The organism is Acinetobacter sp. CY81, assembly GCF_059515925.1.
The window spans coordinates 230,687-322,423 of record NZ_JCAKNC010000004.1; the positions used below are offsets into that span (position 1 = coordinate 230,687).

70 protein-coding genes and 1 tRNA gene (1 of these 71 running past the window's edge) are annotated in these 91,737 nt (G+C 39.9%); 37 read left to right on the forward strand and 34 right to left on the reverse strand.

What is annotated here, in order from left to right:
- A protein-coding gene (locus AC5YDM_RS07300) for a SulP family inorganic anion transporter (RefSeq protein ID WP_496151448.1) crosses the window boundary here: on the forward strand, positions 1-1,426 show its 3' portion. The gene continues 758 nt to the left of window position 1, outside the view; only the last 1,426 of its 2,184 coding nucleotides appear in the window; its start codon lies beyond the left edge, outside the window; the stop codon is at positions 1,424-1,426.
- Positions 1,427-1,963: 537 nt separating this feature from the next.
- Here the strand turns inward: AC5YDM_RS07300 and AC5YDM_RS07305 are convergent.
- Both AC5YDM_RS07305 and AC5YDM_RS07310 read right to left on the reverse strand, forming a co-directional pair.
- The gene (locus AC5YDM_RS07305) at positions 1,964-2,851 is read right to left on the reverse strand and encodes an SDR family NAD(P)-dependent oxidoreductase (protein ID WP_496151449.1); all 888 of its coding nucleotides are present in this window, start codon (positions 2,849-2,851) and stop codon (positions 1,964-1,966) included.
- 282 nt (positions 2,852-3,133) lie between these two features.
- Entirely contained in the window at positions 3,134-4,411 is a 1,278-nt protein-coding gene (locus AC5YDM_RS07310) for an O-acetylhomoserine aminocarboxypropyltransferase/cysteine synthase family protein (protein ID WP_496151450.1), read from the reverse strand.
- Positions 4,412-4,722: 311 nt separating this feature from the next.
- On the opposite strand from AC5YDM_RS07310, the gene ettA reads away from it, so the two are divergent.
- Positions 4,723-6,384, forward strand: coding sequence for an energy-dependent translational throttle protein EttA (ettA, locus tag AC5YDM_RS07315; protein WP_496151451.1), 1,662 nt, complete (start codon positions 4,723-4,725; stop codon positions 6,382-6,384).
- A 69-nt stretch (positions 6,385-6,453) separates the two neighbouring features.
- On the opposite strand, the gene AC5YDM_RS07320 is transcribed toward ettA, so the two are convergent.
- Positions 6,454-6,837, reverse strand: coding sequence for a tetratricopeptide repeat protein (locus AC5YDM_RS07320; protein WP_496151452.1), 384 nt, complete (start codon positions 6,835-6,837; stop codon positions 6,454-6,456).
- A 499-nt stretch (positions 6,838-7,336) separates the two neighbouring features.
- Between AC5YDM_RS07320 and AC5YDM_RS07325 the strand changes: the two genes are divergently transcribed.
- Entirely contained in the window at positions 7,337-8,293 is a 957-nt protein-coding gene (locus AC5YDM_RS07325) for a cation diffusion facilitator family transporter (protein ID WP_496151453.1), read from the forward strand.
- Between the two features lie 64 nt (positions 8,294-8,357).
- Here AC5YDM_RS07325 and AC5YDM_RS07330 read toward each other — a convergent pair whose 3' ends face one another.
- From AC5YDM_RS07330 to AC5YDM_RS07345, 4 genes are all read right to left on the reverse strand, one after another.
- Positions 8,358-8,699 carry a zinc-ribbon domain-containing protein gene (locus AC5YDM_RS07330; RefSeq protein WP_496151454.1) on the reverse strand — a complete coding sequence of 114 codons (342 nt, stop codon included), beginning with the start codon at positions 8,697-8,699 and terminating at the stop codon, positions 8,358-8,360.
- 104 nt (positions 8,700-8,803) lie between these two features.
- Positions 8,804-8,879, reverse strand: a tRNA-Glu gene (locus AC5YDM_RS07335).
- A gap of 113 nt (positions 8,880-8,992) precedes the next feature.
- Positions 8,993-10,501, reverse strand: coding sequence for a glutamate--tRNA ligase (gene gltX, locus AC5YDM_RS07340; RefSeq protein WP_496151455.1), 1,509 nt, complete (start codon positions 10,499-10,501; stop codon positions 8,993-8,995).
- Between the two features lie 136 nt (positions 10,502-10,637).
- Positions 10,638-10,955: a DUF4179 domain-containing protein gene (locus tag AC5YDM_RS07345; protein WP_496151456.1), complete on the reverse strand. Its 318-nt coding sequence runs from the start codon at positions 10,953-10,955 to the stop codon at positions 10,638-10,640.
- Positions 10,956-11,334: 379 nt separating this feature from the next.
- Between AC5YDM_RS07345 and AC5YDM_RS07350 the strand changes: the two genes are divergently transcribed.
- The 9 genes from AC5YDM_RS07350 to AC5YDM_RS07390 all read left to right on the forward strand — a co-directional run bounded on the left by AC5YDM_RS07350 (position 11,335) and on the right by AC5YDM_RS07390 (position 21,914).
- Positions 11,335-12,357, forward strand: a complete 1,023-nt coding sequence (locus AC5YDM_RS07350; protein ID WP_496151457.1) for a sulfate ABC transporter substrate-binding protein — start codon at positions 11,335-11,337, stop codon at positions 12,355-12,357.
- A gap of 228 nt (positions 12,358-12,585) precedes the next feature.
- The gene (locus AC5YDM_RS07355) at positions 12,586-13,602 is read left to right on the forward strand and encodes a sulfate ABC transporter substrate-binding protein (RefSeq protein ID WP_496151458.1); all 1,017 of its coding nucleotides are present in this window, start codon (positions 12,586-12,588) and stop codon (positions 13,600-13,602) included.
- Positions 13,603-13,891: 289 nt separating this feature from the next.
- Positions 13,892-14,806 (forward strand): 16S rRNA (cytosine(1402)-N(4))-methyltransferase RsmH, encoded by a 915-nt coding sequence (gene rsmH, locus AC5YDM_RS07360; RefSeq protein ID WP_496151459.1) that lies wholly within the window; start codon positions 13,892-13,894, stop codon positions 14,804-14,806.
- Between the two features lie 9 nt (positions 14,807-14,815).
- A complete protein-coding gene (gene ftsL, locus AC5YDM_RS07365; RefSeq protein ID WP_496151460.1) occupies positions 14,816-15,151 on the forward strand; it encodes a cell division protein FtsL in 336 nt (111 codons plus the stop codon).
- Positions 15,152-15,160: 9 nt separating this feature from the next.
- On the forward strand, positions 15,161-16,987 hold the full coding sequence (ftsI, locus tag AC5YDM_RS07370; protein ID WP_496151461.1) for a penicillin-binding protein PBP3: 1,827 nt from the start codon (positions 15,161-15,163) through the stop codon (positions 16,985-16,987).
- Positions 16,988-16,998: 11 nt separating this feature from the next.
- Positions 16,999-18,492 (forward strand): UDP-N-acetylmuramoyl-L-alanyl-D-glutamate--2,6-diaminopimelate ligase, encoded by a 1,494-nt coding sequence (locus AC5YDM_RS07375; RefSeq protein WP_496151462.1) that lies wholly within the window; start codon positions 16,999-17,001, stop codon positions 18,490-18,492.
- Between the two features lie 12 nt (positions 18,493-18,504).
- Positions 18,505-19,914 (forward strand): UDP-N-acetylmuramoyl-tripeptide--D-alanyl-D-alanine ligase, encoded by a 1,410-nt coding sequence (locus AC5YDM_RS07380; RefSeq protein ID WP_496151463.1) that lies wholly within the window; start codon positions 18,505-18,507, stop codon positions 19,912-19,914.
- On the forward strand, positions 19,915-21,033 hold the full coding sequence (mraY, locus tag AC5YDM_RS07385) for a phospho-N-acetylmuramoyl-pentapeptide-transferase (protein ID WP_496151464.1): 1,119 nt from the start codon (positions 19,915-19,917) through the stop codon (positions 21,031-21,033).
- Positions 21,034-21,110: 77 nt separating this feature from the next.
- Positions 21,111-21,914 carry a putative RNA methyltransferase gene (locus tag AC5YDM_RS07390; RefSeq protein ID WP_496151465.1) on the forward strand — a complete coding sequence of 268 codons (804 nt, stop codon included), beginning with the start codon at positions 21,111-21,113 and terminating at the stop codon, positions 21,912-21,914.
- Positions 21,915-21,995: 81 nt separating this feature from the next.
- Here the strand turns inward: AC5YDM_RS07390 and ponA are convergent, their stop codons facing one another.
- On the reverse strand, positions 21,996-24,545 hold the full coding sequence (gene ponA / locus AC5YDM_RS07395) for a penicillin-binding protein PBP1a (RefSeq protein WP_496151466.1): 2,550 nt from the start codon (positions 24,543-24,545) through the stop codon (positions 21,996-21,998).
- Between the two features lie 161 nt (positions 24,546-24,706).
- Between ponA and AC5YDM_RS07400 the strand changes: the two genes are divergently transcribed.
- The 11 genes from AC5YDM_RS07400 (at position 24,707) to AC5YDM_RS07450 (ending at position 39,948) form a co-directional block, all read left to right on the forward strand.
- Positions 24,707-25,765, forward strand: coding sequence for a pilus assembly protein PilM (locus AC5YDM_RS07400; RefSeq protein ID WP_496151467.1), 1,059 nt, complete (start codon positions 24,707-24,709; stop codon positions 25,763-25,765).
- A complete protein-coding gene (locus tag AC5YDM_RS07405) occupies positions 25,765-26,388 on the forward strand; it encodes a PilN domain-containing protein (RefSeq protein ID WP_496151468.1) in 624 nt (207 codons plus the stop codon). The genes AC5YDM_RS07400 and AC5YDM_RS07405 overlap by 1 nt, the downstream gene beginning before the upstream one ends.
- Positions 26,385-27,122 carry a type IV pilus inner membrane component PilO gene (locus tag AC5YDM_RS07410; protein ID WP_496151469.1) on the forward strand — a complete coding sequence of 246 codons (738 nt, stop codon included), beginning with the start codon at positions 26,385-26,387 and terminating at the stop codon, positions 27,120-27,122. The genes AC5YDM_RS07405 and AC5YDM_RS07410 overlap by 4 nt, the downstream gene beginning before the upstream one ends.
- On the forward strand, positions 27,122-27,649 hold the full coding sequence (locus AC5YDM_RS07415; RefSeq protein ID WP_496151470.1) for a pilus assembly protein PilP: 528 nt from the start codon (positions 27,122-27,124) through the stop codon (positions 27,647-27,649). Before AC5YDM_RS07410 ends, AC5YDM_RS07415 begins: the two co-directional genes overlap by 1 nt.
- 14 nt (positions 27,650-27,663) lie before the next feature.
- Positions 27,664-29,847: a type IV pilus secretin PilQ gene (locus tag AC5YDM_RS07420; protein ID WP_496151471.1), complete on the forward strand. Its 2,184-nt coding sequence runs from the start codon at positions 27,664-27,666 to the stop codon at positions 29,845-29,847.
- 36 nt (positions 29,848-29,883) lie between these two features.
- Positions 29,884-30,432 (forward strand): shikimate kinase AroK, encoded by a 549-nt coding sequence (gene aroK, locus AC5YDM_RS07425; protein WP_496151472.1) that lies wholly within the window; start codon positions 29,884-29,886, stop codon positions 30,430-30,432.
- Positions 30,433-30,452: 20 nt separating this feature from the next.
- On the forward strand, positions 30,453-31,532 hold the full coding sequence (gene aroB / locus AC5YDM_RS07430; protein ID WP_496151473.1) for a 3-dehydroquinate synthase: 1,080 nt from the start codon (positions 30,453-30,455) through the stop codon (positions 31,530-31,532).
- Positions 31,533-31,546: 14 nt separating this feature from the next.
- The gene (locus tag AC5YDM_RS07435; protein ID WP_496151474.1) at positions 31,547-32,404 is read left to right on the forward strand and encodes a hypothetical protein; all 858 of its coding nucleotides are present in this window, start codon (positions 31,547-31,549) and stop codon (positions 32,402-32,404) included.
- 394 nt (positions 32,405-32,798) lie between these two features.
- Entirely contained in the window at positions 32,799-37,274 is a 4,476-nt protein-coding gene (gene gltB / locus AC5YDM_RS07440) for a glutamate synthase large subunit (RefSeq protein ID WP_496151475.1), read from the forward strand.
- A gap of 73 nt (positions 37,275-37,347) precedes the next feature.
- Complete coding sequence (locus AC5YDM_RS07445; protein ID WP_496151476.1) at positions 37,348-38,769, forward strand: FAD-dependent oxidoreductase; 1,422 nt, start codon at positions 37,348-37,350, stop codon at positions 38,767-38,769.
- Between the two features lie 285 nt (positions 38,770-39,054).
- Entirely contained in the window at positions 39,055-39,948 is an 894-nt protein-coding gene (locus tag AC5YDM_RS07450) for a metal-dependent hydrolase (protein ID WP_496151477.1), read from the forward strand.
- A 96-nt stretch (positions 39,949-40,044) separates the two neighbouring features.
- On the opposite strand, the gene AC5YDM_RS07455 is transcribed toward AC5YDM_RS07450, so the two are convergent.
- The 15 genes from AC5YDM_RS07455 to AC5YDM_RS07525 form a co-directional block, all read right to left on the reverse strand.
- Positions 40,045-40,446 (reverse strand): Na+/H+ antiporter subunit G, encoded by a 402-nt coding sequence (locus AC5YDM_RS07455; protein ID WP_496151478.1) that lies wholly within the window; start codon positions 40,444-40,446, stop codon positions 40,045-40,047.
- A gap of 10 nt (positions 40,447-40,456) precedes the next feature.
- Positions 40,457-40,732, reverse strand: a complete 276-nt coding sequence (locus tag AC5YDM_RS07460) for a monovalent cation/H+ antiporter subunit F (RefSeq protein ID WP_496151479.1) — start codon at positions 40,730-40,732, stop codon at positions 40,457-40,459.
- Positions 40,729-41,253 (reverse strand): Na+/H+ antiporter subunit E, encoded by a 525-nt coding sequence (locus AC5YDM_RS07465; protein ID WP_496151480.1) that lies wholly within the window; start codon positions 41,251-41,253, stop codon positions 40,729-40,731. Before AC5YDM_RS07465 ends, AC5YDM_RS07460 begins: the two co-directional genes overlap by 4 nt.
- Positions 41,254-43,062 carry a monovalent cation/H+ antiporter subunit D gene (locus AC5YDM_RS07470; RefSeq protein WP_496151481.1) on the reverse strand — a complete coding sequence of 603 codons (1,809 nt, stop codon included), beginning with the start codon at positions 43,060-43,062 and terminating at the stop codon, positions 41,254-41,256. It lies immediately after the preceding gene.
- On the reverse strand, positions 43,062-43,427 hold the full coding sequence (locus AC5YDM_RS07475) for a Na+/H+ antiporter subunit C (protein ID WP_496151482.1): 366 nt from the start codon (positions 43,425-43,427) through the stop codon (positions 43,062-43,064). Before AC5YDM_RS07475 ends, AC5YDM_RS07470 begins: the two co-directional genes overlap by 1 nt.
- Positions 43,428-43,430: 3 nt before the next feature.
- Positions 43,431-46,268, reverse strand: a complete 2,838-nt coding sequence (locus tag AC5YDM_RS07480) for a monovalent cation/H+ antiporter subunit A (RefSeq protein WP_496151483.1) — start codon at positions 46,266-46,268, stop codon at positions 43,431-43,433.
- Between the two features lie 326 nt (positions 46,269-46,594).
- On the reverse strand, positions 46,595-47,986 hold the full coding sequence (locus AC5YDM_RS07485) for an ATP-binding protein (RefSeq protein ID WP_496151484.1): 1,392 nt from the start codon (positions 47,984-47,986) through the stop codon (positions 46,595-46,597).
- Between the two features lie 39 nt (positions 47,987-48,025).
- Positions 48,026-49,534, reverse strand: coding sequence for an AAA family ATPase (locus tag AC5YDM_RS07490; protein WP_496151523.1), 1,509 nt, complete (start codon positions 49,532-49,534; stop codon positions 48,026-48,028).
- A 183-nt stretch (positions 49,535-49,717) separates the two neighbouring features.
- Entirely contained in the window at positions 49,718-50,500 is a 783-nt protein-coding gene (gene hisIE / locus AC5YDM_RS07495; RefSeq protein WP_496151485.1) for a bifunctional phosphoribosyl-AMP cyclohydrolase/phosphoribosyl-ATP diphosphatase HisIE, read from the reverse strand.
- 137 nt (positions 50,501-50,637) lie between these two features.
- Positions 50,638-51,930, reverse strand: a complete 1,293-nt coding sequence (locus AC5YDM_RS07500; RefSeq protein ID WP_496151486.1) for an FAD-dependent oxidoreductase — start codon at positions 51,928-51,930, stop codon at positions 50,638-50,640.
- A 178-nt stretch (positions 51,931-52,108) separates the two neighbouring features.
- Positions 52,109-53,191: a patatin-like phospholipase domain-containing protein gene (locus AC5YDM_RS07505; RefSeq protein WP_496151487.1), complete on the reverse strand. Its 1,083-nt coding sequence runs from the start codon at positions 53,189-53,191 to the stop codon at positions 52,109-52,111.
- A gap of 236 nt (positions 53,192-53,427) precedes the next feature.
- Entirely contained in the window at positions 53,428-55,047 is a 1,620-nt protein-coding gene (locus AC5YDM_RS07510; RefSeq protein WP_496151488.1) for an ABC1 kinase family protein, read from the reverse strand.
- Positions 55,048-55,075: 28 nt separating this feature from the next.
- Positions 55,076-55,732, reverse strand: coding sequence for a ubiquinone biosynthesis accessory factor UbiJ (locus AC5YDM_RS07515; protein WP_496151489.1), 657 nt, complete (start codon positions 55,730-55,732; stop codon positions 55,076-55,078).
- Between the two features lie 31 nt (positions 55,733-55,763).
- On the reverse strand, positions 55,764-56,708 hold the full coding sequence (gene ubiE, locus AC5YDM_RS07520; RefSeq protein WP_496151490.1) for a bifunctional demethylmenaquinone methyltransferase/2-methoxy-6-polyprenyl-1,4-benzoquinol methylase UbiE: 945 nt from the start codon (positions 56,706-56,708) through the stop codon (positions 55,764-55,766).
- Between the two features lie 228 nt (positions 56,709-56,936).
- Complete coding sequence (locus AC5YDM_RS07525) at positions 56,937-57,644, reverse strand: DUF8198 family protein (protein WP_496151491.1); 708 nt, start codon at positions 57,642-57,644, stop codon at positions 56,937-56,939.
- A 204-nt stretch (positions 57,645-57,848) separates the two neighbouring features.
- Between AC5YDM_RS07525 and pap the strand changes: the two genes are divergently transcribed.
- The gene (gene pap / locus AC5YDM_RS07530) at positions 57,849-59,315 is read left to right on the forward strand and encodes a polyphosphate:AMP phosphotransferase (protein WP_496151492.1); all 1,467 of its coding nucleotides are present in this window, start codon (positions 57,849-57,851) and stop codon (positions 59,313-59,315) included.
- A gap of 115 nt (positions 59,316-59,430) precedes the next feature.
- On the opposite strand, the gene AC5YDM_RS07535 is transcribed toward pap, so the two are convergent.
- The gene (locus tag AC5YDM_RS07535) at positions 59,431-59,937 is read right to left on the reverse strand and encodes a hypothetical protein (RefSeq protein ID WP_496151493.1); all 507 of its coding nucleotides are present in this window, start codon (positions 59,935-59,937) and stop codon (positions 59,431-59,433) included.
- 188 nt (positions 59,938-60,125) lie between these two features.
- Here AC5YDM_RS07535 and AC5YDM_RS07540 point away from each other — a divergent pair, with 188 nt between their 5' ends.
- The 5 genes from AC5YDM_RS07540 to AC5YDM_RS07560 all read left to right on the forward strand — a co-directional run bounded on the left by AC5YDM_RS07540 (position 60,126) and on the right by AC5YDM_RS07560 (position 71,969).
- On the forward strand, positions 60,126-63,800 hold the full coding sequence (locus AC5YDM_RS07540; RefSeq protein ID WP_496151494.1) for an exodeoxyribonuclease V subunit gamma: 3,675 nt from the start codon (positions 60,126-60,128) through the stop codon (positions 63,798-63,800).
- Positions 63,801-63,887: 87 nt separating this feature from the next.
- Positions 63,888-67,634, forward strand: a complete 3,747-nt coding sequence (locus AC5YDM_RS07545; RefSeq protein ID WP_496151524.1) for a UvrD-helicase domain-containing protein — start codon at positions 63,888-63,890, stop codon at positions 67,632-67,634.
- Positions 67,635-67,730: 96 nt separating this feature from the next.
- On the forward strand, positions 67,731-69,500 hold the full coding sequence (gene recD / locus AC5YDM_RS07550; protein ID WP_496151495.1) for an exodeoxyribonuclease V subunit alpha: 1,770 nt from the start codon (positions 67,731-67,733) through the stop codon (positions 69,498-69,500).
- Between the two features lie 602 nt (positions 69,501-70,102).
- Positions 70,103-70,408 carry a hypothetical protein gene (locus AC5YDM_RS07555; RefSeq protein ID WP_496151496.1) on the forward strand — a complete coding sequence of 102 codons (306 nt, stop codon included), beginning with the start codon at positions 70,103-70,105 and terminating at the stop codon, positions 70,406-70,408.
- A 67-nt stretch (positions 70,409-70,475) separates the two neighbouring features.
- The gene (locus tag AC5YDM_RS07560; protein ID WP_496151497.1) at positions 70,476-71,969 is read left to right on the forward strand and encodes a S8 family peptidase; all 1,494 of its coding nucleotides are present in this window, start codon (positions 70,476-70,478) and stop codon (positions 71,967-71,969) included.
- A 102-nt stretch (positions 71,970-72,071) separates the two neighbouring features.
- Here the strand turns inward: AC5YDM_RS07560 and AC5YDM_RS07565 are convergent, their stop codons facing one another.
- Positions 72,072-73,370: a serine hydrolase domain-containing protein gene (locus AC5YDM_RS07565; RefSeq protein WP_496151498.1), complete on the reverse strand. Its 1,299-nt coding sequence runs from the start codon at positions 73,368-73,370 to the stop codon at positions 72,072-72,074.
- A gap of 262 nt (positions 73,371-73,632) precedes the next feature.
- Here AC5YDM_RS07565 and rpsO point away from each other — a divergent pair, with 262 nt between their 5' ends.
- The 3 genes from rpsO (at position 73,633) to AC5YDM_RS07580 (ending at position 77,599) form a co-directional block, all read left to right on the forward strand.
- Positions 73,633-73,902, forward strand: a complete 270-nt coding sequence (rpsO, locus tag AC5YDM_RS07570; RefSeq protein ID WP_496151499.1) for a 30S ribosomal protein S15 — start codon at positions 73,633-73,635, stop codon at positions 73,900-73,902.
- Between the two features lie 278 nt (positions 73,903-74,180).
- Entirely contained in the window at positions 74,181-76,268 is a 2,088-nt protein-coding gene (gene pnp / locus AC5YDM_RS07575) for a polyribonucleotide nucleotidyltransferase (protein WP_496151525.1), read from the forward strand.
- A gap of 107 nt (positions 76,269-76,375) precedes the next feature.
- Entirely contained in the window at positions 76,376-77,599 is a 1,224-nt protein-coding gene (locus tag AC5YDM_RS07580; protein ID WP_496151526.1) for a magnesium transporter CorA family protein, read from the forward strand.
- An 18-nt stretch (positions 77,600-77,617) separates the two neighbouring features.
- Here AC5YDM_RS07580 and AC5YDM_RS07585 read toward each other — a convergent pair whose 3' ends face one another.
- The 7 genes from AC5YDM_RS07585 to AC5YDM_RS07615 form a co-directional block, all read right to left on the reverse strand.
- Positions 77,618-77,887, reverse strand: a complete 270-nt coding sequence (locus tag AC5YDM_RS07585; RefSeq protein ID WP_496151500.1) for an HP1242/YdcH family protein — start codon at positions 77,885-77,887, stop codon at positions 77,618-77,620.
- Between the two features lie 91 nt (positions 77,888-77,978).
- On the reverse strand, positions 77,979-78,317 hold the full coding sequence (locus AC5YDM_RS07590; RefSeq protein ID WP_496151501.1) for a chaperone modulator CbpM: 339 nt from the start codon (positions 78,315-78,317) through the stop codon (positions 77,979-77,981).
- 11 nt (positions 78,318-78,328) lie between these two features.
- On the reverse strand, positions 78,329-79,324 hold the full coding sequence (locus AC5YDM_RS07595; protein WP_496151502.1) for a DnaJ C-terminal domain-containing protein: 996 nt from the start codon (positions 79,322-79,324) through the stop codon (positions 78,329-78,331).
- A 214-nt stretch (positions 79,325-79,538) separates the two neighbouring features.
- Positions 79,539-79,985, reverse strand: coding sequence for a DUF2147 domain-containing protein (locus tag AC5YDM_RS07600; protein WP_496151503.1), 447 nt, complete (start codon positions 79,983-79,985; stop codon positions 79,539-79,541).
- A 116-nt stretch (positions 79,986-80,101) separates the two neighbouring features.
- Positions 80,102-80,977: an Hsp33 family molecular chaperone HslO gene (hslO, locus tag AC5YDM_RS07605; RefSeq protein WP_496151504.1), complete on the reverse strand. Its 876-nt coding sequence runs from the start codon at positions 80,975-80,977 to the stop codon at positions 80,102-80,104.
- A gap of 50 nt (positions 80,978-81,027) precedes the next feature.
- Entirely contained in the window at positions 81,028-82,926 is a 1,899-nt protein-coding gene (locus AC5YDM_RS07610; protein ID WP_496151505.1) for a monovalent cation:proton antiporter-2 (CPA2) family protein, read from the reverse strand.
- Positions 82,927-83,128: 202 nt separating this feature from the next.
- Positions 83,129-85,351 carry a primosomal protein N' gene (locus tag AC5YDM_RS07615; protein ID WP_496151506.1) on the reverse strand — a complete coding sequence of 741 codons (2,223 nt, stop codon included), beginning with the start codon at positions 85,349-85,351 and terminating at the stop codon, positions 83,129-83,131.
- A gap of 152 nt (positions 85,352-85,503) precedes the next feature.
- Between AC5YDM_RS07615 and gspF the strand changes: the two genes are divergently transcribed.
- The 3 genes from gspF (at position 85,504) to AC5YDM_RS07630 (ending at position 87,874) form a co-directional block, all read left to right on the forward strand.
- On the forward strand, positions 85,504-86,709 hold the full coding sequence (gene gspF, locus AC5YDM_RS07620; RefSeq protein WP_496151507.1) for a type II secretion system inner membrane protein GspF: 1,206 nt from the start codon (positions 85,504-85,506) through the stop codon (positions 86,707-86,709).
- Positions 86,710-86,820: 111 nt separating this feature from the next.
- On the forward strand, positions 86,821-87,255 hold the full coding sequence (gene gspG / locus AC5YDM_RS07625; RefSeq protein ID WP_496151508.1) for a type II secretion system major pseudopilin GspG: 435 nt from the start codon (positions 86,821-86,823) through the stop codon (positions 87,253-87,255).
- A gap of 280 nt (positions 87,256-87,535) precedes the next feature.
- A complete protein-coding gene (locus AC5YDM_RS07630) occupies positions 87,536-87,874 on the forward strand; it encodes a hypothetical protein (RefSeq protein WP_496151509.1) in 339 nt (112 codons plus the stop codon).
- A gap of 103 nt (positions 87,875-87,977) precedes the next feature.
- Here AC5YDM_RS07630 and lnt read toward each other — a convergent pair whose 3' ends face one another.
- Both lnt and AC5YDM_RS07640 read right to left on the reverse strand, forming a co-directional pair.
- The gene (gene lnt, locus AC5YDM_RS07635) at positions 87,978-89,537 is read right to left on the reverse strand and encodes an apolipoprotein N-acyltransferase (protein ID WP_496151510.1); all 1,560 of its coding nucleotides are present in this window, start codon (positions 89,535-89,537) and stop codon (positions 87,978-87,980) included.
- Positions 89,534-90,373, reverse strand: coding sequence for a CorC family transporter (locus tag AC5YDM_RS07640; RefSeq protein ID WP_496151511.1), 840 nt, complete (start codon positions 90,371-90,373; stop codon positions 89,534-89,536). Before AC5YDM_RS07640 ends, lnt begins: the two co-directional genes overlap by 4 nt.
- A gap of 342 nt (positions 90,374-90,715) precedes the next feature.
- Between AC5YDM_RS07640 and tusA the strand changes: the two genes are divergently transcribed.
- Together tusA and AC5YDM_RS07650 are read left to right on the forward strand one after the other, a co-directional pair.
- A complete protein-coding gene (gene tusA, locus AC5YDM_RS07645) occupies positions 90,716-90,973 on the forward strand; it encodes a sulfurtransferase TusA (RefSeq protein ID WP_496151512.1) in 258 nt (85 codons plus the stop codon).
- A 186-nt stretch (positions 90,974-91,159) separates the two neighbouring features.
- The coding region (locus tag AC5YDM_RS07650; RefSeq protein ID WP_496151513.1) for a phage late control D family protein at positions 91,160-91,737 on the forward strand (578 nt) is incomplete at its 3' end.

The window sequence follows — 91,737 nt, forward strand, 5'->3', positions numbered from 1 at the left end:
TACATTAGCCGTCGTTGCTTCTATTGAGACCTTACTTAACTTGGAAGCTGCCGACAAAATGGACCCGCAGAAACGCGCTTCTCCACCGAATCGGGAACTCTTTGCACAAGGCGTGGGAAATACCTTTTCAGGTTTAATTGGGGGAATGCCGATTACTTCTGTAATTGTGCGAAGCTCAGTCAATGCAACCAGCGGTTCTAAAACCAAGTTTTCTGCAATTTTTCATGGTGTGTTGCTGGCGGTCGCGCTGATTTTACTCACGCCATTAATCAACGTCGTACCACTTTCAGCTTTGGCTGCGATTTTGATTTTGACCGGTATTAAGCTGGCGAGTCCTGCGCTGTTTAAGCGTCTTTATAGTGAAGGTTGGAAACAATTTCTGCCATTTATCGTGACTGTGGTTGCGATTATTGCGACAGATTTGTTGAAAGGGATCATGATCGGTTTGGTTGTTAGCCTGATTATTATTCTGAAAAATAATTTAAAACGTGGTGTGCGTGTGATTCATGAAACACATTTACATGGCAAGATTACACGAATTGAATTGGCTCCAAACGTATCGTTTTTAAACCGTGCGGCATTGGTTTCAGCATTGGAGAAACTTAAATCGGGTGAAACTGCAGTGATTGATGCTTCCAACACTTATTACATCGACCCTGATGTTTATAATGTGATTAAAGACTTTAAAGATGGCACAGCTCAAAGCAATCACATTGAGCTGAAGTTGATTGGCTTTAAAGCGCATTATCCAGAAATCGTTGAAGATGAGTTGGATGTAAATGTCAGTACTGAAGAAGTTCAGCGCCATTTAACGCCGAAACAAGTCTTGGAATTACTAAAAGAAGGGAATCATCGCTTCGTAAATCATGAGCGCTTACATCACAATATTGCACGTCAGATTCAAGTGACCTCTCAGGCCGGACAGCATCCTTTTGCTGCTGTTTTGGGTTGTATGGATTCGAGAGCACCGACAGAACGTATTTTTGATGTAGGGATTGGTGATTTATTTAGTTTACGTATCGCAGGCAATATTGCTGGGCAGAAAGTGTTGGGCTCGCTTGAATTTGCTTGTAAGAGCAAGGGTTCAAAGTTAATCGTGGTCTTGGGGCATACAGACTGTGGTGCTGTGACTTCGGCATGTCAGCTCTATGAGCAAAACCAAGACATTACTAAAGTCACTGAAACTCCAAATGTACAATACTTCTTAAAGCCAATTATGGAAGCTGCGCATACAGTGAAGAATGAACAGCCAAGTTATCAACTCACCAGTAATTTTGTGCATGCCGTGACTATATTGAATGTTCAAAATAATATTCGTTATATTTTGAAAAATAGTGATGTGCTTAAGCAGATGGTCGATGAAGGTGAAATCTGTATTGTTGGTGCAATTTATGATGTTCGCACAGGCAAGGTTGATTTTATCTAAGTTTTTATCGAATTAAGAATCTGTATAAATAAACCTCCATGATTGGAGGTTTATTTTTTATTAGTATGATTTAAAAAAATTAAAATTGATCAAAGCACAAAGAGCCGAACAAAATAGGTCACCACGAAAGCACTCATGCCGACCTTACACATCAGTAGCGAGGAGGAGTGATTGATGCTGTTTGAGCGAATCTGATCTTGGCTTAATGTTTGTGGTTTATCATTCGCCTTTGAAGGGAGTTTTAATACCATGAAGAATCCAATGCAAATAATCAATAAACTCAGTTGTATGAAGAAATCAAAAGATAGAATTTGATGCGGTATTAATTCAAAAATGTTGATGCATACCAATAGTGCACACATTACAAAGAATAGTTTTAATAATAAAATTTTTAGCATCACTGTTATCCATGATTTCTAAGCTATTTTTAGTATAAAAAAGTTTTATTAAACCAAAATTAAAAAAAGACCCATCTGTGAGTGATGGGTCTTTTTGATCATGCGTAGTTTTAAGAAAATAAATTTTTTATTATCAAAATTACCAATGCTCGCCAGGGAATAAGCGTGCATAGGCACGTTGCACAAAGTTCAGTTTTTCAGTTTGACCAACTGATGCTGATGAACTTGGGAAGAGGTTATAACCAATTGCCATGAGTTTATTGTTGATATCAGGTGCAATCGAATAAGTAATCGAGGCTAAACGACCAAGGTTAGTCGCGACTTTCTTCGGACGTTTTACGATGGCATAAGCAATCAAATCTGCTGCCTGATCAGGGGATAATGCAGGCACATATTTATAAATTTTGGTCGGTGCAATCATAGGCGTGCGCACCAAAGGCATATAGATTGAGGTAATCGCAATCTTATGAGAGTCGACCTCTGCTGACAGGCAACGACTGAATGCATCTAAGGCCGCTTTTGATGCGACATAAGCAGAGAAGCGAGTGGCATTAGCCAATACACCAATCGAGCTGATATTGATGATTTGTCCTTGGCGGCGACTCATCATCTGCGGCAAGATATTTAAAATTAAACGAACTGCGCCAAAGTAATTGAGTTGAATGGTACGTTCAAAGTCATGGAAGCGATCGGTAGATTCATGCACAGCACGTCGAATCGAGCGTCCAGCATTGTTGATTAAAATATCAATATGATCGACAGAATCTAAGATTTGTTTAGATACATCATCAATAGCATTCATATCATTTAAATCGCAAGGGAAAATGCTGGCTTGCCCACCTTTCGCTTCGATTTCTTTTTGAGCATCTATTAGTGCATCTACAGTACGTGCAACCAATAAAACATGTGCTCCAGCATCCGCAAGCTTGTGAGCAGCAGTTAGGCCAATACCGCTAGATGCACCTGTGATCAGGATAACTTTACCGTGGACTTTACGTTTAAAAAGTTGCTCTAATTTATTATTCATTGACCTTTCCCTGCTCGATACGAATGAAATTTCGGCTGTATTTTTAGTATTGAACTCTAATTTGTTTTGCAAAAATAAAGAGACCGACTATGATGTGATGATAGCCTAGAAATTAAAAAGTTATCAATAAGTATATGAATTGGAAAACTATTTTAGAGTAATTACTCTAATTTTTTATTATATAAAAATGATTTTGCAGCTATAAATAAAAATGCACAAAATGAGAAGTTCATTTTGTGCAAAGGATCATGATTGAATAATGAGATTATTTCTTTTGAAATCTTAGACTTGAGCCAATGCTTGCTCTAAGTCTGCGATTAAATCATCTGCATGTTCAATACCAACGGATAGACGTACCATATCAATACTCACGCCAGCAGCTTTCAGTTCTTGCTCATTTAATTGACGATGCGTGGTTGTGGCAGGATGACAAGCCAGACTTTTCGCATCACCAATATTTACCAAGCGTGTAAATAGTTGAAGTGCATCAATAAAGCGGGTTCCGCCTGCAAGACCATCTTGAACGCCAAAAGAGAGGATCGCAGAAGGTTTGCCTTTGACATATTTTTGCGCCAAGGCATGCTGAGGATGGTCCTTTAAACCTGCGTAGTTGACCCATTTTACTTTTGGGTGTGACTTTAGGTATTCAGCCACTTTGAGCGCATTTTCAGTATGGCGTTCCATACGTAGGCTTAAGGTTTCCAAACCTTGTAGAATTAAAAATACGTTATGTGGGCTAATGGCAGCGCCTGTATTACGTAGAGGTACAACACGCGCACGGGCGATATAGGCTGCTTCACCTAAAGCTTCAACATAATTCACACCGTGATAGCTTGGGTCTGGTGTGTTTAAAGCCTTAAAGCGTTCAGGGAGTTTACCCCAAGGAAATTTTCCACTGTCCACGATAATCCCACCGATGGAATTACCATGACCGCCAATATATTTGGTCAGTGAATGGATAATGATATCTGCACCGAAATCGAATGATTTTTGCAGTACAGGCGTTGCAACGGTGTTATCTACAATTACAGGGACACCGTATTCGTGCGCGATTTTAGAAATGGCTTCAAGGTCAATAATATTGCCTAAAGGATTACCAATCGATTCGACAAACACCAATTTGGTTTTTTCATCAATTAAGCCACGTAAAGCTTCGGGGTTTTGATAATCAAAAAAACGAACTTCAATCCCTTGTTTGGGAAGGGTGTGCGCAAACAAGTTATAGGTACCACCATAAAGGGTAGAAACTGAAGCAATATTATCGCCAGCTTCAGCAATGGTTTGGATGGCATAAGTAATCGCGGCCATACCTGATGCTAATGCAAGTGCGCCAATACCACCTTCAAGTGCAGCAACACGCTGTTCTAATACCGCAGTGGTCGGGTTCATAATACGCGTATAAATGTTGCCTTGAACTTTTAAATCAAATAGATCAGCACCATGTTGAGTGCTATCAAACGAGTATGAAGTGGTTTGATAAATCGGTACAGCTACGGCTTTGGTGGTGGCTTCAGGTGTGTAGCCTGCATGAATGGCGAGTGTTTCATCCTTGTATGTCATTTTAATTTCATCTTGGTGAGTTAATTTTGATCGATATTAGCATTTATATTTATGAAAGAAAGTGCTTAATAGTTGAAAAGGTTATCTTTAAATTTAATATTCATTCAAAGCTTGAGTTGTTTAATTCTGCTTTTAAGGAATTAAAACGGCGATTAATTATTGATCGAAAAGATATTTACAACAAAGTGATCAACTTATCCAAGATGCCTTATTTTTTCGGTCTATTCGTCGTATAATATCCGATTATTTTTTCGCTCATTTGAGCCGGGGCGCTTCATCCCCGAAATTGGTTTTCTATTGAGGAGTCCTACGTGGCCCAATATATTTACACGATGAACCGTGTGTCTAAAATGGTTCCGCCTAAACGCGAAATCTTAAAAGACATCTCTTTATCATTCTTTCCAGGTGCGAAAATTGGTGTACTTGGTTTAAACGGTGCAGGTAAGTCTACTTTGCTTCGTATTATGGCGGGCGTAGACAAAGATTTCTCGGGTGAAGCACGTGCGCAGCCGGGCATCAAAATTGGCTACTTAGAACAAGAGCCACCGTTAGATGAAACCAAAGATGTTCGTGGTAACGTTGAAGATGGTTTACGTGAGCCATTGGATGCTTTAGCGCGTTTAGATGAAGTTTTCGCTGAATATGCAGCTGAAGATGCAGACTTTGATGCACTTGCAAAAGAGCAAGAGAAGTTGGAAGCGATTATTCATGCTTGGGATGCACATAACCTTGGTAACCAAATGGATCAAGCTGCTGCAGCATTGAACCTTCCAGCTTGGGATGCGGACGTAAGTTTGCTTTCAGGTGGTGAACGCCGTCGTGTAGCACTTTGTCGTTTATTATTGTCTAAACCAGACATGTTACTTCTAGATGAACCGACGAACCATTTGGATGCATCATCTGTATCTTGGTTAGAGCGTTTCTTGAAAGATTTCGCGGGTACGATTGTTGCGATTACGCATGACCGTTATTTCTTGGATAACGTTGCTGAATGGATTCTTGAGCTTGACCGTGGCATGGGTATTCCATACCAAGGTAACTACTCTTCTTGGTTAGAGCAGAAAAATGCCCGTTTAGAGCAAGAGAACAAGCAAGAAGAATCTTTTGCTAAAGCATTGAAAAAAGAACTTGAATGGGTTCGTTCAAATGCAAAAGGTCAGCAAAAGAAAAACAAAGCGCGTATGGAGCGTTTTGAAGAGCTTAACTCACGTGAATTCCAGCAACGTAACGAAACGTCTGAAATCTATATTCCACCTGGTCCACGTTTAGGGAACAAGGTTGTAGAAGTTGAAGGCATCAGTAAATCGTTTGGTGACCGTACGCTTTATAAAGATTTATCATTCGTTGTACCGCCTGCTGCGATTGTGGGTATTGTCGGTGAGAATGGCGCAGGTAAAACCACACTATTCCGTATGATGACTGGCGAACAACAACCTGATACTGGTTCTGTAGTATTGGGTGAGTCGGTTAAAGTGGCTTACGTGGGTCAGATTCGCGATACATTAGATAATGATAAAACTGTTTGGGAAGAAGTTTCTGGCGGTTTAGATATCTTACGTATTGGTGAGTACGAAATTGCATCACGTGCGTATATCGGTCGCTTTAACTTTAAAGGTCAAGATCAGCAAAAACGCGTAGGTCAATTATCAGGTGGTGAGCGTAACCGTTTACAACTTGCGAAAATCTTACAAATGGGCGCAAACGTAATCTTACTGGATGAGCCATCGAACGACTTGGATATCGAAACTTTACGTGCACTTGAGGATGCTATTCTTGTATTCCCAGGTACGGTAATGGTGATTTCGCATGACCGTTGGTTCCTAGACCGTATCGCAACACACATCTTGTCATTTGAAGGTCAAACACCTGAATTCTTTACAGGTAACTATGCCGAGTTTGAAGCATACCGTCAAAAACGTGATGGCGATGATCTTGTTGCTAAGCGTCAAAAATACCGCAAAATCGGTGTTTAATTTGCACTGAGATTGATATAAAAAACCAGCCTTAGGGCTGGTTTTTTTGTCTTAAAAGTTTTTGATCTGTTATGAAATAGCCAAATGACTCAAAGCTTTTTCAAGAATCTTTTTGGCGTCATTGTGACCTTGGTTGGCTGCTTGATCTAGCCATTTTTCTGCATGCGTATAACTTCGATCTAGTCCAAGTTGACCATTTAAATAGCTCAATCCCATTTTGTACTGTGCTTCCTTATCACCTCTCAAGGCTGCTCGTAGGTAAAACCAAACAGCATTACGTGCATCATCTTGATTGCAATAAGTGGCTTCATGGGAACTTAGGCAGTGATTAAAGCGTTCTTCATAATCATGTGCTTTGATTAATTCAGACATGGTTTCTGAGCTACTGTTCAAGTGATTAGAGAAAATATTATGAATATAATCTCGAATACTCTTAGAAATAGTTGAAATCATCTATACCTCCTCGCAGTCCGTGCATGGTTGGGTTTTAGTTGTTTATTTTTATAACTACACTCATATTTTTAACCTAATCAGAGTATTTAAACAACAAAAAGGTCGTAAAAACTAACGACAGTTTTGTAATTTTTTATTATGGGAACAGTCACTTATACCTTAGATGATTAATTCTATTGGTTGCCAAAATATGAGATTTCTCATTAATTTAATATATGTAGTGAGCCGTATAAGTGAAAGTAGCGCGATAAAAATATCAAATCATTTAGATTGGTGAGTGTACTGAAGATCTAATATGATGGAGGTTAAATTGATTTAGAGAAAAAATTATTTACATTGAGCTTTCGCTATCTTTAATGTAGTTGATGGGTTGTTCCGTGTTTTTGTTGTTTGGAAGAGTGAAGCCAAATCGACTGGTCATTGATTAAAAATGTTCATTAAAAAAACAAAAAAATCATAGATAAAGCTTGAGCAAATATAAATTGTTATGGAGTCAACGATGAGCGCACATCACGGTCATGATCATAGCCATGCGGTTGTGACAGAAAGTAATGCTAAAAAACTGACTTTTGCATTAATTCTTACATCTACTTTTTTAGTGATTGAAGTCATTGCTGGTTTTATCACGCAAAGCTTGGCTTTGTTATCGGATGCTGCGCATATGTTTACAGATGCTGCTGCATTAGCAATTGCTTTGGTTGCCATTAAGGTGGGTAAATTACCTGCAGACAGCAAACGAACCTTCGGTTATCAGCGCTTTGAAATTCTGGCAGCTTTGTTTAATGCTTTGATGTTGTTTGTTGTTGCAATTTATATTCTTTACGAGGCTTATCAGCGATTCAGTCAGCCACCAGATATTCAAAGTGGCGGGATGATGATTGTGGCGACGATTGGTTTGGTCATTAATTTGATTTCGATGAAAATTCTATTCTCAAGCTCTCAAGACAGTTTGAACATTAAAGGTGCTTATTTAGAGGTTTTAAGTGATGCGCTTGGTTCTTTTGGTGTGATGATTGGTGCTGTAATTATCTATTTCACTGGGTGGGTGTGGGTTGATACTCTCATCGCGGTATGTATTGGATTTTGGGTGCTTCCACGAACTTGGATTTTATTAAAGCAGAGTATTAATATTCTATTGGAAGGTGTGCCAGACGAAATTGATATAGAAAATTTGCGGAATGATTTATTAAAGTTAAAAGGTGTTGAAAGTATCCATCAACTCAAAGTATGGGCTATTACTTCTAAAAATGTACATCTAACCGTACATCTTTTTGCACCACAAGCAGATAGAAATGAACTTTATAAAGATGCTTTAGAAATGCTAACGCATGAGCATGGCATTACAGAAATGACCTTGCAGATAGAAGATGATGAATGTATTGCGCATTCTCACCATCAACAGGATGTTTTGAGTGGTGAGGTGCAACTACATTCACATCAGCATAAACACGAATAGGCATTCCTGAAAATGAATAATTGAGACCTAGTAAGGAGCTCAATTATTCAAATGAAAAACTCAATTAGTGTTCCCACTCGTGATTGCAATCACGGCATTTCCATTTTTTCTGTGATTGCATGAATGCTTGCATAGATATTTTGAAATCTGGAAGATCGCGCCAGAACATCGCACCAGCCGCGATACCAATGACAAAAACCACAACCGTTGCAATTTGTAGTGTTTGACCTGCACCATCTCCGAAGATCATCATTACTAAACTACTGACGATAAGTAGCAATAAGATGAAAACTGTAGGAATAAGTACGATTAGGCTTTTTGGTACATTTGGTCGTGCAGCAGGGCTGTTGGCACTTGCAAGTGGGATGATTTTACGACTTTGGCATTTAGGGCATTGGTATTGCATGATTACTCCACAATTCTTTTGATCAATTCTATAACATTGCAGCTAAATCTAAAACTTAGAGATAAAAAAAAGCCACTGATTAAGTCAGTGGCTTTTTTAGAATTTGGCGTCCCTACGGGGATTCGAACCCCGGTTACCGCCGTGAAAGGGCGATGTCCTAGGCCTCTAGACGATAGGGACAATATCGAGGCAACACCACTTCCATCTTTTGGATTGAAGTACTAAGTTGTTCGCTTAGCTGGTGTGAGCGCTATATTAGGGATATAGCGCTCATCCGTCAACACTAAATTCAGTTAAGCTTCATCAACTGCATCATTTTTCGGCAGTTTTAAGCTTTCATTGAGTTTTTCCCAAACTTTCGCTTCTTTTTTACTCGGCCCACCCACGATTTCTAGGGCGTGACGTAAACGTGCAAAAGTTAAATCAGGACCAATGGTCACCATTGACTGCATCACTGGCGTTGATGATGTTGAACCTGCAATCGCAATAAAGAATGTTGGCATGAAATCACGAAGTTTGATTTCCATTTGCGTTGCCAATTCCATGATTGTTTGGCTTACAGTGTCATTGTTCCAAGTGAACAGGCTTTCTAAACGCCAAATTGCAAATTGAAGGCTTTGGCGAACTTGTTCTTCAGTCAGTTTTTTGCTTTCAAATTGTTCTTTGTTGATCGTTGGGAATTGGTTGAAATAGAAACCAGCCCAATTCACAGCTTCAGAGAGTAAGTTGATACGAGGTTGAATGGCAGCTGCAATCTCTTCTAATGTTTGACGGTCAGCTTTCCACGCTAATAATGTATCTAACAGCTGACCCGGTGTTAATGCTTTGATCCATTGACCATTGAGCCAATTCAATTTTTCAACATCAAAAATTGGACCGCCTAAAGACACACGTTTAATGTCAAAGTTTTCAATCATTTCAGCTAAAGTGAATTTTTCACTTTCATCGGGCATTGACCAACCCATACGACCTAAATAGTTCAATAACGCTTCAGGAAGTACACCAATGTCTTTGTAGTAGTTAATAGACGTTGGATTTTTACGTTTAGAAAGCTTAGATTTATCTGGATTGCGTAGTAAAGGCATGTGACAAAGCACAGGCATGTCCCAACCAAAGTATTGGTATAGCAATTGATGTTTAGGCGCAGATGGAATCCATTCTTCACCACGGATTACATGGGTAATTTCCATTAAATGGTCATCAACCACGTTTGCCAAATGATAAGTAGGCAAACCATCGGTTTTAAGAAGAATTTGCATGTCGACTTGAGCCCATGGAATTTCAACTTCGCCACGAAGCATATCTTCAAATTTGCAGATACCTTCAGTCGGTACTTTCATACGAATCACATGTGGCTCACCCGCAGCTAAACGTGATTTCACTTCATCTTGAGATAAAAGTAGACCGCGTCCATCGTAGCGTGGTGATTCGCCACGTGCTTGTTGTTCAGCACGCATTTGGTCTAATTCTTCAGCGGTTGCGAAACAGTAGAAAGCATCGCCTTGTTCAACAAGATCGACTGCATATTGCTTATAGATCCCCATGCGTTCAGATTGACGGTATGGCGCGTGAGGACCACCGATATCTGGACCTTCTGACCAATTTAAACCTAACCAACGAAGAGAATCTAAAATCATTTTTTCAGATTCAGGTGTTGAACGTAATTGATCAGTATCTTCAATACGAAGAATAAATTCACCACCATGTTGTTTAGCAAAACATAGGTTAAACAAGGCGATATAAGCGGTGCCTACGTGAGGAAAGCCGGTAGGAGAAGGTGCAATACGAGTACGAACTGTCATAATCGAAAATTATTCAAAATATAAATTAGAACTATTATAACGAAAAAGCCCTGTCACTTTATGATTTATTCATCAATAAAGGACAGGGCCGATAAAAAACTTTTTGGGGGAAAAGTTTTCTAAACGTTACGCTTTATTACGAGCTTTGTTGAGGGAAAATAGCTTGTACAAAGCGTGAAAAACGTTGATGTTGATCAGCTAGAAAATTCTGTGTTGGCGCAGACTTTAAATTGGTCATCGCTTTAATTTGATCATTTTCATCGATGCTTTTTTTAGCAGAGCGATCACGCTTTTGCTGAGAAAGTGCTTTTTCAATCGGTGATAGTTGCTTTTCGAAGCTCAAAGGCACTTCAACAGACTTCGCTGTTTTTTTCATTGCTGCAGCTTGAGTACCTTGTGTACCAACCATGAATAATGCGCTTAGGCAAACGGCTGTAAAGACTTTTAATTTCATTTCCAATCAATCCCCTAATTTGTATTGTTGTAAAATTTATACTTTATGGTATCCATTCTACCCATTAATGCAAGAAAAGTACAAATAGTTCACACAAATTTACAAATGATAATCATTCTTAAAGATATTTAAAGAAATCAAAACTATCTTTAAGTTTTATTTACCGTATTTTGCTGAAAAAATATGGAGATAAAATGAAGGTCGAATCACTCCTTGAGCTTTAACCCTGTTTGAATAGCTCTCAAACTTATAAAAATAGTCAAAAAATAGATATCTGATTAATGAAAGACGAGTTCTTTTATTGTTATAACTGGATGATTGTGAATAAGAAAAAATAAAAATATAGTGCTACTCAAATCAAAATAAATATGAGTGAATGATGAAAAAAATAATATTGGCTACTTTAATGGGTATCGCAGGTGTAAGTGGCTTGTTGGGCAGTGTTCATGCTGTGGCGGCAGAAAATACTTTGCTTAATGTTTCTTATGATCCAACGCGTGAGTTTTATCAAGAATATAATCAAAGCTTTGGAGATTTTTGGAAAAAGCGTACAGGGCAGAGCATTGATTTCAAACAGTCACATGGTGGCTCAGGTAAGCAAGCACGTTCAGTTGTCGATGGATTACAGGCAGATGTCGTTACATTAGCACTGGCAAATGATATTGAAGAAATCGTCAATGCAGGCCTGATTGATAAAGGTTGGCAAAAAGAGTTTCCAAATAATTCTGCACCTTATACATCAACCATCGTTTTTTTAGTCCGTAAAGGAAATCCTAAAAATATTAAGGATTGGAATGATTTGGTCAAACCTGGTGTGGAGATTATCACGCCAAATCCTAAAACAGGCGGTGCACCTCGATGGATCTATTTATCTGCATGGGGGTATGCTTTAAAACAGCCAGGAGGCAATGATGCTAAGGCGCGTGAGTTAGTTCGAGGCTTATACAAGAATGTTAAAGTTTTAGACTCTGGTGCGCGTGGATCATTAACCACGTTTGCTGAACGTGGCATTGGTGACGTGTTGTTGTCTTGGGAGAATGAAGCATTACTTGCAACACAAGGACCTGATAAAGCTAAATATCAAATTGTCTATCCATCAATCTCCATATTGGCTGAGCCTTCTGTGGCAATTGTAGACAAAACCGTCGATAAAAATGGCAATCGTAATTTAGCCAAAGGTTATTTAAATTATTTATATTCACCTGTTGGTCAGGAATTGGCAGCAAAATATAATTTCCGTCCTCGAAATGCTCAGGCTGCGGCAAAATATGCATCTAAATTTCCTAAACAACAGCTATTTACGATTGATCAGGTTTTTGGTGGTTGGGCAAAAGCACAAAAAACTCATTTTGTGAATGGTGCGATTTACGATCAGCTGGTGCTTGAAAACAGGAAAAAATAAATTAATCAAATAGGATGAGGGTTAAAAGTCTTTATCCTTTTCGCTTATGTTGAAATCATAAAAACGTGTAAAATATTAAAGTTGTCAAAATGGAATTACTTATTTTAAAAACAAAAGCTTAATTTCATCTTTTTGGTTCTGCTTATTCCAAATTTTATGAACAATTGAAGTTCAATGCGTAATTTCATATATTGATTCTAATTTATGAAGATTGCAGATTAATTCGCTATGAATATTCAAATCAAAACTCTTTTCTCCTCATTATGTTTAGTCCTAAGTTTGTCAGGTGTTGCAGCATCGACTCAAGCGGCAGATCGTGAATTCCTAAACGTGTCTTATGATGCTACACGTGAATTTTATGATGAGTTTAATGATTCTTTTGGACAGTATTGGAAATCACGTACTGGACAAACAATTGATTTTAAACAGTCGCATGGTGGTTCTGGGAAACAAGCTCGTTCAGTTGTCGATGGTTTAAAAGGTGATGTCGTAACATTAGCTTTAGCGAACGATATTAATGAGATTGTAAAGTCTGGTCAGATTAAAGCTGGCTGGGAAAAAGAATTTCCGAACAACTCTGCACCTTATACGTCAACGATCGTATTTATGGTGCGTAAAGGTAATCCTAAACAGATTAAGGATTGGACTGATTTAACCAAACCGGGCGTTCAAATTATCACGCCAAACCCAAAAACAGGTGGTTTGCCACGTTGGGTGTACTTGTCTGCATGGGGTTATGCACTTAAACAGCCCGGTGGTAATGAAGCGAAAGCCAAAGACTTAGTTTCTAAGTTATATCGCAATGTAAAAGTCATGGATTCTGCTGCACGTGCGTCAATGACAACATTCGCTGAACGTAAAATTGGTGATGTGCTACTGACTTGGGAAAATGAAGCCTTAGTGACGCAAAAAGCATTGGGTAAAGATAAGTTTGATATTGTTTATCCTTCAATGTCGATTTTGACTGAGCCATCAGTGGCAATCGTAGATAAAACAGTAGAGCGTAATGGTAATAAATGGCTAGCAACGGGATACATCAATTATTTGTATTCGCCACGTGGTCAAGAAATGGCAGCAAAACATTTCTATCGCCCACGCAATGCACAAGTTTTAGCGAAATATAAACATCAGTTCCCAACCATCAAAACATTTACGATTGATGAAGTATTTGGTGGATGGGCGAAAGCGCAACAAACTCACTTTGTGAATGGTGCGGTTTTTGATCAAATCTATAATAATCGTTAATTTAGCCTTTAATTTGATGTGATTTTAAAAGCCAATCCTTCGTGATTGGCTTTTTTATTTTCAATGATTCAGCAATTTATTTTTATCGGGCTAATGTTTTAAACGAGGAGGAATTTTTCGATATTCAAATCTAAATTTCTATTGGTTCGTATTTTTGTTCAAAAGTAGCGTAATGAGAAACGGTTTTACCTATGAAAAGTAATATTTTCCTACAAAAAGACGTTTGGAGCTTTTCTAAAACAAGGTAATAATGTGCAGTTACATTTTTCATGGTTTTGAATAAACAATTATGTCGCATATTTCTGTATTACTTCACGAAACTGTTGATGCCCTCGTGGCGGATCGCAATACAGGAATTTTTGTAGATGGTACTTTTGGACGCGGTGGTCATACGCGTTTATTACTGTCTAAATTAGATGAAAATGCGCGTGTTTATGCATTCGATAAAGATCCACAAGCACTTGCTGTTGCAGCTGAACTTGAGCAACAAGATCCACGTTTCAAAATTATTCATGCCAGTTTTGCAGATTTGAAAAATGAGATGAATCAACGTGGTATCGAAGAAGTTGACGGTGTGATGGCAGATTTAGGTGTATCATCACCACAGTTGGATCAAGCTGAACGTGGTTTTAGCTTCATGAAAGATGGTCCGCTCGATATGCGTATGGACAACTCACAGGGCTTAACCGCAGCAGATTGGTTGGTTGAAGTGTCTGAAGAGCATTTAGCCAATGTGATTTTTCAATATGGCGAAGAGCGTTATAGCCGTCGTATTGCAAAAGCCATCAAAGCAGCAGGTTATATTGATACCACAGCGAAATTGGCTGAAATTGTAAAAGTTGCCCATCCTAAATGGGAAAAAAATAAGCATGCTGCAACGCGTACTTTCCAAGCGATTCGTATTGAAATCAACAAAGAGCTGGACGATGTACATGAGTTTTTACCGCAAGCGCTAGATTTGTTAAAATCTGATGGGCGTTTGGCAGTGATTAGCTTCCATTCTTTGGAAGATCGAATTATTAAACAATTTATTCAAAAAGAATCGACTTTAGCAGAAGATACAGGTTGGGGAATGCCTCAGAAAATTGAAGAGACACGTCGTTTGAAAAAGATTGATCGTGTACGTGCGAGTGAAGCGGAAGTGAAAGAAAATCCACGTTCACGCAGTGCATGGCTTCGAGTGGCAGAACGCATTAATAAATAAAGGCGACGCATGAAATCTGAAATATTAGAAGAACAAGATACAAATACTTTGGCGAGAAAAAAAGTATTGGTTTACATCATCTTGACCTCGCTAATTTTAGTGAGTGCCTTTATGGTGGTGTATCAGGTGTATTTGTATCGTCATGATTTTCGTGAACTTAATACCCATATGCGTGAACGTGAAGACATTAATGCAGAGTGGGGGCGTTTGCTGATTGAACAGCAAACTTTTGGTGCAACTGCACAGATTGGTACGCGTGCTGTAACGCAATTACGTATGTATTCACCACCGACTGCACAAACGGTGGTGATTTCTTTACCCACAAAACCAGAGCAAAATAAATAGGCATGCTGAATGGTAGATAAACGAACAACAAAACAACCACGCAAAAAACAGCAGTCGATTTCAGAAAAACCGACGATTGCAGTGGATATGTGGCGTTTTTATTTAATGTGGGGCGTCGTATTATTTTGCTTCGTCATGTTGGTCGCACGTGCATTCTATGTGCAAGTGATCAATAAGGATTTTTTGCAAAATAAAGCCAATGCGAAAATTTTAAGAACAGAAAAAATGAAAGCCATGCGCGGTGTGATTAGCGACCGCAATGGAATTCCTTTGGCAATCAGCACTCCGATTATGAAGGTGGTGATTGACCCTCAAAATTACTATGAAACCAAAGATACCTTTGATCAAATCACTGCAGAGTTAAAGAAAACACCTGATAGTCGTAAGCTTAAAAATCAGTTGCCGAAAGAAAATTTAAATTTAGATGAGCTTGCTGATGCAGTGGGTATTGATCGAGCAGATTTAAAGAAACGTGTCAAAGAGCGTTCACGTTCACGCTATTTGGTACTGAAAAAAGAAGTACCGCCACCTCAAGCCGATTTATTGGTTCAACGTAATTTTGCTGGGGTTTATGCTGAAAAATCATATAAACGTTACTATCCACAGCCACAACCGAATGCTCAAATTATTGGTTTAACCAATACTGAAGGCACTGGTATTGAAGGTTTGGAAATGCAGCTCAATAAGCGCCTCGCAGGTGTGGATGGAGAGCAAAAACTTGTTCGTGATAAACATGGTAACCGTGTACGTACCCCTGAAGTGATTAAAGAAGTTGAAGCTGGGGAAAATATTACGCTCAGTATCGACTCGCGTTTGCAATATATTATGTACCGTGAATTGACGGCTGTAGGTGTTGCCAATAATGCACGCTCTGCAACGGCTATTGCTGTCGATGTGAAAACGGGTGAAATTTTGGCGATGACTAGCTGGCCGTCGTATAACCCAAATGATAAAAACAGTCTTTCAAATAAAGATGCAATGCGTAACCGCGGTGCAGTCGATTCATTTGAGCCAGGCTCAACCATGAAACCATTGACTGTGGCAATGGCACTTGAAAGTGGTAAATACAAACCAAATTCAGTGGTAAATACTACACCGGGTTCAATGCGGGTAGGTAACCATACCATTCGTGATACGCATAATTACGGTGCGTTGACTTTGGGCGGCATCATCCAAAAATCATCAAACGTGGGGGTAGCGAAGATTGCACTTTCACTGCCATACCCAACACTTCCAACGTTCTACAAACGTTTAGGTTTTGGTCAGCGTTCAGCTGTGAAATTTCCTGGTGAAAGCCCAGGTCTGATTCTTCCACCAAGTAAGTGGAATGTCTCTGAAGTCGCTACCATGTCTTATGGTTATGGTCTCAATGCAACTGTATTGCAGTTGGTTGACGCCTATGCGATGTTGGCGAATAAAGGTGTGAAAATGCCTTTAAGTCTCTACAAATTAGATGGTCAGCCGAAGGGTGAGCAGATGATTGAGCCTAAAATCGCGGATGACGTTTTATTGATGATGGAAACAGCGACTTTGCCGGGTGGTACTGCGACGAGAGCAGCTATCCCAGGCTATCGTGTAGCAGGTAAAACAGGTACTGCACATAAATTACGTGCTGACCGTAAAGGCTACTCAACCAATGAATATCGTGCGCTATTTGCAGGGGTAGCACCTGTGAGTGATCCACGTTTAGCCATGATCATGGTCGTTGAAAATCCGAAAGGCAGTTATTTCGGTGGTACGGTCTCGGCACCTGTATTTGCAAAGGTCATGCAAGAGTCATTACGACTCTTAAATGTACCTTTAGATAAACCTTTAGAAACTCCAAAAATCCAGTAGATAGGTGATGAATGTCCATTACATTTCAAGATCTTTACACCGCCCAACAAGTATCTGAATGGATGACATCATCCTTTCAGGGCTTTAGTCTGGATAGTCGAAAAGTTACTTCAGGGCAAATTTTCATTGCCCTGACTTCATTTTCACAACCTGAAAAAACGGCAGAATTTGCACAAAAAGCATTAGATAATGGTGCATTGGCGGTTATTTCAGAAGTTGAATTGGGGCTGAACCCAAATGTCGTTATTCCAAATGTTCGTCATTTAATGGGACAGTGGCAAAAACAATATTTACAGGCGACTGATCCTGTTAAAGCGACTCGAATTATTGCTGTGACGGGAACCAATGGGAAAACCACGATTTCACGTTTGATTGCTGAATTGTTGATGCTTCAAGGGAAAAAGTGCGCAGTAATGGGAACGACAGGTAATGGGATTTTGCCTGAATTAGAGTCTTCTTCGCATACCACTTTGGATGCTTTGCATTTACAAACAGCTTTGCATAGTTATGCTCAACAAGGGGCTGAGTTTGCTTCCATTGAGGCGAGTTCACACGGCTTAGAGCAAGGGCGTCTAAATGGATGTGATATTGAAATTGCAGCATATTCAAATTTAAGTCGTGATCATTTGGATTATCACGGAACTTTAGAAATATATGCGGAAGCTAAAGCAGCACTATTTAAATTCGAATCTTTGAAAGTTGCGATTATTAACATTGATGATGAGCATGCACATATCATGCTGAATGCTGCACAGCAAAATCCATCAAAGCCACGTATTTTGACGTATTCAACGACTCAGCCTGCGGATTATCAAGTTCAAGATATTCAATACAGTCTGAGTGGTGTGAGGTTTAAATTGGTGACTTCGAAAGGTGGATTTGAAGTAAATAGTCCGCTACTGGGTCATTTTAATATTGAAAACATTGTTGCAAGTTTAATTGCAGCAGAGCAGGCTGGATTTGAATTGGTTGATTTAATTCAAGTTGCCCCTCAATTAAAAGGTGCGCCAGGACGTATGCAAGTACTACGCCATGGTGAAAAGTTATTTGTGGTTGATTATGCGCACACCCCAGATGCATTAATTCAAGTTTTGATTACTTTGAAACGTCATGCTTCAAATGATTTGTGGGCAGTCTATGGATGCGGTGGTGATCGCGATCGCGGCAAGCGGCCATTAATGACACAAGCCGCTTTGGATTATGCCAATGTCGTGCTCATGACTTCAGATAATCCAAGAACTGAAAATCCTGAGCAAATTTTTGCAGATATGAAAGCGGGTATCGATTTTAGTGGTCGTACCCTACATGAGATTCATGATCGCCGTGAAGCCATTAAATTTGCTGTAAAAAATGCCAAAGATGGTGACATTGTGGTAATTGCAGGCAAAGGTCATGAAAATTATCAAGAAATAGATGGGGTTCGTCATTGGTTTGATGATGTCGTGGAAGTTCAATCTGCGATTGATGCTCAGCCTCACGATACACATTCAGCATATCCAGCGTAATAAGGAATCCATATGCATACTTCAACAACCAGTACGGCGACATTAGTCCCTTGGACAGCAGAACAATTAAAAGATGCGACTCAGGGGCAATGGCATAACGATAAAGTACCCTCTGGTGAGATCAAACGGATTTTGACGGATTCACGTGATGCGGAACTTGGAGATGCATTTTTAGCACTCAAGGGTGAACGTTTTGATGCTCATGCTTTTATTACACAAGTTGCAACACAGGGTTGTGAGCTTGCAATAGTAAGCCAACCGATTGATGCAGATATTTGTCAGTTGGTCGTAGATGATACAAGACTTGCATTAGGTCACTTAGGTGCTTACCGTCGCCAACAGAACCCTCAGTTAAAAGTGATCGCTCTTACAGGCAGTAGTGGTAAGACCACCACTAAAGAAATGTTGGGGAGTATTTTAAATCTAATTGCCCCGACATTAATCACGCGTGGCAATCTCAACAATGATTTGGGTGTTCCAATGATGCTATTAGAGCTTCGCCCAGAGCATCAATATGCGGTTATGGAATTGGGTGCAAGTCATCAAGGTGAGATTGACTACACCTCAAATCTTGTTCAGCCACATGTGGCAGGTATTATTAATATTGGGACTGCACATTTGGGTGAGTTTGGTGGCCGTGATGGCATTTGTCGTGCGAAATCTGAAATTTATGCTCATATTTCTCAAACGGGCACATCGATTGTGCCTAGCGCAGATGACTTTTCTGAAACGATTTTAAAATCAGTCGTTACAGATCAAAAGATGAGTTTCGGTCAAGGTGGGGATGTTTATGCAACTGAAATTGAACTTCGACCTCAATCTGCGATTTTTACTCTGAATACGCCACAAGGATCACGTCAAGTCGATTTACCATTTGCAGGTGAGCACAATGTGCAAAATGCCACAGCTGCTGCTGCTTTTGCTTTGGCAATTGATATTGGCTTGGATGATATTGTTGCCGGTTTGGAGACAGCAACGGGTGCTAAGGGTCGTTTGAACTTTATTCAAAAAGAAAATTTTCTATTTATAGATGATACTTATAACGCCAATCCAACGTCGATGCGCGCAGCCGGTGAAGTGCTTGCTCAGCAAGAGGGTATTCGCGTTATGGTGATTGGTGATATTGGTGAGTTAGGTTCTAGTGCCGCTCAGCAACATTATATGTTGGGTCGAGATTTAGTCTCGATTAAAGGTTTGAACTTTGTTGTGGCGGTCGGGGAATTTGCACCGGCGGCACAAGAAGGTGCGCGTAGTACGCAATATGGTAAAAAAATGCAGGCTTTCTTGACTCAAGAACAAGCTTTGCCATTTTTAATTGATTTAATTACAACACATCAGCCTCAGTCCATGAGTTTCCTATTTAAAGGTTCTCGTTATACCCATATGGAAACGTTGATGACTGATTTGATGGAGAAAGTCTAAATGCTGTTATGGTTATTTGAGCAACTGGCGGGCTATCATAGTTCGTTTAACGTGGTTCGTTATTTAACTTTACGTTCATTGCTGAGTGTCATGACAGCATTGGCGATTGGATTGGCATTAGGGCCAATGATGATTCGCAAGCTTCAAGCCTTGAAATATGGCCAAGCTGTTAGCTCATATGCGCCTGAAGGTCATGCTAAGAAAATGGGCACGCCAACGATGGGCGGAATTCTCATTCTTCTTTCTATTGGGATTTCAACATTATTGTGGGCTGACTTATCAAATCCATATGTCTGGATCGTTCTAGCGGTCATGGTGATCTTTGGTGCTGTAGGTTGGGCAGATGATTGGATTAAAGTTCGCTATAAAGACAATGCTGGATTACCTGCAAAGAAAAAATTCTTTTGGACTTCTGTGGGTGCGCTCGGTGCAGGTATTGCGCTGTATATCATTGCCAAGCAAGAAGCGAATCCTGTTAATACTGCCAATATGTTGGATTTGCTGATTCCATTTCTAAAAGATTTTAGTATTCCACTGTCTGCAATTCCATTGGGTATTGGTTTTATCATCTTTACCTTTTTGGTGATTAACGGTGCTTCAAATGCGGTGAATTTAACAGATGGCTTAGATGGTTTAGCGATCATGCCAATCGTACTGGTTGCCGCAGGACTGGGTGTATTTGCCTATTTGGCAGGTGATGTTCGCTTTGCTAATTATTTACATATTCCTTATGTAAAACATGCCTCTGAACTTGTTGTCATCTGTGCTGCAATGATTGGTGCAGGCCTAGCATTTCTTTGGTATAACGCCCATCCTGCTCAAGTATTCATGGGGGATGTGGGTGCATTATCACTGGGCGCGATGCTCGGTACAATTGCAGTCATGGTACGCCAAGAAATTGTTTTTGCGATTATGGGTGGTGTGTTTGTAGTAGAAGCAATTTCTGTTTTCTTACAAATTGGTTCATTACGCATGCGTCAAAAGCGTGTGTTCTTGATGGCACCATTGCATCACCATTATGAGAAAAAAGGCTGGCGTGAGACACAAGTGGTCATTCGTTTTTGGATTATCACAATTATGCTGGTAGTTTTGGGTCTAATGACTTTAAAATTGCGTTAAGCCTAAATGATTTTTTAAAAAGTCGGCATCTGCCGGCTTTTTTATTGCTACATAAAGCCAATGCCTTGGAGAAAATGATGAATCTGCTGATGTGTCCTGTATGTCGTAAGGCATTAGTGCTCAATGACAAAACTTGGCGCTGTGAAAGCAATCATAGTTATGATGTTGCCAAACAAGGCTATGTAAATTTGCATGTGGTGCAGCATAAGCATAGTAAAAATCCAGGGGATACACCTGAATCTGTACAAGCACGTCGTGATTTTTTAAATGCTGGATTTTATGCGCCTTTGCAAAAAGCAGTGGTTAAAAAAATTCACGAACTGAAGATTGAGAATTTGCTTGATATTGGTTGTGGCGAAGGGTATTACACCAATGCCATGCAAGCGGAGGCGATACAAACCGTAGGTGTGGATATAGCGAAAAATGCGGTTCAAATCGCTGCTAAACTAAATAAAGACATGACTTGGGTGGTGGGTACTGGGGCTGTTTTGCCTGTTTTGGATCACACTATTAACCTGTGTACTAGTTTATTTAGCCCGATTCCAGAACAAGAAATCTTACGTGTATTAAAAACAGATGGATATCTCATGGTGGTGACACCAGCGCCTCAACATTTATATGCCATGCGTGAAGCTTTGTTTGAAGAAGTGAACCCACATGAGCCACATAAGTTTGTAGAGCAATTGAAAGATCATTTTGAGTTGGTCGAAGATCTTGTGATTGATGCACCTTTTGAATTGAATCAGCAAGATTTAAAAAACTTAATTGCAATGACGCCTTATGCATATAAGGCTAAACCTGAATTGCGTACAGCGCTGGAAGAAAAGCAAAGTTTTGAATTGGCCGCACAGTTCCAAATTTTTGTATTTAAAAAGAAGTAAATTGAACTATAAAAATGGTCAAAAATAAAAAAGCCCTCATTCAGGGCTTTTTTATTGAACTTAATATCACTTTACTGAGGATTATTGGACTTCGTTAATTAAATTTTCCAAGGAGTCCTGTTTGGGTGCTTCTTTTTTCGGGGTTGAATTTAAAGCCGGTGGTGCTGTTTTTACAGGCTCTAAATCTTGTTCCTCGCCAGGTAGATCATCAAAGTCACGAGTCTCGGTGCTTGCTGGTGTGACAGGAGTAGGGCGATAGATCGGTCGAGCCAATGGCGGTGATGCATCTGTACTAGATTCTGTTACTGCTAACGTATCTGTAGAGCTATGGCGCTGATCACGAGTTAAAGGGGCTTTAGCATTTTTATCCAAAGCCACCCAAGCATGCGGTTTTCCTGCAAGCGCTTTGCTCATGAAGTTGCTCCAAATCGGGAGTGCTGCAATGCCACCATATTCACGACGTCCTAAAGTCGAAGGCTGATCGAATCCAACCCAAGCTACAGTCACTAATTTGCCATTAAAACCTGCGAACCAAGCATCTTTTGCATCATTGGTTGTTCCTGTTTTACCACCAATATCACTTCGACCAATTTTTAATGCGGCACGTCCTGTACCATGCTGAATCACGTCTTTTAAGATATTAGACATGTCAAAGGCTGAGCTGGATTTTAAAATACGTTGCGCTTGGCGGTATTGGCTTTTTTCTTCTTTGGTTAATACAGGTGTTTTTTCTTCCTGATCTAAGGTTTGATTGTTGACTTCAATCACTTCATCATCAGGTGTAGCTTCTTGATCAGGAGTATTTTCTTTTGCAGGTTTAATGCAAGAGATACATGCATACTCAGGTTTTGCTTGATAAATCACTTTACCGTAAGCATCTTCAATACGGCTGATGAAATGAGGTTGAACGCGAAAACCACCGTTAGCAATGGCTGAGTAACCTGTTGCCATTTGAACTGGAAGTACTTGTGGAGTACCTAAAGCAATGGTGTAGTTACGTGGAATTTGATCTTCCTGTAAACCAAAGTCCATAAACAACTGACGCGTTCTTTCGATACCCACAGATTGTAAGAGACGAACTGAAACAGTATTGCGTGATAAATAGAGTGCGCGACGTAAAGGAATCATTCCTAAGTAACGTCCATCTGAGTTACGAGGAGACCATTTACCAATCGTAATCGGGTTGTCGCTGACCATGCTATGAGGGGTCATGCCACGCTCTAAAGCCAATGCGTAGACGAATGGTTTAATGATTGAACCAGGTTGACGCCAACCTTGTAAGGCGCGGTTAAATTTAGATTGATAGAAATTATAACCACCAACAATGGCAATAATTGCACCATCGTTAGGATTCATGGCAATCAATTGACCTTGTACTTTAGGAAGCTGGACCAACGCCCAAGAAGTTTTTGCCTCATTTGGTCGTAAACGGACAATATCTTTTACTTTTACAATTTGTGAAGCTCGGCTGGGAGCACCACCGACGCTATTTGCATTACGGTAGTGGCGTGCCCATGACATACCTGACCAAGGTACAGTCACTGTTTTACCATCTTGCATCAGTGCTTCAAAGGAGTTGGAATTCACCTTAGTCACTTCAACAGGGTAAGTGTTAGCAAATGCCATGAAGTTTTTTAATGGTTCATCGTGAGCTTCAGCTCCACGCCAGCCATGTCGGCGATCATAGTCTTCTAAGCCACGTTGTACTGAATCTTCAGCATACTTTTGGCGTTTGGAATCAACAGTGGTGTAAACCTTGTAGCCAGAATCAACAGCAAGATCACCAAATTTACTCACTAACTCGGAACGTACCATTTCACCAACATAGGGAAATTTATTGCTTAAGCCACGATCAGGCATATTTAAAACAACAGGTTCTGCGACTGCAACTTTATATTGATTTTGGTTGATATAACCCAGTTGTAACATTCGGCCTAAAATCCAGTTGCGACGTTCAAGAGCACGCTCTGGATTGGCAACAGGATTGTATTTTGAAGGTGCTTTGGGTAAGCCTGCAATCATTGCCATTTGAGCAATAGATAAATCAGCCAAGCTTTTGTCATAGTAAATTTTTGCTGCGGCAGCAATACCATAGGCATTTTTACCGAGGAAAATTTTATTGACATAAAGCGTTAAAATATCTTCTTTGCTTAAGTTTTGTTCTATTTTTCGTGCTAAGAAAATTTCAGTCAGTTTACGCTTGAGTGTTCTTTCGGGTGTTAAATAATAGTTCTTCGCAACCTGCATGGTAATCGTAGAGCCACCTGTTTGCACATCAGAACCTGTAACGGTCTCACTGAGTGCACGTCCAAGCCCTTTAAAGCTGATCCCACTGTGTTCAAAAAAAGATGAATCTTCTGCTGCAAGAAAGGCATGAATGAATTCTTCAGGTATTTGATTGTATTCAACAGGGACGGAAAGTTTGCCGCCATATTCAGAAATAAGTTGATTATCTGCTGTATAAACTTGTAATGGTTTTAGTAAAGGTGCTTTTTTTAATGAACTCATTTCTGGTAAAGAAGGAGCGATGTACAAGTACATACCGTAAAAACCCATAGGTACGGTCAATAAAATTATAATAATCAGCAAAAAAAATGGATGAATGTTTCCACAACAAGATAGCTTTTTCATAACAAGTAAGTTTTAATAGGTGCTAAAGGCAAACTAATTGATGGTCAGTATAACTTCTCATTTAACGGATTGTTAGTTGAGTTTTATATCCGTAAAAAAAATTAGACCAAGAGTCTTTAGTTTGTATAGTTGTTGGGGAAAAAAATAATAGGAATTGCATCGTGCTTAGACTTTATCGTAAGCCAAATAAGGGGTTAATGGGAGTAGATATTAGTTCTACTTCTGTAAAGTTATTGGAACTCTCTGTTAAAAATGGTCGCTACTGGGTAGAAAGCTATGGCTTGAGCCCGCTGATCGATGGCAGTGTGGTCGAAAAAAATATCTTAAATGTTGAAAACGTTGCGGATGCTTTAGAGCGCGCAATGAATATTGCTAATCCACAATCATCGAATGCAGCCATTGCAGTCCCAACCTCTATGGTCATTCATAAAGTGATTGAGATGGATGCAGATATGACCGATGACGAGCGTGAAGTTCAAATTCGAATGGATGCTGAGCAATATATTCCTTTCCCATTAGATGAAGTGAGTCTTGATTTTGAGGTTTTACCTGAAAAGCTGAACTCACCAAACCGCGTGAATGTACTGTTGGTAGCTACACGAACAGAAAATGTCGATTCTCGTGTAGAAGTTCTAGACCTTGTAGGGGTAGAACCAAAAATTGCTGATGTTGAAAGCTATGCTTTAGAGCGTAGTTTTGAAGTATTTTCTGATACCTTACCAATTGGTGTGAATCTTGTAGGTATTTTAGATATTGGCCATACCATGACCACGCTATCAGTGATGCAAAATGGTAAAATTATTTACACACGTGAGCAGGTTTTTGGCGGTAAGCAACTGACTCAAGATGTGCAAAACCGTTATGGTTTATCATTTGATGAAGCGGGTCGTGCTAAAAAAGACCGTACATTACCAGATGATTATGAATCTGAAGTATTGATGCCATTCCTTGATGCAGTCGTTCAACAAGCAGCACGCTCTTTGCAATTCTTTTTCTCATCTTCACAATTTAATGAAATTGATCATATTTTGTTGGCAGGTGGTAATGCAAATATCCCTGGTCTACAAAAATTAATGCAACAAAAACTTGGTTATCGAGTCACCGTTGCAAATCCATTTTTACAAATGGGTTTTTCTCCTCAAATAGATCTTAGAAAAATTGAAAATGATGCTCCATCGTTATTGGTGGCATGCGGATTGGCATTGAGGAGTTTTGATTAATGGCTAAAATTAACTTACTCCCTTGGCGTGATGAGCTAAGAGAACAACGAAAAAAACAATTTATTACGGTCTGTATTGCTGTTGCTTTATTGGCTATTGCTGCCGTGTTAGCGACTTGGTTCTATCTAGATCAAAAACTAAATGATCAAGAGCAAGCGAATCAATTGGTTGTGAGTACCAACCAAAATCTCGATACGCAATTAAAATCACTCGATGGTCTTCAAGAACGCCGTAATACGGTGATTGAACGTATGAAGTTGATCCAAGGGCTTGAGGGTCAAAGACCTGTTACGGTTCGATTGGTGGATGAGCTCGTACGTATCATGCCAACGACTGTTTACGTGACGAAATTTACGCGTGCAGGTGATAAATTCACGATTGAAGGGAAAGCGGAAAGTCCAAATGCAGTTGCAGAGTTACTTCGCGGCTTAGAAGCTTCACCGTGGTACCGCAATGCATTTATGAACTCCTTCTTAGCGGCAGCAGAAAATAAAGAGAAAGCTGCAACTTCTGTAGTGCCTCGTGTAGAAGAGTCGTATGGCACATTCATTGTCACTGCAGATTTGGGTGAGATTGCTTTGCCAGCTCAAGACAACTCAGAGAATAAGGGGGCTGCACAATGAGTCGTGATGATTTAGATGAACTAGATTCAACATTAGATGCTCCCAAAAAGAAGCCAATGAGTGTTGATAAATTCTTTCAACAATTTAATACTTTAGACACTAATAATTTTGGTGGTTGGCCATTATCCGTCAAGATTACCTGCTGGATATTCTTGTTCTTTGTGGTCTGTGCGATTGGATATTTCTTAGCAATTAAGCCCAAAATGGATGCGATTGATCAAGCCAATGCACAAGAGCAAAACTTGCTGAACGAATTTAAAGATAAAGATTCAAAACTGAGAAATTTACAGCAATATCAGGCTCAATTACAGCAAATGGAAGCGAATTTCACTCAACAATTGCAACAGTTACCTAAAGATACTGAAATTCCAAGTTTAGTTGAAGATATCAATAGAACTGGGGTTGAAGCTGGTCTCAAGTTTAAAAATATTCGTCTTGAAAATGAAGTAACACAAGAGTTCTTCATTGAACAACCAATCTCAATTGAAGCGACAGGGGATTATCATTCATTTGGTAATTTCGTAAGTGGTATTGCTGTTTTACCTCGAATCGTGACTTTGCATGATTTTGAATTAACAGCTTCAGCTTCGAAAGAAAATAAATCGGATATTCCAGCTGTAGACTATAAAATTCAGGCAAAAACGTATCGCTATGTTGCGACAGCAAATGATTTACCTGCTGCTCCAGCTCCAGTGGACGCACCAGTTGCACCAACGACAGAGGAGCCGAAGTAATGAATAAATTAAAAAGTTCGTTATGTCTTATGACATTGGCTTTGATGGTTGGATGTGATTCTAGAATTGATGCTGTCAATCAGGAAATGGCAAATATTCGTAGTCAAGCGCCGTTGCCGATTGAGCCTGCACCTGTATTTAATCCTGTACCTGTTTTTCAATATTCTGCACAGCAACTACGTAGTCCGGTATTACCAAATTCATTGGCAAATGAGTTGAAGGTCATGTCAGGAAAACGTGTTTATCCTAACTTTTCAAGACCGCAGCAACCTTTAGAAAGCTATCCATTGGAAACCTTAAGTTTTAAAGGCAGTTTAGTTGCAAAGAACGGTCAAATTATTGCGTTAATTAACTCACCTGATGGTGAAATTGAAAAAGTTCAACGCGGCAATTACATGGGCGTCAATCAAGGGCGTATTACAGACATTACGCCAACTCGAATTGACTTATTGGAAATCGTACCAGATGGCCGTGATGGATTTATCGAGAGACCAAGAAGTTTGGTTTTAATTGGTCCAGTCGATTGAGATAAGGAATAAAAATGAAAAATAGTGAGCATAATTTTTTGGGTGGGGAAGGTTTTTTCATGAGTTCAAAACTTCGTCAATTTGCATTGGCATCAATCAGTATTGCAATAACACAGGTTGCTGCGGCACAGGTCACGATGACCAATGTTGTACCTATGCAAGTGCCTGGGCAAGGGACTGAAATTCGTGTGATGTTTAATGGATTACCACCTCAACCACAAGCCTATCAGGTTGAAAATCCATCACGTTTGATTTTAGATTTTAATCAGGCGAAACAGACTTTAAGTAAAACTAATATTCCTGTTTCAACCAATGAAGCAAGTTCTGTCGACATTGCATCTGATGATCAGCGTGCACGTTTAACAGTGAATTTAAAGCAGACGGGTCAATATACAACGCGTGTTGAAGGTAATACTTTCATCCTTAAAATTAATAATGAGGCTGCTCCGTTAGCAAGTCCTGTTTTGGCCGCAGTTCCACAGCAGCCTACTCACGGATTAGCTGATATTGGTTTTCAACGTGGTGGAACGGGTGAAGGTCAGGTTATTCTAAATCTTCAAGGTGCTAATACACCTGTGGATGTGAAACAGCAGGGCAGTAAAGTCGTTGTACGTTTCTTAGGGAATAAAATTCCTGCGCATTTGATTCGTCGACTCAATGTGAATGATTTTGCGACACCTGTATCGACTGTAGATGCATATAATGATGGTTCGAATGGTGTAATTACGATTCAAGCATCAGGCAGTTATGAATACATGGCTTTTCAGGCCGAAGATAAGCTGACGATTAGCTTAAAACGACCTGAAGAGAAAAAAGGTGTGGTAAGTTCTCAAAAAACCACCAATTATGTAGGCAATAAAATTTCACTCGATTTCCAAGATATTGAAGTAAGACGTGTTTTACAGCTACTGGCTGATTTCACGGGTATCAATATGGTCGCAGCTGATACGGTTCAAGGTAATATCACACTGCGTTTGAAGGATGTACCATGGGATCAAGCACTTGATATTATTTTAAAAACTAAAAACTTAGATAAACGTCGCAATGGCAGTGTGATTTGGATTGCTCCTGTTTCTGAGTTGATTAAAGCTGAAGAAGATGAAGCTAAAGCCATTGCGCAAAGTGTAAAACTCGCACCACTTCAAACTGAATACATTCAGTTAAATTATGCGAAAGTAGCTGATATTGAGAAGTTAATTACGCAAGGTAAGAATAGTTCTAATAGTGGCAGTACTACTAATGCTGGTGGTGGAAATGATCCTCTCGGTGATAGTGTAGGCTCACTTTTAAGCCCTCGTGGTACAGTTTCAGTTGATCCGCGTACCAATACTTTAATTGTGAATGATACGGCACAAAAAATTGATCAGATTCGTAAAATGATTGATTTACTTGATGTGTCTGTAAAACAAGTGATGATCGAAGCACGTATTGTTCGTGCAACGACGGATTTCTCAAAAGATATGGGTGTGAAATGGGGGGTGGTTGCAGCAACGAATCCATTTAACAAGGGAGATTTAATCATAGGTGGTAGTGACGATACGATTTGGAATATCAAAACACCTGATGATGATGGAACAATCACTTATGATCGTCCAAATAATCTAAACGTTGACTTAGGTGTAGCCAATGCAGCAGGTAAACTTGCGTTCGGCTTAATCAATATGTCTGATTTTATGCTAGATCTTGAATTATCTGCATTACAAGCTGATGGCTTTGGTGAGGTAATTTCAACACCGAAAGTGCTTACTGCGGATAAGCAACAAGCCAAAGTAGCATCGGGCTCTCAGATTCCATATCAATCTGCTGAGGGTGGTGGTCAAAATGCAGTGTCTACGACTGAGTTTATTGATGCGACACTCAGCTTAGATGTAACGCCAAGTATTACTCCAGATGGTAAAGTTCAAATGAAATTGAATATTACTAGTGATACTCCGGGAGCTCCAACACCAACAGGTCAGTTGACTATTAACAAAAATGCAATAGAAACCAATGTGCTTGTTGATAATGGTGAAACGGTGGTGTTGGGTGGTATTTTTGAGCAAGAAACACGTTCTGTGCAGACCAAAGTCCCATTCTTAGGTGATTTGCCCGCTGTTGGACGTTTATTCCGTCGAGATTCTAAATCTGATACGAAACGTGAGCTGTTAATCTTTGTGACACCAAGAATTGTTAATGACAGTCAATCTAGAAATCATTAATATACTTTCAATGAAAGCAATTCAATAGGTGACTCCTTGCAAAGCAAAGAGTTTGAATCCCTACCGAATATCTATTTGGTAGGGCCCATGGGGGCAGGAAAGACAACTGTTGGTCGACATCTGGCAGATTTACTTCATCGAGAGTTTATCGATAGTGATCATGAGATAGAAAGAAAAACTGGGGCGACCATCCCATGGATTTTTGAAAAAGAGGGTGAACAAGGATTCCGTTCAAGAGAATCTTTTGTTATTGATGACTTAACATCTAAAAATAATTTGGTTGTTGCAACCGGTGGAGGAGCTGTTACGCAGCCTATAAACCGTGAGAACTTAAATCAACGTGGTATCGTGATTTATTTATATACCCCTGTAGAAATCCAATTACAACGAACTTACCGAGACAAAAATCGTCCCTTGTTACAGGTTGAAAACCCTGAACAAAAGTTACGTGATCTTCTGAATATTCGTGATCCTTTGTACCGAGAGGTTGCTCATCATATTATTGAGACCAATCAAGGTGCGGCACGTGATTTGGCTCAAAAAATTTTACAATTGATTATTTCTAAAGAACTCACGACTATTTAAAAGCGATTGGTATTTTTATCATGCAAACCCTTTTTGTTGAATTAGGCGACAGACGCTATCCTATTTTCATTGGCAGTCATTTAAATCCCCAAGAATTACTCGAACCTTATATACATGGTCAGCAAGTTATGATTGTCACCAATACAACTGTTAAGCCTTTGTATTTGGAACACTACATTATTGCGATTGAAGCCTTAGGTAAAAAGGTCAAAACATGTGTTCTGCCTGATGGTGAAAAATATAAAAATAGCGAACACTTAAATCTGATATTTGATGCATTATTAGAAGCGGGTTTTAACCGTGATTGTACGGTACTTGCTTTGGGTGGTGGTGTCATTGGAGATATGGCTGGCTTTGCATCAGCATGTTTCCAACGAGGTGTTTATTTTATCCAAGTGCCGACAACATTGCTGTCACAAGTCGATTCAAGCGTGGGTGGGAAAACAGGGATTAATCATCCTTTAGGTAAAAATATGATTGGTGCTTTCCAACAACCGCAAGTGGTTTTGGCGGATATGGCACAACTCAAAACATTGCCAGAGCGTGAGCTGTCTGCTGGTTTGGCTGAAGTGATTAAGTATGCATTATTGGGCGATGTTGAGTTTTTAGCATGGCTTGAAGCGCATATGGATGGGCTTGTTCAGCAAGATCCTGTGCTTTTAGCAGAAGCAGTTTATCGTTCATGTGCACATAAAGCACGTATTGTCGCGAATGATGAGAAAGAGCAGGGCGAACGTGCGTTATTAAATCTTGGACACACTTTCGGTCATGCGATTGAATCTTATCTTGGATATGGTGAATGGTTGCATGGTGAAGCCGTGGCTACAGGTATGGTTATGGCAGCGGATTTATCTCATTTAATGGGATGGATTTCGGAGCAAGATCTTGAACGTACAAAAAAAATCATTCATCGTGCCAATTTACCGATAAAATGCCCTCAGATTCCTTTAGATGACTTTTTAGCATATATGTCGCATGACAAAAAAGTGCTCAATGGTCAGCTACGTTTGGTATTAATGAAACAGCTTGGTCAAGCGATTATTACCAAAGAGTTTGATGTTGAATTGATGAAACAAGCGATTATGCGTAATCAGAATTAGAAAAAAGGTAAGACATGGCGACAGTAAAACGATCACATTGGCAAAGTATTCAACACAATATTTGGTTGATTGGTGGTGTTCTGTCGCTTATTTTTGCCGTCATTTTTTGGATCATGACTGATACCAAAGCACTCACAACACAATCAAAAAAGGTTGAGGATACGCCTGTCAGTATTCAGCCTGAGAAAGTCGCAGCAACGACAAACTTGGGTGGCTTAACTGAAGAAGTTCGACCATTACAGACAACTACTCGTTTAGTTGCCTCAGGAAATCATTTGGCAGAATTTCGTGGCACAAAGTTCATTAAAGAAAATAATAAAAATTATACAGTGGAATTATTTCGTTCTGCCAATGAGGATATTGTTAAAAGTTTTATTCTGAAGCAAACGGATCGCAAAGGTTTAATTTACTTTCGTTTAAGTGGGGATGATCAAGTAGAGCAATATGTTTTGGCTTTCGGACAGTTCAAAAATGAAAAAGATGCCAAGGATCAATTGCAAAAGCTTACGATTCCACTTCCAAAGTCAGTGAAGCCACAAGTAGCTCAATTTAAACCATTTGAAGCTTATGTTAATGATTTGGGTTCTGAAGAGTTAGTTGGCTCAAATAAGATGTATGAAGTGAAATTGAGATCGGCGCCTGTACCGATTATTGATGAAAGTTTATTGGCGCGTTTAGCACCGAAGTCAAATACCATTGATCCAACTAAAGCAACAACAAGCACTACAATTACGCGGAAAGACCAAAGTGGTAAAGTTGTCGATGTGCAACGTTCCCAAACGGCTGTTGATACGCAAAGACAAGCTGAAAATAAATCTAATTCGGTTGAAAAGAAAGCAGCTGATCAACAAATTAGTGATCCATTCAATTAAAATAGTTCTAAAATGGCGCAATTTAATGTATAAAAAAATACTAACTGCACATTTTTAGTGCGGTATTATTGCAATAAAACAACGCAACAATAATCTACTGACCACACATAAAGAGTTCTAAATCGATTAAAGCCAATTATTAAATTGGCATAAATATTGCTTTAATAGTGCGCTGGTTCTAACCATTGTCCCTATTTTGGAGCGAAAAACTAGAAGCAGTGACCGATTAAAGGGTGTATCGCTGCGTTAAATAAGTGCAAATAACCATACTTATTTTAGGCTTAAATTCAGAATAATGAATTGAAAATAGCGAATACAAACAATAAATCGTAAATGAAAAATTGAACAAGATTTGCCCGTAGGGCCATGTTGAAAAGAAGGGTACGCTATGCACATGCCATCGCCTAATACTGTAGCTCCCGCTAAAGGTTTATACCAACCGGATGAGTTTAAAGATAACTGTGGTTTCGGATTAATCGCCCATATGCAAGGCGATGCGAGTCATGACTTAGTCAAGACCGCGATTCATAGTTTAAGTTGTATGACGCACCGTGGTGGTATTGCAGCAGACGGTAAGACCGGTGATGGTTGTGGCCTTCTTTTAGCAATGCCTAAAGCATTTTTCCGAGCTGAGGCAAAGAAACTCAGTGATATTACATTGAGTGAAATTTTTGCTGTCGGTACGGTATTTTTAAACCTTGATCCTGCAATTGCAGTACACTCAAAACAAGTGCTTGCAAAAGAAATTGAATCTGAAGGTTTAAAAGTTTTAGCATGGCGCGTTATTCCGACTAATGTTGATGCTTTAGGTTCGATTGCATTGCAATCTATGCCAGCTTTTGAACAGATCATTGTGAACTGCCCAATGGGTGTGACTGAGGTTGAATTTAACCGTAAGTTATTCTTGGCACGTCGTCGTGCAGAACAGCAGTTAACACAAGACACTTCATTCTATGTAACGACACTTTGCTCTACAGTAATCAGTTATAAAGGTTTGATGATGCCTGAGGCAATCGCAGATTTTTATACAGATCTTGCTGATCCTTTATTGGCATCACATATTGTTGTATTCCATCAGCGATTCTCAACTAATACACTTCCACGTTGGCCTTTGGCACAACCATTCCGTTACCTAGCTCATAATGGTGAAATCAACACCATTACAGCAAACCGTAACTGGGCAATGGCACGTACACCAAAATTTGAAAATCCATTATTACCAGGGTTAACTGAGCTCAATCCGATTGTAAACCGTACAGGTTCAGATTCTTCGAGCTTAGATAACATGCTTGAGATTTTGGTTGGTGGCGGTATGGATTTATTCCGTGCGCTGCGCATGCTTGTTCCACCTGCTTGGCAAAATGTTGAAACTTTAGATGCAGATCTACGTGCATTCTATGAATTCAACTCAAAACATATGGAAGCTTGGGATGGTCCAGCAGGTCTGGTGATTCAAGATGGTCGTCATGCGATTTGTATGCTTGATCGTAATGGCCTACGTCCAGCTCGTTGGGTGATCACCAAAAATGGTTATATCACGCTTGCATCAGAGATTGGTGTTTGGGGTTATGAGCCTGAAGATGTCGTATCGAAAGGTCGTGTTGGTCCAGGTCAAATTCTAGTAATTGATACTTTTACAGGAAAAATGCTCGATACTAAAGATGTGAGTACTCATTTGAAAAAAATGCGTCCATATCGTGAGTGGTTACGTGAAAATTCTGTACGTGTACAAGGTAGCCCAGAGCTTGAAGAATACCTATGTGACCAAGGCTTAAAAGGCGATGATCTAAAAGCTGCACAGAAAATGTTCATGGTGACATTTGAAGAGCGTGATCAACTGCTTCGTCCAATCGCAGAAAGCGGTCAAGAAGCAGTTGGTTCAATGGGTGATGATACCCCAATGGCTGTATTGTCACGTCAAGTGCGCCATGTATCAGATTATTTCCGTCAGCAATTTGCTCAGGTAACCAATCCGCCGATTGATCCATTACGTGAATCGATTGTGATGTCACTTGAGACTTGTTTAGGTCGTGAGCAAAATGTATTTGAACAAAGCCCAGAGCATGCAGATCGTTTGATTATTTCAAGCCCTGTACTTTCAAATTCAAAAATGCATCAGATTCGTACCATTGGTCGTAAAGGCTACGAGATTGCAGATATTGATTTGAACTATGCTGAAACGGAAGGTTCTGAAGCTGCAATCACGCGTATTTGTGAAGAAGCAGCTCAAGCGATTCGTGATGGTAAAACATTACTCGTTATTTCTGACCGAAAAATTCGTCAAGGTTTCTTACCTGCCAATGCGGCAATGGTCACTGGTGCGATTCACCACTACTTAATTCAAGTGGGTTTGCGTACAGATGCGAATATTATTGTTGAAACGGCGCTTGCTCGTGATCCGCATCAATTTGCTGTGATTTTAGGTTTTGGTGCAACTGCGATCTATCCATATCTTGCTTATGATGTGATTAATGATTTGATCGCAAAAGGCGAGTTATTGGGCGATCCAATCCATGCTCAAGCGAATTTCCGTAAAGGTATTGAGAAAGGCTTGCTTAAAGTACTTTCTAAAATGGGTATCTCTACAGTTGCATCGTACCGCGGTGGTCAATTGTTTGAGGCGGTTGGTCTGTCTGATGAAGTTGTTGCGAAATGCTTTACAGGTGTGCCAAGTCGTATCAAAGGTGCAACATTTGTTGATCTTGAAAATGATTTGAAAAAATTAGCTGATTTGGCTTGGAAATCTCGTAAGCCAATCGAACAAGGTGGTTTGCTTAAATTCGTATTCGATAAGGAATATCACGCATTTAACCCAGACGTTATCAATGCATTACATAAATCTGTACGTTCTGGTCAATATGCTGACTTTAAAGAATATGCAGAGCTGGTAAATAACCGTCCTGTTGCAACGATTCGTGATTTACTTAAGCTGAAAACTGATAATTCAATTCCGCTTGATCAAGTGGAAGCGGTTGCAGAAATTTTACCTCGTTTTGACTCAGCGGGTATGTCACTCGGTGCTTTGTCACCTGAAGCACATGAAGCGATTGCAATTGCCATGAACACGATTGGCGGTCGTTCAAACTCGGGTGAGGGCGGTGAAGATCCTGCACGTTATGGCACAATCCGTAACTCGAAAATTAAACAAATTGCATCAGGTCGTTTCGGTGTAACACCTGCGTACTTAACCTCTGCTGAAGTACTGCAAATTAAAGTTGCACAAGGTGCAAAACCAGGTGAAGGTGGTCAGTTGCCAGGTGGTAAAGTGAATGGCTTAATTGCACGTTTACGTTACTCAGTACCGGGTGTAACACTGATTTCACCACCACCGCATCATGACATTTATTCAATCGAAGATTTATCACAATTGATCTTTGACTTGAAGCAAGTCAATCCTCAAGCCATGGTTTCTGTAAAACTGGTGTCTGAGCCAGGTGTAGGGACAATTGCTGCAGGTGTTGCGAAAGCGTATGCAGACTTTATTACCATTTCAGGTTATGACGGTGGTACAGCGGCTTCTCCACTTTCTTCAATTCACCATGCAGGTTCACCATGGGAATTAGGTCTCTCGGAAGCGCATCAAGCACTTCGTGTAAATGACTTACGTGGCAAAGTGCGTGTACAAACTGATGGTGGTTTAAAAACGGGTCTAGATGTAGTAAAAGCGGCTATTCTTGGCGCAGAAAGCTTTGGTTTTGGTTCAACACCAATGATCGCATTGGGTTGTAAATACTTACGTATCTGCCATTTAAATAACTGTGCAACAGGTGTTGCAACACAACAAGATCATTTACGTCAGGAACACTATATTGGTGAACCTGAAATGTTGATTAACTTCTTCCATTTTATTGCGGAAGAAACACGTGAATGGTTGGCTGCACTGGGTGTTTCAAGCTTAAAAGATCTGATTGGTCGTACTGATTTACTGGAAATGCTTCCAGGTGAAACTGAAAAACATGCACATCTTGATTTAAGTGCATTGTTAGAGTCACATCCTTCTGCTGAAGGTAAAGCGCAGTACTGTCAAGTTCAAGGCAATGCGCCATTTGATAAAGGTGTTTTGGCTGAGAAAATGGTTGTGGAAATGCTGCCAGCGATTGAAGCAGGTACAACTGGTGAATATCACTTCACTGTGGGTAACTGCGACCGTTCGATTGGTGCACGTATTTCAGGTGAAATTGCAAAACGCTATGGCAACCTGAGTATGGAAGCCCATCCTGTCAAAATGAATTTAACAGGTACGGCAGGTCAGTCTTTGGGTGTGTGGAACGCGGGTGGTTTGCATATCAAACTTGAAGGTGATGCGAACGACTATGTAGGTAAAGGTATGGCAGGCGGTCGTATCTCGATCTTCCCACCAAAAGGTTCACCATTCCAAACTCAGGAAACGGCAATCATTGGTAATACATGTTTGTATGGTGCAACGGGCGGTAAGTTATTTGCTGCAGGTACAGCGGGTGAACGTTTTGCGGTACGTAACTCAGGTGCGTTTGCTGTCATCGAAGGTGCTGGCGATCACTGCTGTGAATATATGACTGGCGGTATCGTAACGGTATTGGGTAAAGTAGGACATAACTTCGGTGCGGGTATGACTGGTGGTTTTGCTTATGTACTTGATCTAGACAATGACTTTGTTGACCATTACAACCATGAATTGATTGAGTTAAATCGTATTTCGACAGAATCGATGGAAGAGCATAAAGACTTCTTAAGTCGTATTCTCGATGAACACATTGCTGAAACAGGTAGTGCTTGGGCGTACAAGATCCGTAACGAGTTTGATTTCTATAGCCGTAAATTCTGGCTAGTGAAACCAAAAGCTGCAAACTTGCAGACTTTGTTAAAAACAACTCAAGCTGATCCACAATAATTTCACGACGAACAGATATACAGGCAAGTGCAGCTGATAAATAAACAGACTGCACTGACCCACGGAGAGAGACATGGCAGAACGCCTAAACAATGACTTTCAATTTCTGGATGTCGCACGCCAAGATCCAGAGAAAAAAGATCTCAACGTCCGCAAAGCTGAGTTTGTGGAAATTTATAAACCTTTTACTGCGGAAGTGGCTGCAAATCAGACCCACCGCTGTTTAGGTTGTGGTAACCCATACTGTGAATGGAAATGTCCAGTACATAACTACATTCCAAACTGGTTAAAGCTGATTGCTGAAGGACGTATTTTCCAAGCAGCAGAACTTTGCCATCAAACCAATACTTTGCCAGAAGTCTGTGGTCGTGTATGTCCACAAGACCGTTTGTGTGAAGGTGCTTGTACACTGAATGATGGTTTTGGTGCAGTGACGATTGGTAATGCTGAGAAGTATATCAATGACACGGCATTTGCTTTGGGCTGGCGTCCAGATATGTCGCATGTGAAATGGACTGATAAAAAAGTTGCGATTATTGGTGCAGGTCCTGCAGGTCTAGGCTGTGCAGATATTTTAGTGCGTAATGGCGTACGTCCAGTGGTATTTGATAAGCGTCCTGAAATTGGTGGCTTACTGACTTTTGGTATTCCAGAATTTAAAATGGAAAAAGATGTGATGAAACGTCGCCGTGAAATTTTCACAGGCATGGGCGTTGAATTCCGTTTAAATACTGAAATTGGTACAGATGTTACCATTGATCAGCTTCTTGCTGATTATGATGCAGTGTTCATGGGTATGGGTACTTATACCTACATGAAAGGCGGCTTCCCGGGCGAAGATTTAGATGGTGTGGTTGATGCACTTGATTTCCTCATTGCGAATGTCAACCGTACGCAAGGATGGGAAAAAGATCCTGCTGAGTACATCAGTGTTGAAGGCAAAAAGGTGATTGTTCTTGGCGGTGGTGATACTGCGATGGACTGTAACCGTACGTCGATTCGTCAAGGTGCAGCAGCGGTAACATGTGCATATCGCCGTGATGAAGAGAATATGCCTGGTTCACGTCGTGAAGTAAAAAATGCGCGTGAAGAAGGGGTGGACTTCGCATTTAACCGTCAGCCAATCGAAATCGTGGGTGAACATGGTAAAGTGACTGGTGTTAAAGTGGTGACAACTCAACTGAGTGAGCCTGATAGCCGTGGTCGCCGTAGTCCTGAACCAATCCCAGGTTCTGAAGAGATTCTGCCTGCGGATGCTGTGCTTCTTGCATTTGGTTTCCGTACAAGTCCTGCCGATTGGTTCGCTGGTGCGAATATCGGATTGGATGGGTCTGGTCGCGTGGTTGCGGCTGAACAGCAAGAATATAAATTCCAAACTTCAAACCCGAAAATTTTTGCTGGCGGCGATATGGTTCGTGGCTCTGATTTGGTAGTAACAGCCATTTGGGAAGGGCGCCAAGCAGCTGAAGGTATTCTTGATTATCTAGATATCTAATGTAAGTTTGATCTCTTAAAATTAAAAATCCCACATTTGTGGGATTTTTTTGTAATTATCATTAGGATTGTCTGACATTAAGCTGAAGTGCTTCAGATATCGATACTTTATAAATATTTAATAAAAACAATAATTAATGGTTGTTATTGAGTGATCATTGACTAAAAAAGTGAGATTGAGTTGGCAAAATGTGTATTCTGACCGATCCACTGATTTTTTTGGCAATATACAATTAAGTCGCTTGTGACAGTATATAAAAAACAAAAGTCAAAGTAGGGTACAGCGATGACACTTACTCAAGTGGCGCAAGAAAAATCATACCTAAACCGCCCGAAAGCGTTGGGTATCAAAGTCCGTCGCCTTAGCTATAATCCAAAAGCAATTAAGCGACATTTCTTTGCTGATTCTCCAGTGATGTCTCATTTACTCACGGCACTGTCTTCAACATTTCCGATTGGTGAACAGTTCTTTGTGCACAGTGTGCGTAATGTTCGTCATAAAGTGACGGATGAAACTTTACAGGCACAGATAGCGGCGTTTATTGGTCAGGAAGCGATGCACTCTAAAGCGCATGCAGAGTTTAATGATGCATGGCGCCGTGATGATTATCAGCTTGATAATTTTCAAGCGTGGTTAGCTCGTCGTGATGAGTTTATTCGTACGGTGCATCCTAAATTACAACTCGCGATTACCTGTGCATTTGAACATTTCACTGCATTATTGGGTGGTTATATTTTACGAAATCCACAAGTTTTAAGTACTTTAGATGAAGATGCGACCAAACTCTGGGTTTGGCATGCGATTGAGGAAATTGAACATCGCGCCGTTGCATTTGATGTTTATCAGTCGGTCTATAAAGATGATAAAGTACGTCGTAGTGTGATGCGTAGTGTAACGACTGGTTTTGCAAGTCTCACATTTTATTCTGCAAGTCGTTTATTTATTCAGGACCGACGTAAAAGTTTACCGAAGGTTTCGGGTAATTTTTATGGTTTTTATCTGATTTCTAAAATGCTGATTGAGCTTATTCCTGAGTATTTATCTTATTATAAAAAAGATTTTCATCCCTCAGAAATTGATTACACAGACATTGTTGCACATTGGAAAAAGAAATTAGCTGTGGATTATCAAATGGAAAGTTTCCAAGAGAATGAACAGTCTGCGATGTTATACAGTTAAAAATAACTTCTTAAATGAATTTTTGGCAATTAAAAAACCTCACTATCATTTTTAATGATGTGAGGTTTTTTATCGATGCTTATTTTGATCTTAAAATTAGGGCTTATCTTTGATCTCATGATCTTGGAATTGCTTTAACTTACGCTGACGTTGCCAAGGTAATGGACGATCAATTGCTTCCGATACATCACCAGAGGTCGAACGTAGTCGTAAATGAATTGCAGCCTGTGCAATAAGATTTGCTGATACAGGTGCAGTAATAAAGGCTAGTAACGTAATTAATAATTCAGCAAAACCTAAGCGTCCGTGAAAAGCAGAATAGATCATTGCTGCGATCAAAAAACTCCCCAAACCTAAAGTACTTGATTTGGTCGGTGCATGTAGGCGCATGAAAAGGTCGGGTAATTTGACCATGCCAATACCGCCCACGATGGTGAAAAATGTTCCTGTGATTAAGAAAAAAGACACCAAAATTTCCATCAAAAGCTGAGTTGTCATTGTGGTACTCCTAATCGATCACGTGGCCGGTCGTAAAGTAACGAGCCAAAGCCGCGGTTGAAACGAATCCAAGCATCGCAACCAGTAAAGCCCCTTCAAACATTGAGGTCGTTGCCCAATAAATACCGAGAATCACCACCAGACAGGTCGTATTTAAAAATAGCGTATCGAGCGCCAATAGACGATCTACGATAGAGGGTCCAATTACCAAACGGAATAAACAGAGTAACATTGAAATCGTGACTGCGATGAGGCAAATACCCAATGCATACGGTAAAATGGTCATGCTTGATCTCCTTGTTCAACACTGAAAATAGCCATTAATGGGGCTTCATAGCGAGCTTTGATCTCTAAAATATCAGCATCTGGATCATCGGTACTGAGGGAATGAACCAAGATGTCACCACGTTCCTGATCGATACCTGCGCTGACTGTACCTGGAGTTGTGGTGATGATCATTGCAAGTAATGAATTTACCTGTTCGTGATCTGTATCTAAAGGAACACGAAACCATTTAGGATGTAGCTTATCGGTTGGACCGAGTACTTGCTTTGCCACACGCACGTTACAGACAATAATGTCCCAAAGCACCACAAAAGCAAGTTTAACCGCCAAATCCCAATGAATATTTGGCGTTCGTACAATGAAGGGTTGAATCAGTTTTGGAATGATCAGTGCCAAAATACTTGCGACGATAATATCGAATAATTCAGCGCTATTTCCAAGCATCAACCAGCTAATCGCCACAATCACAGAGACAAATGGATGCGGCAAAATTCGGTAAAATAATGAATTTCTTTGTTCCATTTATTGCTCCATCGGCTTCAATTTTGACAAGTCTTGCTCTTGTTTCAAATCTTGCTCTTGTTGTTGGATTTGGCGCTGCTTATATTCAGAAATATGTTCGCCATCTAAGGTTTTTTCACTGATGATATATGGAATAAAGCGTGCATTTGGATCTGCTGATTCACCATCGTATTTAGTTTCTGGTAAATAGTTTGGATCAAAAGGTTGAACGCTAATGATCTTATTATTACTATCCACTTTCAGTACGGCATCATAATACAACTGAGCATTTTGCAACTGAGCACTCGTCTTCTCAAGGTATTGCATAATTGGATGTGCAAATACGACGTACAACACTAAGCCTGAAAGCATGAGGTAAATGGTCTTATCATTTCGTGCAGGTGGACGACTTGGTAAGTTGGCATATTCCTCAAAAGCTTTTTCTTTCACATCCATTTCTGGTGCTGTAGAACGCCAAAATAAAACAAAACCAACACGTGTGAAGGCGATAATGCTGAGCAAACTGACGATTAGGACAGTAATGATAATGGTCAATTGATAAGGTGAAGTTTGAGATGCTTGTAACACAAAGACCTTGCCAAAGAAGCCACTAAATGGTGGAAGTCCTGCCATCATCAATGCAATGATAAAGAAGCAGATTGAAACTAACGTATTCTGCTTCATCACAGGAGCATTTTTGAAATGATCTTTAAATTGACCACGCTGAGAAGTAATCCAACCGCTCAATAAATAAAATGCCGCAGCGATAATGGTACTGTGTACGAGGTAATAAAGTGCTGCTGTCCAAGCATCAGTGGTCATCAATGATAATGCTACGATGATGGTACCAATTGAAGACAAGATCATGAAACCAATGAAACGGCGTAAGCGCTCAGACCCAATAGCACCGATTACACCATAAACTGAAGTAATTAAACCGATTGGAAGTAAGACATTACTGAGAGTGTTTTGGACATATTCATCATTAAAGACCGTTCCATTGACACGTAAAATCGCATAAATGCCCACTTTGGTCATGATGGTAAAAATGGCTGCTACAGGCGTTGTGGCAACGGCATAAGTTTTGGGTAGCCAAAAACCAACAGGTAAAATCGCAGCTTTAATCGCAAACACAACAAAGAGTAGGAAACCACCTGAAACTGCCAATTGATATTGATCAGCTTCAAGCGTAGGCAATAGTCGACTAACATCAGCCATATTTAGGCTGCCCACACTGCCATAAATCATGCCTAAACCAATCAGGAATAAAGCAGATGCGAGTAGGTTAATGGTGACGTAATGCACGCCCAGTTGGAAACGGACTTTGCCTTGCCCATGGAGTAACAGGACATAAGACGCCATCAGTAAGACTTCGAAGAACACAAACAGGTTAAATAAGTCACCTGTTAAAAATGCGCCACACAGTCCCATCATCAGGAAGTGGCACATCGCATGGAAGTATCGACCACGCTCATCCCATTCCTTACTTGCGAACCAAATTAATGGAACGGCAAGGGAATAGGTCAGTATCAACATAAATGCAGATAGTCGGTCTAAGACCAGTACGATACCAAAAGGTGCATTCCATTCACTGAGTTGATAGACGATGATCTGCCCAGTATTTGCCATCATTAAATAACTGATTGCAGTAGCAAAACCGATGACCATCGAAATGAAACTGATGCCACGACGCCAAGGTTGGCGCCAATCATGTGCTAAAGAGCCTGAACCAGGGTTACCCAGCAGTACCAATATAAATGCAGTAAAACCGGGAATTAAAATACTGAGAATTGGAGCGTGACTTTGCCAAAATTCGATAAAATTCATCATTAAGGCTCATCCTCACGTGGATCAAAGTGGATCGGATCCTCTTTTGAGTCGACATGATCTGTACCAGATTCATAACGACTACGTAAAGCCAGTTGTACAATAAAAGCAGTCGTAGCAAAGCCAATCACAATTGCAGTCAACACTAAAGCTTGAGGGAGTGGGTCGGTGACTTGAGTTGCATTGGTTAAAATCGCAGGAGAACTCATTTGAACGCGTCCCATGGCGAATAAAAATAAGTTCACCGCATAACCGATCATGGCTAAACCAAGAACAACTGGAAATGTACGTGCACGTAAAATTAAGTAGACACCTGTAGCAACCAATAATCCAATAGCAGATGCGAGTAAAAATTCTAAACTAATCATGAATTACCCCTTAGGTACTGGACCAGTGATACTGGTGTTACGGGAGTCACCAAGGACAGAAATCATCAACATGGTTGCGCCAAGTACGGTGACATATACCCCGACATCAAATGCGGCAGCTGATGCCAAGTGCATTTTTCCAAGTAGGGCAGGTTCTACAAAAATATGTGCACTGGTGAGAAATGGTCGATCCCAATACCAAGCTGCTACACCTGTAAGCCCTGCAAACATGAGTCCGAATCCAATCCAAATCTCATATAAACGACCTGATTTTGCACGTAGTAATTGTTCTGCTTGGTCTTGACCTAAGGCAATATACTGAATCACCAAAGCCATCGAAGTAATTAAGCCCGCAATGAACCCACCACCTGGTAAGTTGTGTCCACGAAGGAAAATGTACAAACTTACTACTAATGCGATAGGGAGTACCCATGATGCAGTGATACGAAGCATTAGTGGAGAAGGGTTAAAACGATAGCTTAAACCCTGAGTGATGGTGGTGCCGTGAGCACGCATACCGTCCATCATACATAGAGCACCAATCGCAGCAATGCCTAGAACAGTGATTTCACCGAAGGTATCGAAACCACGGAAGTCGACCAGAATCACGTTGACTACGTTAGAACCACCACCAAGAGGGATAGATTGTTGTAAGAAGAACCACGAAATCGAATTATGATCACGTGTCATGACTAACCATGCAATCCAACCGATACCTAAGCCTGCAACAATCGCAATGATGGCATCTCGCCAACGACGTGTTACAGAGGATTCATAAGGTGTGAGTTGCGGAAGGAGTGACAAACTCATTAATAAAAGAACAGTGGTGACGACATCTACTGTAATTTGCGTCAATGCCAAATCAGGTGCAGACAGTGTCAGGAAAACCATAGTTACAACGAGACCCACAGCCCCACTGATCAGTACGGCTTTAATCCGCTCATGATGGAACCACAACATCATCCAGCAAGCTGAGAATAGTAATAACCAAAGCACAATCCCAATCAATGGCGCATGAGTGAGTTCACGTGCACCTGTACTTAAACCTTGATTAAGCAATGGGATAGATGCCATAAATACTGCAAAAATCACAATCAACAAGAGATAGGTCTGTAGAGAACCTGTTTCCGTGGCGCGCTTAAATTTTCTTGAGTTCAGTAAAAGTTGTTTGAGAAATTGATCGAACAACAATTTACCTTGTAGCTTTCCAAAATAAGGGTCTAAGTCGATATCACGTAACTTGCCACCTTTTGCCAAAGCAAAATAGAAAATCACACCACCAATCAATGCAATCGCACTCATTAGTAAAGGGACATTAAAGCCATGCCAAATCGCGAGATGAACACCTTCAAATGCAGGTTGATTGATACTTGCTCTTGCCCCAGCATTCACAATATTTTCAAGTAGTAGGGCAGGGATAATTCCAACAGCTATACAGAGTGTCGCCAATAAAATCGCAGGTGCACGCATACCAATATGAGGTTCATGAGCCTCTTTATTTGGGACATCTTTACCGATGTCTCCATCAAAAAATACGCCATGAACCAAGCGCACTGAATAAGCCACAGCAAATAAACCTGCTAACGTTGCTGCGATTGCCGCAGTAACGACAAATCCACCTGATAAATTCGCTAAGAGTTCAGTAAAGAACATTTCTTTAGACAAGAAACCATTGGTTAATGGGACACCTGCCATTGCGGCAGCCGTAATCATGGTCAATGTTGCTGTAAATGGAAGCAGTTGCCATATCCCACTGAGTTTACGTAAATCACGCGTTCCTGTTTCATGGTCGATAATACCCGCAATCATGAACAGCGCAGCTTTGAATGTTGCATGGTTAATAATATGGAACACGGCTGCAGCAACGGCTAAAGGAGATCCAATCCCCAATAAACAAATAATTAAACCTAAGTGACTAATGGTTGAATACGCCAATAAGCCTTTCAGATCTTCTTTAAATATTGCAAAGAATGCTGCCATGCACAGTGTGAACAAACCAACCGTGGTGACTAAATTATGGTAAAGCGCTGAACCTACAAAAATTGGCATCAAACGTGCCAGTAGGAAAATCCCCGCTTTAACCATCGTCGCTGAATGTAGATAAGCAGACACTGGCGTTGGCGCAGCCATGGCATTCGGCAGCCAAAAATGGAAGGGGAATTGCGCGCTTTTGGTGAAAGCACCTAAAAGAATGAGCAGTAAAATGGGAACAAAATAAGGGCTGGCTTGGATCAGTGGTCCCATAGTGACCAGTTGATCAATTTGATAAGTACCCGTCACTTGACCAATCAAAATAAAGCCGCCGAGCATGGCTAAGCCACCCATACCTGTAATGGTCAGTGCCATACGTGAGCCGCGTTGTGCAGCTTCGTAATTGCTCCAATAACCGACAAGTAGGAAGGATGAAATACTGGTGAGTTCCCAAAAAACCAACAGAATAATTAAATTATTAGAGAGGGAAATACCCAGCATTGCTGCCATAAACAGCATGAGTAAGGCATACAGCTTACTTAGAGAGTTTTTTGGATTTAAATAATAGTAAGCATAAATATAAATTAGCGTACCGATGCCTGTAATGAGGAGGGCAAAAATTAAGCCCAAGGCATCTAAACGAAAGCTGAAATCAATACCTAATTGAGGTAACCATTGCCAACTTTCTAATACGGGAAAGCCATCAAATACTTGTTTTGCCTGAGCCAGTAATAAGCCAAAACTACTTAAACTGACCCCAATTGCCCCTAAAGCTGTCACCCCACGCGAGAATTTTTGCAGCCAAAGGACGAGGAAAGTGCCAAGTATTAACGGTAACAATATAATAATCGGTAACACACTCGTATCCATAGTGTTGATATAGGTCGAAACCTATGATGAGTTTTAATCTTTCAATGATTTGAGGATAGCAAAGAGACATCCAACTGCTTAAATATTGAAAGCCGAACTGTATAAATGATTTTTAAGCCAAGTTGTGTTGCGCAACCTGTGAAATTAAATGTGAAAAGGTTGATATTTTTCACAAAAAATGAATGCTAAAGATATTATTACATGAGCAAAATAACATCAAACTTTTTTGCACTCGCAATACAAGAATATCGCATTTCTTTAGACGTGTTCTGACTATTTATCTATTTTTATGGTCAAAACACGTGTCATTATTCCAATATGTGATTTTAGAGTTTCGCTTTGGACAGGCGATCGTCATCACCCAATAGTTTCATCAACTCTTGCTGTTGTTCTAAACTGAGATTTTGAAAATGTTCAAACAGTTTTTCAACGTCGGTGCTTTGATCTGGTTCTGGTAAAACATCAGCCGTAACACTGAAATTTTGTCCTAATAAATTTTGATAAAGAGTATCCATAGAAATTTTAGAGGAAGCTAAATCGATCTGTTCTATGTGTTTATTTTCCAATTTTAAATATTGATACTGATCAGCATTTTCTAATAGGTCTGTACTTGTTCCAGATGCAATAATTTGAATATTGGGGAAAGCTTGATTTAAGCGCGTTAAAATGCTTTGAGTCGAGCTTTGATCCAGTTGGGCATCAATACTGTCGATTAACAGAATGCCATTGCCCTCAAGGCAAGGAAATAAACTATTGGGATTTAATAAGCTTAAACGACGGACAATGTCACCGACTAAAGCAATCCAGTTTTTAATTGAGTTCGATAGTTGTTGATACGCGATGTCTTGATTGTTATAGCAAACCATTAATTGTAATTTAGGTTGATATTCCAAATATAGATCAGTGATTTCTGGAATCACAATGTTTATAGCAGTTTTAAGCGCATTAAGACTTGGGCTATGGAGTTGTGCATGCGCTTGAAATAGGCTTTTAGCGAATTCGACATTTTTCTCATCATGGTCAACAGTGATTTGATCTGTGCTTTTTATTTCTTTTGCATCGATTAAGATTTGTTGAAATAGGTTCGCTGCTTGAGCATTTTCAATATCACAGATTTCACGGAACCATTCAAAAAAACGAGCAAAAGTTGTATAAGGAAGGACAACTAGCTCATAAGCAGAATGATTTTGAAATACGGCAGGATTATTCTTGCTGATCAAATTAATGTCATTAACAAAACGATCACTTGGGTAGTAAGCAATCATCGGTAAACCCAGCAAGGGATCTTGAGCTAAAGCCTTGTGATAGAGCTGGATGGTTTGCTCAAGTTGCAAGGTATCCACTTTACTAAAACCAACGCCGTTTGCTTGGATGGTTTTATATAAACGCCAAGCACATTGTTTTACATCTTTTTCTTCGGATGTTGTACTCTCAGGAAGTGTGCCTATTTCATCAGGAATTTGTATTTGAATGTCGATTCGAGACTGGACACGATTGAACGTAATATCAGAATCAGGCATTACCACACCTGCGGTTCGAGCATCTTTAAAACGTGCTGAAAACCAAGTTAGTGATTGGTAAATATTTTTTAAAATCGCCGTTTTGCCCGATGATTGATCGCCTAAAATAAGGGTAATCGGCTTATCTGAATATTTAAATTCAATGTTTAAGTCAGAAAAATGATGCGCATGGCGGAGACTTATCGAGTTCAGTTTCATAATAATCCTGCAAGTGAATAGCCCTGCAATTTTTTTAAATTATGCTGTAGCTTTTGTTTTAATCGAATTGTGAACTGTTTTTAATTTAAGCTGCTGTATTAGATCATAAATATGATGAATGTTTAAGGTGCTCTTGGCACGTGTACATGCAACATAAAGTAAGCGTAGCTCTTCATCACTAATTTTGTGTTCGAGTCCGTTGATTTTAAATTGGTAATCATCTTCGATATGAACACGATTCCACTCTAAACCTTTTGCTTTATGGGCTGTAGAGATCACATAATCAGCTTGCTCGATTGGGGTGATTTTGGCAAGTGCTTTTTTGAGAGGATCTGTACCATGATCATCTACCAATTTAACTAAGGGTTTGATATCACTACCATCATTGGTTTCACAATATTCATGTACATCATGCCATGAATTAAACCAAGCCAATTCAGGAACATCGACCACTCGTTTGCCTTGTTTAAGTAGACTGGCAGCATCTACAAAGCGATTGAGTTTGGCGTGATCGGCTTGGAGACTCACTTTATCGCCTTGTACTAATCCAGAAAGTAAGAGTTCCATCGCTCGTGCATTGGTACGACACAAGATCGCATCGCGCATTTTGGTATGCGGTTTATTGACCACACTCGATTTTAAGTCTGGATTACCCATTAAAGGCACAGTTTCATTCAACGCCCCCAAAAGTCGATTTGCGACATCTGCAATTGCATCACCAAAACGGAAAGAAGTCGTGAGTCGTGACTCAGGTAAAGGCATTTGTTGCATCGCATTTACTGCACCGCGCCATGCATAAATTTGTTGATGCGCATCACCGACATAGATCACTTGGGTATTGCGTTGTTTGAGTAGAATACCAAGCATCAATGGATCAGCATCTTGAGCTTCATCGAAAAGCACGTAGTCAGCAGGAATGAATGGGTCGGACAACGCCCAAAGTTTAAGGTAGATATCATGTCCAATCCCCGCTTGATGATTGGGATCAATAGACTCAAGCCAACGACGTTCTACCGCAGGGTATAAATGCTTTTGAAGTGTTTCAATATCATCGGCATGTAACCAACTCGGTGCTTGAATATGACGCGGAGCAGGGTATTGCGAACTGGTCGAACAGAAGTAGCTCACTGCATTTGCCACTAAGCTTGCTAAGCGACTTGGCATAAGTGCGTATTTTTCATAACGCCCCCCCATCAGGCGACGTAGGGTAATAGGCTCTAGGCGATATTCTTTGGCGATAAAACTCGGGCTAAGTCGAGGTAGGCGTAATTTATCAGTCACTCCACGTGGAACGCTACGAAAGGCAAGGGAATGAAAGGTTCGACAGTCGACATTACCATGAAATTTATTTTGTGCTTCGGTCGCGATGGCTTTGTTGAAGGCTAAATACATGCCTCGACGATGCTGCATTGCATCGCTCACTAATTTGAGTGTTGTTGTTTTACCTGTGCCTGCATATGCAATCACTTTAAAGGATTCGCCTTTATGGGCTTGCTCAATGGCAAATTGTTGTTCAGGCGTTGCTTTTAAAATTTCAGACACAGTGATTTTAAATCTTCAAAAAAGTGGATCAAAATTGAACAGTGAGTATAGCAAGTTTAATGTCGTAGTTTATGCCTAAATTTATTCAACATGGCGACATTTATCTGTAAATCGATTAACTAGGAATTATTAATAAAAAGCCATGCAGAGCATGGCTTTTTGTTTTAAATAAAATGATGAGAGAGTTAATTAGTGACTACGATTCGCTTTCTCGACCAAACCTGATAAACCTTGACGGCGTGCGAGTTCATTCAGTACCAATTGAATATCTAAGTCGAAATAACCGAGCATGACAATGGTATGGAACCAGACATCAGCCACTTCATAGATTAAATCATTTTTATTGTCTTCATTTACTTCAGCTTTCAAGTCTTTTGCTGCAATCACAGTCTCGAAACTTTCTTCACCGATTTTCTCTAAGATTTTATTCAAACCTTTATGGTAAAGCTTTGCCACATACGAAGAATCAGGATCAGCCGCTTTACGCTCAGCCATCATTTGACCTAAATAGCTGAGTACATCAACTTGTTCAGCTTGAGCATTAGATGCATTCATCGCTTGAGTGTGAGCATTGACAGACTTTTCACCATAGATTTGATTCGGATCTTTAAGCTGTGCATCGACAATTTCCCAACCATTTGATGTGAGTTTACGATAGAAGCAAGACTCACGGCCTGTATGGCAGGCGATACCGCCGTGTTGTTCAATTTGCAGTACGATCACATCTGCATCACAGTCTAAACGGATTTCATGTACCGTTTGAAAATGACCAGATTCTTCACCTTTATGCCATAGCTTGCTACGAGAACGAGAGAAATAAACCGCTTGATTCTTTTCTGCAGTCAGGCTTAAAGCTTCACGGTTCATCCATGCCACCATCAAAATACGACCTGTTTGATGATGCTGAGCAATAGCAGGAATCAGTCCTTGTTCGTTAAATTTTACTTCATCGAGCCATTGCGTATTGTTCATAGGATTTCACCAAAAAAATTAGAGATTAAGAAACAGCGACCCAATTTAGGACGCGCTCTAGTTTAAGCGATTTGAATCCACTTGCGGAAAACTTTCAGCAATTTTCAAAGTTTTGCTAGATGCTCTTCATTTTTAAATTAAATATTGGATTGAATGAAAGTGTTGTTTTTAATATCTGATTTGGCAATATCATCGTATTGTATTTGACTAAACATGCCTGATTTTAATCCTGAAACAGTTAATGCCATTTCTTTACGAAAATAAGGGATTTGATACATCCATCCAAAACTTAAGTCTCGAAGACCACCTGTCCACCAATGATCAGATTGATAAAGAGGGGTGAGTAAACGGCTGAGAAATTGATAGAACTGAGTGGATGATTTGCGATGTTGATGGTAAGTTTGCCACAGCTTAGACCAATCTAAACTTTCTCCTTGGCGTGAGGCTTGGATGGATTGACTCAGTGCCCAAGCATCAAGCAAAGCCATGTTGGCACCTTGTCCGAGTTGAGGACTCATGGCATGTGCTGCATCACCAATCACACCTACACGACCTTCACCCATTTTCGACATCACCACATCACGATAATTGGCAGAAAGCCATTGTTGAGAACAGCCATCAATGACGGTTCTTAACCATGTTGCAGTTTCAGGCCATTTTGAACCGATGTGGTCAAGCCATTGTTCACGGTCAACTTCACGTCGTAAAAAATGCTCAAGCATCGGTGTAGGCATACTCCAAAATACGCTCGATAGACGTTGATTTGGTGCAGAGGGAACAGCACCAGTTGGAAGAATACCGAGCATGAGTTGAGACTTTTCATGGAATTGATGCAGAATTTCAGGATCAAGAGAGAGACATTCTGGAACAATCGTCCACTTTGCACCCCAAGGGTAGGCTTGATCAACTTTGACCCAAGAAGCAGGGCGTAGATTGCTTCTTGAGCCATTGGCAATAATAATCCCATCAAAATATGCATCAAATTTGAGACCCGCTTGAGTACCAAAAATCTGAACGCCATTGGGCTGTTCTAGATAATGGCTAATCTCAACATTCATTTTCCATTGAATCAGGTCCGTATATTCTTTTGCTTTTGATTCGAGCACATGACATAAAGTGGCTCTATGAATGCCCAAACCATAAAAATTTGGATGGGCTTGTTGGTAATGGCTATTCACTAAGAGCTGTTGATTGGGCAATCGACCTTCTAAACCTTTAACTTGAGCCCCCAAAGTCAAAGCATGATCGAGAATACCTAAATGTTCAAAAACGGCTAAACCTGCAGGTTGTAATAAGAGCCCAGCACCAACAGGTTCAAGTTCCGTTACCTTTTCAAATAAGGTGACTTGAATATTTTGTTTCGCCAATAAAATTGCGCTTGCGATTCCCGCTGTTCCTGCACCGACAATCGCAAAGTGGATTGATTTCATTATTATTTCTATATGCTATTCCTAATAACAATTTAGCAAATTTCGCTTTGAATACCTAATCAATCTGAGTATCAAATCATTTATATTGAGAAATAAAAATATTTTAAGGATCGGTTTAAACAGCGACATCTATCTATTTAATAACCACAGTCTCAAACTTGAATATTATGAATCTTTATTAGAGTGGCTGTATGACATCGGCAAAATTCTGCTTTTCAACCAATTCTAAAAATTCATCGCCTAAACGCTGACTTTCTGCGATGGATTGTTTCCACATTTGAATACGTTGTTGTTCACTTAAGCCTTTTAATACGAAATCTTTACGATCGGGCAAGCGACCAAGCGGTAGTGAATTTAAATATGCTTGAGACGGTGAAATAAGCACAGTACGTGACTGATTTTCCGGATTGGATTTGCGAGATTTAAACATTTTGTCAAACCAGCCAGGGGTAATACTGTCGGTAAAATGCGGATATAAAACAATGCCTTTACTCTGGAAAGGAAGATCAATGTGATAATCAATGAGTCCACCATCACGATATGCCCCCTGAGGTGCATCGACAATATTCCGAACCGCAGGGGTTACACCAGGAATAGAGCCTGAAGCCATGAGCCAATCAGACACGTTATCCTGATGAAAGTTAATGTAGTGAGTCTTAAATGCATCATCCTGCATTTGAAACTGAGGGAATTGGCTCGGCTGACAAATCACACGCTGCATAAATTTATTGAGATAATTTCGAGAAATCGCATTACTACCCACGATGCCTAAGAGTGAGCTATATAGCGCTAATTTATGATCACTTTGAAATAGATGTTCTGCTTTCGCAGCAATAATAGTGAGGTGATAATCAGGGTGATCCACCAATTGTTCTGACTTGTTTTCAAGAATGCCTGCCAACATATCTCGAGAAATTTTTTCAATATCGGCAATTTTCATTTTTTTATGAAAGGGTAGATGTGTATAGAGTTCGGCTAATTTTTCAGGGCCACTTTTTTCCCCTTGAGCCACAATACCTGCAAAGCGCCATGCGCCTACAGATGAGCCAATCAGAAAGCGACGTTGTTTTGCTTGTGGTAAAAAATCTCCAAAAATCGCTTGATCAAGCCCTGTTAAGCCAATGCCTTTTGGGCCGCCTGCAGCACCTGGAATGGTATCGACATGATGTGCTTGTAACCCTTCTTTTAAAATCAATTCACGTGCTTGATGACCGACGCGGATATTTAAAGCTGGTATTGATTTTTTAAGAATTTGGGTCATACAAGGACACTCTTTCGATATAAGGTATCAAGGTTAAAGAGTTAGCCGCTTGAAACAATGGCAAGAAAAAGCAGATTATGACTTCGAAGTCACTTCAACTTTATTAGACTTCTTGAAATTTTCGATCAGTATTTAAATATTTCAAATATTAAAAAGCCCAATTAATCTTTAGGATTCACTGGGCTTTCGATAGGTCATTGAAGCTGTAAGAACTGACTAATTTTTAAATTGTAAATTTATTTGGCCACACGCCAAATGGCAATAAAGCTTGCCAATACAATCAGAATCACTGACACATACCACGGTGCAATTACCGCAATCGACAACAGAATCGCCATCAAACTACCGAAAATCCAACTACGTTTCTGTTGATGCTCCATTTGCAAACGCATACTTTGCAATTCATTCAGTTGTTTGGCATGCCAAGCTGACTGGTTTTTCAAACCATTTAGGCTGTCGATCATGAGGGTTGGTAAATCTTGAGCCCCTAATAACAAATCTGGAATCTTTTGTCCTAACTCTTTCAGATTTTTCTGTGGATTCATTTGGGCTTTAATCCAATCACTGAGGATTGGTTTCGCTAACTTCCAAATATCCAATTCAGGGTAGAGGTCTGTACCTAAGCCTTCAACATGAACTAAAGTTTTTAATAACAACATTAGTTGCGGTGGAATTTCCAAATGGAAACGACGTGCGATATCCATGACTTGCAGTAAGATGCCTGCAAAATCCAATTCATGCATCGGTTTAGAGACCATAGGTCCCACGGTACGACGCATTTCCCGCGCCAAGGCATCTTGATCTGTACCCGGTGGAATCCAACCCGCTTGATGCACAATCAGGATTAATTGCATAAAGTCGCTGTTCATAACCGCCAAAAGCATACGAGCAATGGTCATTTGGTCATGTTTAGACAGCTCACCCATAATCGCGCAATCGAGTGCAATAAAGCGTGGATTACTTGGATTAATCGTTTCTACAAAGACATTTCCCGGATGCATATCGGCATGGAAAAAATTGTCACGGAACACTTGGGTAAAGAAAATAGTTAAGCCTTTTTCAGCAAGATCCTTACGATCCATGCCTAAGCGATCAAAGGTTTCAAAGTCGGAAATCGGTACACCTGTGATCCGTTCAGCAACCATCACATCTTTACTGTCCATATAGACTTCAGGCACATACATCATGCTTGAACCAGTAAAGTAGTGACGCATACGAAGAGTATTTTCTGCCTCTAAAGTCAAATCAAGTTCATTTAAAATAATTTGACGATAATCTTGGATAATTTCTGAAAGGTGTAAAGCTCGTGCAGCTTCAAGGCGTTTTTCTAGAAAAGCACCGAGCCATTCTAAAATTTCAAAGTCCTGAATGATTTGCGCACGGATATTTGGACGAGTGACCTTAACGACAACCTCACGACCGTCATGTAACGCTGCAGTGTGTACTTGAGCAATCGAAGCAGCTGCAAGTGGTTGTTCATCAAAACGTGCGAACAGCGTATTTACATCGGCTTTGAGTGATTCTTGAATCCGCATTTTCGCGACGTCATTACCAAACGGTTTGACACGGTCTTGCAGTAAAACCAATTGTTGCAAAAGCTCAGGTGGAATTAAGTCACGGCGTGTTGAGAGTAATTGACCCATTTTAATTGCAAGCGGGCCCATTTCTTCTAAAGCTTCTTTAAGCTTTAAAGGGTTTTTGCGTTCACGGCTTGACCATGCAGCAGGGTGCATGTGAATCATTTTAATGATTGGACGTGCTTTAGCAGGGATATCTTCCGCAGGGATTAACGTGTCGAGTCTATAGTGCGCGGCAATGCGCCAAAGTTCGAGTAGACGTGTAATGTGCGGAATCATATATGCATATACCTAATGTGATGTGGGTTTACGTGGGATTAAATTGAGATTGAAGTTGCTGGATTTTGGCTTCCAGACGGTCAATATTTTGCGTAAGTTGGCGCGTCTCATGATTGAGATCATCCATTTGCCATCTTGGTGCAAATAAACCACTGTCTTCTTTCAAAAAATCTTCAGCCACAAATAAATGACTATCGAATGCTTTGAAAAGCTGTTTGGGTGCCAATTGAATTTTACCAATTTGACTCGCCAAATTTGGACCAATCCATGAGCTCAGCTGTGATGCTAAATCAGGCTCAGCCTGTTGGATAATGCGCTGTATATTTTGGAGGAGTTGATACTCGCCTTGTACAGGAATATTGCCAACATCATCTGCCAATAACAATTTGGCAAGCTCAATCACATTATCCACATGCAAAGTTGCATTAGCTTCAGTGATGGTATTGACTGAATCAAATGGACGTTGTTCAAAAATAGAAGCTGCCTCAGTGTGACCAGTGACTGTAGGTTCTAAGCGAATTTTTTCATGATCAAAGAACACATCTACAGACAGTTGTGGCGAATCAATCACCACACGTAGCATTTTGTCTTGTAATTCATTGAACTGGATGCGAGTGATCGCATCCAAGTTAATACAATGATGAATTAAGCGTTCAACTGCACCTAGTGCCAGAATCGACCACATAACGATACCTTGTTGACCTTATACTCAGAACTTAAAGTTTGAAACCACGATGTACTGCAACGATACCCGCAGTGAGGTTGTGGTAATCACAGTTTTGGAATCCTGCATTTTCCATCATACCTTTTAAGGTGCGTTGGTCTGGATGCATGCGAATGGATTCTGCTAAATACTTATAACTTTCTGAGTCATTGGCAATGATTTTACCCATGATTGGTAAAGCTGTGAATGAATACAAATCATATAGTTTTGAGAATGGTTCAAACACAGGCTTAGAAAATTCTAAAACGAGTAAACGACCACCAGGCTTAAGTACGCGGTACATTGCAGCCAAGGCAGCATCTTTATCGGTCACGTTACGTAGGCCAAAAGAAATTGTTAAAAGATCAAAGCTGTTGTCTTCGAATGGTTCTAAAGTTTCCGCATTGGCCAGTACGAAATCGACATTGGTACAGCCTGCATCGATTAAACGATCACGTCCAACATTCAGCATTGATTCGTTAATATCAGACAATACTACATGACCTGTTGGACCCACTTCACGACTAAACACTTTAGCCAAATCACCTGTACCGCCTGCGATATCGAGTACACGTTGACCACGGCGTACACCTGACATATTGATCGCGAAGCGCTTCCAAAGACGGTGAATACCAAATGACATTAAGTCATTCATGATGTCGTATTTTGCTGCGACAGAATGGAATACTTCAGCCACTTTTTGTGCTTTTTCTTCGCTATTCACGGTTTGAAAACCAAAATGGGTGGTATCACCGACATTTCCTGTATTCGCACCACGCGGTAAATTATATTTTGGAACAGAACCTGTTACAGGCGTATCAGTCAATTTTTGTTCTAAAGATTGTTGTTGACCTTGAGGAGTACCTGTTGGTAATGGTTCAGTTAAAAATGGACTCACTTTGTCTGCACTTTTTGCCGTCTCGGTTTGAGCTGTAGGCTGTTGATTTTCGTTAGACATTCGAGTCGCTCCTGAACACAAATAATGGTTAATCGTCGTTAAATTGCATGATGACAGATTCTTTAGTTTTTTACAGCGTTGATCATGCAATTGCTATGAATAATATACAGAAAAATAAATGTCTTTTTCACCCGCAATTGAATTGTTCTGATACTTCCAATTGAGGTGATTGAGCATGACTTTATAACGATTTCGTATAAATATGATGCTCATTTGCCCAAAACCTTATCATATTCTAAAAGGATTTGGTTTACCTGAATGTACATTGTCTACAATCATACGTTCTTTTGCCGTAAAACTTTGGATGAATGTCGCGGCTGATTTTAAAGGTTTCATTGCGACAAAGCCTTCACCAATAAAGTCATACATCAGCTCAAAGCGATATTTACTGGCAGCACCTTTACACATTTTAAATGCAGTATGCATGATGAATGAGCGCATGTATTTATCCAGACTGATCCCTAACTCATCTAACAGATCGAGCTGTTGCTTACGTGCAACAGATTGATCGAGTTTGACCAATGTTTGACGCATCATTTCATCATCAATCACTTGATTTGCAGGATAATCTTTCAATAATTGTTGAGCTACTTGTTCATCCAATTCCATCGCGAGGACTGCAAGACCTACAGATTTCAAACCTGTTTTAATGGCATTTTCAGGAATAATTTTTTCTGCTTTATGGGCATATTTAAGTAGGCGTTCAATTTGTAAAGCCAATTCGTCAAACTCAGGACCACCGTATAGACGGTTAATAAAATACTGAGCCATAAGCTGATTTTTAGGCTCATTAAAAAGTTCTTGATGGGTATTTAAAATTCGTGACTTGAGCCAGTTTTGTGCATCATTCAAGCGTTGTTTCAATAGTGGATCTGAATGGTAGTTTAATTGTTTGTATTGTTCTAAAAGATCATCTAATGCAGCAAGTTTGGACATGTGGAACTCAATAAATATCAAAATATAAAGATGCTTAACTCAGCATAATTTGACTTAAATAAATGCGCTATGACAAATCGACACGAATATAAAATTAAATCGTCAATGAGAGGTCATCTTTGAATTGCAATTATTGTACATCAAGTTTTATCAATCCGTTGTGAGTTGAGTATACTGATCAAAATATAAAAAATAGAGTATCGCATGACGGATAAACGAACAGAAAAGTTGAAACAAGACCCTAAAGAAAACCTTAGCGATGAGCGAGTAAACACGCCTTTAAATCAGCCTGAAGATTTAAGCTTACAATTGATCGAGGCTCAGTACGCACTCAAAAATACCAAAGCCAAAAAGAATGCCAAAAGTTTAGTGATTTTAGTCAGTGGTATTGAGCTTGCAGGTAAAGGGGAATCTGTAAAACAACTCCGTGAATGGGTTGATCCACGCTATTTGCGTGTTAAAGCCGATCCACCGCATTTGATGAATAGCACCACGCCATTTTGGCAACCTTATGTTCGCTATATGCCAGCTGAAGGGCAAATGATCGTAATGTTTGGTAATTGGTATAGTGATTTACTGGCAACGACGTTACATGTGTCTAGTCCATTTGATGAAACCATGTTCGATGCTTATGTCGATCAGATGAAGCAGTTTGAGCAAGACCTTAAAAATAATCATGTCGATGTGGTGAAGGTCTGGTTTGATCTGTCATGGAAATCTTTACAAAAGCGCCTCGACAAAATGGATGCTTCAGAGCAACGTTGGCATAAATTACATGGACTCGATTGGCGTAATAAAAAACAATATGACAATGTTCAAAAGCTCCGTCAGCGATTTACTGATGATTGGCTGGTGATTAATTGTGAAGATGAGGTCAAGCGTGATCAGGCCTTTGCAACACATGTATTAGAACATTTGAAATATTTACCCAATCATCCATTAAAAGTTAGAACCAAGTGGCAACAAGCGGCTGTGCCAGAAGTCTTGGTACAACCCGATAGTGTTGTTTTGGAAGAAACAGAATACAAAGCAGAGCTGAAAAAGCTCACTAAAAAAGTAGCTGAAGCATTACGCGCTGATGGTCGTAAAACAGTCATAGTCTTTGAAGGCATGGATGCAGCTGGAAAAGGTGGGGCGATCAAACGCATTGTTAAAAAACTTGATCCTCGAGAATATGGAATTTTCAATATTTCAGCACCTGAAAAATATGAATTGGCACGACCTTATTTATGGCGTTTTTGGAATAAGTTGTTGGAGCAGGAAACCATTTCAATTTTTGACCGATCTTGGTATGGACGGGTTTTAGTGGAGCGTGTTGAAGGCTTTGCATCTGATGTGCAGTGGAAGCGTGCTTATGATGAGATCAACCGTTTTGAAAAGGATTTATCCGATACGCAAACGGTTGTGGTGAAATTTTGGCTAGCGATTAGTAAAGAGGAACAAGAAGCTAGATTTAAAGCACGAGAATTAACGCCACATAAACGCTTCAAAATTACGGCTGAAGATTGGCGGAATCGTGGCCGTTGGGATGACTATTTAACATCGGCAGCAGATATGTTGGAAAGAACCCATACCGATCATGCGCCGTGGTATGTGATTGCGACCAATGATAAATATTCAGCACGGATTCAGATTTTAAAAGCATTGCTGAAGCAGCTGAAAGTGGATTAATTGATTTTTATTTATGTATGAGCATGTAGCTTTTTGCAGAAATAAAGAGCATAAAAAAGCGGATCATCAATCCGCTTTTTCTATTTTATCATTAAGCCAATGAGCAAATAACAACTTAACTAACCACTTTTGCTGTTTGTTTCTGTTGAATGCTTTTAGCAATTTTATAGCTTTCTTCAACGTGTGCTTCAGCCACTTTTTTCATCACGATATAACCCAAACTCGCAGCGATGATTGAACCACCTAAAGGAATGAATTTGGTTACTTGTTTGGTGATAATTTTAGATGCCATATTATTTAAAGATAATTTAGCTGCTGTACGTGCCGCGACTAAGCCTGAAAACTCAAATCCACGTTTACGTAATTCGCTCCAATGCACTTTCTTTGTTTTTGGATCATAGACACTGATTTGTTCAGGTGAAAGTCCAAAGCGTGTATTAATTTCGGGAATAAGAAGAGACAATATACCGACGTCAATCACCACGTCTAAAAATGGTACAGGAATCACAGCAACACCTGCAGACACATACGAACGCTTTTTGACTAATTCAAGACATTCTTCACGGATTTGTTCAAGATTTAAATTCGGATCTAAACTGTCTGGAATTTTATCGATTTTCATAATGCATTACCTTTGTTATCTATCTGATTATTATTAAATAAACCGTGAGTGATGTGTGGTTTATTTGAAAGTTTTATTTAGTCGCTTGAATAAAAGTGCCATACTCAGTTTAAGATGTATAGTGATTTATGTTTATGGTTTTGTTCACGAATGATGACCATTTTGTGTGAATAGAAGAAAGAGGAATTATGGGGATTCATGTTATTCAAAGCCAACATATTCAAGTGTTGGTACAAGGTGTATTACACAGCATTCATAAACCTTCAAAGAATCCCTTACATGTCCTTAAAACTGAGCACTTTATTGTACCGAGTCCTGCGATTGAAACATGGTTGACTCAAACCATTGCGGAACAACAGGGGATTAGTGCCAATAGTCAATTTCATCAGCGTATCCGTGGTTTTCAGTGGTATTGCTACCAACAAGTATTGACTGATAAAGACCATGTACGTAAAGCCAATATTCCGCGCTTGATGATGAAGTGGCGAATTTATCAAACCCTGAAAAGCTATATTGAATCAGATGAAAATAATGTGGAGCTTGAGCATCCTTTATATTCGATCATTCAACGGATCTATGACAGTGCCGGTCAGCTTGAACACAGTTTAGAAAAACAACTTAAAAAACAAAGCATGTTGTATTGGGTGGCGGAGCAAGTCTCTAAGCTATTTGGTAATTACATGCTGTATCGTGGTGACTGTCACCGTGGTTGTGAAGGTCAGTGTAGCTGTCCGCAAAATTGGTTGATGCAATGGGGCGCGAATCAGCCACTTGATATTGAACATCTATTTCCTCAAAACTCAGATCAAGATATTTCGTTTAAATTCGACCAAGCTCAAAAACTGGAAGCTTGGCAACGGTGGCTTTGGCAGCACACTTTTCATGAAGACTTTGTGGAAATGCAAAGCATTGATCATGAGTTTTGGAATGTCATGGACGATGAAAATTTACGTCCTGAAGCACTCAAAGCATTACCCAGTCAGGCGATTGTTTTTACGGTATTAGATTTACCTCCATCACAGTTGCAATTCCTTCGACGTCTAGGGCAATACATTGATGTTCTGATTCTGCATTACAACCCATCGCAAGAATATTGGGCAGATAGTGTCGATCCGAACTGGAAGAAGCGTTATGACCTCAGTGTGAAAGAGCGTTTTATTGCGAAAAATCCAAAAGCTTCAGATGACGAAATTCAACAATTTTTCAAAGCATTTACACTGAATTTTAATGCAGAAGTTCGTGAATCTAGACATCCATTACTCACCCGTTTTGGTAAACAAGCCCGAGATCACTTTTCTATTCTTTCCCATTTATCGTCTGGTGAAGAAGGGCAATGGGTTGATGCATTTGTCGATGAATATCCAAATCATTTATTGGGCAAAGTGCAATCCGATATTTTGTATTTGGTTGAGCCAGAGAAACAAGGTTTTGAACTTCGAGCAGATGATGATTCGATCCAAATCCATGTCTGTCATTCAGGGTTGCGACAACTCGAAGTATTGAAAGAACAGCTTATTTATTGGTTATCTCAGGGGACGACAGAACAGCCACGCCGACCGAATGATATTTTGGTTTTGGCACCTGATTTAAAACAAATGGAGCCCTTGATTCGGAGCGTATTTCCACAAAGTACCCTTCAAGAGGGTGTCTATTTACCTGTGAAAATCGCAGGTGTGACGCAAATTGATGTCAACAATGCATGGCGCGCGTTACTTGGGCGAATTCAACTGGTTAGTGGGCGATTTAGCATAGAAGATTTTTCTGATTGGCTGAGTCTAAATGCCACGCAAATTCGTTATGAGCTCGATATTGATATGACTGAGCGCATGATCGAACTCTTGATCAATGCAGGCTTTAAGCGAGGTTTGGATACTGAGCATTTACAGCAAAGCTTGAGTGCAGATGATACCGACTACCGTTTTAGCTTGAAGTTTGCTTTAGATCGTTTGGCTTTAGGTGTTGCTGTGCCTGAACATACGATATTTGGTGAAACTTTAAGTTTCGCTGAAGTACTTAGTGCTGATTTTGAATTGATTGCTAAGCTAATCGAAATTTATCAGGATTTTGTAGCACGCCGTGATTGGCTGATCATGCATGAAAAGGGGCAACGTAAACCTGTTGAGCAATGGTTAGAGATTCTAAAAACAGAAATTGAAGAGTTTAGTCAAGCCGGTGTGGATGCCTTGCAAGCAGTCCATCAAGTGGTACGTAAGCAATATACGATGCTGACGCTGTCTTATAACTATGAAATGAAAGAAAAAGGCAATGCGACTCAGCATGAGTTATATGATATTCAATTGCCTCTGCCTTATTTATTGCAAGAGATTCAGAGTAGTTTGGAAAGCCAACTGGAACAGGCTTTGCCAACAGGTCAAATCACCTTTAGCCAAATTGGACATATTCGTCCTGTCCCTTATAAATTGATTGTGATGTTGAATTTGGACAGCGGTAAATTTCCAAATCGTAACACCCAAGTGCCTTTCGATTTGATGGGATTACTTCGTCCACAATTGGGTGATCGTTCTCGTTTGGAAGATGATCAAGGTGCATTTTTAGATGCACTGTTATTGGCGCAAGAAAATTTATGGCTGTTTTATAATGGTTTTGATGTTAGTGATGGCGAAGTACGTGAACCTTCAAGCGTGTTACAAGAGTTGATCAGTCATTTTGCACTCATTACAAAAAAAGCCGACACAGCACAAGATGATTTAGATACCGAATCTGATTCAATGATCAATGTGGATGGTATTGATGTCCCTGCACAGATTCGTCAGTTGTATCACGTTCATCGTTTACAACCGTTCGATCCAATGGGTTTTCAGTCGGATCCAAGCATGCGCTATCAAGATCAATGGTTTGGTGTGGCACAAAAAATTATCAAAGCATCAGGGCAACGTGAACCTTGGATGAATGGTGCTTATCCTGTGGAGACATCGGATCTCGTGGTTTTAGAGGGCAGTCAGTGGATTCAAGATGTAACTTTCCCTGCACGATTGTATTTAAAAACCTTAGGGGTTGAAAATCTCAAGACTGCTGATCTTCCAGCGCAACAAGAACCTTTGGTTTTAGATGGCTTAGGTCGTTACGCCATTCGAGATTTTTTACAACAGCGAGATTCAGAAACATTTGATTATCGAGTATTACAAGACCGTTTACCTGTAGGAAAAGTACAGCACAGTGCATTGCAGATGAGTTTGGCAGAACAGCAACGCCTGAAACAGCGGTTACAGCGTTACGCACCTGAACAGACTGCTATTACACAACGTCAATGGCACTTTAATGATCAAGTGATTATGAATATCACTGTTCCTGTGCAAGCTGTAAAGGAGTGGGTGAGTCTCAATGCTGCCAGTGCCCGAGCTAAACGCCGTACGCAAACATGGTTAGCGTATTTATTGTGGGTCAGTTATTTAAATTTAAAAGATGAACAGGCAACGCAGTTAAAGCGGATTGCTATTTTTAGTGATGTGACTTTGATTCAATCTGGAGTGACTACACAGCAAGCTAATGATTATTTAAGACATTGGTTTAAGGCTTATCAGTATGGGCAAACTCAACCCTTGGTTTTACCCGCCGCGCTTCTGATGTTATTGGCTGAAAAAGGCAAAGAGTTAGAATGGCAGAGTGATGAAATGGGTAAAGTAACCATTGCCAATTTTATTGATCTACGTAAAGAATGGGATAAAAGTGATTCATTCTTACCATTTTCATTAGAGGAAATGGAGTGGAGTCGTAAGCATCGCGATTGGCAATTTATACTGGATGAGCAAGATACCACGGCGCTGTTACAGCATGCCTGCGATGAATTTGCCTACGATTTGTATCAGCCGATTTACCAATACCAAATTACAGTTGAGGACTAAGTCGTGAATCAAGTTCAACGCTCAGAAAATCAGCTCTCAAAAAAACAGGTTTCAAATACTCAGGTCTCAACACAACCGATTGTCGATATGCATTTCAGCGGTTTGCATTGGATTGAAGCTTCGGCGGGAACAGGTAAAACCTATACTTTATCTAGTCTAATGGTGCGTATCCTACTTGAGAAATATTTACCGAATCAGGTGATTGCGACCACGTTTACACGAAAGGCAGCGGCTGAATTACAAAGTCGTGTTCGACTCAGGTTGATTGAAACACAACGATATTTTGAAGGCTATCGTGAACTGACAGAGCATGAAGTTGTTGCCAAAGCAACTGCAGAGTCAGATCCGCTATTTGTAACTTTACTCAATACGTTTTCAAATCGAATCGCCTACGCTTGCGAGCGTTTGAAATTGGTGATTGATCAATTGGATGAGCTATTTGTTGGAACATTGGATAGTTTTAGCCAAAAGCTCTTACGAGAGTTCGCATTTGAAAGTGGAAAAATTGAATATGCGACTATTACTGATGATGCGAAAAGCTATAGTTATCAGCTCATTCACGATGTATTAAGAGAGTGGATCCAAGCACAATCTCAGCCAACCATTGATTATTTACTCTTAAATAAAAAGCTTAAATCTCAAGACAGTTATGTCTCTGTGGTGGAGTCCAGTCTGAATTTCACTTCTGCATATTTTCAGCCTATTCCAGCACCACAGGTGGATTTAACTGAATTTGAACAATATATGGATCAATTGATTCGAATTGATTTGTCTCAGTCTTCGACTTTATCTGAGTATTATTTGGAAGATGGTCAATATTTCAAAATATTGGCTAAAAAATGGCGTGATCAACTCGCATTAAAAAAGTTACTTGAACACGATTTACCGCATTTTATTGAGATGTTGAAAATACAACGGAGCAATGCGTTGTTTGCCTCAGAGTTTGAAGGGATTTTAAAGTCACTTTCAGATTTGGTGAATAAAAAACCATTAAATAAATGCCCAGAAGATGTGTTACTTCAATTTGAATCACATGTCATTATTCGTGGTTTAAAGCATTTTTTTGAAGCATTTTCAAAACTGGCAACAGATCTCGAACAGCTTGACAGTTATTTGAAATATCATCTTGCCACCGAAGTGAAAAAGCGTTTACCACAAGTACTACAACAAAAGGGTGAAACCACTTTTGCACAGCAAATTCGAACCTTAGCTGAATCACTACGGGGTGAACAAGGGCAACGCTTTGCAGCCTATGTACATGCGCGCTATCCGCTGATTTTAGTTGATGAGTTTCAAGATACTAACCAAGATCAGGATGATATGTTGGCGCAAATTTGGCGTCATCCAAATCGGGTCAAAAAAGGTTGCATGATTATGGTCGGTGACCGTAAACAGGCGATTTACGGCTTTCGCGGTGGCGATATGCTGACGTTCTTAAAAGCGCATCAAGACGTGTTTGGCAAAGAAGGGCATGCCTATAATTTGGTTTATAACCATCGCTCCGTTCCAGAGTTGGTTGAAGTCGTGGATGCTCTATTTCAACGGCAGCCTGATTTCGGCGAAATGGTCATCTATCAACCTGTTCAAGCAGGCAATCGTCCTCATCCAGCTTTGGTCGAACAAGGACAGGTTAATCCAATGCCATTGCGTTGGATTCAGCTTGAAGATAAAGATACGGAAGCGGAGCAAGTGGCATGGCAAATTCGTCATTTACTCAATCTTGCTAATCGAGGGCAACTCTATTTAAATGACCCAAAAACCAATCAAACACATGTCTTAAATGAAAGTGATTTTGCGGTTTTGTCCAAAAATCATGATGGCTTAGATAAAACACAATCTGCCTTGGAATACTTAGGCATTGCGTATAATCGCCCTTCGAAAAAAAGTGTATTTGAAAGCCAGATTGCACGAGATGTGGGTGCTTTACTCACCGCGATTATGCATCCTTTTGATGAAGCTAAAGTCAAACGAGCTTTATTGAGTCGTTTATTGGGTTTTAATTTACAAAAGCTAATTCAACTCGAATTACAAACTGAAGGCTTAAGCCATTATATTGAACAGTTTGATTTGATTCGGGAGCTTTGGCTTAACCAAGGCTTCTTAACGGCATGGCAATATTGTTTAAACTATTTCAAAATTTGGAACACAATCGTCGAAAAGCAAAGCCGTGATAATGAGCGTGTTGTAGTCAATTTACGTCATTTAACTGAAGTTTTAAGTCAGCACAGTGAAGATTATCAAGGCGCACAAAACCTCTATCATTGGTATCTCCGACAGTTGACTGAACCGATGCAACGCGAATGGGAAATGGAGCGAAAGCTATCCAATGAAGCGGGTGTGCAATTGATGACGATTCATCAATCCAAGGGTTTAGAGTTTAAAGTGGTTTTTTTATTGGGGGCAGATAAAAGCGCCATTGAAATGAATAAAGCGCTCAATTTTTCTAAGACTGAGCAACTCAATCCAAATACTGGCAAGATGGAAGAACGCCGTGTTGTGGCAATTCACGATAAACAAAATATTGATGAGTGTGCTGCGGAGCAACATGCCGAACGACATTTGGCAGAACAAAAACGTCTCTGGTATGTGGCTTTAACTCGTGCAAGTCATCGTGTCTATGCGATGCTGAGTGATGTTAAAGGAACATCTACATCGGCGCTTGCTTTTTGGCGTGGTCAGGGTCCAGACGTTTTTCAGCATTCACAAAGTCAAGTAGAACCATTAATCACATCACGTCCTGCAAAAGTGAATACCGTTGAGGAAAAAATTGAACATAAAATCAATGCGAATCCCTTTCCTTCGCAACGATTTTATCCAAAGTCTAAAACTAGTTTCAGTGCTTTAGCTCAACATTTGACGCGTCAACAGATTCAAGATGCATTGGCAGTTTCAGAGCAAGAGATGGGCAGTGCAGATGATGAAATTCAGCAAGTAATCGTTGAGATAGAGCAACCTCGTCAGCCTATCGCATGGATCAAGGCTCATTTTCCTATGGGGACTTTGGCGGGCAGTTTTTTACATGAAATTTTTGAACATCTTGATTTTCAAGATTCACAATTATGGACTTTAGAAATACGCCGCCGTTTTAAAAATGATTATGCGGCTTTGTGGAGTGAATTGCTAGATAAGGTGAAATCTACTTTTCCAGAACAACAATCAGCTGAAGATTTTATTTTGAGTGCAATGGTAGATTGGCTGAAGGAAATTTTAGCGACACCTGTATTGAGTGAAACTGAAGCACATGTACCAAATTTAGAACAACTCGATTTAAATCTGCATGATTCAACTGAAATAAATTCAAAAGGTCATGGTCAATTTAGATTGAATCAATTAAGCGTACATGAACGCTTAGCAGAGTTTCCATTCTACCTTTCATTATCCGATCGGGTGTTTGCGATACAACGTGTGCACCAGTTATTTAGTGAATACGGTATTGCTATGCCTGAGTTTAAAGAAGCTCATGCAGCACGATATTTAAAAGGAGAGATCGATTTAGTTTTTTATGATGGTCATCGTTATCATATTGCAGATTATAAAAGTAATTTTTTAGGCTTGGATATCAAAAGCTATGATTCATCATCAATCCAAGACAGTATGACGCATGCCAGTTATTGGCTTCAGGCAGCGTTATATCTTGTTGCACTACATCGCTATTTGAAGATTCAACTTGAAAATTATAAGCCTGAGCGAGACTTGGGTGGAGCGAGTTATTTATATTTACGGGGTATGAATGGTCAAGCAGGGCAAGGTTATTTTTATTGGCAACCCAGTATTGAATTCATACTTAGACTTGATGCAATTTTAGGTTGTTTGGTTGAGGAAAAACTCAGCTAAATTACAGTCTTTTTTAAATGATATTATTATTAAACATAAATTTAGATTGTGGATAATAGTGTTGGTAAGTGTGTTTATAACTTTGAGGATAACTGTGTGGAAAATAGACAAAAAGTAGAAAGTCAGACACCGCAATGGATTGCGACTTGGGCTGAATTTATGCTGAAACAGTCATCTCCTGAGTTAAAATTAAATGAAGATTCACTTAAACTGATTGAGCAAATCCTACTTGCGACAACACGTGGTGATAGCTGTTTAGCCAAAGGGCAGTTGAGTCCTGAATTATTAGGTGAGTTGGTGATCGAAGAGGCATCGGCTACGCATACATTAGCGCCTTTTATTTATGACCAAGACCACTTTTATTTATACCGTTATTGGCAACTTGAACAGCGCTTAGCGCTACAAATTCAACGTTTAAAGTCACAGAACATTCAGCCTGTCGATATTGATCAGTTTGATCACCTACTCGAAGATCAGCATCAAAAAAATGCCTTAAAAATGGTGGCGAAACAAGGGCTCAATATCATTACAGGTGGACCCGGTACAGGTAAAACCTATACTTTGGCGCGAATTATTGCGGTGTTAAACCATGCAATGCCCAATATCCGAATTGCAATGGCAGCGCCGACAGGAAAAGCGGCTCAACGCATGAAAGATGCATTGCAAAATTCTTTCAGCGATGAGCATCTCAATGCAATGGGCTTAGTTTCAGATCATTTAAAACAACAAGATACTGTAACGATTCATCGGCTATTGGGGCTCGGAACACGCTACCAACCGAGATTTCATCTGAAACAACCTCTACCTTATGATGTCATCGTTATTGATGAAGCATCGATGTTAGATTTGAATCTTGCCACATTGTTATTGGAAGCTGTTCCAGATCAATGTCGATTGATTTTATTAGGAGATGCTAATCAGTTGGCTTCAGTTGATGTCGGTTCAGTCCTTGCTGATTTAAGACAAGTTCAGGCACTCGATGAAAACCATGTCAATTTGGTCACCAGTCGAAGATTCAAAGCCGGTGCATTGATTGGTGAATTGGCAGGTCTTATTCAAACACCACGAGATGCTCAAACCACACATCGTGAGATTCTAGAGTCATTAGAAAATAAAATTGTTCAAGCTTCAGAGATCAAAGCCATCCCGCTTATAAAAGCGATGGCTGATGTCGTACAGCTAGAGTATTTGCCTGAGCAGATCAATGTGGAAGCTTTACAGCAGTATTATCAAAAGCTCAGTTGGGGTTTTCATGATTATTTTGCTGCTTTAAAAAATTATATAGAAAGCGACGATGCTAATCATCATGTGGAGAAGGTCATTCATGCCTTTGATCAATACCGTATTTTAACGGCGATACGGCATGGTGATTTTGGTTTAAGCAAAGTGAATGATGCAATGCAAAAAGCCTTATTGAACCAACTTCCATTGTTAGTCAAACGAGGTGATTGGTACGTAGGTCGACCTGTGATGATGAGTTATAACGACTATCAACTTGGGTTATCGAATGGTGATATTGGACTTTGCTTTAAGCATCGAACCAATCATAAAGAATTTGAAGTTTATTTTCCAAGTTTGGATAAATGGATTCCAGCAACACGGCTCCCAAAATCCATTGAAACTGCATTTGCATTGACCATTCACAAATCACAAGGCTCTGAATTTACCCATACCGCAGTCGTACTGGATGAAGCATCGACAAAACTACTGAGTCAGGAACTTATTTATACAGCGGTGACACGTGCTAAATCGGCGGTCAGTTTATTGGTGAATCCGGATGCTTTAGCTCAATCATTTCTTGTAAAAACAACAAGATCGAGTGGATTGGTAAATAAAATTAATCACTTAAGTTTATCAAATAGATGAAAACACTCTCAGTCTTGTAAGAAATAACGTACAAGGATTCGAGAAATTGACGCATAGAGCTTCGGCATTTTTTTTGCGATGATTGCTGCTATAAACAGTTCAACACGGAATGTTGAATAAAATCGCATAATTAGAATAACTTAAAGTCGAGAGACTGCGAACTTACACTGACAGTAAGTAAATAAGAGGAAACTTACAGCCGCTAAGCCTTGTAGTTTTGGGAGAGACTACAGGGCTTTTTTATATCTGTTTATTTTTCAATTTAGGTACATTACTTACATGATGTACGCATTGTCTTACATTAAGATACGAAAAATGCGACTTGTGTATCATTTTATTTGTGGCATAATGGGCACATAAGGAAATGCAGTATTAAGAACACGGAACGTATTAATAATAAGAGTGAACAATCACTGATAATAACGATATAGATAATATAACCATAATTAAAACATAAGAACCTACAGCGCAGAAAAAGCCCTAAGAGCAATCTTAGGGCTTTTTCATGATTTACATTTTTCACATTAAATTAATGAATCATGACAATTGTGAAGTGTAAATTAATAAAATAATATGCTTGAAACTATAAATTAATTAATCCTATGAAAAACAAAATAATAATTTTAATCGCTGTCTTGTTGATATTGGCTGCCGTAGTTTGGCTGATGAAACCTGATGATTCATCTCCAATAGCATCATCTTCTGCGGTGGTTGATGAGTTTCCGCTATCGACTAGTACGAATAGTCAATCGTCTTCAGAAGCGTTGATTGTTAATCAACCTATATCTACACAACATGAAGCTGAAAATAGTCAACAGAATGAATTTATTGATACCAAAAGTGATTTATCTATCCAACCGATAGATCCTGAGACAGACCCAGGTAATCAAATTATAGAAAAAAATTAAATTGCCTCACTAAAAAATGACTTAACTACAAATTATTTAACCATGAAATGAAAAAAATGGAGTAGCAATGAAAAAAAGCACTTTATGGTGTGTGATGACGCTCGGGCTTTGTTTAAGTGGCGTATCTCATGCACAAATCAGTACAGAACAAGCACATCGACAGTTAACTGCCGCAGCAAAACAAAAAGTATTAGATGGTTCTATTCATTTAGAAGCCTTATTGAAAAATAATTCAAATGACTTGATTGTTGAATATGTCACTGACACGCCGAGATCTTACGGTGCGAACATTCGTAGTAAAATTGCAGAACGTAAACAACAGATTCGAGAGCGTATTGGTCGTCGCGGTGGGGTGGAGTTATTGCGTGAATACAATGGTCTTCCATTGAGCTTTCAGCGTATTTCAAATCGTGACAGCTTAATTGCTTTACTTAACGATCCAGAAGTAAAGGCTGTTTATCCAAATAGAACCCTTAAATCACAGTCAATCAGCCAAAGTTTAAATTTGATTGGTCAACCAACGGCAAATAGCTCAGGGTTTAGTGGTGAGGGTACAACGGTCGCTATTTTAGATTCAGGTCTGAACTATAGACATGCTGATTTTGGTAGTTGTACTGCACCTGGTGTACCTGCAGCAACGTGTCGCGTTTCATACGTGGCTGATATTTCAAGAGATGATCGTTCACTTGATAACAATGGTCATGGGTCTAATGTTGCAGGGATTGTTGCAGCGGTGGCACCAAAAGCTAAACTGATTGGTTTAGATATGATGAGCTCATATGATGGTGGTGGTACGGGTGAGCAGGATATGTTGGCTGCGATTAACTGGGTGGTTAATAATGCGAAAAGTTTTAATATTTCAGTCGCAAATATGAGCTTTGGCGCTGACAATTTAGGATCAAGTAATTACTGTAGTGGTGCGTTACAAACCCCACTAGATAACCTGCGCAATGTCGGGGTTGTTCCTGTGATTGCAAGTGGTAATGCGGGATCAACAAATAGAATCGCTTACCCTGCATGTTTACAACGTGCTGTTTCTGTCGGTGCGGTTTGGGAAGCAAATTTAGGTCGGGTTAGAACAGGTGTTTGTACGGATAACGCTGTAGCCGATAAAGTTACTTGTTTTTCAAACTCTAATCAAAACTTAAGTTTCTTAGCGCCTGGTGGTCAAATTAATGCAGGCGGATTTACGAAAGGTGGTACATCACAAGCTACGCCACATGTTGCGGGTGCTTATGCTGTATTGCGTGCGGCACTCCCTAACGAAAGTATTGATCAACTCACTCAACGATTGAGCAATAGTGGTAAATTGACTACGGATCATCGTACAAGTAATAGAGTGACTCCACGTTTAGACTTAGCTTCGGCAGTTCGAGGAGTTACTGCAGGAACGATTCAACCATCTGTAACCCACCCGCCAGTGGTACAGCCACCTACAGTACAACCTCCAACGGTTCAACCACCTGTTAATCCTCCACAAGTCGTTCAACCACCTGCTGTAACTCAGCCATCGGGTCAAACTTGTCGTCGGATTTTCTTTGTTACCGTATGTTCAGGCTAATAATACGGTTGAATTTTTAATAAAAAAGAAAAGCCATCTGATTTATGAGATGGCTTTTTTATTGAGTATTATTTTACCAATGGGCGATGAGTCGGAAATTGCTTAAACCAGTTCAGTTTCATTTCGATCAGTGCCAAATAATGCACGACGCTTATCTTTGGAAATTTTTGGACATTGAGTTGAGATTTGATAAAGCACATTAGCTAAGGCGGGCAAATGAGTTCCCACCACAGATTTACCTGTATTCAATAAGGCAACACTAATATCACGCTCAGGATCCGCCCAACATAGAATGTTTGAAAAACCTAAATGACCAAAGGCTTGCCCTGAATTTGGACCAAATATTCCAACAGGATTACTACCCAACATTGGTCCAAGTGCATAGCGCATTGGTGCAAGCAAGTTACGGTCAATGGTGGTTTTTGATGTTGGTAGGGTTGAGCGAAATACCGTTTCAGGGCTTAAAATTTGTTTACCTTTATAATTTCCGCCATTGAGTAACATCTCAAAAAAACGATTGGCTTGCTCTGCGCTGGTATAAATATTTCCTGCTGGGCAAACGGTATCCATAAAACGAGGATCGTTGGTCACGTCAACGGTGAGTTGTAATCCACCACCCAATACACGGTTAAGGTAAAGATCTGTGCCTAATTTAGGATGCATGCCTGTTGGATAGTTAGTCGCAACTTGATCTCGATATTCAGGCTTTAAGCCATAATTGAAGAAATCCATTTCCATGGGGTTTTCAATATTCTCATGCAAAAACTGACGAATATCTTGTCCTGTTACTCGTTCAACCAGTTCACCTAAAATATACCCCGCGGTGACAGCATGGTAAGCCAATTGATTGCCACTATAAGAGATAGGTTTAGCGGCATATAACAATTTTAAAATCTGTTCGCGGTCAAAGAGCAACTCAGGTGTGACTTCTGTTTCAATATTGGGGATACCACCACGATGCGACAGCAAATGAAAAATGGTTGCGCGACGTTTTCCATTGGTAGCAAATTCAGGAATGTAGTGGCTCACAGGATCAAACAAGTTAATTTTGCCTTGTTGATTGAGTAAATGAACCAACATTGCGTTAACGATTTTAGAGGCTGAAAAAAGACAAATCGGCGTATCGGGATTGGCAATAACCGCATCATCAGCAGATTGATTTTTTGTCACCGCGTGTTGGTATCCGATACTTCGATTGATGATGATCTGACCTTTGCGACGAATACATAGGCTGATGAGTGGGTGATTGCCTGATTTATAAAGTGATTCGACACTCTGCCAAATTTTTTGAACTTGTTGTTCTGTCATCCCACCCATTTCGGCTGAAACTTCATGTTTCGCTTGAGTAATGCTGTTTAAATCTTGTGGGACATAATAGGTGTTGGTTGAAAATAACTTCACGAAGATTCCATGTTATTTGTTTTTATTGAATCAAAGTGTGTACGGAGTTTCAGCTTTTGTCAGTGTCTCTAGCGCTTGTAGTCCGTGACATTTTTGCAAGCCAGTTTATTGAAACAAGATAAATGCTGATAACTTTGCAATCTGAGGGTAGTTCCTTTAAAATAGTTGACTGCTGTAGTGATGCACGGCAGTCAACTTAGCTTTGAAGAGTGAAGTTGATTTGTATCAAATACTTAACATATAAGCATCTCGGAGAAATCGAATGGCTTTAACAAATGCAGATCGCGCAGAGATCATCGCTAAATTCGCTCGCGCTGAAAACGACACTGGTTCACCAGAAGTTCAAGTAGCTCTTTTGACTTCACAAATCAATGATTTGCAAGGTCACTTCAAAGAACATAAACACGACCACCATAGCCGTCGCGGTCTTATCCGTATGGTTAACCAACGTCGTAAGCTTCTTGATTACCTTAAAGGTAAAGACGCTACTCGTTATGCTGCATTGATTGCTGCTTTAGGTTTACGTCGTTAATTCGATTAAACTTTTATTTTCGGACTATTGCATGTTACGTGCTGTAATACTGAAAACTAAAGTCTATCTAGCTTGGTCTAGATAATGGGGAAGGGGCGATGTTTCGCTCCTTCTTTGTGTCTTAAATTCATATTTTACTCATTATGAGTATTTTAGTTATCTGGTGAGGTCGGCTTCTAAGCTTTGTCATTTATAATCGAACTCGGATTTCTGAGTTGTGAATGTCAAACCTTAGGGGTCTCCACTAGAAGAAAATCGGGAAACATAAAAATATGTCGATGTTTAATATTATTCGTAAAGAATTCCAATACGGTCAACACCAAGTTGTTTTAGAAACTGGTCGTGTTGCTCGTCAAGCTAATACTGTTGTCATCACAATGGGTGGTGTACAGGTTCTTGTTGCAATCGTAGCTCAACCAAAAGCAAAAGCGGGTCAAGATTTCTTCCCATTGACTGTAAACTACCAAGAAAAACAATATGCTGCTGGTCGTATTCCAGGTGGTTATGGTAAGCGTGAAGGTCGTCAGTCTGAATCTGAAACTTTAATTTCACGTTTGATTGACCGTCCAATTCGTCCATTGTTCCCAGAAGGTTTCTACAACGAAATTCAAGTAACAGCGACTGTTATTTCTTCTGACAAAACGATGGATGCTGACATTGCTGCAATGTTGGGTACGTCAGCTGCGATGTCAATTGCGGGTGTTCCTTTCCGTGGTCCGATTGCTGGCGCACGTGTTGGTTTAATCAACGGTGAATACATCCTTAACCCGAACCATGAACAAATGAAAGAGAGTGATCTTGATCTTGTTGTTGCGGGTACAGAAGCTGCTGTATTGATGGTTGAATCTGAAGCGAAAGAACTTTCAGAAGACCAAATGTTAGGTGCTGTGCTTTTCGGTCATGACGAAATGCAAATCGCGATTCAAGCAATTAACGAATTTGCTAAAGCTGCTGGTGCAGTTGAATCAACTTGGGTTGCTCCAGTTAAAAATGAAGCACTTCTTGGTCAGTTAAAAACTGCTTTTGAAGCGAAAATCTCTGAAGCATACACAATTGCTGTTAAGCAAGATCGTTATGCTGCATTAGATGCACTTCACGTAGAGGCTGTTGCTCAGTTCGTTCCAGAAAATGACGAAACAGGTATTGCTGCTGAAGTTGACGAATTATTTGAAGACCTTAAATACCGTACAGTACGTGACAACATCTTGTCTGGTAAGCCACGTATTGATGGTCGTGACACGAAAACTGTTCGTGCAATCGACGTACAAGTGGGTGTATTGGGTCGTGCTCACGGTTCTGCATTGTTCACACGTGGTGAAACTCAGGCCTTGGTAACAACGACTTTGGGTAATACTCGTGATGCGTTGATGGTTGATACCCTTGCTGGTACTAAAACTGACAACTTCATGTTGCACTACAACTTCCCTGCATACTCTGTAGGTGAAACTGGTCGTGAATCTGGTCCAAAGCGTCGTGAAATCGGTCATGGTCGTTTAGCGCGCCGTGGTGTTCAAGCTGTTCTTCCAGCAGCTGACCGCTTCCCGTACGTCATCCGTATCGTATCTGACATCACTGAATCTAACGGTTCATCTTCAATGGCTTCTGTATGTGGCGCTTCGCTATCACTTATGGATGCAGGTGTTCCGCTTAAAGCGCCAGTTGCGGGTATCGCAATGGGTCTAGTGAAAGAAGGCGAGCGTTTCGCAGTTCTTTCTGACATCTTAGGTGATGAAGATCACTTGGGTGATATGGACTTTAAAGTAGCAGGTTCTGCAAACGGTATTACTGCACTTCAAATGGACATCAAGATCGAAGGGATCACTGAAGAAATCATGGAAGCTGCATTGAACCAAGCTTATGCTGGTCGTATGCACATCCTGAATGAAATGAATCAAGTGATTTCACGCGCTCGTCCTGAAATTTCTATGCACGCGCCTACATTCCAAGTGATCAATATCAACCCTGATAAGATCCGTGATGTAATCGGTAAAGGTGGTGCGACGATTCGTGCGATCACTGAAGAAACTAAAGCTGCAATCGATATCGAAGATAACGGTACAGTTCGTGTATTTGGTGAAACTAAAGCTGCCGCTGCTGCTGCTGTTGCAAAAATCCAAGCACTTACTGCTGAAATCGAACCAGGTACAATCTACACTGGTAAAGTCATTCGTATCGTTGAATTTGGTGCGTTCGTAAACATCCTTCCTGGTACTGATGGTTTACTTCACATCTCACAAATTTCGAATGAACGCGTTGCAAATGTGACTGATATCTTAACTGAAGGTCAAGAAATTAAAGTACAAGTTGCTGACGTTGACAACCGTGGTCGTATCAAATTAACAATGAAAGACATCGAACAAGCTTAATCCCTTGATCTGTTTACACTGTTATTGAAAAAAGCCTGCATCAAGCAGGCTTTTTTTATGGCATGATTTCGGCTAAGACTTATTCTAACATTCATCACAACGTCGCTATGCAAACTTATTATTTTTATCAGCATCAGACTGAACATTATATTTATGTGACTAAAACAAAAATACAGGATCAAGCACCTGAATTTATTTGGGTGGATTGCTTGCGTTCAGATGTGATCAATCGATCAGAAGAATGGAATAAGGACATTCAGCAGTGTACTTCTCTAGTCTTAAATGAATTTCATATCCGTGATATTTTGAATTTAGAACATCCGTGTGTCTTCGATACGATGGATGATTATGATTTATTGATTTTTAGAAAACTGATTACACCCGAAGATAAAGTCAATATTAGTGATCAAGCTCTGGAAAAGCATGAAAGTTTATTTGGCTTATCAACCACACCGACCAGTTTTATTATCAATCCTCAAGTTTTAGTCACCATTCGTGAGCAAGGGAATAAGGCGATAGAAAACTATGTCACACGGATTGAAACCATTGTTTGTCGTGCTATGGAAGAGCAGAACAAGCCTCGAAAATTGGCGAAAACACCTATCGATCTGACGCTTAGATTATTAAATACGATGGTCGATGGTTATTTAGATCTCAGAGTTCCTTTAACCGCACGCGTTGAATATTGGCAACAACAGTTGTTGCAGGGGCATCGTCGTTTTACGCAGTGGAATCAGCTATTACAAGAAAATATGGCATTCCAACAGGTTGAAAATATTTGTGAAGAGCAAATTGAAACCCTACAAGAACTTCGTGATGAAATCGTTGACAACTATCCACATTTGAAAGGTAAGAAATATTCAGAAAAACAAGATTTAGTGTTGGTACGTGTAGATGATTTAGTCAGCCATATTGAACGTATTCAGAAACATACCACTCGTTTAAGAAATGCAATTCAAGCAGCAATTGACTTACACTTTTCAGCAGTAGCGAACCAGACCAATGAAAATATGCGAATTCTTGCGATTATTACTGCGATCTTTGCACCATTAACGTTACTCACAGGCATTTACGGAATGAACTTTGTCGCTATTCCGGGACTGCATGATCCGAGAGGGTTTTGGATCATGATTGGTATTATGTTGCTGTGTACCGTTATTTTAATTATTTTCTTTTATCGACGACATTTAGTTGGGCGTGGAGAGCGTAGTGTGATGGATATGTTGGCGCAACAACATAAAGATCAGCATGTGAATTTTTTCTGGTTTTTAGATTATGAGCCGATTAAAAAAACCATGAAAGAAGTTGAAAAAATCACTCGTCTCAAATAGTAAGGATAATCGAGTGATTTAAATCTGAGTTTGCACAGAAGTCGTTTTTAAAATCTGATAAAGATGATCCTTCAACTTGAGTTTTTTGCGCTTTAATAGCTCGATGTCATCATTGATATTGATTAGATTGACGGGGTCTTGCTCAAGTTGTGTAATCTGACGATTTAAATCATCATGATCTTCCATGAGTCTTGCAAAATGGACATCTTCAGTCGCTAACTTTTGCATTAAGTCACGATATTCTGGGAACATGTTCTTTAACTTTTTATTCAAATTTTTGCTGTTCATGTCGCTGTCATTACCTCTTTCAAATGATAAATAATAGAGCAATTAGCAAGCACTGATTCTAAGAAAATCAGATTTGTATAGCTGAGAATACTTAGCTATGCGTCATTTGTACGTGTTTAACTTCCTTGCGTAGTTGTTGAACCTCATCGATTAAATCCAACATCATTGCTACCGCAGAAAGACTGGCATCAAAATCGCGTTGTAAGCGATAGGCACGGCGTGCACGAGATAATTCATCACCAAAGAATTGATGAATACGTGTTTCTGAACGGGCAGGTAGGATTTCGTATTCTAAGAGCTGCAGAACCCATTCAGGGCTTTGTCCACATGCTTGTGCGAAATGTGTTAAATCAAAAATATAATGTTCATCGACGATTTCAGCTTCTAAACATCCATCTTTAATAATTTCTCGATAATGAATCGTGGTCATGATGATTCTCCTTAATTCGATCTCGGATTAAAGTGCGAAAATGCTTGGGCAAAGTCTTGATAGGCATTGATTTGCTGTTCAGTCTCAGCTTTTGGATAAACAATATTGAGAACCAAATAAAGATGCCCAGGTGTTTTAGAGGGAATACCTTTGTCTTTCAGGCGTAATTGTTTTCCGTAGACAGTATTTTTAGGGATGCTGACTTTCACTTTTCCAGAAGGGGTCATAACTTCAATGTCTTGTCCTAGCGCTGCTTCCCAAGGGCTAATATCAATGTTGTAATAAATATCGGCACCTTCAACTCGAATCTGATCGGTATTGATATATTGAATCTCAATATATAAATCACCTGCTTCACCGCCATTGATTCCAGCTTGTCCTTGTTTAGCTAAACGGATTTGCTGACCTTCTTTCATGCCTTTAGGGATTTTTACTTGTAGTGTTTTACGTTGAACCTCTGGCTCACCATAGACATTGTAGGTTGGAATTTGCAAAGTAATGGTTTGGGTTGCCCCTTCAAAAGCAACACTCAGATCCACGTCTATACGAGCATGTTGGTCTTCACCTTTGAAGCTAAATTGCTGTGATTGACGGTTTTGGTTTGCCTGTGAACCATTACGTTGATACCGACCGCCACCAAAGCCTTGTCCAAAACGGCCAAATAAATCTTCAAATCCACCATAGTTATTTTGGTTAGAACCATTTTGATCAAAACCGCTGTGATCAGTGTTTTGATTGAATCCTTGTCCGAATCCACTATTAGAATTTCCGTCACGGAACTGATCGAAACTCTGAGGGTGGTCTAGTTCGAAATCATATTGTTTTTTCTTTTCTGGATTACTCAGGACATCATAGGCCACATTGATGCTCTGCATCTTCGCTTCGGCATCAGCTTCTTTACTGACATCGGGGTGATATTTACGTGCGAGTTTACGATATGCTTTTTTTATATCTTCTGGATTGGCATCACGTGAAATGCCGAGTTCTTCGTAATAGCTCTTTGCCATAGGTTATCTATATTTTTTGATCAAGTTTTATTCATTATTAGCTGAGTTTGCTGTACGACTGTATTATTTCTTAGTGTTTAATTGTTTCTATTTTTTTCAAAAGGATGATCTGAGATCAATGTCACACATATTTCTTTTATTTCAATGTTGAATAGACTCACTTCAGTGAGTCTATTCAACAGATATCTGTATTTTAAATTACAAGATCGGACTGTTAGTTGGTACGAACCCAAGTGGTTGAACGTCCTAACATTGATACGCCGATATAGCCACGTAAACTTACGCGATTTCCACGTGCATTAATTTTGGCTTTACCGTTATAAACATTGCCTGAAAGAGGGTCTAGGACTTTGCCATTGATATATTCCAATGGTGATTTTGGATTTTGTTTAAAGCCCGAAACAATTTCTAAACCTACTAGTGGTTTGTTTTTTAAAGAACCTTTGCAGTTAACACAGACATCGACTAACGGTTTATCGGGTAGGGGGCGAATCGTGACGATCTTTCCTGTATAGCTACCATCTGAGTTTTTAGTCACCAAAACATCTGCACGGGAAAATCCAGTCTTATCATCGATTGTTTTCCATTTTCCTGCAAAATCGTTTGCAGATGCAGTGCTCATACATAATACACTGAGTAACAATCCATATATTTTATTCATCTCATACATCCTGTTTTTGTTATGTTCAAAAAAAATGAGTAAGACTATGCTTACTCATTTTTGTACTCAAAACAATCAAATTTTGATAAATTTAATCAATTAAGTAATTGTTTAAATTAGCTTAAGTGTTCACCAAATAAACCTAAAGCTTCTTCTGCTGTAAAGCTATAACGTGTATTGCAGAACTGACAATCCATCGTAATTGGATTTTGCTCTTCCAGCGTTTCTTTCACTGAATCTACACCAATTTGTTCAAGCGCTGTAGCACAACGTTCTTTTGAACAGGTACAACCGAAGTAAAGATTTTCAACCTCAGGAAGACGCACTTCTTCTTCGTTATATAAACGATAAAGAATTTCTTGCGCTTCTAATTGCGTCAGCTCATCCGCTTTAAGTGTTTCTGTCAGCATCGTGAGACGTGGCCAAATGTCTTCATCGACGCGTTGTTGCTCTTCTTCATTATTACGTGGCAATAATTGAATCAGTAAACCACCTGCACGTTCAGCAGAGCTTGCTAAAACAATACGTGTCGGGATTTGCGCAGACAAATCATAATATTGCATTAAGCATTTTGCTAGATTCGGCTGATCTAAAGGCACGATCCCTTGATAACGTTCACCAAACTCGGGCTCAATATTAATAAAAAGCACAGGGCTGACTAAGGTATTCAGCACGGTACTGCTGTTTTCAGCCGCATTGAAGTGAGGGTCTTGTTCATAATCCGCCAAAGCACGTACTTCACCATTATGATCACATTCAGCCATAGCCCATTTGAGTGTGCCAGATGCTTGAATTTGGAGGCTAATACGTCCTTTAATTTTAAGCGTACTGGCAAGGAGTGCGGTTGCACTTAACATCTCACCCAATAGTACTTGGATAGCAGGTGCATAATCGCGCTGAGACAAAATAGTTTGTAATGCTTTTTCTAGATGAACGACTTCACCACGAACAGGACTGTTTTCAATATAAAAACGTTGACGTAAATCTGACATAAAATTCTCCAAATCCCTGCTTAGATGGTGACGAAATTGTAAATCACAAGTTAATTTTCTTCATCACGACAGACATTAATTTGATCTTGAGGAGGATGATTGCGAGCATGGGTGAATTTAGATGCATCGGAGTGATGTCTGTATACATTGGGTCCAAGCTCTAAAGGTGAATCATGTTCCTGAAGGTTCTTTGAATCACTTTCAAAAATATGTTCCAACTCTGCAATAAAGCCACGATAGCTTTCATACACTTTCTGTTCATCCGTGTATATTCGCTGCTGTTCTGCAATCAGTTTCTCATCATAGTCACGGAATAGCTCAATGCTTTCTCGCGCTTGTTCTTCAGGAATATCCAATAGACATAATGTTCGATATGCCATGCCGAGCGATGATAAATAGGTTTCACGCCAAATGTATTCAATACCTAAATCTTTGAGCAGATGCATATGATAGCGGTCACGTGCACGTACGACTAACATCAAACTTGGATAGTTCAATCGAAGGTGTCGTGCCACATTCATAGAGACTTCTACATCATCAATTGCCAATACAAAGACTTTGGCATTAAGGATGCCTGCGGAGCGTAATAGCTCTGGTTGAGTGGCATCTCCATAGTATAGCTTACCGCCGTATTTTCGAACAAAATCGATCCGTTCTAAATTGTTATCAATTGCGGTAAAGGGTAGGCGATGCATATGTGCCAAACGAGCAATAATTTGTCCCACTCGACCAAAACCTGCAATGATCATATGAGGATGCTCATCTGGAACATCATCATACTCTGGGGCTTCAGTCTGTTGATCTAAATGCGGAACTAACCACTTAGTCACAATCCAAAATAGAATAGGCGTCAACGCCATAGAAACTGTCACAATCAAAGTCACAGGATTCATAATGGCATCGCTAATCACTTTCTCACTTTTTGCAACTGCAATAATGACATAAGCAAATTCACCCCCTTGGGCTAAACATACAGCGGTTAAAACACTTTGTTTCCAGTTGTATTGATAATATCGTGCAATACCAAGCATGATGAGCGCTTTCAAGAGCATTAATAATAAAGCACCACCAATAATGATTAGGGGTTCTTCGATAATTAATGCTAAAGGTGTCGTCATCCCAACGGTCATAAAAAATAGACCGAGCAATAAGCCTTTAAAGGGCGTAATACTGGCTTCAAGTTCATGTCTGAACTCAGAGTCTGCCAATAGTACACCCGTTAAAAATGCGCCTAATGTTGTGCTAATACCGAGTACATCCATCAGCACGACTACACCGAGGACAATGAATAATCCTGCGGCAGTCACCAATTCGGTTGCGCCACTTTTGACAATGAATCTAAAGAAGGGGCGCATGATATAGCGACTAAACAGGAACAGACCTGTAAAGGTGGCAATGATTGCAGCAAAATAAGCAATACCATGATGGGTTGACTCTGCACCAGCCAATAGCGGAATAATCGCAATCAGTGGAATAGCGGCAATATCTTGGAACAGTAAAATAGAAAAAGATTGCTGACCATAGGTTGTATTGAGTTGTTGTTTTTCTGAAAGCAGTTGCAGGACGAACGCTGTAGAAGACAGTGCCAATGCAAAGCCAATCACGAAGCTGGCACTTAAACTCTGTTGAAATAGCAACCATACAGTCGCCATTAAAATCACACCTGTGATGATGACTTGTGAACTACCAATTACGAAAATTGAACGTCGCATTTGCCACAATCGTTGTGGACGGAGTTCAAGACCAATCAAGAACATCAATAAAATGACGCCAAATTCGGCTAAGTGTGAAATTGCAGTGGTGTCTTGAGCAATATTTAAAACACTTGGTCCAAGCAAAATACCTGTGAAAAGATAACCGAGGACGGTTGCAACGCCGAATCTTTTTCCGAGTGGAACAAGAATTAATACAGCGCCTAAGAAAATCGTTATTTGAAGCAAAAGCGACATCGGCTCTTCCTAAGCATCATGATTGGTCTGTAGAAATTGTAATCCTGAAAAGCATGCCTGTGTATGAAAATTTGTGTGATTCACTTTGAGGCTTTAAATTTTTATCTATGTAATTCATTTTATTGAATCAGTTCAAATGATCAACTGTAACAGTCCTACATTTGTTTTAGATCAAGCGAGTAAGCTTCACGAATAAATCAAATTAACTTAACTCTTGTGGATCAACATCGATGGTGAGTTTCATCGAAGATGGCTTATAGAATAAAACTTGTTGCCACCATTCTCGAACGTAAAAATGCAGTTTGGCGCGTTCAGTTGATAATAAAACCACATGCGCTTGGAAGCGACCTGCTTTACGCTCCATCGGTGCGGGGATTGGTCCCCAAATATCAATCAAATCACCTGAATGCTGACGCAAAAGTTGAGTCATTTCATTGAGGAATTTTTGATTATCCTCTTGGCTTTTGGATTCACAGCGAAGCATGACTGCATAGCGACACGGAGGTAGGAGTGCTATTTCGCGGTCATGTAAGGTTTCTTTGGCGAAAGCACGATAATCTTTAGTAATTAAAGTATTTAGCAACGGGTGATCAGGTCTGAGCGTTTGTAAGAAAACTTCACCTTTTTTCTCTCCACGACCCGCTCGACCTGCAACTTGAATAATGAGTTGGGCAGTTCGTTCGGTTGCTCGAAAATCAACACTGAGTAATCCAGAGTCAATATCTAAAATCGCAACCAAAGTCACATAAGGAAAATGATGACCTTTAGCAAGCATTTGCGTGCCTAATAAAATCATCGGTTCACTTTTGTGGATTTGATCGTAGATTTTTTGCCAGCTTCCGACACGACTTGTAGAGTCACGATCGACACGAACAATATTTTGATTGGGGAAAAGCTCATTCAGGCTTTCTTCAACCTTTGCTGTTCCCATACCAATCGGCTTCAAAGTGCTTTGATTACATTGCGGGCAGGCATCAGGAAGTCGGTTGATCGTTCCGCAATGGTGACAGTGTAAATGTTCATACGGTTTTTTATGTAGGGTGAAGTGAGCATCACAATGTGGACAATTGGCTTGCCATGCACAGCTTTCACAAATTAAAACAGGTGCATAACCACGTCGATTTAAAAAGATCAGGACTTGCTCTTTTTTATCCAGTCGGTCTTGAATCTCTTTAATGAGGGTTTCGCTAATACCATGCTGTTTTTTCGCAATTTTGAGATCAATCAAATGCATTTTAGGCATGATGGCACCGCCAGCACGGTGATTTAATTCTAAACGCGTTAATTTACCTTGATGGGCAAGATGAAAACTATCAATACTCGGTGTCGCTGAACCTAATACAATTGGACATTTCTGTAGATGTGCACGATACATGGCAACATCGCGTGCATGGTAACGAAAGCCTTCATGCTGCTTAAATGATAAATCATGTTCTTCATCTAGAATGATCAGCCCCAAATTTGGCATCGGGGTAAATAGCGCAGAACGTGTACCGATAATAATTGATGCTTTGCCTGTTTGTGCATGTTGCCATGCCTGCAGACGTTTACTGTCGTTCAGACCTGAATGGAGCAAAGCAATATTGCAATGAAAACGAGATTGAAAGCGACTCACGGTCTGTGGGGTTAAGCCAATTTCAGGCACTAATACCAATACTTGTTTACCTTGTTTCAATACCTCGTACATGGCTTGTAAATAGACTTCTGTTTTACCACTACCGGTTAAGCCATCGAGTAGAAAGGCTTGATATTTTTTTAAGGATTTAACAATACTTTGAATGGCAACTTTTTGTTCGTCATTGGCCGTTAATGGCATTTGAGCCAGTTGTACAGGTTCTGGGCTGAAATCCTGCGGTTCAAGTTCACATTGAATAATGTCTTTTTTTTCGAGTGCTTTGAGTGTCGCCGTTTCAATCCCACTCAAATTGAGGATAGTCTCCGCCGTTCCATGTGGATGAAGCTTTAAAATTTTATAGGCATCTTGTTGCTTTAAGGAGCGTTTGAGTTTGTCTTCAGCTTGTTGATCAATGATTTTCCAAGTGAGTGCAAGTAAGTTGTATGGTTTTCCCTGACGTAATAGTGTCGGAATTGCACTATGCATCACTTCGCCAATCGGGAACTGATAATAAGATGCTGACCATTTCACTAAATTTAAAACTTGATCATCTAAAATCGCATGATCATCCAAAAGCTCTGTAATGGCTTTAAGTTTAAAGCGGGGATCTAGAGGTGTATCTAGAGGTAATTTTTCTGTAATTAGACCCACGAGATTTTGTCTGCCAAAAGAGACAGAAACCCGCGCTCCTACAGCAGCTTGAGCATATTGCTCAGCAGAGACTTGATAGTCAAAACAATCATAAAGATGCACAGGCACTGCGACGCGAATGCGATAGATGGCTGGGCTTAATTCTGTTGTATTTGACATAAATATAGTATAAATCGCTGAGTTGAAATTGATCGTTAAGCTGAAAGGCTTATGTTAAAGTGAATTGTCATTTATAAAGAATGAATATGAATGATTTTAGTGGTCTGACGCAATACTGCAGACAAATTAATTGGACGTACTAGAGCATTATAATGCCTGCATATCAATATACCGCCGTAGATGCATCAGGAAAGCAACATAAAGGCGTGCTCGAGGGTGATTCAGCACGACAGATTCGACAGCAACTCAGGGACAAACAATGGATCCCGATTAATGTTGATGCTGTTGAATCGAAAGATAAAAAGCAATCTACAAGCGTATTTCGGAAAAAGTTTACGGCATATGATTTGGCATTGATGACACGTCAATTGTCGGTTTTGGTTGCAGCGGGTATTCCACTTGAAGAAGCTTTACATGCGGTCACCAAACAAAATGAAAAAGCGCATATTAAAAATTTGATGGCATCTGTCCGTTCTAAAGTGATGGAAGGGCATTCCTTAGCACAAGCGATGCAGCAGTCGAGTAGTTTTCCTGATCTGTATATTGCAACGATTGCCGCAGGAGAACGTTCAGGTCATTTAGATTTAATTTTAGATCAGTTGGCTGACTACACTGAAAACCGTTTTGCGATGCAAAAGAAAATCCAAGCGGCGATGGTCTATCCGATTATTTTAATGCTGATGTCATTTGCCATCGTGATGGGATTAATGACTTATGTTGTTCCAGACATTGTCAAAACATTTGATCAAAATAAAGATGCATTGCCCTGGATCACCGTTGCATTAATGAAATCGAGTGACTTCATTCGACAGGCTTGGCCATTCATGTTGGTCTTTTCAGGTCTTGGTATTTTTCTATTAATTCGTTTTTTAAGAACATCGGCAGGACATTATGCCTTTGACCGATTAACCCTAAAATTGCCACTTTTTGGAAAGCTGTCTAAGGGAATTAATGCTGCACGTTTTTCTAGTACTTTATCGATTTTGACGCAGTCCGGTGTACCTTTAGTTGATGCATTAAAAATTGGTGCAGCGGTGAGTAATAACTGGGTCATTCGTGATGCAGTCAATGTTGCAGCAGAAAAAGTCACGGAAGGAGGTAATCTAGGAACGCAGTTGGAGCGTTGTGGTTATTTTCCCCCAATGATGGTGCAAATGATTAAAAGTGGTGAGACATCGGGTGAGTTGGATCGCATGTTAGATCGTGCTTCTACCATGCAAGATCGAGAAGTGACGACACTCATTTCAACTTTATTGGCACTCCTTGAACCTTTAATGTTGGTATTAATGGCAGGTATAGTTTTGGTGATTGTGATCGCAGTGATGTTGCCAATCGTTAATATGAACAATATGATTTAATTAATTCGCAATGGATCTGTGCCAAAATCGAATAATAGATTCAACCTTTTTATTGAAAGACTTATTGATAAGAATCATTGATGATTCAGAATGTATATAGAGAGAAATTAAATGCAAAAAACGATGCAGGGTAAGCAATCTGGTTTTACTTTAATTGAAGTCATGGTTGTTATTGTGATTTTGGGTGTTTTGGCAGCGTTGATTGTACCGAACGTGATGGGACGTGGTGAAAAAGCCAAAGTCGATACCACTTTGATTACTTTAAAAGGTGTGGCGGGTGCATTAGATCAGTACAAACTAGACAACAATCAATATCCATCTATGCAAGATGGCGGTTTGGATGCATTAGTCACTCAGCCTGCATCTGCAAAAAATTGGTTACCAGGCGGTTATGTCAAAGGTGGATATCCAAAAGACAGTTGGGATAATGACTTGCAATATGTAATTCCAGGTTCAGATGGGCGTGCATTCGATTTATATTCTTTTGGTGCTGATGCGAAGCAAGGCGGTGAAGGAAATGATGCAGATATTTTCTATACACCTTAATTGAAAATCATTCTGATTTATTTGGAGTGGGAATAATCACTTCATTTGATCGAATTAATAAATACCAAATGAAGTGATAATGTTTATCATTTAATTCAAAAATTTAAGTTGTTGAAATAATTAAATAAAATATTTATTTCTATTTGAGAGTTATAATAAGAATTATTCCCATATTTAATAGTTACAAGAAAAATAAAATATGGATAAATATAGACTTTTTATTTTTTAAAATACTTGCATAATAGATCCCAATACATGGGAATATGATGGAGGGGGTTAAATGAAAGCATTATTTATCGCAGATGAAATCAATCAATTTCATTGGTCAATGCTAAAATCCGTTCTGTTGATTCTTAGCTTATTACCATTGAGCCAATTTTTTATCAGCTTATGGCAACATACAGATGGCAGCAGCCAAATCATGGTCGGCTTCATGGCGATCAGTGTGTTTAGTGCAATCTCCATTATCAGCTTTTGTAGTGCTTTGCATGCAAGCGTGATGAATGTTCAGCAAGATGAACAACCTTCTGCTTTTGAACAGATGATCGTCAAACTTTATCGCTATATTCCGATGTTAAGTTTGGCTGTGATGATGTCTTATTTAGCGACTCAATTTTAAAAATATCGTTTAGAAATTGTGTATCGCTTAGAAACTTAGAATTCATAAAAAACCGAGAATAAGTCTCGGTTTTTTATCGCTGATTTTAAGGTTTTAGTTTGGACTAACGTCTAGATTTAAAAGAGACATCGACCTTACGTGGACGGTAAATCCAGCCTACAATTAAAAGTAATAATGAAAAGATCAGAATAGGCCAATCACTTAAACGGTTATACAAGGTTTGACCTTGCATTGCAGGTAACTCACCGCGTAATACGGCTCTTTCATCCATAGGGGCTTGTTTTACAATCTGCCCTTGATGGTTAATAAATGCGGTTACACCTGTATTGGTTGCACGAATAAACCAACGACCATTCTCTTTAGCGCGCATTTGTACCATTTGTAAGTGTTGCAATGGTCCAGCTGTACCTTTAAACCATGCATCATTTGAAACGGTGACAAGGAAATCACTGTTCATTGCATTACGACGCGTTAAGTTCGGATAAGCCACTTCATAGCAAATCGCAGCAGCTAAGTGTTTACCTTTAATTGAGAAAGGTTGTTGATCACGATCACCACGTGAAAAGCCACTCATAGAAGGATCATTTTGTAGTGCAGGAAGAACCCAACTTAAGAAACCTGAAAGGGGAATATATTCACCAAAAGGCACTAAGCGTTGCTTTTTATACAAGCCAGATGCATCACTGCCAGATGCCATCATCGCATTGTAATACATCGGATAACCGTGTTGCTGAGACTCTTCAAGATCCCAATAGGGAATACCTGTCACCCAAGCAGTATCTGTAGTTTTACCTTGTTCATCGAGTGCTTTTAAGAAGGGTTCGATGTCTGTTTGGAACAGAGGGATAGATGATTCTGGCCAAACGATGAGATCACGTCCCCATTCACTACGACTGAGCTCGGCATAAATTTCTAAAGTTTTAACTTGGTATTCAGTGAGCCATTTTAAGTCTTGTGGAATATTGCCCTGAATTAAAGAAACTGAAAGTGGCTTCTCAGGTTTTTCTTCCACAAATTGAATAAAAGAGACAGCCCATGCACCAACTACAAATAAGAGGGAAATAAATGTCCATGCATATTTTCTTCTTAGTGTTTCAACAAGCGCGCATGCCAATAGGATGACCACGAAAGAGACAGCATAAACACCAAAAAGGGGTGCATAGTTATCGAGTAAACGCTCAGTAAATGCATAACCTGCGAACAGCCATGGAAAACCTGTAAATACCCAGGTTTTTGCCCATTCAAATAACACCCAAATTGGGGCAAAGGTCAGCGGTGTTTCTGGGAAGAATCGACGGTATAACCATGTTTGAAATGCAGTAAACAAACCCATCAACAGTGCCATGATGACAATCATCACAACACTTAAAAAGGCATTGGTATCGCCGTAAACATGGATAGAAGTGTACAGCCAAAAAGCACCGACAAACCAAAGACCGAATCCATAAGACAAACCAATCGCAAAAGCTTGCTTTGCTGTTTTTTGATGTAAAACAGCATAGAGCAAAGCTGGAGAAAGAATGGCTAACCACCACCAATGAAAAGGTGCTAATGCAAAACTAAAGATTGCCCCTGAAATAAGGGCAATCAACAATGGAAAAATAAAAGGTAATGGTTTTTGTTGTTTTGAAGGATTTAACTGCTTGTCAAAAAAAGCTCTCATTTACGTACGGCTCGAATCAGATGAATAGTGCGGGCATCTGCTTCGATAATGGTAAATTCCCAATTATCGAGTTCAATCACTTGCCCTTGCAAATCGCTTACAAGACCAATTTCTTGAAGCAATAGACCGCCCATAGTCTCTACTTCATCGTCAGAAAAATCAGCATCTAAAATATTGTTGAAATGTTCAATTGGTGTAAGTGCCTGAACCATCCAAGTATTTGCGGTTTCAGGTGACTGGTCTGGAATAATATAGTTGGCTTCTTCATCAATATTGTCATGTTCATCTTCAATTTCACCGACAATCTCTTCCAGAATATCTTCTAAAGTGACCAATCCCGAAGTCGTACCATATTCATCAATCACAATCGCAATATGAGTCTGCGTATTTTTAAGCATACGAAGTACTTGATCTGAACGAGCGCTTTCTGGGACAAATATTGGCTGGCGCATTAAGGCATGAACAGTAATGCTCGAATCACGGTCACTCAAAAATGGTAGAAGATCTTTGGCCAGTAGTATCCCAACAACATTATCAGGCTGATCAGTTGAAAACACAGGAAAACGAGAATGTGCTGACTCAATCAGAACGGGTAATATATCAAGCAGATCATCATCTTCTTGTAAGCTGACCATTGATGTACGAGGAGTCATGACTTCACGGATTTTGGTCGCTGGTAGATCGAAAATACCTTCAAGCATTGCAACGGTATCGGGCTCGAGTAATCGACGAGAATCTTGTACGATTTTTAATAGTTCATCTCGGGTTTCTGGCGCTGTACCTAACCATTTGCGTAAACCGCGCATACCCCATGATGTACCTGACTCATCTTGCATGATCTTTCCTGAAGACTCTTGAAATAAAAATAATATTTTTATCATACCTCAGAAAAAAAAGAAGTCTATGCATAAACATGAACACTAGTCGGAATGAATTAAATCATTTTATGAGACGGGTTGATGGAGTGTGAGAAATAAGCAAAATTCATTAAAATATATGATTAATAATAAAATTTGGTAATTAAAATTTTGGTATGTGAAAAGGGGAAATTAAATCTAACCTCAAAAAGGTTAATCTTGAGTTAAATGTGGATGAAAATAGTCAGGCTTAAAATTGATGGGGGTAGCTGTAGTGCTTGGCTATGTTAGAATGGTTTGATTTTTAACTTGAGTTGAATCATGACTGAGTCCAATGTTACGCCTACCATTCAAATTAACACGCGCGGTCTACGTTGCCCTGAACCTGTGATGATGTTACATCAAGCGATTCGAAAGTCTAAATCTGGTGATATTGTGGAAGTCTTCGCAACCGATAACTCTACATCTTGGGATATTCCAAAGTTTTGTATGCATTTGGGACATGAATTATTGCTTCAAGAAGAGCATTTAGATGGAGATGGGAATAAAGAATTCCACTATTTGGTTAAAAAAGGATAATCAAATAACTCATCATGCAGGTTAAATTAACTCAAATAAAATGAAAGCCAACTATGATTTTGATCAGTTGGCACTTTAAATCTATTTATCTAATTCATTTACATAAAACTGTTAATTTTTGAGCTAATTCGTTCATTTTTTGTTTATAATAATCTCAAAATATTTCAATAATAATTAATTTGGCTAATGAATAGTTTTCTAGACAACATTAACAGCGTTTTGGATGGTTTGGGCATTGACTCAAAAAAACGAGCAATACACGTACAATTCTCGAATCCAAGTCTAAACCAAGAAGTCTTTCTACAACGCATAGACGGACAACACACGCTTAACGAAGGCGTGAAAGCAGAACTGATCTGTTTATCTACCAATGCCACCATCTCCCTCAAAGAATTCATCGGTTGCCAAGTAGCCGTAGACCAAGTGACCGAAAATGGCACACTGTTCAGAACCACAGGGATAATCACCGAAGCAGCCCAAGGGCAAAGTGATGGCTCACTGACCCTCTACAAACTCAACTTAGAAGACGCAACCACACTGTGGCACAAACGCCGCAACAGCCGTGTGTTCATGAACAAATCAGCGGTTGAAGTCATTGAAACCATCTTCCAAGAATGGCAAAACAAAAGCCCACTGTTTGCAGCAAGCCTAAGCCTAGATCTCAGTGGGCTTCAACAACAATACGACGTCCGTCCGTTCATCATGCAAAGCAACGAAACGGACTACGACTTCCTGACGCGTTTAATGCGTAGCGAAGGCATCAA

What these genes read in the sequence shown, in the direction of transcription:
- AC5YDM_RS07510 (WP_496151488.1), bottom strand. Translation starts at nt 55,047, where the DNA reads ATGATTCCGCACATTACACGTCTACTCGAACTTTGGCGCATTGCCGCG.
- AC5YDM_RS07475 (WP_496151482.1), bottom strand. Translation starts at nt 43,427, where the DNA reads ATGATTAGTTTAGAATTTTTACTCGCATCTGCTATTGGATTATTGGTT.
- AC5YDM_RS07545 (WP_496151524.1), top strand. Translation starts at nt 63,888, where the DNA reads ATGCATTTCAGCGGTTTGCATTGGATTGAAGCTTCGGCGGGAACAGGT.
- hisIE (WP_496151485.1), bottom strand. Translation starts at nt 50,500, where the DNA reads ATGAACAATACGCAATGGCTCGATGAAGTAAAATTTAACGAACAAGGA.
- AC5YDM_RS07380 (WP_496151463.1), top strand. Translation starts at nt 18,505, where the DNA reads ATGCATACTTCAACAACCAGTACGGCGACATTAGTCCCTTGGACAGCA.
- AC5YDM_RS07480 (WP_496151483.1), bottom strand. Translation starts at nt 46,268, where the DNA reads ATGGATACGAGTGTGTTACCGATTATTATATTGTTACCGTTAATACTT.
- AC5YDM_RS07415 (WP_496151470.1), top strand. Translation starts at nt 27,122, where the DNA reads ATGAATAAATTAAAAAGTTCGTTATGTCTTATGACATTGGCTTTGATG.
- AC5YDM_RS07390 (WP_496151465.1), top strand. Translation starts at nt 21,111, where the DNA reads ATGAATCTGCTGATGTGTCCTGTATGTCGTAAGGCATTAGTGCTCAAT.
- AC5YDM_RS07500 (WP_496151486.1), bottom strand. Translation starts at nt 51,930, where the DNA reads ATGAAATCAATCCACTTTGCGATTGTCGGTGCAGGAACAGCGGGAATC.
- ftsI (WP_496151461.1), top strand. Translation starts at nt 15,161, where the DNA reads ATGGTAGATAAACGAACAACAAAACAACCACGCAAAAAACAGCAGTCG.
- AC5YDM_RS07465 (WP_496151480.1), bottom strand. Translation starts at nt 41,253, where the DNA reads ATGGAACAAAGAAATTCATTATTTTACCGAATTTTGCCGCATCCATTT.
- AC5YDM_RS07525 (WP_496151491.1), bottom strand. Translation starts at nt 57,644, where the DNA reads ATGTCCAAACTTGCTGCATTAGATGATCTTTTAGAACAATACAAACAA.
- aroB (WP_496151473.1), top strand. Translation starts at nt 30,453, where the DNA reads ATGCAAACCCTTTTTGTTGAATTAGGCGACAGACGCTATCCTATTTTC.
- AC5YDM_RS07505 (WP_496151487.1), bottom strand. Translation starts at nt 53,191, where the DNA reads ATGACCCAAATTCTTAAAAAATCAATACCAGCTTTAAATATCCGCGTC.
- AC5YDM_RS07345 (WP_496151456.1), bottom strand. Translation starts at nt 10,955, where the DNA reads ATGAAATTAAAAGTCTTTACAGCCGTTTGCCTAAGCGCATTATTCATG.
- AC5YDM_RS07330 (WP_496151454.1), bottom strand. Translation starts at nt 8,699, where the DNA reads ATGCAATACCAATGCCCTAAATGCCAAAGTCGTAAAATCATCCCACTT.
- AC5YDM_RS07590 (WP_496151501.1), bottom strand. Translation starts at nt 78,317, where the DNA reads ATGACCACGATTCATTATCGAGAAATTATTAAAGATGGATGTTTAGAA.
- AC5YDM_RS07460 (WP_496151479.1), bottom strand. Translation starts at nt 40,732, where the DNA reads ATGACCATTTTACCGTATGCATTGGGTATTTGCCTCATCGCAGTCACG.
- AC5YDM_RS07450 (WP_496151477.1), top strand. Translation starts at nt 39,055, where the DNA reads ATGACACTTACTCAAGTGGCGCAAGAAAAATCATACCTAAACCGCCCG.
- AC5YDM_RS07435 (WP_496151474.1), top strand. Translation starts at nt 31,547, where the DNA reads ATGGCGACAGTAAAACGATCACATTGGCAAAGTATTCAACACAATATT.
- tusA (WP_496151512.1), top strand. Translation starts at nt 90,716, where the DNA reads ATGACTGAGTCCAATGTTACGCCTACCATTCAAATTAACACGCGCGGT.
- ponA (WP_496151466.1), bottom strand. Translation starts at nt 24,545, where the DNA reads ATGAAAAAGCTATCTTGTTGTGGAAACATTCATCCATTTTTTTTGCTG.
- rsmH (WP_496151459.1), top strand. Translation starts at nt 13,892, where the DNA reads ATGTCGCATATTTCTGTATTACTTCACGAAACTGTTGATGCCCTCGTG.
- AC5YDM_RS07615 (WP_496151506.1), bottom strand. Translation starts at nt 85,351, where the DNA reads ATGTCAAATACAACAGAATTAAGCCCAGCCATCTATCGCATTCGCGTC.
- AC5YDM_RS07535 (WP_496151493.1), bottom strand. Translation starts at nt 59,937, where the DNA reads ATGAAAATCGATAAAATTCCAGACAGTTTAGATCCGAATTTAAATCTT.
- AC5YDM_RS07515 (WP_496151489.1), bottom strand. Translation starts at nt 55,732, where the DNA reads ATGTGGTCGATTCTGGCACTAGGTGCAGTTGAACGCTTAATTCATCAT.
- AC5YDM_RS07595 (WP_496151502.1), bottom strand. Translation starts at nt 79,324, where the DNA reads ATGGCAAAGAGCTATTACGAAGAACTCGGCATTTCACGTGATGCCAAT.
- AC5YDM_RS07560 (WP_496151497.1), top strand. Translation starts at nt 70,476, where the DNA reads ATGAAAAAAAGCACTTTATGGTGTGTGATGACGCTCGGGCTTTGTTTA.
- AC5YDM_RS07585 (WP_496151500.1), bottom strand. Translation starts at nt 77,887, where the DNA reads ATGAACAGCAAAAATTTGAATAAAAAGTTAAAGAACATGTTCCCAGAA.
- AC5YDM_RS07580 (WP_496151526.1), top strand. Translation starts at nt 76,376, where the DNA reads ATGCAAACTTATTATTTTTATCAGCATCAGACTGAACATTATATTTAT.
- AC5YDM_RS07445 (WP_496151476.1), top strand. Translation starts at nt 37,348, where the DNA reads ATGGCAGAACGCCTAAACAATGACTTTCAATTTCTGGATGTCGCACGC.
- AC5YDM_RS07350 (WP_496151457.1), top strand. Translation starts at nt 11,335, where the DNA reads ATGAAAAAAATAATATTGGCTACTTTAATGGGTATCGCAGGTGTAAGT.
- AC5YDM_RS07325 (WP_496151453.1), top strand. Translation starts at nt 7,337, where the DNA reads ATGAGCGCACATCACGGTCATGATCATAGCCATGCGGTTGTGACAGAA.
- gltX (WP_496151455.1), bottom strand. Translation starts at nt 10,501, where the DNA reads ATGACAGTTCGTACTCGTATTGCACCTTCTCCTACCGGCTTTCCTCAC.
- AC5YDM_RS07420 (WP_496151471.1), top strand. Translation starts at nt 27,664, where the DNA reads ATGAAAAATAGTGAGCATAATTTTTTGGGTGGGGAAGGTTTTTTCATG.
- AC5YDM_RS07355 (WP_496151458.1), top strand. Translation starts at nt 12,586, where the DNA reads ATGAATATTCAAATCAAAACTCTTTTCTCCTCATTATGTTTAGTCCTA.
- ftsL (WP_496151460.1), top strand. Translation starts at nt 14,816, where the DNA reads ATGAAATCTGAAATATTAGAAGAACAAGATACAAATACTTTGGCGAGA.
- ubiE (WP_496151490.1), bottom strand. Translation starts at nt 56,708, where the DNA reads ATGTCTAACGAAAATCAACAGCCTACAGCTCAAACCGAGACGGCAAAA.
- AC5YDM_RS07455 (WP_496151478.1), bottom strand. Translation starts at nt 40,446, where the DNA reads ATGACAACTCAGCTTTTGATGGAAATTTTGGTGTCTTTTTTCTTAATC.
- AC5YDM_RS07555 (WP_496151496.1), top strand. Translation starts at nt 70,103, where the DNA reads ATGAAAAACAAAATAATAATTTTAATCGCTGTCTTGTTGATATTGGCT.
- hslO (WP_496151504.1), bottom strand. Translation starts at nt 80,977, where the DNA reads ATGTCAGATTTACGTCAACGTTTTTATATTGAAAACAGTCCTGTTCGT.
- AC5YDM_RS07405 (WP_496151468.1), top strand. Translation starts at nt 25,765, where the DNA reads ATGGCTAAAATTAACTTACTCCCTTGGCGTGATGAGCTAAGAGAACAA.
- AC5YDM_RS07485 (WP_496151484.1), bottom strand. Translation starts at nt 47,986, where the DNA reads ATGAAACTGAACTCGATAAGTCTCCGCCATGCGCATCATTTTTCTGAC.
- AC5YDM_RS07470 (WP_496151481.1), bottom strand. Translation starts at nt 43,062, where the DNA reads ATGATGAATTTTATCGAATTTTGGCAAAGTCACGCTCCAATTCTCAGT.
- AC5YDM_RS07310 (WP_496151450.1), bottom strand. Translation starts at nt 4,411, where the DNA reads ATGACATACAAGGATGAAACACTCGCCATTCATGCAGGCTACACACCT.
- AC5YDM_RS07375 (WP_496151462.1), top strand. Translation starts at nt 16,999, where the DNA reads ATGTCCATTACATTTCAAGATCTTTACACCGCCCAACAAGTATCTGAA.
- gltB (WP_496151475.1), top strand. Translation starts at nt 32,799, where the DNA reads ATGCCATCGCCTAATACTGTAGCTCCCGCTAAAGGTTTATACCAACCG.
- AC5YDM_RS07305 (WP_496151449.1), bottom strand. Translation starts at nt 2,851, where the DNA reads ATGAATAATAAATTAGAGCAACTTTTTAAACGTAAAGTCCACGGTAAA.
- lnt (WP_496151510.1), bottom strand. Translation starts at nt 89,537, where the DNA reads ATGAGAGCTTTTTTTGACAAGCAGTTAAATCCTTCAAAACAACAAAAA.
- pnp (WP_496151525.1), top strand. Translation starts at nt 74,181, where the DNA reads ATGTTTAATATTATTCGTAAAGAATTCCAATACGGTCAACACCAAGTT.
- gspF (WP_496151507.1), top strand. Translation starts at nt 85,504, where the DNA reads ATGCCTGCATATCAATATACCGCCGTAGATGCATCAGGAAAGCAACAT.
- AC5YDM_RS07630 (WP_496151509.1), top strand. Translation starts at nt 87,536, where the DNA reads ATGAAAGCATTATTTATCGCAGATGAAATCAATCAATTTCATTGGTCA.
- AC5YDM_RS07540 (WP_496151494.1), top strand. Translation starts at nt 60,126, where the DNA reads ATGGGGATTCATGTTATTCAAAGCCAACATATTCAAGTGTTGGTACAA.
- gspG (WP_496151508.1), top strand. Translation starts at nt 86,821, where the DNA reads ATGCAAAAAACGATGCAGGGTAAGCAATCTGGTTTTACTTTAATTGAA.
- AC5YDM_RS07320 (WP_496151452.1), bottom strand. Translation starts at nt 6,837, where the DNA reads ATGATTTCAACTATTTCTAAGAGTATTCGAGATTATATTCATAATATT.
- pap (WP_496151492.1), top strand. Translation starts at nt 57,849, where the DNA reads ATGACGGATAAACGAACAGAAAAGTTGAAACAAGACCCTAAAGAAAAC.
- mraY (WP_496151464.1), top strand. Translation starts at nt 19,915, where the DNA reads ATGCTGTTATGGTTATTTGAGCAACTGGCGGGCTATCATAGTTCGTTT.
- AC5YDM_RS07640 (WP_496151511.1), bottom strand. Translation starts at nt 90,373, where the DNA reads ATGCAAGATGAGTCAGGTACATCATGGGGTATGCGCGGTTTACGCAAA.
- rpsO (WP_496151499.1), top strand. Translation starts at nt 73,633, where the DNA reads ATGGCTTTAACAAATGCAGATCGCGCAGAGATCATCGCTAAATTCGCT.
- AC5YDM_RS07410 (WP_496151469.1), top strand. Translation starts at nt 26,385, where the DNA reads ATGAGTCGTGATGATTTAGATGAACTAGATTCAACATTAGATGCTCCC.
- AC5YDM_RS07610 (WP_496151505.1), bottom strand. Translation starts at nt 82,926, where the DNA reads ATGTCGCTTTTGCTTCAAATAACGATTTTCTTAGGCGCTGTATTAATT.
- AC5YDM_RS07600 (WP_496151503.1), bottom strand. Translation starts at nt 79,985, where the DNA reads ATGAATAAAATATATGGATTGTTACTCAGTGTATTATGTATGAGCACT.